Origin of the sequence: Bradyrhizobium sp. HKCCYLS1011 (assembly GCF_051167795.1) — a bacterium.
Classification (GTDB): Bacteria; Pseudomonadota; Alphaproteobacteria; order Rhizobiales; family Xanthobacteraceae; genus Bradyrhizobium.
Genome location: NZ_JBNPTT010000013.1, coordinates 1 through 113,307, shown reverse-complemented (window position 1 = coordinate 113,307; position 113,307 = coordinate 1). Strand labels below are relative to the sequence as shown.

Annotated in this window: 100 protein-coding genes and 1 pseudogene (1 of these 101 only partly in view); 62 read left to right on the top strand and 39 right to left on the bottom strand. The window is 63.7% G+C overall.

Translation table 11 applies throughout. The features are described from left to right. The 3 genes in view from ACQR1W_RS34550 to ACQR1W_RS34540 are tightly spaced (at most 28 nt apart) and all read left to right on the top strand, a layout consistent with a single transcriptional unit that may run on beyond the window. On the top strand, positions 1 to 292 hold the final stretch of the coding sequence (locus tag ACQR1W_RS34550; protein WP_434854953.1) for an aminoglycoside phosphotransferase family protein. Its footprint begins 752 nt before the window's first position; the window shows 292 of its 1,044 coding nt (coding positions 753-1,044); the start codon falls outside the window, past its left edge; it ends in the stop codon at positions 290 to 292. A 28-nt stretch (positions 293 to 320) separates the two neighbouring features. Continuing rightward, the gene (locus ACQR1W_RS34545; RefSeq protein WP_008970982.1) at positions 321 to 983 is read left to right on the top strand and encodes a class I SAM-dependent methyltransferase; all 663 of its coding nucleotides are present in this window, start codon (positions 321 to 323) and stop codon (positions 981 to 983) included. Next, positions 980 to 2,053: a glycosyltransferase family 2 protein gene (locus ACQR1W_RS34540; protein WP_434854952.1), complete on the top strand. Its 1,074-nt coding sequence runs from the start codon at positions 980 to 982 to the stop codon at positions 2,051 to 2,053. Before ACQR1W_RS34545 ends, ACQR1W_RS34540 begins: the two co-directional genes overlap by 4 nt. 19 nt (positions 2,054 to 2,072) lie before the next feature. Here the strand turns inward: ACQR1W_RS34540 and ACQR1W_RS34535 are convergent, their stop codons facing one another. Together ACQR1W_RS34535 and ACQR1W_RS34530 are read right to left on the bottom strand one after the other, a co-directional pair. Further along, a complete protein-coding gene (locus tag ACQR1W_RS34535; protein ID WP_434854951.1) occupies positions 2,073 to 3,281 on the bottom strand; it encodes a methyltransferase domain-containing protein in 1,209 nt (402 codons plus the stop codon). Positions 3,282 to 3,358: 77 nt separating this feature from the next. Further along, positions 3,359 to 3,895: a WbuC family cupin fold metalloprotein gene (locus tag ACQR1W_RS34530; RefSeq protein WP_434854950.1), complete on the bottom strand. Its 537-nt coding sequence runs from the start codon at positions 3,893 to 3,895 to the stop codon at positions 3,359 to 3,361. Between the two features lie 582 nt (positions 3,896 to 4,477). On the opposite strand from ACQR1W_RS34530, the gene ACQR1W_RS34525 reads away from it, so the two are divergent. The 4 genes from ACQR1W_RS34525 to asnB all read left to right on the top strand — a co-directional run bounded on the left by ACQR1W_RS34525 (position 4,478) and on the right by asnB (position 10,646). Continuing rightward, entirely contained in the window at positions 4,478 to 6,163 is a 1,686-nt protein-coding gene (locus tag ACQR1W_RS34525) for a hypothetical protein (protein WP_434854949.1), read from the top strand. A gap of 206 nt (positions 6,164 to 6,369) precedes the next feature. Continuing rightward, positions 6,370 to 7,272, top strand: coding sequence for a sugar nucleotide-binding protein (locus tag ACQR1W_RS34520; protein ID WP_434854948.1), 903 nt, complete (start codon positions 6,370 to 6,372; stop codon positions 7,270 to 7,272). A gap of 5 nt (positions 7,273 to 7,277) precedes the next feature. Continuing rightward, a complete protein-coding gene (locus ACQR1W_RS34515) occupies positions 7,278 to 8,537 on the top strand; it encodes a methyltransferase domain-containing protein (protein ID WP_434854947.1) in 1,260 nt (419 codons plus the stop codon). 138 nt (positions 8,538 to 8,675) lie between these two features. Beyond that, a complete protein-coding gene (asnB, locus tag ACQR1W_RS34510; RefSeq protein WP_434854946.1) occupies positions 8,676 to 10,646 on the top strand; it encodes an asparagine synthase (glutamine-hydrolyzing) in 1,971 nt (656 codons plus the stop codon). Between the two features lie 51 nt (positions 10,647 to 10,697). Here asnB and ACQR1W_RS34505 read toward each other — a convergent pair whose 3' ends face one another. Beyond that, entirely contained in the window at positions 10,698 to 11,660 is a 963-nt protein-coding gene (locus ACQR1W_RS34505) for a lysylphosphatidylglycerol synthase transmembrane domain-containing protein (protein ID WP_434854945.1), read from the bottom strand. 216 nt (positions 11,661 to 11,876) lie between these two features. Here ACQR1W_RS34505 and ACQR1W_RS34500 point away from each other — a divergent pair, with 216 nt between their 5' ends. From ACQR1W_RS34500 to ACQR1W_RS34470, 7 genes are all read left to right on the top strand, one after another. Next, the gene (locus tag ACQR1W_RS34500; RefSeq protein ID WP_434854944.1) at positions 11,877 to 13,160 is read left to right on the top strand and encodes a nucleotide sugar dehydrogenase; all 1,284 of its coding nucleotides are present in this window, start codon (positions 11,877 to 11,879) and stop codon (positions 13,158 to 13,160) included. 11 nt (positions 13,161 to 13,171) lie between these two features. Then, positions 13,172 to 14,188, top strand: coding sequence for an NAD-dependent epimerase (locus ACQR1W_RS34495; RefSeq protein ID WP_434854943.1), 1,017 nt, complete (start codon positions 13,172 to 13,174; stop codon positions 14,186 to 14,188). An 11-nt stretch (positions 14,189 to 14,199) separates the two neighbouring features. Beyond that, positions 14,200 to 15,612 (top strand): mannose-1-phosphate guanylyltransferase/mannose-6-phosphate isomerase, encoded by a 1,413-nt coding sequence (locus tag ACQR1W_RS34490; RefSeq protein ID WP_434854942.1) that lies wholly within the window; start codon positions 14,200 to 14,202, stop codon positions 15,610 to 15,612. Between the two features lie 83 nt (positions 15,613 to 15,695). Beyond that, positions 15,696 to 17,918: a tetratricopeptide repeat protein gene (locus ACQR1W_RS34485; protein WP_434854941.1), complete on the top strand. Its 2,223-nt coding sequence runs from the start codon at positions 15,696 to 15,698 to the stop codon at positions 17,916 to 17,918. Between the two features lie 58 nt (positions 17,919 to 17,976). Further along, complete coding sequence (locus ACQR1W_RS34480; protein WP_434854940.1) at positions 17,977 to 20,196, top strand: tetratricopeptide repeat protein; 2,220 nt, start codon at positions 17,977 to 17,979, stop codon at positions 20,194 to 20,196. Positions 20,197 to 20,259: 63 nt separating this feature from the next. After that, the gene (locus ACQR1W_RS34475) at positions 20,260 to 22,482 is read left to right on the top strand and encodes a tetratricopeptide repeat protein (protein WP_434854939.1); all 2,223 of its coding nucleotides are present in this window, start codon (positions 20,260 to 20,262) and stop codon (positions 22,480 to 22,482) included. Positions 22,483 to 22,830: 348 nt separating this feature from the next. After that, positions 22,831 to 24,363 (top strand): hypothetical protein, encoded by a 1,533-nt coding sequence (locus ACQR1W_RS34470; RefSeq protein ID WP_434854938.1) that lies wholly within the window; start codon positions 22,831 to 22,833, stop codon positions 24,361 to 24,363. A 928-nt stretch (positions 24,364 to 25,291) separates the two neighbouring features. Here the strand turns inward: ACQR1W_RS34470 and ACQR1W_RS34465 are convergent. The 4 genes from ACQR1W_RS34465 to ACQR1W_RS34450 all read right to left on the bottom strand — a co-directional run bounded on the left by ACQR1W_RS34465 (position 25,292) and on the right by ACQR1W_RS34450 (position 29,117). Beyond that, positions 25,292 to 25,978 carry a DUF1223 domain-containing protein gene (locus ACQR1W_RS34465; protein ID WP_434854937.1) on the bottom strand — a complete coding sequence of 229 codons (687 nt, stop codon included), beginning with the start codon at positions 25,976 to 25,978 and terminating at the stop codon, positions 25,292 to 25,294. 123 nt (positions 25,979 to 26,101) lie between these two features. Continuing rightward, a complete protein-coding gene (locus tag ACQR1W_RS34460) occupies positions 26,102 to 27,352 on the bottom strand; it encodes an adenosylmethionine--8-amino-7-oxononanoate transaminase (RefSeq protein ID WP_434854936.1) in 1,251 nt (416 codons plus the stop codon). Continuing rightward, positions 27,349 to 27,987: a dethiobiotin synthase gene (gene bioD, locus ACQR1W_RS34455; RefSeq protein WP_434854935.1), complete on the bottom strand. Its 639-nt coding sequence runs from the start codon at positions 27,985 to 27,987 to the stop codon at positions 27,349 to 27,351. Before bioD ends, ACQR1W_RS34460 begins: the two co-directional genes overlap by 4 nt. Next, positions 27,984 to 29,117 carry an 8-amino-7-oxononanoate synthase gene (locus tag ACQR1W_RS34450; RefSeq protein WP_434854934.1) on the bottom strand — a complete coding sequence of 378 codons (1,134 nt, stop codon included), beginning with the start codon at positions 29,115 to 29,117 and terminating at the stop codon, positions 27,984 to 27,986. The genes bioD and ACQR1W_RS34450 overlap by 4 nt, the downstream gene beginning before the upstream one ends. A gap of 384 nt (positions 29,118 to 29,501) precedes the next feature. Here ACQR1W_RS34450 and ACQR1W_RS34445 point away from each other — a divergent pair, with 384 nt between their 5' ends. The 6 genes from ACQR1W_RS34445 (at position 29,502) to ACQR1W_RS34420 (ending at position 37,313) form a co-directional block, all read left to right on the top strand. After that, positions 29,502 to 30,509, top strand: coding sequence for a Gfo/Idh/MocA family protein (locus ACQR1W_RS34445; protein ID WP_434854933.1), 1,008 nt, complete (start codon positions 29,502 to 29,504; stop codon positions 30,507 to 30,509). A 54-nt stretch (positions 30,510 to 30,563) separates the two neighbouring features. Further along, on the top strand, positions 30,564 to 31,715 hold the full coding sequence (locus tag ACQR1W_RS34440) for a DegT/DnrJ/EryC1/StrS family aminotransferase (RefSeq protein ID WP_434854932.1): 1,152 nt from the start codon (positions 30,564 to 30,566) through the stop codon (positions 31,713 to 31,715). Between the two features lie 67 nt (positions 31,716 to 31,782). Next, positions 31,783 to 33,312: a murein biosynthesis integral membrane protein MurJ gene (gene murJ, locus ACQR1W_RS34435; protein ID WP_434854931.1), complete on the top strand. Its 1,530-nt coding sequence runs from the start codon at positions 31,783 to 31,785 to the stop codon at positions 33,310 to 33,312. Positions 33,313 to 33,388: 76 nt separating this feature from the next. Further along, a complete protein-coding gene (locus tag ACQR1W_RS34430) occupies positions 33,389 to 35,698 on the top strand; it encodes a xanthine dehydrogenase family protein molybdopterin-binding subunit (protein ID WP_434854930.1) in 2,310 nt (769 codons plus the stop codon). 118 nt (positions 35,699 to 35,816) lie between these two features. Further along, positions 35,817 to 36,266: a c-type cytochrome gene (locus ACQR1W_RS34425; RefSeq protein ID WP_434854929.1), complete on the top strand. Its 450-nt coding sequence runs from the start codon at positions 35,817 to 35,819 to the stop codon at positions 36,264 to 36,266. Positions 36,267 to 36,392: 126 nt separating this feature from the next. Beyond that, positions 36,393 to 37,313, top strand: a complete 921-nt coding sequence (locus tag ACQR1W_RS34420; RefSeq protein WP_434854928.1) for a c-type cytochrome — start codon at positions 36,393 to 36,395, stop codon at positions 37,311 to 37,313. 66 nt (positions 37,314 to 37,379) lie between these two features. Here the strand turns inward: ACQR1W_RS34420 and ACQR1W_RS34415 are convergent, their stop codons facing one another. Further along, positions 37,380 to 38,546: an ABC transporter substrate-binding protein gene (locus ACQR1W_RS34415; protein WP_434854927.1), complete on the bottom strand. Its 1,167-nt coding sequence runs from the start codon at positions 38,544 to 38,546 to the stop codon at positions 37,380 to 37,382. Positions 38,547 to 38,785: 239 nt separating this feature from the next. On the opposite strand from ACQR1W_RS34415, the gene ACQR1W_RS34410 reads away from it, so the two are divergent. Beyond that, the gene (locus ACQR1W_RS34410; protein ID WP_434854926.1) at positions 38,786 to 41,299 is read left to right on the top strand and encodes a putative bifunctional diguanylate cyclase/phosphodiesterase; all 2,514 of its coding nucleotides are present in this window, start codon (positions 38,786 to 38,788) and stop codon (positions 41,297 to 41,299) included. Here the strand turns inward: ACQR1W_RS34410 and ACQR1W_RS34405 are convergent. Both ACQR1W_RS34405 and ACQR1W_RS34400 read right to left on the bottom strand, forming a co-directional pair. Continuing rightward, positions 41,256 to 42,308: a helix-turn-helix domain-containing protein gene (locus ACQR1W_RS34405; RefSeq protein WP_434855104.1), complete on the bottom strand. Its 1,053-nt coding sequence runs from the start codon at positions 42,306 to 42,308 to the stop codon at positions 41,256 to 41,258. The genes ACQR1W_RS34410 and ACQR1W_RS34405 overlap by 44 nt on opposite strands. Before the next feature lie 491 nt (positions 42,309 to 42,799). Further along, complete coding sequence (locus tag ACQR1W_RS34400) at positions 42,800 to 43,045, bottom strand: Lrp/AsnC ligand binding domain-containing protein (RefSeq protein ID WP_008968091.1); 246 nt, start codon at positions 43,043 to 43,045, stop codon at positions 42,800 to 42,802. Between the two features lie 118 nt (positions 43,046 to 43,163). On the opposite strand from ACQR1W_RS34400, the gene thiD reads away from it, so the two are divergent. From thiD to ACQR1W_RS34380, 4 genes are all read left to right on the top strand, one after another. Then, on the top strand, positions 43,164 to 43,964 hold the full coding sequence (gene thiD / locus ACQR1W_RS34395; protein ID WP_434854925.1) for a bifunctional hydroxymethylpyrimidine kinase/phosphomethylpyrimidine kinase: 801 nt from the start codon (positions 43,164 to 43,166) through the stop codon (positions 43,962 to 43,964). Positions 43,965 to 44,055: 91 nt separating this feature from the next. Then, positions 44,056 to 44,511, top strand: a complete 456-nt coding sequence (locus ACQR1W_RS34390) for a nuclear transport factor 2 family protein (RefSeq protein WP_434854924.1) — start codon at positions 44,056 to 44,058, stop codon at positions 44,509 to 44,511. Between the two features lie 314 nt (positions 44,512 to 44,825). Beyond that, positions 44,826 to 46,115, top strand: coding sequence for an HlyD family secretion protein (locus ACQR1W_RS34385; protein ID WP_434854923.1), 1,290 nt, complete (start codon positions 44,826 to 44,828; stop codon positions 46,113 to 46,115). Continuing rightward, on the top strand, positions 46,112 to 47,707 hold the full coding sequence (locus tag ACQR1W_RS34380; protein ID WP_434854922.1) for a DHA2 family efflux MFS transporter permease subunit: 1,596 nt from the start codon (positions 46,112 to 46,114) through the stop codon (positions 47,705 to 47,707). Before ACQR1W_RS34385 ends, ACQR1W_RS34380 begins: the two co-directional genes overlap by 4 nt. Before the next feature lie 61 nt (positions 47,708 to 47,768). Here ACQR1W_RS34380 and ACQR1W_RS34375 read toward each other — a convergent pair whose 3' ends face one another. Genes ACQR1W_RS34375 through ACQR1W_RS34360 form a run of 4 tightly spaced genes read right to left on the bottom strand, consistent with a single transcriptional unit; the run spans position 47,769 to position 52,483 of the window. Further along, on the bottom strand, positions 47,769 to 48,620 hold the full coding sequence (locus ACQR1W_RS34375; protein ID WP_434854921.1) for a fumarylacetoacetate hydrolase family protein: 852 nt from the start codon (positions 48,618 to 48,620) through the stop codon (positions 47,769 to 47,771). 27 nt (positions 48,621 to 48,647) lie between these two features. Continuing rightward, positions 48,648 to 49,985: an MFS transporter gene (locus tag ACQR1W_RS34370; protein WP_434854920.1), complete on the bottom strand. Its 1,338-nt coding sequence runs from the start codon at positions 49,983 to 49,985 to the stop codon at positions 48,648 to 48,650. Between the two features lie 31 nt (positions 49,986 to 50,016). Further along, positions 50,017 to 51,552, bottom strand: a complete 1,536-nt coding sequence (locus tag ACQR1W_RS34365) for a bifunctional 3-(3-hydroxy-phenyl)propionate/3-hydroxycinnamic acid hydroxylase (RefSeq protein WP_434854919.1) — start codon at positions 51,550 to 51,552, stop codon at positions 50,017 to 50,019. Between the two features lie 40 nt (positions 51,553 to 51,592). Next, positions 51,593 to 52,483 carry a VOC family protein gene (locus ACQR1W_RS34360; RefSeq protein ID WP_434854918.1) on the bottom strand — a complete coding sequence of 297 codons (891 nt, stop codon included), beginning with the start codon at positions 52,481 to 52,483 and terminating at the stop codon, positions 51,593 to 51,595. A gap of 189 nt (positions 52,484 to 52,672) precedes the next feature. Between ACQR1W_RS34360 and ACQR1W_RS34355 the strand changes: the two genes are divergently transcribed. Next, a complete protein-coding gene (locus ACQR1W_RS34355) occupies positions 52,673 to 53,395 on the top strand; it encodes a GntR family transcriptional regulator (RefSeq protein ID WP_434854917.1) in 723 nt (240 codons plus the stop codon). Between the two features lie 11 nt (positions 53,396 to 53,406). Here the strand turns inward: ACQR1W_RS34355 and ACQR1W_RS34350 are convergent, their stop codons facing one another. Further along, positions 53,407 to 54,063 carry a TetR/AcrR family transcriptional regulator gene (locus ACQR1W_RS34350; RefSeq protein WP_434854916.1) on the bottom strand — a complete coding sequence of 219 codons (657 nt, stop codon included), beginning with the start codon at positions 54,061 to 54,063 and terminating at the stop codon, positions 53,407 to 53,409. A 187-nt stretch (positions 54,064 to 54,250) separates the two neighbouring features. On the opposite strand from ACQR1W_RS34350, the gene ACQR1W_RS34345 reads away from it, so the two are divergent. Next, positions 54,251 to 54,679, top strand: coding sequence for a CHRD domain-containing protein (locus ACQR1W_RS34345; protein WP_434854915.1), 429 nt, complete (start codon positions 54,251 to 54,253; stop codon positions 54,677 to 54,679). Between the two features lie 21 nt (positions 54,680 to 54,700). Here ACQR1W_RS34345 and ACQR1W_RS34340 read toward each other — a convergent pair whose 3' ends face one another. Next, positions 54,701 to 56,296, bottom strand: coding sequence for an EAL domain-containing protein (locus ACQR1W_RS34340; protein ID WP_434854914.1), 1,596 nt, complete (start codon positions 56,294 to 56,296; stop codon positions 54,701 to 54,703). A 396-nt stretch (positions 56,297 to 56,692) separates the two neighbouring features. On the opposite strand from ACQR1W_RS34340, the gene ACQR1W_RS34335 reads away from it, so the two are divergent. The 5 genes from ACQR1W_RS34335 to ACQR1W_RS34315 all read left to right on the top strand — a co-directional run bounded on the left by ACQR1W_RS34335 (position 56,693) and on the right by ACQR1W_RS34315 (position 60,539). Beyond that, positions 56,693 to 56,995, top strand: coding sequence for a PepSY domain-containing protein (locus ACQR1W_RS34335; RefSeq protein WP_035981007.1), 303 nt, complete (start codon positions 56,693 to 56,695; stop codon positions 56,993 to 56,995). After that, positions 56,995 to 57,660, top strand: coding sequence for a response regulator transcription factor (locus tag ACQR1W_RS34330; RefSeq protein WP_434854913.1), 666 nt, complete (start codon positions 56,995 to 56,997; stop codon positions 57,658 to 57,660). Before ACQR1W_RS34335 ends, ACQR1W_RS34330 begins: the two co-directional genes overlap by 1 nt. Next, entirely contained in the window at positions 57,657 to 59,060 is a 1,404-nt protein-coding gene (locus ACQR1W_RS34325) for a sensor histidine kinase (RefSeq protein ID WP_434854912.1), read from the top strand. The genes ACQR1W_RS34330 and ACQR1W_RS34325 overlap by 4 nt, the downstream gene beginning before the upstream one ends. Positions 59,061 to 59,213: 153 nt before the next feature. Continuing rightward, the gene (locus ACQR1W_RS34320; protein ID WP_434854911.1) at positions 59,214 to 59,789 is read left to right on the top strand and encodes a cytochrome b; all 576 of its coding nucleotides are present in this window, start codon (positions 59,214 to 59,216) and stop codon (positions 59,787 to 59,789) included. Positions 59,790 to 59,843: 54 nt separating this feature from the next. Continuing rightward, positions 59,844 to 60,539, top strand: a complete 696-nt coding sequence (locus ACQR1W_RS34315; RefSeq protein WP_434854910.1) for a VIT1/CCC1 transporter family protein — start codon at positions 59,844 to 59,846, stop codon at positions 60,537 to 60,539. A 41-nt stretch (positions 60,540 to 60,580) separates the two neighbouring features. On the opposite strand, the gene ACQR1W_RS34310 is transcribed toward ACQR1W_RS34315, so the two are convergent. The 3 genes from ACQR1W_RS34310 to ACQR1W_RS34300 are packed head-to-tail and all read right to left on the bottom strand — an operon-like array spanning position 60,581 to position 63,519. Next, on the bottom strand, positions 60,581 to 61,768 hold the full coding sequence (locus ACQR1W_RS34310) for an MFS transporter (protein ID WP_434854909.1): 1,188 nt from the start codon (positions 61,766 to 61,768) through the stop codon (positions 60,581 to 60,583). A gap of 15 nt (positions 61,769 to 61,783) precedes the next feature. Next, a complete protein-coding gene (locus ACQR1W_RS34305) occupies positions 61,784 to 63,154 on the bottom strand; it encodes an NAD(P)-binding domain-containing protein (RefSeq protein ID WP_434854908.1) in 1,371 nt (456 codons plus the stop codon). A 47-nt stretch (positions 63,155 to 63,201) separates the two neighbouring features. Further along, complete coding sequence (locus ACQR1W_RS34300; protein ID WP_008968071.1) at positions 63,202 to 63,519, bottom strand: ArsR/SmtB family transcription factor; 318 nt, start codon at positions 63,517 to 63,519, stop codon at positions 63,202 to 63,204. Positions 63,520 to 63,792: 273 nt separating this feature from the next. Here ACQR1W_RS34300 and ACQR1W_RS34295 point away from each other — a divergent pair, with 273 nt between their 5' ends. From ACQR1W_RS34295 to arsC, 6 genes are all read left to right on the top strand, one after another. Then, positions 63,793 to 65,025: a molybdopterin-dependent oxidoreductase gene (locus ACQR1W_RS34295; protein WP_434854907.1), complete on the top strand. Its 1,233-nt coding sequence runs from the start codon at positions 63,793 to 63,795 to the stop codon at positions 65,023 to 65,025. Between the two features lie 10 nt (positions 65,026 to 65,035). Beyond that, on the top strand, positions 65,036 to 65,380 hold the full coding sequence (locus tag ACQR1W_RS34290; RefSeq protein ID WP_434854906.1) for a cytochrome c: 345 nt from the start codon (positions 65,036 to 65,038) through the stop codon (positions 65,378 to 65,380). Positions 65,381 to 65,556: 176 nt separating this feature from the next. After that, positions 65,557 to 65,919 carry an ArsR/SmtB family transcription factor gene (locus ACQR1W_RS34285; RefSeq protein WP_434855103.1) on the top strand — a complete coding sequence of 121 codons (363 nt, stop codon included), beginning with the start codon at positions 65,557 to 65,559 and terminating at the stop codon, positions 65,917 to 65,919. Next, entirely contained in the window at positions 65,912 to 66,439 is a 528-nt protein-coding gene (locus tag ACQR1W_RS34280) for an arsenate reductase ArsC (RefSeq protein ID WP_434854905.1), read from the top strand. The genes ACQR1W_RS34285 and ACQR1W_RS34280 overlap by 8 nt, the downstream gene beginning before the upstream one ends. A gap of 3 nt (positions 66,440 to 66,442) precedes the next feature. Then, positions 66,443 to 67,498: an ACR3 family arsenite efflux transporter gene (gene arsB / locus ACQR1W_RS34275; RefSeq protein WP_434854904.1), complete on the top strand. Its 1,056-nt coding sequence runs from the start codon at positions 66,443 to 66,445 to the stop codon at positions 67,496 to 67,498. Next, positions 67,495 to 67,896, top strand: a complete 402-nt coding sequence (gene arsC, locus ACQR1W_RS34270) for an arsenate reductase (glutaredoxin) (protein ID WP_434854903.1) — start codon at positions 67,495 to 67,497, stop codon at positions 67,894 to 67,896. Before arsB ends, arsC begins: the two co-directional genes overlap by 4 nt. 437 nt (positions 67,897 to 68,333) lie before the next feature. Here arsC and ACQR1W_RS34265 read toward each other — a convergent pair whose 3' ends face one another. Beyond that, positions 68,334 to 69,032 carry a CerR family C-terminal domain-containing protein gene (locus tag ACQR1W_RS34265; RefSeq protein WP_434854902.1) on the bottom strand — a complete coding sequence of 233 codons (699 nt, stop codon included), beginning with the start codon at positions 69,030 to 69,032 and terminating at the stop codon, positions 68,334 to 68,336. A 117-nt stretch (positions 69,033 to 69,149) separates the two neighbouring features. On the opposite strand from ACQR1W_RS34265, the gene ACQR1W_RS34260 reads away from it, so the two are divergent. From ACQR1W_RS34260 to ACQR1W_RS34240, 5 genes are all read left to right on the top strand, one after another. Continuing rightward, on the top strand, positions 69,150 to 70,292 hold the full coding sequence (locus tag ACQR1W_RS34260; RefSeq protein ID WP_434854901.1) for an HlyD family secretion protein: 1,143 nt from the start codon (positions 69,150 to 69,152) through the stop codon (positions 70,290 to 70,292). Continuing rightward, entirely contained in the window at positions 70,289 to 71,887 is a 1,599-nt protein-coding gene (locus ACQR1W_RS34255; protein ID WP_434854900.1) for a DHA2 family efflux MFS transporter permease subunit, read from the top strand. The genes ACQR1W_RS34260 and ACQR1W_RS34255 overlap by 4 nt, the downstream gene beginning before the upstream one ends. A 168-nt stretch (positions 71,888 to 72,055) precedes the next feature. Further along, positions 72,056 to 72,526 (top strand): Crp/Fnr family transcriptional regulator, encoded by a 471-nt coding sequence (locus ACQR1W_RS34250; protein WP_434854899.1) that lies wholly within the window; start codon positions 72,056 to 72,058, stop codon positions 72,524 to 72,526. Positions 72,527 to 72,969: 443 nt separating this feature from the next. After that, on the top strand, positions 72,970 to 73,383 hold the full coding sequence (locus ACQR1W_RS34245; RefSeq protein WP_434854898.1) for a GFA family protein: 414 nt from the start codon (positions 72,970 to 72,972) through the stop codon (positions 73,381 to 73,383). A gap of 321 nt (positions 73,384 to 73,704) precedes the next feature. Further along, positions 73,705 to 74,304: a TVP38/TMEM64 family protein gene (locus ACQR1W_RS34240; protein WP_434854897.1), complete on the top strand. Its 600-nt coding sequence runs from the start codon at positions 73,705 to 73,707 to the stop codon at positions 74,302 to 74,304. A 738-nt stretch (positions 74,305 to 75,042) separates the two neighbouring features. Here the strand turns inward: ACQR1W_RS34240 and ACQR1W_RS34235 are convergent. Further along, positions 75,043 to 75,690 (bottom strand): hypothetical protein, encoded by a 648-nt coding sequence (locus tag ACQR1W_RS34235; protein ID WP_434854896.1) that lies wholly within the window; start codon positions 75,688 to 75,690, stop codon positions 75,043 to 75,045. Between the two features lie 501 nt (positions 75,691 to 76,191). Between ACQR1W_RS34235 and ACQR1W_RS34230 the strand changes: the two genes are divergently transcribed. The 4 genes from ACQR1W_RS34230 to glgX all read left to right on the top strand — a co-directional run bounded on the left by ACQR1W_RS34230 (position 76,192) and on the right by glgX (position 80,018). Further along, positions 76,192 to 76,473 carry a hypothetical protein gene (locus tag ACQR1W_RS34230; RefSeq protein WP_434854895.1) on the top strand — a complete coding sequence of 94 codons (282 nt, stop codon included), beginning with the start codon at positions 76,192 to 76,194 and terminating at the stop codon, positions 76,471 to 76,473. 34 nt (positions 76,474 to 76,507) lie between these two features. Continuing rightward, positions 76,508 to 76,741, top strand: a complete 234-nt coding sequence (locus tag ACQR1W_RS34225) for a hypothetical protein (RefSeq protein ID WP_434854894.1) — start codon at positions 76,508 to 76,510, stop codon at positions 76,739 to 76,741. Positions 76,742 to 77,476: 735 nt separating this feature from the next. Further along, positions 77,477 to 77,752, top strand: coding sequence for a DUF3606 domain-containing protein (locus ACQR1W_RS34220; RefSeq protein ID WP_434854893.1), 276 nt, complete (start codon positions 77,477 to 77,479; stop codon positions 77,750 to 77,752). Positions 77,753 to 77,780: 28 nt separating this feature from the next. Further along, entirely contained in the window at positions 77,781 to 80,018 is a 2,238-nt protein-coding gene (gene glgX / locus ACQR1W_RS34215) for a glycogen debranching protein GlgX (protein ID WP_434854892.1), read from the top strand. 12 nt (positions 80,019 to 80,030) lie between these two features. Here glgX and ACQR1W_RS34210 read toward each other — a convergent pair whose 3' ends face one another. The 5 genes and pseudogenes from ACQR1W_RS34210 to ACQR1W_RS34190 form a co-directional block, all read right to left on the bottom strand. Further along, entirely contained in the window at positions 80,031 to 81,482 is a 1,452-nt protein-coding gene (locus tag ACQR1W_RS34210) for an aldehyde dehydrogenase (protein ID WP_434855102.1), read from the bottom strand. Positions 81,483 to 81,761: 279 nt separating this feature from the next. After that, a pseudogene (locus ACQR1W_RS34205) lies at positions 81,762 to 82,238 on the bottom strand (ABC transporter ATP-binding protein); the annotation flags it as partial. Next, on the bottom strand, positions 82,231 to 83,898 hold the full coding sequence (locus ACQR1W_RS34200; protein WP_434854891.1) for a branched-chain amino acid ABC transporter ATP-binding protein/permease: 1,668 nt from the start codon (positions 83,896 to 83,898) through the stop codon (positions 82,231 to 82,233). The gene ACQR1W_RS34200 and the pseudogene ACQR1W_RS34205, both read right to left, overlap by 8 nt. After that, positions 83,895 to 84,770 (bottom strand): branched-chain amino acid ABC transporter permease, encoded by an 876-nt coding sequence (locus ACQR1W_RS34195; protein WP_434854890.1) that lies wholly within the window; start codon positions 84,768 to 84,770, stop codon positions 83,895 to 83,897. The genes ACQR1W_RS34200 and ACQR1W_RS34195 overlap by 4 nt, the downstream gene beginning before the upstream one ends. 62 nt (positions 84,771 to 84,832) lie before the next feature. Then, entirely contained in the window at positions 84,833 to 86,053 is a 1,221-nt protein-coding gene (locus ACQR1W_RS34190; protein ID WP_434854889.1) for an amino acid ABC transporter substrate-binding protein, read from the bottom strand. Positions 86,054 to 86,280: 227 nt separating this feature from the next. On the opposite strand from ACQR1W_RS34190, the gene ACQR1W_RS34185 reads away from it, so the two are divergent. Beyond that, positions 86,281 to 87,174, top strand: a complete 894-nt coding sequence (locus ACQR1W_RS34185; protein ID WP_434854888.1) for a helix-turn-helix domain-containing protein — start codon at positions 86,281 to 86,283, stop codon at positions 87,172 to 87,174. A gap of 66 nt (positions 87,175 to 87,240) precedes the next feature. Here the strand turns inward: ACQR1W_RS34185 and ACQR1W_RS34180 are convergent, their stop codons facing one another. The 5 genes from ACQR1W_RS34180 to ACQR1W_RS34160 form a co-directional block, all read right to left on the bottom strand. Next, entirely contained in the window at positions 87,241 to 88,134 is an 894-nt protein-coding gene (locus ACQR1W_RS34180; protein ID WP_434854887.1) for a DMT family transporter, read from the bottom strand. A gap of 82 nt (positions 88,135 to 88,216) precedes the next feature. Next, complete coding sequence (locus tag ACQR1W_RS34175; protein WP_434854886.1) at positions 88,217 to 89,014, bottom strand: DUF6065 family protein; 798 nt, start codon at positions 89,012 to 89,014, stop codon at positions 88,217 to 88,219. A 220-nt stretch (positions 89,015 to 89,234) separates the two neighbouring features. After that, a complete protein-coding gene (locus ACQR1W_RS34170) occupies positions 89,235 to 89,393 on the bottom strand; it encodes a hypothetical protein (protein WP_434854885.1) in 159 nt (52 codons plus the stop codon). 246 nt (positions 89,394 to 89,639) lie between these two features. Next, positions 89,640 to 90,491: a formate/nitrite transporter family protein gene (locus tag ACQR1W_RS34165; RefSeq protein WP_434854884.1), complete on the bottom strand. Its 852-nt coding sequence runs from the start codon at positions 90,489 to 90,491 to the stop codon at positions 89,640 to 89,642. Positions 90,492 to 90,570: 79 nt separating this feature from the next. Further along, positions 90,571 to 91,488: a LysR substrate-binding domain-containing protein gene (locus ACQR1W_RS34160; RefSeq protein ID WP_434854883.1), complete on the bottom strand. Its 918-nt coding sequence runs from the start codon at positions 91,486 to 91,488 to the stop codon at positions 90,571 to 90,573. Between the two features lie 129 nt (positions 91,489 to 91,617). Between ACQR1W_RS34160 and ACQR1W_RS34155 the strand changes: the two genes are divergently transcribed. The 3 genes from ACQR1W_RS34155 to pyk all read left to right on the top strand — a co-directional run bounded on the left by ACQR1W_RS34155 (position 91,618) and on the right by pyk (position 95,803). Continuing rightward, entirely contained in the window at positions 91,618 to 92,916 is a 1,299-nt protein-coding gene (locus ACQR1W_RS34155) for an MFS transporter (RefSeq protein ID WP_434854882.1), read from the top strand. A gap of 23 nt (positions 92,917 to 92,939) precedes the next feature. Next, positions 92,940 to 94,013, top strand: coding sequence for a tartrate dehydrogenase (locus ACQR1W_RS34150; RefSeq protein ID WP_434854881.1), 1,074 nt, complete (start codon positions 92,940 to 92,942; stop codon positions 94,011 to 94,013). Positions 94,014 to 94,384: 371 nt separating this feature from the next. Next, positions 94,385 to 95,803 carry a pyruvate kinase gene (gene pyk, locus ACQR1W_RS34145; protein ID WP_434854880.1) on the top strand — a complete coding sequence of 473 codons (1,419 nt, stop codon included), beginning with the start codon at positions 94,385 to 94,387 and terminating at the stop codon, positions 95,801 to 95,803. A 54-nt stretch (positions 95,804 to 95,857) separates the two neighbouring features. On the opposite strand, the gene ACQR1W_RS34140 is transcribed toward pyk, so the two are convergent. Together ACQR1W_RS34140 and ACQR1W_RS34135 are read right to left on the bottom strand one after the other, a co-directional pair. Then, positions 95,858 to 96,412, bottom strand: a complete 555-nt coding sequence (locus ACQR1W_RS34140; protein WP_434854879.1) for a MarR family winged helix-turn-helix transcriptional regulator — start codon at positions 96,410 to 96,412, stop codon at positions 95,858 to 95,860. 193 nt (positions 96,413 to 96,605) lie between these two features. After that, positions 96,606 to 96,860, bottom strand: a complete 255-nt coding sequence (locus ACQR1W_RS34135) for a hypothetical protein (RefSeq protein ID WP_434854878.1) — start codon at positions 96,858 to 96,860, stop codon at positions 96,606 to 96,608. A gap of 76 nt (positions 96,861 to 96,936) precedes the next feature. Between ACQR1W_RS34135 and ACQR1W_RS34130 the strand changes: the two genes are divergently transcribed. Beyond that, a complete protein-coding gene (locus ACQR1W_RS34130) occupies positions 96,937 to 98,793 on the top strand; it encodes a tannase/feruloyl esterase family alpha/beta hydrolase (protein ID WP_434854877.1) in 1,857 nt (618 codons plus the stop codon). 38 nt (positions 98,794 to 98,831) lie between these two features. Here the strand turns inward: ACQR1W_RS34130 and ACQR1W_RS34125 are convergent, their stop codons facing one another. Then, positions 98,832 to 100,295: a serine hydrolase domain-containing protein gene (locus ACQR1W_RS34125; protein ID WP_434854876.1), complete on the bottom strand. Its 1,464-nt coding sequence runs from the start codon at positions 100,293 to 100,295 to the stop codon at positions 98,832 to 98,834. Positions 100,296 to 100,510: 215 nt separating this feature from the next. Here ACQR1W_RS34125 and ACQR1W_RS34120 point away from each other — a divergent pair, with 215 nt between their 5' ends. Next, entirely contained in the window at positions 100,511 to 101,320 is an 810-nt protein-coding gene (locus tag ACQR1W_RS34120; protein WP_434854875.1) for an FkbM family methyltransferase, read from the top strand. Positions 101,321 to 101,367: 47 nt separating this feature from the next. Here ACQR1W_RS34120 and ACQR1W_RS34115 read toward each other — a convergent pair whose 3' ends face one another. Then, positions 101,368 to 101,751 (bottom strand): hypothetical protein, encoded by a 384-nt coding sequence (locus ACQR1W_RS34115; protein ID WP_434854874.1) that lies wholly within the window; start codon positions 101,749 to 101,751, stop codon positions 101,368 to 101,370. A gap of 134 nt (positions 101,752 to 101,885) precedes the next feature. Beyond that, positions 101,886 to 102,329 carry an Lrp/AsnC family transcriptional regulator gene (locus ACQR1W_RS34110; protein WP_434854873.1) on the bottom strand — a complete coding sequence of 148 codons (444 nt, stop codon included), beginning with the start codon at positions 102,327 to 102,329 and terminating at the stop codon, positions 101,886 to 101,888. A 166-nt stretch (positions 102,330 to 102,495) separates the two neighbouring features. Here ACQR1W_RS34110 and ACQR1W_RS34105 point away from each other — a divergent pair, with 166 nt between their 5' ends. Beyond that, positions 102,496 to 103,443: a DMT family transporter gene (locus ACQR1W_RS34105; protein ID WP_434854872.1), complete on the top strand. Its 948-nt coding sequence runs from the start codon at positions 102,496 to 102,498 to the stop codon at positions 103,441 to 103,443. Between the two features lie 2 nt (positions 103,444 to 103,445). On the opposite strand, the gene ACQR1W_RS34100 is transcribed toward ACQR1W_RS34105, so the two are convergent. Beyond that, a complete protein-coding gene (locus tag ACQR1W_RS34100; protein WP_434854871.1) occupies positions 103,446 to 103,730 on the bottom strand; it encodes a hypothetical protein in 285 nt (94 codons plus the stop codon). Here ACQR1W_RS34100 and ACQR1W_RS34095 point away from each other — a divergent pair. The 3 genes from ACQR1W_RS34095 to ACQR1W_RS34085 all read left to right on the top strand — a co-directional run bounded on the left by ACQR1W_RS34095 (position 103,724) and on the right by ACQR1W_RS34085 (position 106,240). Beyond that, entirely contained in the window at positions 103,724 to 104,998 is a 1,275-nt protein-coding gene (locus ACQR1W_RS34095) for a class I SAM-dependent methyltransferase (RefSeq protein WP_434854870.1), read from the top strand. The two genes, ACQR1W_RS34100 and ACQR1W_RS34095, sit on opposite strands and share 7 nt — an antisense overlap. Further along, positions 104,998 to 105,348 (top strand): hypothetical protein, encoded by a 351-nt coding sequence (locus ACQR1W_RS34090; protein ID WP_434854869.1) that lies wholly within the window; start codon positions 104,998 to 105,000, stop codon positions 105,346 to 105,348. Before ACQR1W_RS34095 ends, ACQR1W_RS34090 begins: the two co-directional genes overlap by 1 nt. A 412-nt stretch (positions 105,349 to 105,760) precedes the next feature. Next, on the top strand, positions 105,761 to 106,240 hold the full coding sequence (locus tag ACQR1W_RS34085; protein WP_434854868.1) for a peptidoglycan-binding domain-containing protein: 480 nt from the start codon (positions 105,761 to 105,763) through the stop codon (positions 106,238 to 106,240). A gap of 380 nt (positions 106,241 to 106,620) precedes the next feature. On the opposite strand, the gene ACQR1W_RS34080 is transcribed toward ACQR1W_RS34085, so the two are convergent. Both ACQR1W_RS34080 and ACQR1W_RS34075 read right to left on the bottom strand, forming a co-directional pair. Further along, the gene (locus tag ACQR1W_RS34080; RefSeq protein ID WP_434854867.1) at positions 106,621 to 107,076 is read right to left on the bottom strand and encodes a VOC family protein; all 456 of its coding nucleotides are present in this window, start codon (positions 107,074 to 107,076) and stop codon (positions 106,621 to 106,623) included. 217 nt (positions 107,077 to 107,293) lie between these two features. Further along, positions 107,294 to 108,094, bottom strand: a complete 801-nt coding sequence (locus ACQR1W_RS34075; protein ID WP_434854866.1) for an IclR family transcriptional regulator — start codon at positions 108,092 to 108,094, stop codon at positions 107,294 to 107,296. 180 nt (positions 108,095 to 108,274) lie between these two features. On the opposite strand from ACQR1W_RS34075, the gene ACQR1W_RS34070 reads away from it, so the two are divergent. The 5 genes from ACQR1W_RS34070 (at position 108,275) to ACQR1W_RS34050 (ending at position 112,715) form a co-directional block, all read left to right on the top strand. Beyond that, positions 108,275 to 109,435, top strand: a complete 1,161-nt coding sequence (locus ACQR1W_RS34070) for an aminotransferase class V-fold PLP-dependent enzyme (protein WP_434854865.1) — start codon at positions 108,275 to 108,277, stop codon at positions 109,433 to 109,435. A gap of 25 nt (positions 109,436 to 109,460) precedes the next feature. Continuing rightward, positions 109,461 to 110,363 carry an amino acid ABC transporter substrate-binding protein gene (locus tag ACQR1W_RS34065; protein ID WP_434854864.1) on the top strand — a complete coding sequence of 301 codons (903 nt, stop codon included), beginning with the start codon at positions 109,461 to 109,463 and terminating at the stop codon, positions 110,361 to 110,363. A gap of 67 nt (positions 110,364 to 110,430) precedes the next feature. Further along, a complete protein-coding gene (locus ACQR1W_RS34060; protein WP_434854863.1) occupies positions 110,431 to 111,225 on the top strand; it encodes an amino acid ABC transporter permease in 795 nt (264 codons plus the stop codon). Then, complete coding sequence (locus ACQR1W_RS34055; protein WP_434854862.1) at positions 111,222 to 111,917, top strand: amino acid ABC transporter permease; 696 nt, start codon at positions 111,222 to 111,224, stop codon at positions 111,915 to 111,917. The genes ACQR1W_RS34060 and ACQR1W_RS34055 overlap by 4 nt, the downstream gene beginning before the upstream one ends. Positions 111,918 to 111,953: 36 nt before the next feature. After that, positions 111,954 to 112,715, top strand: a complete 762-nt coding sequence (locus tag ACQR1W_RS34050) for an amino acid ABC transporter ATP-binding protein (protein WP_434854861.1) — start codon at positions 111,954 to 111,956, stop codon at positions 112,713 to 112,715. Positions 112,716 to 113,307: the final 592 nt, after the last annotated feature.

The following is a 113,307-nucleotide window of genomic DNA, read 5'->3' as shown; positions in this document are numbered from 1 at the left end:
GTCGGATTTCTTCTGCCAGCCGGAAGTCCCGGTGCCGCTGTCATTGCATGGCCATTTCATCGATCGGCTGGCGCAGGGCCTCGGCCTTGATGCGGCCGGCGTCGCGCGCTGCCGCCTCCTGCTCGATGCCTACCAGATCAAGTGGACCTGCATCATTCTCAACGATTTCCTGCCGCTCGGCGCCGCCCGGCGCGCCTTTGCCGACGCCGGGGCCTGGGCCGAGCGCTGCGCCGCCCAGCTCGCCAAAGCCAAAGCGAAGCTCGCTCTGGTCCGCGCCGACGACACACCTTAAACGACATCCTCACATCCGGAGCGTTCTCATGGCCTATCGCGAGTTCGTCAGTCTCGTCCACAAATCGACCAAGCGCGATTATCTCGCCCGCGTCACCCAGCGTGACAAGGCCGATGTCGCGGAGATGGCGATCAAGTTCGACTACGACTACTGGGACGGCAGCCGCGAGACCGGCTATGGCGGCTACAAATATGACGGCCGCTGGCGCAAGGTCGCCGACGCGATGATCGCGGCCTACGGCATCAAGCCGGGCATGCGTGTGCTCGACGTCGGCTCCGGCAAAGGGTTCATCCTGCATGATTTCCGCGAGGCCATTCCGGATCTCGAAGTCGCCGGCATCGACATCTCGTCCTACGGCATCGAGCACACGATGGAAGACGTCAAGCCGTTCTGCCAGGTCGGCTCAGCAGCGAAGCTGCCCTTTCCCGACAACCATTTCGACCTCGTCATCTCCATCAATACCCTGCACAACCTCTACAACTACGATCTCGACTCCGCCCTGCGCGAGATGGAACGTGTCAGCCGCGGCGGCAAATATCTCTGCGTCGAGGCCTATCGCAACGAGCGCGAGAAGGTGAATTTGATGTACTGGCAGCTCACCTGCCGCATCTTCCACACTCCGGAGGAATGGGAGTTCGAGTTCAAGCGCTCGGGCTATACCGGCGATCACGAATTCATCTTCTTCGAATGAGCGCCACCAACTCGCCGCAGGCGGAGTCGCCGACCGACGTTGTCGAGAACCCGTCGAGGGCCGTCCGGCTCTCGGTCGTGATTCCGAATTACAATCATGGTTCGCTGGTCGGCGATGCTATCCGCGCCTTTGCGCAGCAGGAGCCGGCGCCGGACGAGATCATCGTCGTCGACGACGGCTCGACCGACGACAGCCTTGCGAGGCTGGCCGCGCTGGCGTCGGAGTTTCCGACGCTGCGGGTGCTGGCGCAGGAGAAGAACCAGGGCACGGTCGCGGCGCTGAATCGTGGCTTGCAGGCCGCGCGCGGCATCTTCATCAATTTTGGGGCTGCTGACGATCTTACCCATCCCGGGCTGTTCAAGGCCACCCTGTCGGCGCTGGAACGTCATCCCGAGGCGGTGCTCGCCTGTACTGAAGGACTCGCCGTTGATGTGACGCGCCCCGACAGCGCGCAGCCTAGGCCGCCGATCGTGCCGGCTTACGAGGAGGCCTATCTTGGGCCGGGCGAGGTCGCAGGCCTGCTTCGCTACGCCGACAATTGGCTGCTTGCCGGGACGGCCGTCGTCCGCCGTGCGGCGATCATCGATGCCGGCGGGTTCGATCCCGTGCTGAGGTCGTTCGCCGATGGCCTTCTGTTCAAGCAATTGGCCTTGCGGCACGGCTTCTGTTTTGTCCCGACGGTCGGCATGACCTGGAAGATCAGTCCGTCGGGCTATTCGCGGTCGGAAGCTGCTGATCTGTCGCGCAGCTTCGAGGTGATGAATCAGTCGATCGCGCGGATGAAGGCTGATCCGGCGTTCCCAACCTGGTATCCGGAGGTGTTCGAGCGGCGCTGGCGCTTCGCATTAGCGCGGGTCGCACTCTCCGCGCGACCGATGCGCAAGGCCACGCTCTTGCAGCTGGTGCGAGGACCGGTCGGCCGCATCGTGCTCAATGCCGCGGCGGCTCTGGACGGCGCCGTGGGACGCATCATCGCTCTCGCCTGGTTCGTCCTGCAGGAACGGCCAATGTCGCTCCTGGCGCTGGTCAGGACGGCCTGGTTCCGCCGCGCGCGGCACGCGCCGCGCTGACACGAACGCTCCAAGCGGATCAGAGCGCCAGCGAGAAGATCGAGCGCGGGCTCGCCCGCAAGATCGAGGCGAACTTGCCGCCCGCCGCAGCCACGGCGCTGTTGCGCTCGATCACCCGGTCCTCGCTGCTGACCGAAAGAGCCAGCAGGCACAGCTTGATGCCGCGCTCAGCCAGCGCCGCCGAAGGGAGGATCGGCAGGCGCGCGCCCGGCAGATATTTGCCGATCTTCTGCGGCGTGTCGTCGGCAACGAAGTCGATCAGGTCGGCAACGTCCAGGAAGTTGGCGAAGGCGCAGGCGAGATGGCCGGCGCCGAACAGGGCGATCGGGCCTTGCTCGGCGCGGAACTTGGTGAGCTTTGCGCGCAGTTCGTGACGCGTCGGCTCGAAATCGGCGGCATAGCTTCCGAGCAGCTGCGACTGGCTCGCATCGGTCGGTTGATCTCGCTTGACCGGACCGGGGAGGCCGACCTTGCGCGCGAGCTGCACGATGGAATTCTCGAAGGGCAGCGGGAACACGTCCATGCGGATCGGCTCAAAGCCACCCATGGTGAGCACCGGCGCGAAGGTTTCGGGAGTGAAGTAGAGCGAATGCTCCTCCCACGGCATGCAGTAGTCATGCAGCCGCAGGCTGTTGGTACAGTCCGGGATCTCCACCATCACGATGCCGCCGGGTTTCACCAGCGCCGCGATGCCCCCGACGAAATCATGCAGGTTTTCGGCATGTTCGAGAATGTGGCGGACGATCAAGACATCAGCAGCACCGCGCCTGTCCGCGATCGCGGCCATGCGCTCGGGTGTGGTCAGCTTCTGAACCGTCTCGATGCCGCAGGTGGGATTGGTCAGGCCAAGATCGCCGTCGAGCGTGACCCGCCAGGTCCGTTCGAACCCTTTGCGACGAAACCGGTCGATCGTGGTGTCATCCTTCGATGTCAGCGCGCCGATCACGCTGTCCGTGGTCACCCCAGGGAGCGCCACGATCTGCTCGACCACCTGGTCGAGATGCTCTTCCGGCTCGCGCGCGAACAGCCAGTCGTACGGCGGAATCAGCGCCTCATGCGACACTGGCTTCATCAGCTGGATGGTGCCGCAGGTCACGCATTGGCCGAGCACCAGGTCCACCGCATGTTCCGGGGTGTCCTTCTCCGGCAGGAAGAACGACGCCACCGGGTGGCTTCCCAGGTCCAGCGCCTGCTTGACCTCCTGAGCACCACAAACCAAACACGCCATCTGCGCGATTCCTCTTCAGACGTCTGCCGATCGCAGCTAGATGCCCGACTTGGCAGGATGAGTAAACAGGGCCCGTGTCAGCGTCCCGGATTGCCTGGGGCCAAGCCGGCGAGGTACGCATGTCCGGCCGCCGGGTCGGTTTCCGGGGGGGCCCAACTCGCCGCTTCGCTGGAGGTCGGATCGAATGGACCGATCGTGGTTTCCAGGAACACCAGCCATTCCGAGCGGAAGATCAAGGTATGAAAGATGCCCGGCGGCATCTTGTAGAAGAAGCGGCCGCCCTCGGCCGCGGCCGACATCGTGAAGCGCTCCGTCAGCTGTCCATCTTGGTCGAACAGGAGGGTCTCGCAGTTTCCTTCGATGATCGCCAACGTTTCGGAACGGCGCAGGTGACGGTGGGGGCGCACATAAGAGGACCGGTGCATGACGATCAGCATCTCCTGCTGGAGATCGTCAGACGATGCGTGAAAACAAAGGCGGCAGCGTCGCCGGGTTGATTTCGCGGCCTTGTCCTTCAAGAGCTGCACGATGCTGTCGTCGACAGCGAGGAAACCGCCATCCGAGTACAGCACCTCGGGCGAAACTTCGCGCAATCGGTGGTCCGGCTGGTCCATGCATTCGTCCAGAAATGCGGTGACTTGTCCACAGCTCGCCGGCGATGGCGCGATCCCGGGGCCGTGCGGTGGTCGGAGCTTTGCCCGCCCGCATAAAGGACTTTTGGGTCCACTGCAACGTCGCGAAGCGGAGTTTTGCTAGAGTTTGACCGGCGTTTCTGCTTTACCCTGCTTGGAATATGGAGCGTTGGCCCTGGCTGCCGTGACCGAGCAAGGGCGGCCGTTCGTTGCGCTTGCCAAGCGGAAGGCGTGGCAGGTCCGTCTCACGAAGGCTTTTCGAGGCGTTTTTAGAGAATGAAGGTCAAGTTTCTGACGGCGATCTGGGGAGCTCGTTACATCGACGAGTTCGCCCGCGTCTCGCTACCGTCCTATTTGTCGTCTCATAACCTGCCCTGGGTGGCGGAGGCAAACGAACTCGAAGTCGTCGTTCTGACGTCTGCCGAGGGGCGGGTGCATTTCGAGCAGCAGCCGATCATGGCCCGGCTGAAAGCGCTTTGCCCTGTGCGGTACATTCTGATCGATGATCTCATCGCTGGCGGCGCCTACGGCGTGACGCTGACCGCAGCCTATGCGCGCGGCATCATGGACAGCGGCAGCGAGCAGACCAACACCTGCTTCGTGTTCATGAACTCGGACTTCGTGCTGGCAGATGGATCGCTGCGAACGCTCGTCAACAAGGTTGCGGAGGGGCATCCTTGCGTGAAGACGCCGTCCTTGCGCGCTGTCGCGGAGACTGCTCTGCCGTCGTTGCTGAAGGCGCTGTCACCGGATGGATTTGAGCTGACGCTTGCGCCGCGCGATCTGGTCCGCATCGTGCTCAACAACCTGCACCTGACTGTCACGGCCAAGACCATCACGCAGAGCCTCATCACCTGCACCAGCCATACGCAGATCTACTGGCAGGTCGACGACGACACATTGCTGTGCCGCCATCATCTGATCTTCATGATGGCAGTCAAGCCCGAGGTGCCGCTGACACCGCTGAACTCCTACAGCGACTATGGCTTCATGCCCGAGCTGGTGCCGTCGCGGAAATTCGCGTTGCTTGGTGACTCCGACGAATTCTTCGTAGCCGAGCTGCAATCCTCGAGTTCCGAACGCAACCTTGTGCGGGGCGGCCAGGCCAGCGTGGGCGCGATCGCAGCCGAGCTCTCCAACTGGACCACCGCCGAACATCGGCGTTTTGCGGAGCTGGATGTCGTCTTCCATGCCGCTGATTCCGGCCCGGAGCTGGATCGTGCTCGCGCCCGCGCCGAGCAGTTCATGACTGAGCTGAAGTCGAAGATGACGCGCGAGCCGATCGACCATGTCGACCACCCGTATTGGCTCGCTGGCGTTCAGTATTGGGCATCCCTGAAGTTCGTCCAGTCAGGCCGGGAGGTCGTGCTTCCTCCGGAACTGCGCCGTCGCGATACGGTCGGGGGTTGGAGGAGGCGTATCGTTCCTCTCTACAGCGAGCTCATCGGCTGGATGCGTCGCCGGACGCGTAGCATCCCCGACGTCCCGATCTGGCATTACCAATGGCTGGATTCTCGCCTCCTGCTCGACTGGATCGCTGATATCAAGCAGCGATCACCGCGCGTGCTTCTGGTTGGCAGCGCCTCGAGTCCCCTTGCATCTTCCCTGCCCAAGCATCTGCCGATCGACATGCACGGGATTGCCAGGGTGCCCGACGCAAGTGTTGACGAGGGACGTTCCGCCGTTGCCGATGCCCGCTATGATGCCGTTTTGGTCCACGTATCGAGCGACGGAATTGCAGGCATTTCGGAGAAGTTGCAGGCTGCCGAATCGCGCCTTACCCCGGGCGGCGTTCTGGCGATCTTCCTCGAACATCAACCTGGCGATCTCGATGGAGGCGATCTCGCGCACGCGCTTCCGCAATTCGTCGAACAGGTCATGCCCCCCAACTGGGTAGCTTATCAGTACGACGGTCGCTTTGCAGGAGGCAGGGTCAAGTTCCTGCTGCGACAGTGGGAGCGGAACCTGGCCCGCTATGTGTGGCCTCTAAGTCTCAGGCGCCTTCCCGTCAATCTGCTCGCGGTAGTCTCCTGGGCCGCGATAGCGGTCCTGACGAGCGCGAACAACGTCCGGATGCGAAAGCAGCTCCGCAGCGGCGCATTTCCCTCGCATTGCAGCAGCATGCTGATGACACGAAAACGGTGGGGTTCCGGGAGGCTGGCTGTCGATGCCGGCCAGATCCCCCCTGCGTCAGCCGATGGGGCCATTCCTGAAGGGGCTCCTGCGAATCGGCTGTCTGGGACGGGCTAGCGACCAGATCTGAGTTTGTCTTGCTGCCCGTCCGAGTATCGAGCTGCGAATGCGGCAATTCGACGGAACGGCGATCTCGCTGGGTCTCTCGGATCATTTGCAGTGGCACGCATTTCTGGCTAACCAGACGGCGCAATGGTGCAAGTGACGGTTGCGGTTTACGACGAGTGCACAGCGGACAAGCATCTGCTTCCGGGGGATGAATCATGACTGATAACGCCGCATTTTTGGTCATTGGCGGCGACAGCCTGGTGGGCGGCAGCGCCATCGGCGCCTTGCGGAAGCGGGGCCATACCGCCTACGAAACCACGCGGCGGGCCGACACTGTCACGCCGTCGCGCTTGCTCCTGGACTTCGAGAGCGAGACGCCCTTCCGCGCGCCCGCGGGGATCGACTATGCCTTTCTGATCGCGGCGGCGACCAACTATGACCGCTGCGAAAAGGACCCGATGGCGCGGGTCATCAATGTCGAGCTGATCCCGAGGACCATCGCCTCGCTGCTCAAGCAGGGGCTGTTCGTGACCTATATCTCGACCAATTCCGTGTTCGGCGGTGAGCGGCCGTGGCCGCAGGAAGACGACCCGCATCAGCCTGGCATCGCCTATGCACAGCAGAAATCAGACAGCGAAGCAGTGGTGCGGCGTGCCGCAGAACGGCTGAACGCGACCGATCGCCTCAACATCGTGCGCCTGACCAAGATCATGAATGCCGGCGTGTCGCCACTGCCGGCGTGGTTTGCAGCTTGGGAGAAGGGGCAGCCGATCGAACCGTTTTCCGACCTGACCTTCGCACCGATGTCGGTTCGCTTTGTCGGAGAGGCTCTGGCGCGGATCGGGGAGCAGCGCGTTCCGGGAAATCTGCATCTGTCCGGCGCTGAAAACGTCAACTATGTCGATTTCGCCCACAAGCTCGCCAACCGGCTTGGGGTCGATGCCAGCTTGATTCGGCCGTCGACCGCGGTAGAGAAGGGGATCAATATTCCCTTCAAGCCGACCTATAGTGGATTGGGCATGCGCAGAACGACGCAGCTGTGCGGGATTCCTCCTCAGCCCCTCGATGACTTGATCGAAGACTTGATCGCCGACTACCAGGCTCAACGAAAGGCTTGAATGCTATGACCGTGACAAAGCGCCAGACGTGCCGCCTTTGCGACTCCAAGAACGTCGAACGCGTCGTCGAGCTTTCGCCGATCCCGCTTTCGGAAAATTATTCCCACGATCGCAGCGTGGCGGCGAATGCGGCCCGCTATCCCGTTGACGTCTACATGTGCGGCGATTGCGGCCATGTCCAGCAAACGGATATCATCGATCCCAAGACGCTGTGGGATTCCTACACCTACTATTCCGGCGATGCCAAAGGCATGCCGGAGCACTTCCAGAACGTCGCGGCCAAGGCCATGAGGGCCTCCAGCGCGCCGCAGGGTTCGCTCGTCGTCGACATCGGCAGCAATGACGGCTCGCTGCTCAAGCCGTTCAAGCAGGCCGGCTATCGCGTGCTCGGCATCGATCCCGCGACGGACGCGGCGCAGCGCGCAAATGATGCGGGGATTCCGACCATCACCTCGCTGATGACCCGCGACCTCGCCAAGCGCATTCGCGAGGAGCATGGGCCGGCGCACATCGTCTGCGCCTTCAACGTGTTCGCCCATGCCGACGATCTCGGCGAGATGGTGGATTGCGTGCGCACCATGCTGGCCCCCGACGGCCTGTTCTTTTTCGAGGCGCAGTATCTGCTCGACATCGTCGACGGCGTGCTGATCGCGACTCTGTTCCACGAGCATCTCAGCCACCATTCGGTCAAGCCGCTGATCAAGTTTCTCGACCGTCACGGGCTCGAACTGATCGCGGTCGAGCGCGCGCCGATCCAGCACGGCTCCCTGCTCGGCACGGTGCAGCTCAAGGGCGGCAGCCGGCCTGTCGAGGATTCGGTCAAGCAGCTGGTCGCGCTGGAAGGCGAACGGAAGCTCGACCAGCTCGAGACGCTGCACGCCTTCGGCAGCAAGGTGAAGCAGCTCCGCGCGCGAACCGCGGAACTGGCGGCCAAATTGAAGGCGGACGGCAAGACCATCGCCGGCTACGGCGCGGCCCGCAGCGGCCCAACGCTGATGATCCAGCTCGGACTGACCGGCAAGATCGACTACATCGTCGATGATCACCCGCAGAAAGTTGGCCGCCATGAGTCCGGCGACGGCATCCTCGTGGTGCCGACGGCGGAGCTGCTCAAGCGCATGCCTGACTACACCATCATCCTGGCCTGGGTGCATTCCAAGAAGATCATCGAGACCAATCAGGACTATCTGCAAAAGGGCGGGCATTTCATCGTGCTGTGCCCGGAGACCCGCGTCGTCGGCAAGGATGGCGACGTCAAGGTTTGAGAAACGAACCGCGATACGTTCCTGACAGGCTGCAAGTTTGGGCATTTCGCTATTGCGGCCTTCGCGTGTGAGGTGTGAGAGTAGCCGTCAGGACAGCCAGAGGCCATTAGGACCAGTGAAGGAGCGATAGGTCTTCCGATGTGCGGGATAGCGGGCCTGTTTCGCCCCGGTGGCGCTGATGAGAGCCTGCTTGCGGGTTATGCCGGCCGGATGACGGAGGCACTGGCCCATCGTGGTCCGGATGCCTCGGGATTTTGGACGCTTGCGGAGGCGGGGATCGCCTTCGGACATCGGCGGCTCTCGATTCTCGATCTGTCCGCGGCCGGTGCGCAACCCATGCGCAGCGCCTGCGGCCGCTTCACGGTGACGTTCAACGGCGAGATCTACAACCACCTCGACATCCGTGCCGAGCTGGAGGCGGCCGGCGCCGCGCCGAACTGGCGCGGCCATTCCGACACCGAAACACTGCTTGCGGCCGTCAAGCAATGGGGCGTTGCGGCAACGCTCCAGCGGATGATCGGCATGTTCGCTCTCGGCCTTTGGGATGCCGAGGCGCGGACGCTGACTTTGGCGCGCGATCGCTTCGGCGAGAAGCCGCTGTATTACGGCTGGAGCGGCGCCGATCTCGTATTCGGCTCCGAGTTGAAGGCGCTTGCGGCGCATCCCGATTGGGCCCCGTCGATCGATCGTGCGGCGCTGACCGCGTTCATGCGCTATTCCTACGTGCCGGCGCCGGCCTCGATCTGGAGCGGAATTCGAAAGCTGCCGCCGGGATCCTTCGTCACCTTCGGCGCCGACGCCATGCCCGGCAGCCTGCCGCCGCCGCAGGCCTATTGGTCCCTGCGTGACCAGGTCGTCGCCGCGCAGCACACCCGTTTCAGCGACGAGCGTGAAGCAACTGACGAGCTCGAACGATTGCTGTCGGTTGCGGTCAAGCGGCAGTGCCTGTCGGACGTGCCGCTCGGCGCTTTCCTGTCGGGTGGCATCGATTCCTCGACCATCGTCGCGCTGATGCAGGCGCAGGCCAGCCAGCCGGTGCGGACCTTCAGCATCGGCTTCGCCGAAGGCGCCTATAACGAGGCGGAGGACGCGCGCAAGGTCGCAGCCCATCTCGGCACCGCGCATACCGATCTCTATGTCGATGCGAAGACCGCGATGGACGTGGTCCCCAAACTGCCGCGGATGTACGACGAACCATTTGCGGACTCGTCGCAGATCCCGACTCATCTGGTGTCGCAGCTGGCACGCCAGCATGTCACGGTAGCGCTGTCGGGTGATGCCGGCGATGAATTGTTCGGCGGCTACAACCGGCATGTCTGGGGCGGGGCGCTCCAGGCGCGCTTTGGCCGCATGCCGGCGCCGCTGCGGCGGGCCATGGCTGTGCTGCTGGGAGCGATCGCTCCCGAGCCGGCCGATACGATTTTCAAGGTGCTGCAGCCGCTGTTGCCGGCGCGGTTGAAGGTGCGGCACCCCGGCGATCAGGTGGCCAAGCTTGCGCGCATGATCGGAGCCGATTCCTTTGATGAGATGTACCGCTCGCTCTGTTCGATCGACGGCGATCCAGCTCGGACGGTTCTGGCCGGCAACGAGAGCAGAAGCTGGGCGTTCGAAGAAATGATGCAGGTCGGGGTGGACCTCGATCCGCTCGACCGCATGACGTTGGCCGATTCCTTGAGCTACCTCAGCGACGACATCCTGCAAAAGGTCGACCGCGCGGCGATGGCCGTGGCGCTCGAAACGCGGGTGCCTTTCCTGGACAAGGACGTCGTCGAGTTTGCCGCGCGGGTGCCGACGCGCATGAAGGTGCGGGAGGGACGCGGCAAATGGCTGGTGCGGCAGGTGCTCGACCGGCACGTCCCCGCTGAACTGATCGACCGCCCGAAAACCGGCTTCAGCATCCCGCTGGATGGCTGGTTGCGCGGACCACTCAAATCCTGGGCCGGTGACCTGTTGTCACCGGCGCGGCTGAAGCGGCAGGGCCTGTTCGAGCCGCGGCGCGTGGAAAAAATGTTCGGCGAGCACCTGAGCGGCCGGCATAATCACGCCTATTGGCTGTGGAACGTGCTGATAGCAGAGGCCTGGCACGACAGCTGGGTCGCAGCGCGATAGATCGGCCAGGCCAGGCAAACAACAAAGGCAGGCAGTCCAAAAAGGACAGGTTCAGTCTTCGGCAGTGGCCGGGATGCTCATGGCGCCGGCGCCTTTCTCCGCACTGAAGATCCAGACCAGCCCGCCCATGCCGCCGACGATGAAATAGACCGCGCCGAACAGGATCGAGACCACCGTGCCGTCGGCCGGCGCCAGTCCGGCATAACCGAAAGCGACCATCATGGTCGCCTCGCGCACGCCCCAGCCGGCAATCGAGATCGGCAGCATCGTGATCAGCATGATCGGCGGCGTCAGCATGAACAACTGCTCGAAATCGGCAGGGGCTGCGATCGAGCGGACCGCGCACCAGGCAATCACGACCGCCAGCACGTGGATCGACAAGGAGAGCACGGCGATCTTGGGGCCTGTTGTTCTGCCGAAGATCACCCGATTTGCGATCACGGAGCAGGCATGAACGTGACGGGTCGGCCACCACGCCTTCATCCAGGCATCCGGAAGGTAACCGAAGATCAGGAAGCCGACGCCTGCAGCAAGGGCAGCCAAGTCGACCAGGACCAAAGCGAGCCGGCCCTTGTCGTCGGCGATCATGCTGTAGCTCCACGGCAGGCTCGCAACGATGATCAGCGCGAGCGCGATGAAGCCCACCGCACGGTCGGTCAGGATCGAATAGCTCGCCGCGCGCCAGCCGGCGCCGGTGCGGCCGATCAGCCACAGCCGCACGGCATCGCCGCCGATCGAGGAGGGCAGGGTCTGGTTGAAGAAAGACCCGATCATGTTGTAGCGGAACGCCTGCAGATCGCTCAGTGGCGCGCCGCAAAGCGCGGAGATCTCCCGCCATCGCAGCGCCCCGATGAAGACCTGGATCAGCGTGACCAGAACCGCAATGACGATCCAGCCAAGGTTGATCTGGCTGAGCCGCTCCTGGATCGCGGCAAAATTGATCCCGCGCAGCGCGAGATAGAGCAGCGCCAGCGATACCGCGATCCGGAGCACGAGGATGAGAAACGAACGCATGAGAGGCCAGCTTCGCCCTTGATCTGGTCCGTCCAAGCCGGGCGCGAGACGCTAAAATCCCGTCTCGATGTGGCTCTCGGAGCGTGGTTATCGGACCGTTGACGAGGCGGGGGGCGCCGTTCCCGGCGGCGCACCCCTTGCGGTCCCTCAGCTCAGGTGGCTAAACAGTCGCCGGGGTGGCGTCAATGGCCTCGAAAACGACTGGAAAATCAATTTATGTCTCATGGCCGGACAATTGCGGTGATTGGCCTCGGTTATGTGGGCCTGCCGGTCGCTGCAGCCTTCGCGCGCGGCGGCTGTCCGGTCACCGGCTTTGACATCGATGCCAGCCGTGTCGCCGAGCTGCGCGCCGGGCTTGATCGCACCCGTGAGGTCGAGAGTGCCGATCTGAAGCGAGCGGGCTTGAGCTTCACCGCCGAGCCGACCGATCTCCGCTCCGCCGACTTCTACATCGTTACCGTGCCGACCCCGATCGATGCGGCGCGCCGGCCGGATCTTTCGGCCATGCTCGCGGCGACGCGCACGGTCGGTGCGGTCCTCAAGCGCGGCGACATCGTGGTTTATGAGTCGACCGTGTATCCGGGCGCAGTGGAAGAGGATTGCGTTCCGATCCTGGAGAGCGACTCCGGCCTCAAGGCTGGTGTGGATTTCAGCGTCGGCTACTCGCCCGAACGCATCAATCCCGGCGACAAGGTTCACCGTTTCGAGACCATCACCAAGGTGGTTTCGGCGCAGGACGCAGCGACGCTCGACATCGTCGCAAACGTCTATGGCTCGGTGGTCACCGCCGGCATCCATCGCGCGCCCTCGATCAAGGTGGCGGAAGCCGCCAAGGTGATCGAGAACACCCAGCGCGACCTCAACATCGCCTTCATGAACGAGCTGTCGCTGATCTTCCAGGCGCTCGAGATCGATACCGGCGATGTGCTGGCGGCTGCCGGCACCAAGTGGAATTTCCTGCCGTTCTCGCCCGGGCTGGTCGGCGGCCACTGCATCGGTGTCGATCCTTACTATCTCACCTATCGCGCCGAGAAGGCCGGCTATCATCCCGAGGTGATCCTGGCCGGTCGCCGCATCAACGACGAGATGGGCCGGCGGATCGCGCGCGAATGCATCCGCGGCCTGTTACGCCGCAAGGGCCAGAGCGGCACGGTGACGATCCTTGGCATCACCTTCAAGGAGAACGTGCCGGACATCCGGAATTCCCGCGTCATCGATATCGTCAGGGAATTGCAATCGTTTGGCGTCAACGTGCAGATCGCCGATCCGCTGGCGGACGTGCGAACCGTCGAGGAAGAGTACGGCGTGGCGCTGACAGCGCTCGAGAGCTTGCGCCCGGCCGATGCGCTCGTGCTGGCGGTGGCGCATGAGGCCTATATCGGGGGGGGCTGGGCGCTGGTGCAGCGGCTGCTGCGCGAAGGCAGCGGGCTCGTTCTCGATGTGAAGATGAAGCTCGATCGCGCCGGCAAGCCTGCCGGGATCGAGCTGTGGCGGCCGTGATGGGAGCGACAATGACAGATGACACCGTCCTCGTGACCGGCGCCGCCGGTTTCATCGGTTTTCACGTCGCGCAGCATCTGCTGAACGAGGGGCGGCGCGTTGTCGGCATCGACAACCTCAACAGCTACTACGATCCGCGGCTGAAAGAGGCGCGGCTGGAGCTGCTCAAAGCCCAGCCGGGGTTCAGCTTCCTCAAGCTTGATCTCGCGGACCGCGCCGCGGTCAAGGCGCTGTTCGCGCAACATCGTTTTCCGGCCGTCATCCACCTCGCCGCGCAGGCGGGCGTGCGCTATTCGCTGGAGAATCCGCACGCCTATGTCGATGCCAATCTCGAGGGCTTCATCAATATTCTCGAGGGCTGCCGCCATCATGGCTGCGAACATCTTCTGTTCGCCTCGTCGTCTTCGGTCTATGGCGCCAACACCAAGCTGCCATTCTCGGTCAAGGACAACGTCGACCATCCGATCAGCCTCTACGCCGCGACCAAGAAGGCCAACGAGCTGATGGCGCATTCCTACAGCCATCTCTACAGGCTGCCGACGACCGGCTTGCGCTTCTTCACGGTTTACGGGCCCTGGGGGCGGCCGGACATGGCAATGTTCATCTTCGCCAAGGCGATCCTGGCGGGGCAGCCGGTCAAGCTTTTTAACCATGGCCGGATGCGGCGCGATTTCACTTACGTCGACGACGTGGTCCAGGCCGTGGTCCGTCTGGTCGGTCGGCCGCCCAAAGGGAACCCGGACTGGGAGGGGAACCGGCCCGATCCGGCCACTTCCAGGGCGCCATGGGTGGTTTACAATATCGGTAACAATCACCCCGAAGAGCTGACGCACGTGATATCAGTGCTGGAGCAGGAGTTCGGGCGGACGGCACTCAAGGAAATGCTGCCGATGCAGCCGGGTGACGTCGAGGCGACCTACGCCGACGTGGCTGATTTGGAGCGCGACATCGGCTTTCGGCCTGCGACGCCGATCGAGGAGGGAATTGCCCGCTTCGCCAAATGGTATCGTGACTATCATCGCATTTGAGGACTGATTTCATGACCAGACGCATCATCCCCCTGATCATGTGCGGCGGCGCCGGCACGCGGCTCTGGCCGGCGTCGCGCGAGGTGCGGCCCAAGCAGTTCCTGCCGCTGTTCGGCGCCCGCTCGACCTTCCAGGAGACGCTGCTGCGTGTCTCGGACGCCAGCCTGTTCGAGCGGCCGATCATCATCACCAACGCCGCCTACCGTTTCATGGTGCTGGAGCAATTGGCCGAAATCGGCATCGAGGCCGATGTGCTGTTGGAGCCGATGCGCCGCGACTCAGGTCCGGCGATTGCGGCCGGTGCAGCGTTTGCGCGGACGCGCGATGGTGAGGCGGTCGTACTGGCGCTCGCCGCGGACCATGTGGTGCGCGATACCGACGCGTTTCTCGCGGCCTGCCGCGAGGGACTGGCGGCGGCCGAAGCGGGCCGTATCGTCACCTTCGGCGTCACGCCCGAGCGTGCCGCGACCGAATATGGCTACATCTGCCCGGGCGACGCCGTGGCGGGGCAAGTGCGCGCAGTGGCGCGCTTCGTCGAGAAGCCGGATCAGCCGACCGCCGAGCAGTACATCCGGGACGGTTATTTCTGGAACAGCGGCAATTTCATGTTCCGCGCCGCTCTGCTGCTCGACGAGTATCGCAAATTCGATTCCGCCAGCGTGCAGGCGGTGACGGACTCCGTCATCAACGCTGGCCGCGACCTCGGCTTCATCATTCTCAACGCGGATAGCTTCGCGGCCGCCAAGCCGATCTCGATCGATTATGCCGTGATGGAGAAGACGGAGCGGGCGGCCGTGGTGCCGGTCTCCTGCGGCTGGTCCGATGTCGGTTCGTGGCATGCGGTCTGGGAGCTGTCGGAGAAGGACGCGCAGGGCAATGCCGCGCGCGGCGCATCCGTGTTCGAGGACTCCCGCAACTGCAACGTGGTCAGCGACAAGGCGCTGGTGGCGCTGGAGGGGGTCGACGACCTCGTCGTGGTGGCGACGCAGGACGCCGTGCTGGTCTCACGCCAGAAGGATGCCAATGGCCTCAAGCGTCTGGTGGCCAAGCTGAAGACCGTAGCTCCGGAGGTGACGGAGGCGCACATCAAGGTGCATCGTCCCTGGGGCAGCTATCAGTCGGTCGACAATGGCGAGCGGCACCAGGTCAAGCGCATCGTGGTCAAGCCCGGCCAGCGGCTGTCCCTGCAGAAGCACTATCACCGCTCCGAGCATTGGATCGTGGTGCGCGGAACGGCGCGCGTCACCGTCAACGAGACGGTGTCCATGGTGCACGAGAACGAATCGATCTACATCCCGATGGGCGCGGTGCACCGGCTGGACAATCCCGGCAAGATCCTGTTGGAGCTGATCGAGGTGCAGACCGGCTCGTATCTCGGCGAGGACGACATCATCCGCATCGAGGATGACTACCGGCGCGAGTAGGACTCACTTACCGCTCTCGAATCGAAGGCCGAATCAAAACCCATGTGCTAGATTCGCAAGGACATCCGGGGCGGAGGGGATCCTTGCAAAGCACGATTGGTTCGCGCGCGTTCCAGAACGCGCGGCTGCAGAAGAAAAACCGCAAGCAGGCGGAGGCGCTATATCCTGCCGCGGTCGAGGCCTATCGTGCCGGCCGCCATGCCGATACCCAAGCGATCTGCAGACAGGTTCTGGACCTGCTTCCGGACTATTTCCCCGCTTTGCACCTGTTGGGGATCTCCACGCTGGATTGCGGGCGGCTGGACGTCGCCGAACAGGCGCTGACGCGGGCGGTCGCCCTCGAGCCGCGCCATGCCGAGGCCCTCGTCAATCTCGGCTTGGTGTACTTCCATCAGAAACGCTACGAGGAAGCGCGCAAGGTCCAGGAACGTGCGACCGCGGCGAAGCCGAATTTCGCGGTGGCGTTCACCACGCTCGGCAATACGCTGATGAACATGAGGCTGTTCGACCAGGCGCTGGAGGCGCACCTGCGCGCGATCGCCTTAAAGCCCGATTATGCTGATGCCTATTGCAACCGCGGGATGACCCTGCTGCTGATGCAGCGGCATCAGGAGGCATATGAGAGCTTCAACCGTGCGCTCGCGCTCAACCCACGGCATATGCACGCGACCTTCGGCCTGGGCCTGGTCGGCGTCAATCTGCGGCATTGCGACCAGGCGTTGACGTCGTTCAACGCGGCGCTGGCGCTCAGTCCGGGCAATGCCGCCATCCTGGCGCAGCGCGGCCGCCTCCATCTGCAGATGGGACATTTCGAGCCGGCCGAGGCCGATTTCGATGCTGCGCTGGTCGCCGATCCCAACCTGGAGGCCGCGCTGCTCGGCAAGGCTCACGTCAACGTCCTCAATGGTAACGTTGCGCCGGCGATGGCGGCCTGCAACAAGGTGCTGGAGCAGAATGCGTCGTCCGAAGTGGCGCTGGTCTGGCTGGGGGCATGTCTCGCCAAGCAGGGCGATGTGACTGGTGCCATCCAGCTGTTCGATCGCGCGCTCGAGATCAAGCCGGACTTCGAGGAGGCGGTCACCAAGAAGATCTTTGCGCTCGACTTTCTCCCGGATGCAGACTTCGCTCTGCAACAGGCGGTTCGCCGCGAGTGGTGGGAGCGGATCGGCGCCAGGATCTGGCAACGCAAACTGGACGTCCGGGATTGCGATCCGGAACGTCCGCTGGTTGTCGGCTACGTCTCCTCAGATTTCCGCAATCATTCGGCGGCCCTCGCGTTCTTCCCGGTCCTGCGACATCACGACCACGGCGCATTCCGCGTGGTCTGCTATTCGTGCTCGCCATTGCGCGACAGCGTCACGGAAAAATTCCAGTCCATTGCCGACAAATGGGTGGACGCCTGGCAATTGTCCGACGACGAACTGGCCGACCAGATCCAGGCTGATCAGGTCGACATTCTGGTCGATCTCTCCGGTCATTCGGGCGGCCACCGCCTCTCGGTGTTTGCGCGCAAGCCGGCGCCGATTCAGGCGAGCGCCTGGGGGCACCCGACCGGCACTGGACTCCCGACGATGGACTATGTCCTGGCCGATCCGGTTTCGATCCCATCATCGGCGCGCCATCTGTTTGCCGAGCAGATCCATGATCTGCCTTGCATGATCACGATGGATGCGATCGAGGGGGGCCACGCGACTGAGCTGCCGATGCTGCGCAACGGCTACGTCACCTTCGGCGTGTTCAATCGGATCGACAAGATCTCTGACGCCGCGCTTGCAGTTTGGGCAGAGCTCATGCAGGAGCTGACGAGCGCGCGGATCGTGATCAAGAACGTTGCCCTTGATGACGCCTATCTGCGCGACAGTCTCATCGGCCGTTTCGTCGATCATGGCATCGCGGCAGAACGCATCAGGTGCATGGGCTCGACCTCACGCCCTGATCATCTGGCTGAATTCGGTGCGATCGACATCTCGCTCGATCCGTTTCCCCAGAATGGCGGCGCCAGCACCTGGGAATCCCTGCATATGGGAGTCCCCGTCATCACCAAGCTCGGGTCGACGCCGTCAGCGCGGGCCGGCGGTGCAGTGATCACGGCGATCGGGCTCGACGACTGGGTGGCCGAGGACGACGCCGGCTATCTCGCCATCGCCCGCAATCATGTGGCCGATCCCGCCGCGCTCGCCAAGCTGCGCGCCGAACTGCCCCAGCGCATCGCGACCTCAGCCGCTGGGAACGTCGCGCTCTACACGCGCAAGGTCGAGGAGGGCTATCGCACTTTCTGGCGCCGCTACTGCGCCGCCAATGCCTGAGACGGCCTGCGTCCATCGCGTTCTCCGCGTCAATTCCTGACCGTTCTGGAGACCATCCTTGGCAAATGTCGGTTCGCGCGCGTTCCAGAACGCTCGCCTTCAAAAGAAGAACCGCAAGCAGGCCGACGCGCTGCTGCCGCAGGCTGTGGCCGCCTATCGCGCAGGCCGGCACGCCGAGGCGCAGGCGATCTGCGGCCAGACACTCGCGCTGGTGCCCGACCATTTCGATGCACTGCATCTGCTCGGTGTGTCGGCGCTGGAGAGCGGCCGTCTGGATGTCGCCGAGCAGGCTCTGACACAGGCGGTCGACGCCGAGCCGCGCCATGCCGAGGCGCTCGCCAATCTCGGCCTCGCGCTGTTCAGCCGGAAGCGCTATCAGGAGGCGCGGACAGTGCAGGAGCGCGCCGTCGCGGCCAGGCCGAATTTCGCAGCGGCGCTGACCGGTTTCGGCAACACGCTGATGAAGCTCGGCCTGCTGGAGGAGGCGCTGCAGGCGCACGAGCGCGCGCTCGCGGCCAAGCCCAACTACGCCGACGCTTACTGCAATCGCGGCATGGCGGAACTGCTGCTCAACCGCAATGTCGAGGCTATGAGTAGCTTCGATCGCGCGCTCGCGCTGAACCCGCGTCAGTCGGAGGCGCTGTTCGGCAAAGGCCTGGTCAACATCAATCTGCGCCATTCCGATGAGGCGTTCGCCGCCTTCGATGCCGCACTCGCGATCCGGCCGGGCGTCGCTTTGGTCCTCGCCCATCGCGGCCGCCTCCGTCAGCAGCTCGGGCAGTTCGATCAGGCCAAGCTGGATTACGATGCCGCGCTCGCGATCGACCCGTTGCTCGAAGTGGCGCTGCTCGGCCACGCTCAAATCTCGGTGTTGAAGGAGAATGTCGCGCCGGCGATGGCCGCCTTGCGCAAGATTCTCGAACAGAATCCCAGGTCCGAAGTCGCCTGGACGTGGCTCGGAGAGTGCTTTTGCAAGCAGGGCGACATCGCTTCAGCGCTGCAGCATTTCGAGCGCGCGCTGGAGATCAAGCCCGATTATGCTGACGCGATCACTGCGAAGATCTTCGCACTGGATTTCATACCCGACTGCGACTTCGCTCAGCACCAGGCGGCGCGACGCGAATGGTGGACCAGGATCGGGGCGCGTATTTCGCAGAGGCGGCTGCTGCCGCGAGACCTTGATCCAGAGCGGACCATCACGATCGGCTATGTCTCTTCGGACTTCAGAGCGCATTCGGCTGCGTTGGCTTTCTTGCCGGTGCTGACGCATCGCGATCAGCAGCAGTTCCGGGTAGCCTGCTACTCCTCGTCACCGTCACAGGATCGGATGACCGTGCAATGCCGGTCCGCTGCGGACATCTGGGTCGATGCCTGGCAGATGTCGGACGAGGAGCTTGCGGCGCGCATCGAGGCCGATCAGGTCGATGTGCTGGTCGATCTGTCCGGCCATTCTGCCGGCAACCGGCTGCCGGTGTTTGCGCGTAAGCCGGCGCCGATCCAGGTCAGCGCCTGGGGGCATCCGACCGGCACCGGCCTTCCGACCATGGACTATGTCCTGGCCGACCCGGTTTCGATCCCGCCACCGGTGCGTCATCTATTTGCCGAGCAGATCCATGATCTGCCCTGCATGATCACGATGGATGCGATCGAGGGGGCCCACGCGACCGAGCTGCCGATGCTGCGCAACGGCTACGTGACCTTCGGCGTGTTCAACCGGATCGACAAGATCTCGGATGTCGCGCTTGCGGTCTGGGCAGAGCTGATGCAGGAGCTGCCGAGCGCGCGCATCGTGATCAAGAACACGGCGCTCGATGACGCCTATCTGCGGGATAGCCTGATTGGCCGTTTCGTCAATCACGGCATCGCGGCAGAGCGCGTCACGTGCATGGGCTCGACCTCGCGCGCGGATCATCTGGCCCAATTCGGCGCGATCGATATCTCGCTCGATCCGTTCCCGCAGAACGGCGGCGCCAGCACCTGGGAATCCCTGCATGTGGGGGTCCCCGTCATCACCAAGCTCGGCACGACGCCGTCAGCGCGGGCCGGCGGCGCGGTCGTCAGCGCGATCGGGCTCAATGACTGGGTGGCCGAGGATGACGCCGGTTATCTTGCCGTCGCCCGCCGTCAGGTGGCTGACCCGGCTGCGCTCGCCAGGCTGCGCGCCGAATTGCCCCAGCGCATCGCGACGTCGGCCGCTGGGAACGTCGCGCTCTACACGCGCAAGGTCGAGGAGGGCTATCGCACCTTCTGGCAGCGCTATTGCGCGGCCAATGCGTGAGTTGGCCTGCATCCATCCGTTGCGTTCGCTCGCGTCAATTGTTGACTCTTCCGGAGATCATCCTTGGCAAATGTCGGTTCGCGCGCGTATCAGAACGCGCGGCTGCAGAAGAAGCTGAAAAATCTGGCCGAGACGTTTCTGCCGGCCGTGCAGGCCGCCTATCGCCAGGGCCGGCAGGCGGAGGTTCAAGCCTTGTGCCGGCGCGTGCTCCAGGAGGTGCCGAATTACTTCGACGCGATGCATCTGCTCGGCGCATCGTTGCTCGATTGCGGCCAGTTGGAAGAGGCGCGGCAGGCGCTCGAGGGCGCTGTCGCCCTTGAGCCCGGTTCGGCGGACGCGCAATACAATCTCGGTTTTGCGCTATTCAATTTGCAGCGCTATGAGGAGGCGTGTGCCTGCCAGGAGCGGGCGGTGGCGCTGAAACCGGATTTCGCGAAAGCGCACGCAAATCTCGGCACCGCGCTGCTGCGGCTCGAACGGGCCGAGCAAGCCGTCGCAGCCTTCACCCGCGCAATTGCGCTCAAGCCCTACGACGCCGATGCATATTGCAATCGCGGCGTGGCGCAATTGATGCTCAAGCAATATGCGGCGGCGGCCGACAGTTTCGAGCGGGCGCTTTCGTTCCAGCCGCGGCACTTCGAGGCCCTCGTCAACAAGGGTCTGGCTCACGTCGAGCTCCGGCACTTCCCGGTGGCGGAGGCAGCCTACAACGCCGCGCTCGCGATCAAACCTGATGTGGCCGAGCTGCACGCCCATCGCGGGCGGATGCACCTGCTCTTGGGACGACGGCCCGAAGCGAAAGCCGACTTCGACAAGGCGGCCACGCTCGATCCCACGCTCGAGCTGGCATGGCGGGGCAAAGCGCAGGTCGCCATGCTCACACAAGCGATGGCGGAGGCCATGCTCGCCTGCAAGAAGGTGCTCGACCTGAATCCGACCTCCGAGTTCGGCCTCACTTTGCTCGGCATCTGCTTGGGACAGCAGGGCGAGATCGCCGCGGCCATCCAGCATTTCGACCGAGCACTTGAGATCAAGCCGGACTGCGAAGAGGCGATCGTGCAGAAGATCTTTCGCCTTGATTTCCTCCCCGATGCCGATTTCGCCGTGCAACAGGCGGCGCGACGCCGCTGGTGGGATGCGATCGGATCCAAAATGCAGCGTCGGACGCTTGCAGCGCGGCCGCGCGATCCCGACCGGCGGATCGTCGTCGGCTACGTGTCGTCGGACTTCCGGAGGCATTCGGCGGCGTTTGCGTTCCTGCCGGTGCTGCGATCGCACGACAGGGCGCAATTCCAGATCAACTGCTACTCCTGCTCGACCACCCGCGATGGGCTCACCGAGGTCTTCCAGTCCTTGGCCGACATCTGGGTCGACGCGTTCAATCTGTCGGATGACGAGCTGACCGACCGCATTGCCAGCGATCGCGTCGATATCCTGGTGGACCTGTCGGGCTTCACCTCGGGCCATCGCCTGGCGATCTTCGCGCGCAAGCCGGCGCCGATTCAGGTCAGCGCCTGGGGGCATCCGACCGGCACCGGCCTTCCGACCATGGACTATGTCCTGGCCGATCCGGTTTCGATCCCGCCATCGGTGCGCCATCTGTTTGCCGAGCAGATCCATGATCTGCCTTGCATGATCACGATGGATGCGATCGAGGGGGCTCACGCGACCGAGCTGCCGATGTTGCGCAACGGCTACGTCACTTTCGGCGTGTTCAATCGGATCGAGAAGATCTCCGACGCCGCGATCGTGGTCTGGGCGCAGCTGATGCAGGAGCTGACGAGCGCGCGGATCGTCGTCAAGAACACCGCCCTCGACGACGCCTATCTGCGGGATAGCCTGATTGGACGTTTCGTCGATCATGGCATTGCAGCGGAATGCATCACCTGCATGGGCTCGACCTCGCGCCCTGATCATCTGGCCCAATTCGCCGCGATCGACATCTCGCTCGATCCGTTCCCGCAGAACGGCGGCGCCAGCACCTGGGAATCCCTGCATATGGGAGTCCCCGTCATCACCAAGCTCGGCACGACGCCGTCCGCGCGGGCCGGCGGCGCGGTCGTCACCGCGGTCGGGCTCAATGACTGGGTGGCCGAGGATGATTCCGGTTATCTCGCCATCGCCCGCAATCATGTAGCTGATACAGCGGGGCTCGCCAGGCTGCGCGCCGAATTGCCCCAGCGCATCGCGACCTCAGCCGCCGGCAACGTCGCGCTCTACACGCGCAAGGTCGAGGAAGGCTATCGCACCTTCTGGCGCCGCTACTGCGCCAAGGCGTCGGGCTGATTGCCGAAGGTGGCCAGGACGGCGGGGCGTAGCCAGCGATCGAAAATCGTAGGGTGGGTTAGCGACCGCGCCAGTACTTCCAATTTCGCCCGGAATGTCGCTCGCGGTCGCGTAACCCACCACTTCCTTCGTATGGGATCGGCGGGTTACGCTTCGCTAACCCGCCCTACAAACTGTTCGCCATGAGGCTGGCTGGCCTCTCTCTGTTTCATCATAATCTAATCCGGTCGTAGAGCGACTAATAACCTATCTTATCAGCAAACATCCGATACCTGGCGGCAAAATTTAACTCGACCGTTACGAGCTTTTGTGTCAACGTCAACCAAAAATAGATTTGCGGAGATATTTATGGTCGATCACAAGAAGCTTGCCAAGCTACGTCGACTAATTACTGAAGGACTTCGCGTTCAAATTGGAAACGAAGCGATCACCTACATAAATGTAGGTCACGCGATGGAGGATGTGAGCGCAAAACAGAATCACACTGTGTTCGCAAGGCGAGGCTGTGGAAAGACCTTGCTTTTGCATGACTCTGCCAAGCAGCTCTCGGCAGAGATCAAGGCCATCTACTTGAACTGCGAGGATTTCAAGCAACATACATTCCCCAATGTGCTTATTGAGATTCTCTCGTCCCTTTTTGCCGAGATTGATTCTCATCTTTCCGGCTGGTTTGGGCGAAAGGCAAGAACCAAAGAAATAATCAAGGGCATTCGTTCTAAACTCGCGACGATGCATCGATCGCCAGATACGCATGACGAGGAAGTCAAGGAAACCGTCGCCGATGACTCGTCAATGAAAGGCGAAATCGGCGTTGAGGCGGAAAAGCTCAAATTCTCTTTGGGTGGGTCCGAGAAAAAGCGGACTGAGACCGAAAGATCATTTCGAAGTCATCGGCAGAAGCTGCAGGAGTTGGACCTGTGGTTGCCGGAACTTAAGAAGAGCATTCGGGAATTTTTCGTGGTGTCGGCCAAGGTCAAATGCATTTTCTTACAGATTGATGACCTGTATCACCTCAAGCGAGCGGACCAGGCCTTCGTAGTCGACTATATCCATCGTCTTTGCAAAGACGTGCCGCTGTTTTTCAAAATTGCCACTATGAGGCATGCTTCGACGATGTTTGCCGATCGTGACGGGCAGCCAATCGGCGCCCAGGAGCGGCATGACTATCAACCGATAAATATCGACTACACTTTCAGCGACTTTGCCCGAACGGAATCTCAAAATTGGCAAATATTGATGGAGTATGCTCGGCGAGCAGGATTGAACAAGGGCGAGTTGCAGGCCCTGTTCAAGGGTGAAGGGTTTTCGAGGCTGGTAATGGCCGGCGGCGGAGTTCCTCGAGATGTTCTTTCGCTGTTCCTTGAAGCAATGAGTCAAAGTGAAGGTGAGGCGGTGGGAAAGGATGAAGTGCGTATTCTTAGTCGATCTAATTTGGAGAGGCGAATAGAAGAGCTGAAGCAGGACTCTCAGATAGATGAGCAGGACGTGCTAATTTCTGGAATTTATGTTCTTAGAGAGTTTTGCCTCAACAAGAAAACGAACATATTTCTAGTGCCGGAGCAACTACTTCAGCAAGACGAGAATTGGAGGACTTTGTTTAACCGGTTGGTTGACTATCGGATAATTCACCAAGCCGGAAGTGCTCTCACGCATAAATCGCAACCCGGAAACTTCCAGGCATTTGCTATAGATATCGGATGCTATGCTCACTTCAGAAAAATGGAGGGTAGATTTAATGAAATTGACGTTTCTCGGCCTAACGCGAAAGATCAGATGCGTTCCGCGCCCGTGTTGAGCCTAGTGGATCTGCAGACCTTGTACAAATCTGTTCCTGCAAACGTCGAAGCGATTTTGAAGGAACCCGTTCCCGAGGTGGTGTAGCGCGACCGACGATCTAGCTTGGTTCGACAAGACATAGGTTTGGCTGACGGCCCTTTGAGTGGGCGGAAGAATTGGTTAGTTTTAGATTATGGCCATAAAGGCTGTGATTTATCGGTTTCGCGATCGCATCGCGTTGCGCCAATGGGCATTTCCGCATTCCCCTCATGCACAAACTGCCCGTCGTGCCAGTTTGCCGCAGGTATATGCGCTTGTGTCGTCGGGCAAATCACAATGATGATCTCGGCCATCCCGTTCGCGATGAAGAGGGGCGTTTCGGCCGATCGTCACGAGGCGTAGCAGCGGGGAGCGGTGGACGTATCGGACTTGGGGCTTGCACTTGCGGGCCGACGAACAGGTTCGATGCGGACGGTCAAGTCGCGTGGTCCCGGCCTCCCGACGCTGAGGTCCGCGCAACGCGCGAAAGCGCGTTGTCGCGAGATGGGGGCAAGAAAGCCCGGTCCCCAGGGAGAGCGCGAAGCAGCCGTTAAAACCATCGCGCGGGGAAGGCCGGGTCGTCCGGCTGATCCTGTGGTACCTGCCGCCTGCATTTCTTTTTAGCAGGCGGGCCACGGGCCTCAGTCGAGGTCCGGTCTTCCCCGCGCCCTCTCGCTTTTCGAGGGCACGCGATCCGTATAACTCGGGCGCCTCACGCGTCGCGGGAGCGTAGTCAGTTGTTTGGAAAAATCGTCCAGCAAATTCGGTGTCGTCCCGGCCTTGAGCCGGGACCCATAGCTATAGGCCGATGTTTGAGGCATTTTTGTTCGACCAGCATTGGCTCACCACGTCTCCCTGGGGTTATGGGTCCCGGCTCAAGGCCGGGACGACAGCGGAGTGCGGAGCTGCAGACCTCATGCCTCATCAGTATGATCTCGGCGCGATCGGCGTCGCGAGAGTGCTGCGCCATGTTTTTAGCTATCGGCGCCCCGTTTCAAAGCCTCGCCGCGCCGACGATGTGTCCATCAGGCGCTTCCACGATGACAGCCGCATCCTCACCCTCGGGCACCTGTTCGGTGAGACGCAAAGCGGCGCCTTGCCAATCGCCGAGCGGGCGGACCGATCGCACCACGTTCAATTCCTCGAAGGTGCGGCCGCCGTTCTCGCCGCGCCTTATGTCGGTCTTGTGATAGTGATCGAAGCCGACCAGCAGCACGCGCCCGTGGCCTTCGCCGCTGCCGACGTCGATCTGAACCCGTCCGGCATTGCGACTGAGATGCACGTCTGCCGCGGGCTGGTTGGCGCCCTTGGCGCGATCGATCGCAGCACCGATCTCGCTGCGGTAGGAGCCGACGTGACTGGAGACGCCGTTCACGACGATTTCCGGCGTGTAGGAGCCGTCGCCGAAGCGGCTGCCATAGCGCGCCTGCCGGTCGGTGGCGGCCGGGAGCGAGAATGGGTCCTTCCAGCCCAGCCGGTCCCAATAGGTGACATGGAAGGCGAGCGGCAGCACGTCGCGGCGGTCGCGCGCGAGGTCGTTGAGATAGGCATTGGCCGGCGGGCAGGACGAGCAGCCCTGGGAAGTGAACAGCTCGACGACGACGGGGCGGTCGGCCGCTTCGGCGGCAAGCGGTGCCAGACCGAGGGCGAGGGCGGACAGGATCACAGCGCGCGACAGCATGGGATGCTCCTTGGGCACGGGGTGTGCTTCCAGTTTCGCGGACCGGCCGACGCGCGTTACGTCGCCGCGTTGACACGGTTTCGTGAGCAGGACGCGCCCAGAGGCGCTCATATTCGCTCGTGGTCAGAGATCGATCGCGGCGATCGCGTCGTAGACGCGCCCGATCTCGGCCTCGGTGCTGCAGTAGGGGGGCATCAAATAGATCGTGCTGCCGAGCGGGCGGACCAGCAGGTCGCGCGCGAGGAAATGGCGGTAGAGGCGGGGGCCGATGTCGGCGAGATAGCCGGCATCAGGCACGACCAGGTCGAGCGCGGCGATGGTGCCGAGCTGGCGGATGTTGGAAAAACGCTTGTCGCCGCGGAAGCGGTCGAGCGCCTTGGCATGCACAGCGGCGAGCGCTGCGATCCGCTGCATTACCGGCTCGCTCTGCCAGACCTTCACGTTGGCCAGCGCGGCGGCGCAGGCGATCGGGTTAGCGGTGTAGGACGAGGAGTGGAAGAACGTCTTGCGCCGGTCGTGCGCATAATGCGCGTCGAAGATCGCGTCGCCGCACAGCGTGACCGCCAGCGGCATCACGCCGCCGGTCAGTCCCTTGGAATAGCAGGCGATGTCGGGCGCGATTCCGGCCTGTTCGCAGGCAAACAGCGTTCCGGTCCGTCCCCAGCCGGTCATCACCTCGTCGGCGATCAGCAGCACACCATGATGCCGGCCGATGCGCGCCATCTCGGCGAGCACGGCAGGCTGATAGATCAGCATGCCGCCGGCGCCGAGGATCAAGGGCTCGACAATCAGTGCGGCGACCGGGTACGCGCGGCAGGCGGCCTCGAGCGCGTCCAGCGTCGCCTGCTCGCGTCCCGGATGCGGAAAGGGCAGGCGGCCGACATCGAACAGCAGCGGCTCGTAAGGCGCGTTGAAGACGCCGCGTTCGCCGACCGACATGCCACCGATGGTGTCGCCGTGATAGGCGCCTTCGAGCGCCAGGATGCGGCGGCGATCCTCGCCCGAATGCAGCCAGAAGCCGAGCGCCATTTTCAGCGCGACCTCGACCGAGGTCGATCCGCTGTCGGAGAAGAACACGTGGGTCAGCTCGGGCGGCGTGATCGCCACGAGCTCGCGGGCCAGCGCTTCCGCCGGCGGGTGGGTGAAGCCGGCGAAGATCACCTGGTCGAGCCGCTCGGTCTCGGCCCTGATCGCCACCATGATCGGCGGATGGCGATGGCCATGCGTCACCACCCACCAGGACGAGATCGCATCGAAGATGCGGCGTCCGTCCGCGGACTCCAACCACGCGCCCTCGGTGCGGACGATGGTCGGAATCCCGTCGTGCAGCGCGTGCTGGGTGAAGGGATGCCAGACCGGCGAGGCGGATCTCATGCGAGATGCTCCCGGAAGCAGCCGACATCGATGTGAGCGGCGAACGCGGCCCGCAACGTGTTGGCGGTGAGATCCGGCAGATGCGGCAGGCGGCCGAGATGCCGCGTCCGCCCCATCGCCACGATCGTCTGTTCGGAATCCCTGTTCTCGTCGCCGATGAAGGCGACGCCGACCAGCCTGATGTGGCGAGCGCGGATCGCCTCGATCGAGAGCAGCGTATGATTGATGGTGCCGAGCGTGGTGCGCGCGCACAGCACCAGCGGCGCGCTCCAGCGGGCAAATATACTGAGATAGGTCACCTCGCGCGTCAGCGGCACCATGAGGCCGCCCGCGCCTTCGATGACGAGGGGGCCCGACACCACCGGTGGCTGCATGCGGTTGGGATCAAGGGTGACGCCGTCGATTTCGGCCGCGAGATGCGGCGACGCTGGCGTGACCAGACGGTAGTGCTCGGGAAGTATCCGTTCCGTTGCCAGCCCGGACAGGCGGCGGACGGTATCGGAATCGGTCTCGCCATCGAGGCCGGATTGCACCGGCTTCCAGTAATAGCCATCGAGCGCGCCGGCGAGACCGGCCGAGAACACGGTCTTGCCGATGCCGGTATCGGTGCCGGTGACCACGAAGCGCTGCGTCAAGACAGGCGCCCCAATGCTTCGGCCGTCGCGTCGAACAGCTCGGAGATCACCTGTTCGTTCAGCTTGGCGGTGAGCGCGACCCGCAGCCTTGCGGTGCCTTCGGGCACCGTCGGCGGCCGGATCGCGCGGATGTCGAACCCTTGTGCCTGCAGGGCGGTGGCCAGCGCGACGGCCCTGTCATCGCGGCCTATGATGATCGGCAGGATGTGAGACGGCAGCGCCTCAAGACCACATCGCAGCTTCAGCTCGCGCGCGGCGTGGGTGACCAGCTGCGCCAGTCGTTCGCGGCGTTCCGCCTGGGCGCGCGCAATCGACAGCGCGACCCGGGTGACCGCCGCGATCAGCGGCGAAGGGGCGGTGGCGAAGATGAAGGGCCGCGCGCGGTTCACCAGGAAATCGCGCACGATCCCGGGGGCGAGCACGAAGCCGCCGGAGGTGCCGAGCGCCTTGCCGCAGGTATGGAGCGTGATGATGTTGTCGCGGCCCTCGAACGCCGCTGCGAGGCCACGTCCGTCCGGACCGAGCACGCCGGTTGCATGCGCCTCGTCGATCACCAAGGTGGCGTCGTGACGGTCGGCGACAGCAACGAGGTCAGCGAAATCGGGACTGTTGCCATCCATGCTGTAGACGCTTTCGACCGCGATCCACGGCCGCCCCCGGCCGCCCGCCTTGCGCCATTGCGTCAGCTTCGAGTCGAAGGCATCTGCATCGTTATGCGGGACACTCTCATGCGCTGCGCGGCAGTGGCGGAGGCCTTCATGTACGCTGGCATGCACCAGCGCGTCATAGAGCACGATGTCGCCGCGCTGGGGCAGCGTCGAAAAGATCGCATGATTGGCGGTGTAACCGGCGCCGAAATAGAGCGCGGTCTCTGCGCCGAAATGACGTGCGGCTTCCGCCTCGAGCGCCTCGTGCTCGGGATGATTGCCGCGCAGCAGCCGCGAGCCGCCGGCGCCGACCGGCACGCCGCGCCCGATCGCCTCGGACGCGGCCTGCCGCAGCTCCTCCGATTCGGCGAGGCCGAGATAATCGTTCGATGTAAAGTCGATGCCGGCGCGGGCGCGCAATTGACGGAATCGACCCCGCTCATTCAGTTCGCCGAGCTGGGTCTCAAACGCGTTGTAAGCCATCGAATATTCACTCAAGCTGCAGTTCATCTTGAACTACAGCACGCTGCGCGGCTTGATGGCCTGTCATCACCTTCGTTGCAACTGGATGGCGCTAACATCTCTGTGTATGGAGCAGGCGGTCCGGGGCATGAGCGGGGTACTACGGGTTGCGTCTACGGCGGCACCTGAGGTTCTGCGCGCATGACGCGAAGGCGCCGTTGTAGCCCCTTCATATTACTGAGCTTTTTCTGGCCTCTGGATGTAACTGTTTGAATCAAATCGTGTCCTGAAAACGCGTTCCGCGTTCGCCTCGTCCAAAATGGCGTGCTAGAGAGCCAACCCAAGGCTGATTTGCACATCGTTTACTGCAGGCAGCTGATTCGGGACATCGATTGGGGTGGTGACATGAGTTCGAAGGGGGCGGGCCACAAGGCCGAACCGAGACAGGCGCTGCGCGTCGGCGTGATCGGGGCGGGCGTCATGGGAAGCAACCACGCGCGCGTCCTGGCTGGTCTGCCGAACGTTCATCTGGTCGGCGTCGTCGATCCTCTGCCCGCTCATCGCGCCCGCGTCACCGAGCTTGCGAACTGCCCGACTTTCGAAACCCTGGACGAGCTGGTCTCGGAGGGGGTCGATGCGGTCACGGTCGCCGCCCCGACCCACCTGCACCATGAGCTTGCGCTGGCCTGCATCGGGCACAAGGTCCACCTGCTGGTCGAGAAGCCGATCGCGTCCAGCGTGGAGGAGGGCCGCGAAATCGTCGCCGCCGCGCATCGCGCCGGCGTCACCCTGATGATCGGCCATGTCGAGCGCTTCAACCCGGCGGTCGCGGCGATCAAGAAGGCGATCGCCGGCGAGGACATCCTGTCGATCGCGATCACCCGCGTCGGCCCGTTCCCGCCGCGGATGTCGAATGTCGGTGTCGTCATCGACCTTGCTGTCCATGACATCGACCTCATCAGATGGTTCACCGAGTCTGATATCATCGAGGTCCAGCCGCAGCTCTCCAGCGCGGTGGCCGAGCGCGAGGATATCGCGCTTCTTCAGTTCCGCACCGCTTCGGGCGTGCTCGCCCACATCAACACCAACTGGCTGACGCCGTTCAAGGCGCGCAACGTCACCGTGGCGACGCGCGGCAAATACGTTATGGGCGACCTGTTGACCCGCCAGGTCACCGAATGCTTCGGCTTCAAGCCGGATGGCAGCTATTCGATGCGGCACCTGCCGGTCGGTCATGACGAGCCTCTGCGTGCGGAGCTGCTCGCGTTCCTGCACGCTGTTCGTTCCGGCACCGCGCCGGCCGTCACCGGCGACGAAGGCGTCGCGAGCCTCGAGATTGCGACGCAATGCCTCGAAAGATCGAGCCATCGACCGGCCGAGGCGACTGCGCGCAAGCGGCGCGCCGCCGGTTGAGCCGACCGGCCCCGCAGTCCTCCGATGTCCGTTTCTCAATCCAGTGCGACAGCCATGAATCAGCATCTGCGTCATCAGCCCATTCCGTTCATCGACACCGCCGCGCAGCGCCAGCGGTTGGGCAAGTCGCTCGATGACGCCGTCGCCCGTGTGCTGGCGCATTGCCAGTTTCTGGGCGGCCCCGAGGTCACCCAGCTCGAAGCCCAACTCGCGGCATTCTGTGGCGCCAAATATGCGGTGAGCTGCTCGAGCGGCACCGATGCACTGCTGATGGTGCTGATGGCGCAGGGCATCGGTCCGGGTGATGCGGTGCTGTGTCCGTCCTTCACGTTCTGTGCGACCGGCGAAGCGGTCGCGCTCACCGGCGCCACGCCGGTGTTCGTCGACGTGCTGGAGGAGACCTTCAATATCGATCCGGCCTCGCTCCAGCGCGGCATTGCCACGGCGCGGCGGTTGGGTCTCAAGCCGAAGGCGGTGATTCCTGTCGATTTGTTCGGACAGAGCGCGGACCACGATGCGGTGGCTGCGAGCGCCGAGGCCGAAGGCCTGTTCGTGCTCGACGACGCCGCCCAAGGCTTTGGTGCGAGCTACAAGGGCCGCCGCATCGGCACGTTCGGTCTCGCGACCGCGACCAGCTTCTATCCGGCCAAGCCGCTCGGCTGCTTCGGCGACGGCGGCGCCATCCTCACCGACGACGCCGGCCTGCTGGAGCGCCTGCGCAGTGTGCGCGCCCATGGCGGCGGCAGCGACAAATACGACAATGTCCGCCTCGGCCTCACCGCGCGGCTCGATACGATCCAGGCCGCGGTCCTGATCGAGAAACTGAAGATCTTCGAGGATGAGGTCGCCGCCCGTAACGTGGTGGCGGAACGCTATACCCAGGCGCTCGCCGATGTCGTGGAGGTTCCTCGCCTGGTCGAGGGCTGTACGTCGGTGTGGGCGCAATACACCATCCGCCTGCCCCAGGGCATCGGTCGCGACGACTTCGCCGCGGCACTCAAGGCGCAGGGCATTCCGACCGCGATCTATTATCCGAAGTCGATGCACCAGCAGACCGCCTATCGGGTGTTCCCGGTCGCCGACGGCGGCCTGCCGGTCAGCGAGCGGCTCTCGAGCAACGTGATCAGCCTGCCGATGCATGCCTATCTCGACGAGGCCACGCAGGCGCGGATCATCGAGGCCGTGCGCGGCGCCGTTGCGGCGTAGCGGCCGGCGTTCCAAAACGTGAAGATTGGGCGCTGACGCCATCGGGAAGGATGCGCTAGAAGCAGCCATGCTCGGACGCATCTTCACCGTCGGCGGCTATACGCTGCTCTCGCGCCTCACCGGCTTCGCCCGCGACATCATGCTCGCGGCGATCCTCGGTGCCGGCCCCGTGGCCGACGCGTTTTTCGTCGCCTTCCGCCTGCCGAACCATTTTCGCGCGATCTTCGCCGAGGGCGCCTTCAACGCGGCGTTCGTGCCGGCCTATGCCCATGTGCATGGTGAGAAGGGGGAGGCCTCCGCCAGCCTGTTTGCGGATCGCATCTTCACGCTCCTGTTCGCCTCGCAGGTCGTGCTGTTGATCCTTGCCTGGCTGTTCATGCCGCAGGCCATGACGATTCTGGCGCCCGGATTCACCGAAGATCCGGCGCAGCGCGAACTCGCCATCGAGCTGACGCGCATCACGTTCCCATATCTGCTGCTGATCACGCTGGTGACGCTCTATGGCGGCATGCTCAACGTGATGCAGCGCTTTGCCAGCGCGGCCGCGGCCTCCATCTTCCTCAATCTCGCGATGATGGCGACCCTGGCGCTGGTCGCGTTTTTTCCGACCGCCGGCCATGCCGCGGCGTGGGGCGTGCTGATCTCCGGCTTCCTGCAATATTTTCTGCTCGCCGGCGATCTGGCGCGGCATGGCGGCCTGCCGCGCTTTGCGGCGCTCAAGCTCGATGAGGACATCCGCGCCTTCTTCCGCGCGTTGGGACCCGCGACCTTGGGCTCGATGGGCACGCAGGTCGCGATGTTCGCCGACACCATCATCGCGACATTCCTGCCGGCCGGCGCGCTGTCGGCGCTGTATTACGCCGACCGGCTCAACCAGCTGCCGATCGGTGTCATCGGCATTGCCATCGGCACCGTGCTGTTGCCGGAGATGTCGCGACGGCTGACCGCGAACGACCATCAGGGCGCCATGGAGAGCCAGCGCCGCGCCTTCGACTTCACGCTGCTGTTCTCGGTCCCGTTCGTCGCGGCCTTCCTCGCCGTGCCCGACGTCATCACCCGCGCGATGTTCGCGCGGGGAGCCTTCACCCGCGGCGACGCTGCCGCGGCCGGCGCCACGCTTGCAGCCTATGCGGTCGGCCTCATTCCCTTCGTGCTAATCCGCAGCGCCGTTTCCACCTTCTACGCCCGCAAGGACACTGCAACCCCGGTCAAGGCATCCTTGACCGGTCTCGCCGTCAACATGCTGCTCAAAGTGCTCCTGATGGGATCGCTGGCGCAGGTCGGGCTGGCGCTGGCCACTGCGGTCGGCGCCTGGATCAATCTGCTCCTGGTGCTCGGCTTCGCGGTGCGCCAAGGCTATCTTGATCTCGACCGCCGTCTCACCGGATCACTGATCAAGTTCGGCGTCACCGGCTGCGTCCTGGCCGCCGCTTTGTGGCTCACCGCACGTTTGGCTGCTGCGCAGTTCGCAGGCCTCGGCGGCTTCCGCGACGAGGCCGTACTGGCCGTGCTGATCGTGGTCGGCGGTGTGATCTATGCCGCGGCGGTTCTCGGCCTGTTCGGCCCGCGCTGGCTCAGGGGGCTGGTGCGGCGCTAAATCCTTTGCCTGCTCCGGCTTTCCGCTGCATTATACCGTCAAAATGGTGCGACAGCGAAGCGGGACGTGAAACAAGATGGCAGCTCCAATCAAATTCGGCGTCGGGCAGAGCGTTCTCCGGAAAGAGGATGATGCGCTCATCCGCGGCAAGGGTCGCTACACCGACGATCTCGCGCCATCGGCAGCCCTGCATGCGTTGGTGCTGCGCTCGCCGCATGCCCATGCAACTTTCACGATCAATGTCGGCCAGGCGCGACTGTTGCCCGGCGTGGCCCTGATTCTCACGGCCGAGGATGTCGCCGATCTCGGCGGGCTGCCCTGCCTGTTCAATCTGGAGACCGATCCCTTCACCGCGCCGCCATACCCGATCCTCGCCAAGGACGAGGTGCGTCACGTCGGCGATGCCGTGGCGTTCGTGGTGGCCGATACGCTCGATCACGCCCGCGATGCAATGGAGGCGATCGAGGTCATCTGGACCAACTTGCCGGCGGTCACCGGCGTTGCCAACGCAGTGAAACCGGGCGCGCCGCAGGTCTGGGCGGAGCACAAGGGCAACGTGCTGTTCGATGTCGCGATCGGCGACAAGGCCGCCGTCGATCAGGCATTCGCCAAGGCGCATGCGGTCGCCGAGATCAAAATCGTCAATCCGCGCGTGGTGGCGAGCTTCATGGAGACCCGCGCGGCGGTCTGCGAATACGACGTCAGGCGCGATCATTTGACGCTCACCGCCGGCAGCCAGGGCAGCCATCGCCTGCGCGACATCCTCTGCCAGAACGTGTTGAAGATTCCGGTCGAGAAGATGCGGGTGGTCTGTCCCGACGTCGGCGGCGGCTTCGGCACGAAGCTATTTCCCTACCGCGAATATGCGCTGCTTGCGGTCGCCGCGCGCAGGTTGCGCAAGTCGGTGCGCTGGGCTGCCGACCGCGCCGAGCACTTCATGGGCGATGCGCAGGGTCGCGACAACGTCACGACCGCGAAGATGGCGCTTGCCGAAGACGGCAAGTTTCTCGCGCTTGATGTCGACCTGATGGGCGACATGGGCGCCTATCTCTCGACTTTTGCGCCCTACATCCCGCATGGCGGCGCCGGCATGCTGCCCGGACTTTACGACATCCAGGCCTTCCATTGCCGCGTCCGCACCGTCTTCACCCACACGGTGCCGGTCGATGCCTATCGCGGTGCCGGTCGCCCCGAGGCGGCCTATGTCATCGAGCGCCTGGTCGATGCCTGTGCCCGCAAGCTCGACATGAGCGTGGACGCGATCCGCAAGAAGAACTTCATTCCGCCGCGTGCGCTGCCCTACAAGACCGCGACCGGCAAGGTCTATGATTCCGGCGACTTCGCCGCGCATCTGAAGCGCGCGATGGAGATCGCGGACTGGAAGGAATTTCCGAAGCGTGCCAAGGCCGCCAAGAAGCTCGGCCTGATCCGCGGTATCGGGCTTGCGAGCTATGTCGAGGTCTGCGGCACCATGGGCGAGGAGACCGCCAAGGTGCGGCTCGATCCCACCGGCGACGTCACCATCCTGATCGGCACCCAGTCGAGCGGGCAGGGCCATCAGACCGCCTATGCGCAGATCGTGGCCGAGCAGTTCGGGCTGTCGCCGGAGCGCGTGCACATCCATCAGGGCGACACCGATGAGATCGCGACGGGTCTCGGCACCGGCGGCTCGGCATCGATCCCCTCAGGTGGCGTCAGCGTGCAGCGCGCCACCCATGAGCTTGGCGACAAACTGAAGCAGATTGCCGCCGAAGCGCTCGAGGCCGGCATCGGCGATCTCGAGATCTCAGAGGGGCGCATCCGCGTCGCCGGCACCGATCGTGCCATCAGCTTCGCCGATCTCGCCAAGCGCCCCGGCGTCGATCCGGCCAAGCTCAACGGCAGCGCAACCTTCGCGAGCGCCGACGGCACCTATCCGAACGGCACGCATGTGGCGGAGGTCGAGGTCGATCCCGCGACCGGGATCATCAAGGTCATCAACTACGTGATCGTCGACGATTTCGGCGTCACGCTCAACCCGCTGCTCTTGGCCGGCCAGGTGCATGGCGGCGCGGTGCAGGGCATCGGGCAGGCGCTGATGGAGCAGGTGGTCTACAGCGCCTCCGATGCGCAGTTGGTGACCGGCAGCTACATGGACTACGCGCTGCCGCGCGCAGCGGATGCGCCGCGCTTCGTGTTCGAGACCCACAACGTGCCCTGCAAGACCAACCCGATGGGGGTCAAGGGCGCGGGCGAGGCCGGCGCGATCGGCTCATGTCCGGCAGTCGTCAATGCGATCATCGATGCGCTCTGGCGCGAATACAAGATCGACCATGTCGACATGCCGGCCACCCCCGAGCGGATCTGGATCGCCATTCGCGAGCAACACCGGCGTCACAGTCTGTAGTTAGAGCTTCCCCGACATCCGCCTCAATTCCGGAATAAGCCGCCGGCGCTGGGGTTCGACGAAAGATTGTCTCGCTCAGGTAGGCTGGGCGAGAATGCGACAAGAATGGAGCGAATTGATGAAGCGGAGTGTCGTGGCCGTCGGGGCGTTGTTGCTCGGGGTCGGCGCGGTGATGGCGCAGCATGATCTGGTCAAGCAGGACCAGGACACCATGAAGGCCAACGCGAAGAATCTGGGTGGCGTTATGATCGCGATGGTCAAGGGCGAGAAGCCGTATGACCAGACCGCGGTCAACGCCGCTCTTGCGCAACTCGATGACACCGCCAAGAAGCTGCCGACCATGTTTCCGGACAGCCTGAAGAGCGCGAAGTTCGAGGGCGACTATGGCCCATCGCCGAAGGTCTGGGAAGACAAGGCCGGCTTCAAGGCCAAGATCGACAGCTTTGCCAAGATCGTCGCCGACGCCAAGGCCAAGATCAAGGATCTCGACAGCCTGAAGGTCGTCGCGCCCGCGATCGGCAAGGAATGCGGCGGCTGCCACGAGACCTTCCGCGTCAAGAACAGCTGATCCACAGCGTCCAAGACGGGCCAACGCGTTGCATTGGCCCGTCAGCTATGTTTATCGGGGCGGCATGGAGCCGCCCCGATATCATTTCGCGGCTACGCTGCCGATCCAAGTGACAACAGACCAGCGATGCTCAGACGTCTTCTCATTGCTCTCATTGTGATCGGCATGGCCGGCTTTGCCATCTTCTGGTGGCTGACGATGCCGTCCACCATTTCGCTGGCCTTGGCTGCACGTACGCCCGATCTCGCCAATGGTGAGGAGGTGTTCAACGCCGGCGGCTGCACGTCGTGCCATGCGGTGCCGAACCAGCCGGACCGGTTGAAGCTGGGCGGTGGCCTGCCGCTCGCATCACCGTTTGGCACCTTCTATGCGCCCAACATCTCGCAGGATCCAACTGACGGAATCGGACGCTGGAGCGAGAGCGATTTCGTCAATGCTGTGCTCAGAGGCACCTCGCCAGGCGGCAGTCACTATTATCCGGCATTTCCCTACACGTCCTACGCGCATGCCAGGCTGGAGGACATCCGCGATCTCTTCGCCTACATGAAGACGTTACCCGCGGTCTCCGGGGCATCGCGCGATCACGATCTTCCGTTCCCGTTCAACATCCGCCGGACGCTTGGCATCTGGAAGCTGCTGTTCTTCGACGACAAGCCGTTCACGCCGGATCAACAGCGCTCGGCGCAATGGAATCGCGGTGCTTACCTCGTGAATTCGCTCGGCCATTGCGCCGAATGTCATAGCCCGCGCAATCTGCTGGGCGGCATCATCAAGGCGCAGCGTTTTGCCGGCGGTCCGGACCCCGAAGGACACGGCTGGGTGCCGAACATCACCCAGAAGGGTCTGGCTGATTGGAGCGAGAGCGATTTCGGCTATTTCCTCGAGAGCGGTCAGCTGCCGGACGGCGACAGCGTTGGGGGTGCGATGACGCGCGTGATCCGCAACACCTCGCAGCTGAGCGCAGACGATCGCACGGCGGTGGCGGTCTATCTGAAATCACTGGCTCCGGTCGAGGGCCCACCGAAGCCGCCGAAGCCGGCAGGTTGAGCGCCTTCGAACCGCGCTGGTTGATGAGCACCATCCAGCGCCAGGGCTATGCCAGAAAGGGCGATGTCAGAATCCGTCGAGTGGCTTGAAGCTGCCGTCACTCTGAATCACGGCGAGCGAGACGTGGGGCGGATTGGACTGAAGCGCCGTGCCGAACGCGACGGTGGTGCCGCCGATGTCGAACTGGCCGGCTTCGTTGATCACCCGCAGCAAGTCTGCTCGGGTCGGATTTGGGCCCGCCATTTCCAGCGCCTGTGCGACCAGTCGGCCGGTCAGGTAGCCTTCGAGCGCGATGAAATCGGGGGCCTGCCCCGGATCGAGCGCCTTCTGGGCTGTTTGATAATCCGCCACCAGCTTCTGCTGCGTGTCCCACGGGAACGGCACGACGTCGGATACGATCACGCCGCGGCCTTCGGGACCGAGCTCTTTGGCAAGTGCATTGGCACCCGCGAACGACGCCGCAACGAAGGTCGGAGTGAACCCGCTGCGATGCGCCATCTTGATGAACTCGGCGCATGGGCCGTAGGTGCCGACCAGGATCACCGCCTCCGGTTCGGCGCGCCTGATGACCTTGAATGCCGCGCTGACGACGCGGGTGTTGCGCTCGAAGGTGCCTTCGGCGGCAAGCTCGAGCCCGCGTCGGTCCAGCGACGCCTTGACGCCGGTCAGCAGATCGCGGCCGAAATTGTCGTCCTCGTAGAAGATGCCGATCCGTGTCAGATGCAGCTCCTCGGTCAGGTGCTTGATCCAGACTTCGGCCTCCGCGCCGTGACTCGGCCGGATGTTGACGACGTTCTGAAACTGCGGGTCGCGCAGAAAGTCGGCGCCGGACACCGGACCGATGTACGGCACGTCATTGGATGCAGCGATCGGCACCGTCGCGATCGCGGTCGGCGTGCCGACGGCGCCGATCAATGCGAACACTTTGTCCTCATAGATCAGCTTGACGGTTTCGACCACCGAGCGGTCGGGATCGTAGCCGTCGTTGCGGCTGACCAGCCTCAGCTTGCGGCCGTGCACGCCGCCCTTGGAGTTGATCTCGGTGAAGGCTGCCCGCAGGCCCAGCCGCTCCGCCTGTCCGATCGCGGCGGACGGACCTTCGAGGGCCGCGACCTGGCCGAACAGGATCGTGTCATTGGTCACGCCAAGTTCGTCCGCTTCCGCCGCGCCAGCGAGCAGTCCGCAGGCGAGGAAAGCAAGACGCAGAAAAGTTCGCACCCTCGAGAGCCTCATTGCGATCGTCTTGTCAGTTGCAGCATGGTCCTCATCGACCATAGATCGGCGGAGTGAAGACCTCGCTAAGACGGCAGGGTCAGGAAGGGGACGTTTTTTTGTGCGCCCGAAAGTCGCTCGTTAACCAAGCCCTCTGTTGCGCTGCGGACTAGAGGACTTTCTTTGACCGTCTTTAACTTCGTGGCGTGTCCCATGGCTCATGTTAGCCGGAACAGCGGTGCGTGGGCGGGGATCAGGATTTGCAGTTGGAAGAGCGCAGCGGAGCGACGCCGAAAGAGCCCGGCGATGTGCGTGCTGGCGGAGCGCGTGAGCCCTTGCGCGCCTCATCTAAATACCGTCTCTATCGTCCTGCCCTGATTGCCGCCTGTCTCGGCACAGTGCTGTCGCTGGTGGGCACCGTCGCGGTCGGCCGGTGGGAAAACCGGCTTGCGCGTGCTGAGTTCGAAGGTGTCGCAGAGGCGCAGGCGATCCTGATCCAAAACGGCGTCAACGAATATGTGAGCCGATTGACGGCGTTGCGCACCCGCTTCGAGACCGCAAACGACGACATCACCCGCAGCGAGTACCAGACCTTCAGCGCCCGGCTGTTCGAAGCCCATCCGGGCGTCACGCGGATCGCCTGGCTGCCTCGGATCAATCGCAAGGAGCGTGGTGAATACGAGGCCGCCGCCATTACCGACGGCGTTCCCGCCTATCGCATCAAGTCCTATCCTGACGGCACGGTTGCGCCGGAGAGTGATGAATACTTTCCGGTGTATTTTTCGACCGAGCCGAAGACGTCGATCGTCTATGGACTCGATTATTGGAGCTTTCCCGACCGTCGTGCCGTGCTGGAGCAGTCGCGCGACTACGACATGATCATGGCGCTGCGCACGCGCCTGTTCGAGGAGCAGCAGCTCGTCCGGTCCAACGCGGTCATGGTTGCCGTTCCGATCTACGTCAAGGGCACCTCACGCACGACCGTCGCCGACCGCAGGCGCAATCTGACCGGCTTCATTGTCGGCCTGTTCGAGCTGCCCCTCCTGTTGCAATCGATCCGTGCCAACAATCCGAACAGCCCGGCGCTGGCCATCAACTTGCTTCCGCCCGAGAAGGGCCTGGAAACGCCGGGCGCGGATCCGCTGCGCTGGCCGGATGACACCAATGTCTGGTCGACCACATTGCGCATCGGCGATTCCGATTGGGTGTTTCAGGCCGCACCCGCGGGCAATGGCGGGTTGATCGCGACGCATAACCGCGCACTTGCGCTTTATGCCGCCGGCATCGCCACCACGATCTTTCTTGCGGTCTATCTCGCGCTCTCCAGCCGCAATGCGTTGCAGCTATCGCTTGCCAATCGTCGTGTGCTGGAATTGGCGCAGACGGATGCGCTGACCGGCCTCGCCAACCGCGCGTTCTTCCTTGAGCAGGTGGAGCGCTTCAATGACGAGAGCGGGGGGCGCTTTACGGTGTTCCTGTGCGATCTTGATCGGTTCAAGAACGTCAACGATTCACTCGGGCATGGCGCCGGAGATGCTCTGCTCGTGCAAGTAGCCAAGCGGCTGAAATCTCAATTGCGCGCGGAGGACGTGCTGGCGCGGCTTGGCGGCGACGAATTCGCGCTGATCCAGGCCGGCTGTCCCGACCAGCGCGAGGCCGCTGCCGACCTGGCGCAACGCATCACCAAGCTGATCGCGAAGCCGTTCCAGTTGGCCGGACAGCGGGTCGAGATCGGCACCAGCATCGGCATCGCGCTCGCACCCGAGCACGGCAGCGACCAGGAAGATCTGCTGAGGAAAGCCGACCTTGCGCTCTATCGCTCGAAGTCGGCCGGCCGCAGCTGTTACACCGTCTATGACGATGCGATGTCCGCCGAGCTCGAAGCGCGCAACACGCTCGAAGGTGACCTGCGCGACGCCATCGCCCAGTGTCAGTTCGAGGTGCATTATCAGCCGTTCTACGATGTCGTGACGCGCGAGCGATGCGGCGTCGAGGCGCTGGTTCGCTGGCGCCATCCGGTCAAGGGGCTGGTGCCGCCCGACCAGTTCATCCCGCTTGCGGAAGCGACCGGATTGATCGTGCCGCTCGGCGAGTGGATCATCGGCCGCGCCTGTGACGATGCGACGTCGTGGCCCGACGACGTCAAGGTCGCGGTCAATCTTTCGCCAGTGCAGTTCAAGCAGGCCGAACTGTTCGACGTGATCCAGTCGGCGCTGTCGCGCACCGGGCTCGCCCCCGGGCGGCTCGAGATCGAGATCACCGAATCGGTGCTGCTGGAGCGCGCGGCCGAGAACGAGAGCTTCATCGACAAGCTCAAGGGTATCGGAATTTCGCTCGCGCTCGACGATTTCGGAACCGGCTATTCGTCGCTGCGCTCTCTGACGGCGTTCCCGTTCAACAAGATCAAGATCGACAAATCCTTCGTCGCAAAGCTCAGCGAGCGTGATGAAAGCGTCGCCGTGATCTCCTCGGTCGTGACCCTGGCACGCGGGCTCGGCATGCAGATCACCGCCGAAGGCGTGGAAACCGAGGAGCAGCTCGCGCATCTGCGCTCGCTCGGCGTCAATTTCGCGCAAGGCTATCTGCTCGGACGTCCGATGCCGATCAGTCAGCTCGAGGATCACCTGCAATTCGTGCAGTCGGCCGACGATTTTTCGCCCGCTGAGCCAGAGCCGGAGCAGGATGCGGACGTGACCGCCGAGGGGTTCGGCGCCGGATCGGTGGTGACGCTCATTCCGCGCGCGGCGGTGCTATCCCGCGCATCCAGCGCGTGAGGGTCGACAGCCCTGTGTCGGCGTCGGATTCATGGTGTTGTGAACCGAGCCCTGCAGCCTCGCGCGCAACGCGCGGCGAGATCCCATAAGCGGCTTTGAACGAGCGGGCGAAATGCGCGTCCGTGCCAAGCTGCCAGCGCCGCGCCACTTCGCTGATCCGGGTGTTGCGCGATCCGGCCAGATCGAAGAAGGCGTGATGCAGGCGGCGGCTGCGGATGTAGTCGGCGACGCCGCCGAGCGGCGCGAACAGGCGATAGAGGGACGTGCGCGACAGGCCAAAATGCGTCGCGACCGAGTCAGCATTCAGATCGGCGCTCGAGAGCTGTGCCTCGATATACTGCCGGATGCGAAACAAGGACGATTCCGCAGGCGTGATGCTCTCGGCATCCCGGCGCTCGATCTCGCCCCTGATACAGGCCGAGACCAGCGAAATGGTGCCTTCGACCACGGCCTGACACTCCTCGAAGCTCATCCGTGGCGCGTAGTCGAGCAGGGCATGGAGATGTCTTGCGAGCAGTGCCGTCAGCGGGCTGTCGCCGGTCAGCACGAGGCCGTGGAGGTGCTGGGTCTGGAGCAGGCGCGCGTCAAGCATCGGGCGTGGCACCACCAGCGTAAGGTTTTCGAACGGGCTCGCCCACGTCTCCAGCGTCTGGGCCAGGTCGAGCACGCAGATGTCGCCGGCTGTGACGCGGATCGGGCGGGCGCCGGCCGTGCCATGATAACCGCCGCTGACGTAGCTTTGGATAATGACATGGTCGACGCCGCTGCGGGCGATGGTGCGCGTATCGCGACGAAAATGCTGACCGCTCGCCCGCGCCAGGCCGAACAAAACCGAGCCCATCGCATAGGAGCGGACCTCGGCCTGAAACGAGCCGGGCTCGCCTGCAGCCAGTTCATCGACATCGAAAAAGGTCGAAATGGCTGCACGCCAGGCCGCGATGTTCTCGTCCGGTCGCATCCGGTCGGCTGAAAAGCCGAAGCTCGGCACCAGGGACGACACCGGCTTGATCTCAGTCTCCACAACGCCCCGCTACTGTACTCGTTCAGCCATCGGCTTCCGTTTCACAGGCCCAGTCCATCGCGCGGATTTTCCGACCAGACCCCACGAGAGACCGAGCAACGACCTGCCAACGACTGACAACTTTTCCCCCAGATGGGATGCGTGTCCTGGCTTTGGAGCGCTAGCCCATTTGCGCTTTCGTCTCAATCTCTTGATCGGCTGTGCCGACATGCGCAATCGGCTTGCTGCCACGCTCATCGCCGCCTAAAGGCCCTCATACCAAGTTGCCGAGAAAAAGGTCGGGTGCTTCGGCGGCCGTCAGGCTCAGCGTGAAGCGACCCGGCCAGGGCACGAGGAAGTGTCGGTTCGGTTTTTTTAGCACCAAGTCCCAGTCAACGCCTTTTCATGACGACGCGCCCGCCGGAAACGGCGGGCGCTTTCGTCTGGATTCGATGAAATAGGGCGCGGACAGACTGATCGGGACCTTAAGTTCACAGCCACTAGCTGGCGCCGAACGCCTTGAAGGTGATGATGGTGTGGGTGTCCTGGATGCCCGGCAGCACCTGAACCTTCTCGTTGATGAAGTGGCCGATGTCGGTGTCCTTATCGACATAGAACTTCACCAGCAGGTCGTAGTCGCCAGCGGTCGAATAGATCTCGGAGGCGATCTCGGCTTCGGCCAGCGCGTTGGCAACCGTGTAGGACTGGCCGAGCTTGCACTTGATCTGGACGAAGAAGGGAACCATCGCGGGCTGTCTCCGAGGGGCGTTCCGGACCTAAATATAGTCTTTTCCGGGGGAGTCGAGACGCATTTCCTGCCATGTCGGTGCTTGCCGCGGCTTGGCGGCGCGGCTAGGACGGGCCATGACCACCCCCGTTGCGCTCACCATCGCCGGCTCGGATTCCTCAGGCGGCGCCGGCATCCAGGCCGACCTGAAGACCTTTGCCGCGCTTGGCGTCTACGGCGCGTCGGCGCTGACGGCGCTGACCGCCCAGAACACGCGCGGCGTGAGCGGCGTCCATCCGGTGCCGCCGGAATTCGTCACGGCGCAGATCGACGCCGTGTTTGACGACCTCGCCGTCAAGGCGGTTAAGATCGGGATGGTGGCTCAGACGGGCATCGTCCAGGCCATCGCCGCCAGCCTCACGCGCTGGCAGCCGGCCCATGTCGTGCTCGATCCGGTCATGGTTGCGACCTCGGGCGACCGGCTGCTCCCTGAGGATGCCATCGCCGCGCTGCGCGGGCTCTTGATCCCGCAGGCCACGTTGATCACGCCGAACCTGCCCGAAGCAGCCGCGCTGCTGAACGAGGCTGTCGCCGCCGATGACGCGGCGATCGAGGCCCAGGGCCGGCGACTGCTCGCGCTCGGCTGCCCGGCCGTATTGATCAAGGGCGGCCACGGGCAGGGGCCCGAGAGCACCGATCATCTTGTCACGGCGCAAGGGAGCGTGGCGCTGACGGCGCCGCGCCTGCCGGCCAAGAACACGCACGGCACCGGCTGCTCGCTGTCCTCGGCGATCGCAGCAGGGCTTGCGAAAGGCGAAGATCTCCTCACGGCCGTGCGCAACGCGAAGACCTTCATCAGCGCCGCGATCGCCGCTGCAGATCGCTTTACCGTCGGACACGGCCACGGACCGGTGCACCATTTCCATCGGTTCTATTGATGTCCCGCTCGTGACAGGCGGACAGATCCATGGCATGTCGCCCACCCAGACCGACCGGCCATCTCCCTCCAGCAGAGAAAGACATCACACGATGCGGTGCTCCCTGATCTCGATGGCAGGCGCGATCGTCGCGGCGTTGTCTACACCGGCAATGGCTCAGCGCGCTTACGCTCCGGAGGAGGAGCGCAACAAGGCTGTTGTGCTCGACTTCTATGAGCAGGGCCTCAACCGCAAGGATTTCGCCGCGGCCTCGAAATATCTCGGCACCTACATCCAGCATAATCCGAACGCCGAGGACGGTCCGGAGGGCTTCCGCAAGTTCATCGAGTTCCTGAAGGCGAAGTATCCGCAATCCCACAGCGAGATCACCAAAGTGCTGGTCGACGGCGATTTTGTCATCCTGCGTGTTCACGCCATTCGCGAGCCCGGCACCCGCGGCAATGCGATCGTCGACATCTTCCGTTTGAAGGACGGTAAGATCGAAGAGCACTGGGATTCGGTGCAGCCGATTCCGGAGCAGTCGGCCAATCAGAACGGCATGTTCTGACGCGGCGCGTTCCGCGCAGCAGGGATCGCAACCAACCGGCACGAGGCCGGCTGGCCCGCAACGCTTGGATGACCTGGTCAGGAAGGCACGGAAGCAGCCGGTCCTGAATGTAAACCACTGACCATTTTGGGTCCCGGACGCCGTGGAGAGGCGCGCCGCTGGGCGCGTATTCGCCTGCTCACGGCCCGACTCTATTGCCGACCGCCCGATGACAAAAAGTTTAGGCCCTGCCTCTCGCAGATGCCATTGCGTCGCAAACGACGCTTTCCTATGTTTGGAACGAAACGGTTTCGTTCTATTTGGAGGCGAAGGTCATGGCCAGTCAAGCATCCACGACCACAAAGGCGTCGGACGGCGAGGCCCCGTCGGCTCGGGGTGGGGCGGATCAGACGGTCCCGGCGCGGGAGCGGGCGCTGCAGCAGTGGCGCGGCGATCGGGTATCCGAGCAGGCAAGGGACGAGCAGGCCCGGACGCCGCAGCCCGCGGATCCCGAAGCTCCGTCCGCCGATCAGCAGGACGTCGGGACGGAGAAGCCGCGCCGCGGCCTGTTCCGGCGGCATCCGCTCGGCTCCGTGCTCGGCCTTGTCCTGCTGCTGGCGGCCAGCACGGCAGGCTACCTCTATTACGACGCGGCGGGGCATTTCGAGACCACCGACGATGCCTTCATTGCGGCCCGGCAATTCTCGATCGCGCCCAAAGTCTCCGGCTACATCACCGCGGTTCCCGTCACTGACAACCAGCATGTCAACGCTGGCGACGTGATCGCGCGGATCGATGATCGCGACTACAAAATCGCGCTGGCGCAGGCCGAGGCCCAGGTGAAGGCAGGGCAGGCGGCGATCCGCAACATCGACGCCCAGATCGACGTGCAGCAGGCGCAGATCACGGCCGGACAGGCGCAGGTCGAGCAGGCGCAGGCCGGGCTCACCTTCGCCGAGCAGCAGGCGCAGCGCTACCAGGACCTGGCGCGCACCGGCTCGGGCACCGTCCAGAGTGAGCAGCAGTATAATTCGCAGCTGCGCCAGCAGCGCGCGGCGCTGGCCAGCGCCCAGGCCAATCTCCAGGTCGCGCAGCGCCAGCTCGAATCGCTCAAGGCCCAGCGCGAAAGCGCCGATGCCAATCTCGCGCAAGCCGAGGCGCAGCGCGACCAGGCCAAGCTCAATCTGTCGTACACGACGGTGACGGCGGCGCAGCCCGGCCGCATCGTCAATCTGAGCGGAGCGGAGGGCCAGTTCGCAGCCCAAGGCACCGCGCTGACCATGTTCGTCCCCGACGAGGTCTGGGTCGCCGCGAACTTCAAAGAAACCCAGCTCGATCACATGCGGCCCGGCCAGCCCGTGACCCTGCAGATCGACGCCTATCCTGAGCGCGAGATCCGCGGCCATGTCGCCAGCGTCCAACCCGGCTCGGGCACCGCCTTCTCGCTACTGCCGGCGCAGAATGCCACCGGCAACTACGTGAAGATCGTGCAGCGCGTGCCGGTCAAGATCGTGATGGACGATCCGCCTGCGGATGTCGCGCTGGGCCCGGGCATGTCGGTGGTGCCGACGGTGCGGATCAATCCGAATTCTTCCGTTTATGAGCGCCTGAGGGCTGCGCTATGAGCAACGCACCCGCTATCACAGCCGCGCCGCGGCCAGCCACCAATCCGTGGCTGATTGCGGTGCTGGTCGCGCTTGCGACCTTCATGGAAGTGCTCGACACCACCATCGCCAATGTCGCGCTGCCCTATATCGCCGGCGGCATGGGCGTGAGCCAGGACGAATCCTCATGGGTGGTGACGACCTATCTGGTCTCCAACGCCATCATCCTCACCGCCTCCAGCTTCCTGGCCAAGCGGTTCGGCCGCAAGACCTTCTTCCTGATGTGTCTCGGCCTGTTCACCTTGAGCTCGGTGCTGTGCGGCTTTGCCTGGAATCTGGAGTCGCTGCTGTTCTTCCGCATCCTGCAGGGGCTCGGCGGCGGCGGCATGGTGCCGGTCTCGCAATCGATCCTGGCGGACTCCTTTCCGCCGGCCAAGCGCGGCCAGGCCTTTGCGCTGTTCGGCGTCGCCGTCGTGGTCGCCCCGGTGGTCGGGCCGACGCTGGGCGGCTATCTGTCCGACAACTTCTCCTGGCACTGGTGCTTCCTGATCAATGGTCCGGTCGGCCTGATGGCGATGCTCTTGATCGGGCTGATCCTGCACGAGCCGGCCTCCACCGTGGTCGAGCGGCAGAAGCTGCTTGCGCAGGGACACCGCTTCGACCTGATAGGCTTTATTCTGGTGGCCACGTTCCTGGGCTCGCTCGAGTTGATGCTCGACCGCGGCCTGGAGGACGACTGGTTCGACTCCCGCTTCATCGTGATCACGGCCGCGATCTGCGCTGCAGCCTTCGTGCTGATGATCCCATGGGAAATGAGCCGCAAGAACCCGATGATCGACGTGCGGATGGTGGGCACGCGCCAGTTCGGTGCGAGCTTCCTGGTGATGCTGGCGACCGGCGCGATCCTGCTCGGAACCACGCAGATGCTGCCGCAGATGGTGCAGCAGGATTTCGGCTACACCGCGACCTGGGCTGGCCTCGTGCTGTCGCCCGGCGGCGTCGTCACCATGCTGATGATGTTTGTGGTCGGCCGGCTCTCTGGACGCGTGCAGCCGAAATACATGATCATGGCGGGGGCAACGGTGGTGGCGCTCGCGATGTTCGATCTGACGCGGCTCTACGCCAATGTCGGCTTCTGGTTCTTCGCGGAGTCACGCATGCTGCTCGGCGTCGGCCTGCCGCTGATCTTCCTCTCGATCACCGCCGCCTCCTACAACGGCATTCCGCCCGACAAGACCGACCAGGCCTCCGCCTTGATCAACGCGGCCCGCAACACCGGCGGCTCGATCGGCGTCTCGCTTGCCGCCAATGTGCTCGCCCATCGCGAGCAGTTTCACCAGAGCCGGCTGGTCGAGACCGCCATTCCCTCGAACCCCGCCTATCAGGACACGCTGCATCAGGTGACCAATTATTTCAGCGCCCATGGCAGCTCGCTGTTGCAGGCGCAACAGCAGGCGATCGCCTGGATCGGGCAGACGGTGCAGGCACAGGCCTCGCTGCTCGCCTATATCGACGTCTACTGGACGCTGATGCTGATCTCGCTTGCCGCGATCCCGCTGGCGCTCGCGTTGCGCAAGGTCAAGCTCGGCGGCGGACCGGCGATGGCGCATTGAGGCAGGCCTAACGCGGCGCGAGCGGTTGCCTGCGCCGCTGAGGTCTCACGGAAGGCAGCGGTCAGACCTGCTCGTCCGCGATGCCGTTGCACAACAGTCCGATCCGGTCGATCTCGACCTCGACGACATCGCCGGGCTTCATCCAGAGTGGAGGCGTGCGGCGCGAACCCACGCCGCCCGGCGTGCCGGTCGCGATCACGTCGCCCGGCTCGAGCCGTGTGAAGGACGAGCAGTATTCGATCTGGCGCGGGATGTCGAAGATCATCTGGCTGATCGTCGCTTCCTGCACGATCTCGCCGTTGAGCCGCGTCTGCAGCTTGAGTGGGCCGAGATCATCGATTTCGTCTGATGTCACGAGCCACGGACCGAAAGCTCCGGTCGCTGGAAAATTCTTGCCCGGCGTGAATTGATGGGTATGGCGCTGGAAGTCGCGCACGCTGCCTTCATTGTAACAGGCATAGCCTGCGATGTGCTGCCAGGCCTCGCTGCGCGGAATGTAGCGGCCGGGCTTTCCGATGATGACGGCGAGCTCACCCTCGAAGTCGAGGTCGGTCGAGACCCGCGGACGGATGATGTTCGTGAGGTGCCCGGTCTGGCTGTTGGCAAACCGCCCGAACACCGTCGGGTTCTCGACCTCGGAGCGGCCGGTCTCCTTGCGATGCGTCTCGTAGTTGAGCCCGATGCAGAGGATCTTGTCGGGATTGGGAATGACGGGCAGAAAGCTGATCCTGGCAAGCGGATGCCGCGGCGCCCCGGACGCGGCAGCGGCGGCCTCGGTCAGTGCCTCGGCCGCGATCGCCGATTTGAGGTCGGGAAAGCGATCGCGCAGGACGGCGCCGAGATCGGCGATATCGTTGCCGTCGACCAGTCCCCAGGACGCGGTGTTGTCGATCGTGAAGCTTGCAAATTTCATCTGATATCCTCGAGCGGGAAGCGCTGGTCAGGTCGATATCGCCGGCACCGCGGAGGCGGAGGCCGGTTCTTGCGCGGACTTCGCGAAGCGCGCGATGGTGCGCTCCGGGAAGATCATGGCGAAGGCTGCGACGGCGCCGGCGATCAGCACGCTGGCCGTAAACGTCATCGCGTGGGCATAGCCCAGCGGGGCATTGGCGCCGGCTTCCCCGACGATCCAACCGGTCAGAGCGTTGGAGATCAGCGCGGACGCCGCGTTACCGGAATAGATCACGACGATCAGACGGCCGCGCTGGGCCGCTGGAGCGACCGCTCCGAGCGCGACAGGCCCGAAGATCGTGGTGAGGCTCGGTGCCGCGAAGGCGATTGCAACGCAGGCGAGCTGCAGCGGGCCCGAGGTCACGATGCTGAGCAGCAGCGCGCAGCCGGCGGCGAGCAGCGCAAGACCCGAGGCGTGGCCGAGGCAGGCGCGCAGGCTGAAACCTCGGCGCTGCAGAAATTGCGTCAGCCAGGAGCCGCCGAGCAGGAGCGGCGATTGGAACAGGTAGATGCCGGAGATGATCCAACCGACATCGACCTGCTTGTAGCCGAGCCCGAGCTGAAGATAGGGCGGCAGCCAGGTCGCGGACATGCCGACGATCCAATAGGATGCGGTCGACATGATGATGACGCCGATCACGGTGGGATCGCCCCACAGCACCCGCGCCGGCAGCGTGTTGTCCTTCGCCGCCGCGCGGTCCGGCGCATGCGCCGCGGAATAGGGGCCTTCGCCGCCGATCATGAACCAGCCGACCATCCAGGCGATGCCGAGCAGACCGCAGAACAGAAAGCCGCTGCGCCAGCCATGGTTGAGGATGATGTAAGTCAGGATCGGGCCACCGGCGAGAAGTCCGACACTGATGCCCTGCAGCACGACTGCGCTCGGCACGCTGCGCTTGTCGGCCGGAAACCAGTTGTAGCAGGCGTGAAGCGCGGTCGGCAGGCCGGGTCCTTCGCCGGCGCCAAGGATGATGCGACAGACGACGAGCACCGCGACCGAGCCGGAGAAGAAGATCGGGATCTGCGTCGCCGACCAGATGCCCGCCATGATGAGCAGCAGCCATTTCACCGGAAAGCGGCCGACCACGAACATGCCGACCGCCATGCCGGAGAGCGAGAACAACAGGAAGAAGCTGCTGCCGATCAGTCCGAAATCCTTCGGGCTGAGCGCCAGCTCCTTCATCATCGGCACGGCCGACAGGCCGAACACCAGCTTGTCGAAGAAGTTGAGCGTCTGGAACAGGAACAGCATGATCAGGACCGCGATGGCGCGGGCTCCGATCGTCCTGCTCGTCTCGGCCGATGAAGTTGCCGATGAAGTTGGCATGGCGTTTTCCCCGTGAATGTTGTTGTTGTCGTTATTGCAGTCGTTCATTCAGTTCTGAGAGCAGCGCCGCGAGCTCTGTCTCGTCGCGGGCGACGCCGTAGACGTAGTGGTCGGGCCGTACCAGCGCGGCGCGGCAGCCGTGCCGTGCGAACCAAGCCGCGACCACCCCGCTTTCCTCGTGCCAGCCGTCGCCGCCGATACGGATCACGCTGAGTCCGGCGCCGATCACGCCCGGCGTGAGCGGGCTATTTCCGTCGAGGATGAGCCGCCATCCCGTGCCGGCGATTGTGTCGAGCAGTCCGCGCTCGTCGCCGCGGAGCATCCATGGCTGCGGAAACAGCGTGCCGTTGGCGTCGCTCGGCCTGGTGGCGAGCAGGCCCTGTGTGAGCGGCGGCACGATCTCCTGGCGGGTGATGGTGCGGGGCGCGCCGCCGCCTTCAACGAGGATGCGCGCATCGCGCGCCGCGGCCGCTTCCGGGTCCTGCTCGCAGATCACGCGGCCGATCGCCTTGATGCGGGTGGTGAGCTCCCGGACGTGTGTGCTGCGCTCGACTTCATAGCTATCAAGCAGTGGCTCGCTGGATTGCCCGCGCAGCACCCGCGCGAGCTTCCAGGTGAGATTGCCGGCGTCGCGCAGCCCCTGGCACATGCCCTGGCCGATGAAGGGCGGCTGCTGATGGGCGGCGTCACCGGCCAGGAAAACGCGCCCGCACCGCCACCGGCTCGCGACAAGCGCGTGGAAGCGGTAGCTCGCCGCGCGCCACAGCCTGCCGTCGTCCGGCGTGAGCCAGGGGGCAAGCAGCCGCCAGACCTGCTGCGGCTCTTCCATCGCGCGCGGATCTTCCGACGGCCGCAGCATGATCTCGAAGCGGCGATGGTTGCCCGGGCCGATGATGTAGGTGGTCGGACGCGCGGGATTGCAGAACTGCGCTGCGGTGGCGGGCAGTTTGGTCGCGGCGGTCTCGTCGACGAGGAGGTCGACCACGAGCCAGGGCTCGTCGAAGTCGAGATCGTCGAAGGCGATGCCGAGCCGTTGACGAACGGTGCTCGAAGCGCCGTCGCAGGCGATGACATAGTCGGCGCTGACATCCCGCGTGCGGCCGTCCTCGCCCGCGACGACGAGGGTCACCGTCGTGGCATCCTGCCGGAGGTCGAGCAGCGTCGTGCCGAGCTCGACCGTCACGGACGGATAGGTGCTGACATGGCTTCGCAGCACCTGTTCCACCGGCGGCTGCGTGAACACCATGCTCGGCGTGTAGCCGAGCGGGTAGGGCTCGGGCACCATGTCGATGCGGCGGATCAGCTGTCCTTTGGCACCGAAATGCTCGGAGGCGGGAAATGGGGCGACGTAGCGGCTGACCTGGTCTGCGATCCCGAGATTGTCGAACAGCCGCATGATCTCGTGGTCGAGCGCGATCGCGCGCGGCTTATCGTAGATCTCGCGCGCACGGTCGATGGCCAGCGTCGCGATGCTTTGCGCCCCGAGCAGGCTGGCGGCGACCGCGCCGGTCGGCCCGAAGCCGATGACCACGACCTCGAAATGATTTGTGTCGGATGTACCGGACATGGACCTCATGACCTGCTTCTGAAAGATGCTCTGCGATCGGTCAGGCGTAGCGGACCGCGAGCTGCGCGGCCTTCACGTGATCGGCCTTGGGCGGCGCGATACCCCATTGGTCGGTGCGTCCGGGCGGCCAGACCCAGTGCTCGGGACCGCGCACGACATAGCTGTCGTCGACCTGCAGCACCTCGGCGGTGTATTCGATGACGGTGCCCACGGGATCGATGAAGTAGGCGAACACGTTGTCGCCGGGGCCGTGGCGCCCGACACCCCAGGCGATCGGATAGCCGGCATCGATCATCCGCCCGGCGCCGCGCATCACCCCTTCCCAGGTCGGCATCAGGAAGGCGACGTGGTTCAGGCCGTTGACCTTGGCGCCGGCGATCACGACGGCATGGTGGTCGCTGTTGCAGCGGACGAAGGCCATCGCTGCGGAGCGGTCCGTCAGCCGGAAGCCGAGCGCCTTCTCGTAGAATGCCGCGGAACGGTCGACATCCGTGCTGTTGAGGTTGACATGGGCGAGGCGCTCGGGGAGCTCCGGCTGCGGCGGCTTCGCGTGATGTCTGATGTCGCCGTGGACGAAACGCAGCACGCCCCCTTCGGGGCCGCGGAGGCTCATGATCACGCCGCCGTCGGGCGCGGCGTTCGGTGTGGGCGCGGAGAGCGGCGTGGTGCCCTCTCCGATGGCATTGCGTGAAATAGCGTCGAAATCGTCGTGGTCGGTCAGGCGAAAGGTCACCCCCTTCAACTCGGTGCGCTCGCTTCGGTGCAGCGCCACCACGTGATGATCGCTGCCGGTCGCGCGCAGATAGACCACGCCCTCGGCGTCATCGACGCGCTCCAGTCCCCAGGTGCTGCAATAGAACGCTTCCGAACGGGCGAGATCGGGTGTGCCAAGGTCGACACTGCGCAGGGCTGTGACCGGAAACCGGGGCATGAACGCATCCTCCAGCCGCTCGCGGTCCCACGGACGGGACGAGACAGCACATCGTTTTGGGGCGGTTCAGACCGCCCGATAGGCTTCCTCTTTATTACAAAAAAGATGGCAATCAAACAAAATTTATAAATTTATCGAATTTGGCAGGTGGTCTATATTTAGTCTCAGAGATTCACAGGGGAATTGAACGTGGACGCACTCACGGAGCTCGAGGGGCAGGGCCCATCGACCCAAGCCAGCCATGTCTATGATCGGCTCCGCGAGGACCTGCTGTCGGGCCGGCTTGCGCCGTCGCGCAAGCTGCAGATGCGCTTCCTGACGGAGACCTATCAGACCGGGCAGACGCCGCTGCGCGAGGCGCTCAACCGCCTGACGGCCGACGGGCTGGTCGAGGTGCGCGAGCAGCGCGGCTTCTATGTCAAGGATATCAGTCGTGCCGAACTCGCCGAACTGACCAAGACGCGGTGCTGGGTCGAGGCGCTGGCGTTGCGCGAGTCGATGGCGGCAGCGACGCCACAATGGGAGGAGCAGCTGGTGCTGGCGCAGCATCGGCTGAGCCGCGCGCCGCGTTCACTGAACGCCACCACCTTCGAAGACAATCCGGAGTGGGAGCGGCTCCACCGGATCTATCATCGGGTCCTGATTGCAAACTGCGGCTCGCAATCGTTGATCGGGTTCTGCGGACAGCTTGCCGACCAGCTCTATCGCTACCGCCGGCTCTCGATCCGCAAAGCATTTCCGTCGCGTGCGGTCGGCGACGAGCACGCGACGATCGTCGCTGCTGTCCTGAACGCCGATGTCGAGCTCGCGGTAAAGCTGTTGACCGCGCATTATCAGCGGACCGCCGACGTGATCCTGCAGGATGAGACGATCTTTCCCGAGTTGCGGCGGCCGCCCGCCGTGCAGAAGTAGCGCCTGTCGGCTCAGGTCGTCGCGTCCAGGAAGAAATCGACCCGCTTCTCGACGTGATCGGGCACTTCCTTCTTCAACGTGCGAAGTTCCTCGCCGAGCAGACAACGGATGAACATCGGGAACAGGATCATATCGATGAAGATCCGCGCGGTATCCTCGATCCGGTCGGGGCTGAACCGGCCCTCACCGGCGAGGTCCTCCGCCTGCGCGAGCTCGCCTATGATCTTGGTCAGGTTGCACGTCGCCCGCTTGCGCGCCTTGTCGCTGATCTCGCGCGTCAGCTCCGGAAAACGCGGGCTTTCGGCGATGGCGGTGCGCATCAGGCCGACGGTCTCCTCGGCGAAGGCCCGTTCGATCAGGGCAATTCCGACGCTGATCAGCTTGGCGCGAAGGCTGCGGCCCTCGGGGACAAGGTTGTCGTACTGCGTATTCCGCGCCGCCTGCCGGCCGATCACAGCCGCAAACAACGCCGCCTTGTTGGGAAACCGCGCGTAGATCGTCGGCTTGCCGGCCCGCGCCTGCTGGGCGATCTCGTCGACGCTGGCGCCTTCGAAGCCTTCCGCGAGAAAAATCTTCTTCGCCGCGTCCAGGATGCGCTCTTCGACTTCGCCGGCCCGCTCCAGGGGAGGCCTACCGACCTTGCCGCGCGCGATCTTGGAAGCAACCATTCGAACTACCATGTCGTTGTCAACGAGGACGCGAAGCCTGCACTTGCCTCTGTTTGGCACAGGGGCCGCGAGTCTTCAATCAGTACAACCGGTAGAAGTGTTTGTTGGTCGTTGCTTATTCCCCGGAATATCAGCTTGCATCCGGTGTTCACCGATTCCAGACTGCGGCGAACGATAAGGGGGAAACATGCGTCGGACACTCGAATATCTGGCCTTGGTCGGTGTTGTCGCTGCGATGCTGTCGCCGCAAGCGCACGCCGAAACGATCGTGCTGCGATCTGAGCTCAAGGCCTCGAACGAAGTTCCTCCGAACGCCAGCACGGCGACCGGAACGGCCGAGGCGAAATTCGACACGGTGACCAAGACCCTCACCTGGGAGGTCAACTATTCCGGCCTGAGCGGCCCGGCGCTCGGGGCGCATTTCCACGGACCGAGCGAGGCCGGCAAGAATGCCGGTATCGCCCTGCCGTTCAAATCCGTCACGAGTCCGATCACCGGATCGGCCGTTCTCACCGATGGGCAGGCTGCCGATCTGCTCGCTGGCAAATGGTACGCCAACATTCACACTGCGGCCAATCCCGGCGGTGAGATCCGCGGTCAAATGATCAAGGAATGATCGCGCTCGCGGCTGCACGTCTCAGGCGGCCAGTTCCGGCGACGCCTTCGGGGCCTCGCCGGAGCATGCGCGGCGCAGTTCCAGGAAATCCTTGAAACGCCCCATCGGCAGCGGCGGCGAGACCAGATAGCCCTGGCCCTCTTCGACGCCGCAAGCGATCAGCGCATCGACCTGCTCCTGGTGTTCGATGCCTTCGGCGACGACGCCCATGTCGAGCTCGCCGGCCAGTGCCACCAGCATCTGGACCACCACGACAGCTGATTGGTCGCGCGTGATCGCGTCGACGAAAAATTTGTCGATCTTGATGATGCGGGCGCCGAGCCGCTGGATCGCCGAGAGGCCGCTGTGGCCGATCCCAACGTCGTCCAACGCGACGCGGAAGCCGAACTCGCTGAGTTCCTTGACGACCGCCGTTGCCTTGTTCAGGTCTGCGAGCTCTTCACGTTCGGTGACCTCGAGCACCACCTGCCGCGTCGAGACCGTGGCGGCCGCGACGACTTGGCGCATCCGGTCGACGAAGCCGTCACTCAGCAACTGGCGCGGCGTGATGTTGACCGACAGCTTGAACCGCTTGTCCCGCTTCAACTCCGGCTGGAGCTCGCGCAACGCCAAAGAGAGAATCTGCCAGGTGAGCTTCTCGATTCGCCCGCTGCTTTCGGCCAGCGGAATGAAGCTCATCGGCGGCACGGTCCTGCCATCCGCTTTTTCCCATCGCGCGAGAATCTCGCTGCCGACGATGTCTCCGGTCTTCAAGTTGAAAGTCGGCTGCAGATACGGCTTGAACTCGTGCGCCGAAAGCCCGCGATCGAGCTCGGTGACCGGGTCGAGTGGCCGGCTGAGATAGCTCGCGAGCAGAAGGCCGAACAGGATGCCGAGCACGCCGGCGGCAACCATGGTCGGCAGATAGGCGCCGCCCTGCCGCGTGCTCAAGGCTGAAGGGTTCACATGGATGATGGCGCGCAGCGGATAGCGGTCGGAGACGCTGGTGAATGAGATGGTGTCGGACAGTTCGCTTTGCGCGCCGTTCGGCTGATAGCCCGCGATGGGCTGCCCGTCGAGCAAAGCGAGCGTCACGTCGCTCTGTGCACGCAGCCGGATCGGCATGATGTCGAGCTGATTGGCATCGATCCGCAGGATAGCCGCGAGCGACTGTTGCGCGTTGACGTCGCGCAGCACGCCGAGCGCCGCGCCGGTGAATTGTTCGACCCGAAACAGCCGCAGCATGCGGTCGGCGGATTCGAGCATATCATCGCGCTTGGCCCAGCCATTGTCGAACTCGAGCGTTTCGGAATAGGCCGAGCAGATCACTGAACCGTCGCGGTCAACCGCACGGATGTCCTTTACGGCGCTGCCTTGATACACCTGCAAACGCAGTTTCTGCAGCGCGCCGGCGCTGCAATCCATCACGCCTCTCTCGGCCATCTGGGTCAGCATCGCCCCCGCATAGTCGATGGCGGCTTCGCTGCGGCGGAGCGCCACCTTGCTGAGATCGCTCAGTTGCCGTGAGATCTGGTCGCGGGTCAGGGCGGTCAGCGCCAGATCGGTACAGATCAGAAAGGCGGCGAGCGAAGTCGCCACCGCCGCGATACGGATCACGTATTTTCGCTGCGAGCTCATGAACCCGGCAGTCCTCCCCGCAAAATTGCGGGCATCGTGCGGTGCAATCTTTCAAGATTCCGTATATCTGTTCTGCACAATCGGAACGGCTCGGTCTCCCGGACGGTTAACGAAGTCACAAGCTGTGCGGCATGGACACCACGGCCATGTTCGCCGGCACCGTCACCTCTCACACAGCGATCTTATGCTCGATCTCGGGGGGGCTGCGTTTGCGTCGCAATTCCGCCGCTGCGCGACCAGGACGCGCATTCGCCGAGATGGGTGCCAAAGGGGGAGCAAATGTTGGCGAAGGGAATGCCAAACCGATTGATCTCTGTCAGCGACCTGTCAGCTGGTATTTGGCATTATTCGATCTTGGCTGGGATGACCATGCGCCGTTATTGTTTCTCATTCCTCGTGCGCGTCACGCTGGCTGCGCTGCTCGTGCTTGCGAGCTTGGCGGCCACGGCGGCGCGCGAGGACGATCGGGAGCGCCGCGACGCAGTGCGCCGAGCCGTCGAGTCCGGCGATGCCTTGCCGTTGTCGCAAATCCTGCCGAAGCTGCGCGGCCGGGTGGCCGGCGACATCACCGGCGTCGATGTCGAGCGCGAGCACGGTCGATGGCACTATGAATTCCGGGTGATCGCCCGCGACGGTCGCGTGCTCGACGTGCATGTCGATGCGCACAGCGGCGAGATCGAGCGGATCGAGGAAAAGTAATGCGCGTGCTGCTGGTCGAGGACGATCCGCGGCTGGCGTCGGATGTGGCGCGGACGCTGCAGGCTGCCGGCTACCTGGTCGAAACCGTCGCTGACGGCGAGGAGGCCTGGTTTCGCGGCGATACCGAAGATTATGGCGCGGTCATCCTTGATCTCGGCCTGCCTGGAATGGATGGGCTTGCGGTGCTCAAGCGCTGGCGCAGCGTCGGCCGGCAGATGCCGGTGCTGATCCTGACCGCGCGGGCGAGCTGGGCCGAGCGCGTCGACGGCATCGATGCCGGCGCCGACGATTATCTGCCAAAACCCTTCCGCAACGAAGAGCTGCTCGCGCGACTGCGCGCGATCGTGCGCCGCTCCTCCGGTCACGCCTCGTCCGTGCTGACCTCGGGCGATCTGGAGCTGGACGAGCGCCAGATGAGGGTCACTCTGCGCGGTGTTCCGGTGGCGCTGTCGCAGCTCGAATACCGCTTGGTCGCTTATCTGCTGCGGCACAATGGCCGCGTCGTGCCCCAGCATGAGCTCGAGGAGAATGTCTATGGGCTCGGGCACGAGCACGACTCCAACGCGCTGGAGGTGTTGGTCCGCCGGGTCCGCAAGAAGCTTGGCACCGACATCATCGAGACCCGGCGTGGCTTCGGCTACATGATCCAGGGGGCATCGGAATGAGATGGGGCTCGCTGCGGCTACGGCTGGTAGCGGCGGGCACCGTGGCCATCCTGCTGGCGCTTGGCGTCGCCGGCGCCGGCCTGGTCGTGCTGTTCCAGCGCCATGTCGCGCGCACGCTGGCCGCTGATCTCGACGTTCATCTGCGGCAATTGCTGAGTGGCCTCGAGGTGTCGCGTGAGGGCCAGATCATCGTTGCTCGGCCGCCGGCGGATCCCCGCTTTAGCGAGCCGCTGTCCGGCCTCTATTGGCAGGTGAGCGATGATCGCGGCCAGCTGTTGCGCTCGCGGTCGCTCTGGGACACCACCCTGGATCTGCCGCTGGACGAGCCCGGGCCGAGCGAAGTGCACCAGCATGAGATCGCCGGGCCCGGCGAGGCCCGTGTGCTGGTGGCCGAGCGCAGCATTGTGATGAATCCCGACAGCCGCATCCGGGTTCGTGCCGCGATCGCCTCGGATCTGGCGCGCGCGACCGACGCGGTCCGTGCCTTCGCCAAGGACCTGTCGATCGCGCTCGCCGTGCTCGCGCTGGTGCTGGCGCTGGCGACCTCCGTTCAGGTGGGCCTCGGCCTTCGTCCCTTGGCCTCGCTCCAACGCGGCATTGCCGAGATCCGCGCCGGGAAACGGCGGCATCTTCCGGTCGCGGTGCCGACGGAGGTCGCGCCGTTGGTCGAGGAAGTCAATGCGCTGCTCGATGCGCAGGAGCGTGAAATCGTGCGCTCGCGCAGCCGCGCCGCCGATCTCGCCCATGGCTTCAAGACGCCGCTCGCGGCGCTGGCTGCCGATGCCGCGCGCCTGAAAGAGCTCGGCGAGATGAAGCTCGCGGAGAATGTCGAAGCGGTGGCCGACGCGATGAGCCGCCAGGTCGATCGTGAGCTCGCGCTGGCCCGCCTGCGTGGGAAGGCGCGGACGGGCGGCAGTTCCACGACCGAGTTGAAGCCGCTGCTCGCCTCGCTGGTCACGACACTGGCGCGGACGCCGGCCGGCGCACGTATCGCCTTTGACATTCGTGTACATGACGACGTGATGATTGCGATCGACCGCACCGATCTCGCCGAGGTGCTCGGCAACCTGCTCGAGAATGCCGCGCGTCATGCCGAGAGCGCGGTGCGGATCACGGCAACGGCGAACCCATTGGCCGTCATCGTCGAGGATGATGGAAAAGGAATCCCGGAGCAGCAGATCGCCCGCGTGCTGGAGCGCGGTGGCCGGCTCGATCAGCAAGCGCCGGGCAGCGGACTTGGGCTCGCGATCGTGCAGGACGTGCTCGAAGCCTATGGATGGCAGCTTCGGATCGGCCGCTCCGAACTCGGCGGCGCCCGCGTGCAGATCGCGCCTGCCGCCATGCGCAGCTCGCGTCACGCCGGGCAAGCCGAGGCAGCCCAGCAACCCCCGTCATCCTGACAATCCTCATCCTGACAATTCGCTGACATCGCCCGTCAGCCGGGCGGCGCAGGGCGTGCGCTATCACGCAAATGCATCGAGTCGTGCACTCTTGAGCTACGTCATGATGGGCACGGGCTGATGCATCATGATCGGTCGCAAGGAGGCTTGGCCATGCGCATGCGAAACTCCTCCAAGAGCTATGGCGCAGTCGCGATTGCGTTGCATTGGATCGTCGTCCTGGTGGTGCTGGGGGCTTGGTTCACCGGCCGACTCGGTGATGCATTGCCGCGCGACTCGCACGAGCTCGGCCTGTTCTTTCACATTTCCTTCGGCCTCGCGCTCTTCAGCATCGCGCTGGCGCGCTTTGGCTGGCGCATTGCCGATCCGCCGCCGGCGCCCGAGCCGAGCAAATTCGGCGGCAAAGTGGGCTCCAAACTGGGAACTTGGGCCGGCCGCGCCAGCGAGCTCGTTCACCTCACCATCTACGCGCTGATGTTCGCGATTCCCGTGTTCGGCATCATGACGCAATTGGCGCGGGGCTATCCGCTGCCGGTGTTCGGCCTGTTGGACATTCCATCGCCCTGGACCGGCGATCGCGCCTTCACGCATGACATGAAGGAACTGCATGAGCTGCTCGCCAACCTCCTGATGGTCCTGATCGTATTGCACGCGGGCGCAGCGCTGGTGCATCATTACGTGCTGCACGATCGTACCTTGCTTCGGATGGTGCCGGGGGCGCAGTCCTGATCTGCGTTCCTCAGGCAGGTGACCTCGTCGGCAAATTGTGAGTTGGAGGTTTGCATGCCTGCGACGCCGCATATCGAAAAGCACTTCACCGCCTCCGAGACCGTGCGCGACGTCGTGATCGGCATGGCCGACGGGTTGACGGTCCCGTTTGCGCTCGCGGCCGGCCTCTCGGCCGCGGTGGCCAGCACCGACGTGATCGTGACCGCCGGCCTCGCCGAGGTCGTCGCCGGCGCGATCGCGATGGGGCTCGGCGGCTATCTTGCGGCCCGCACCGACGCCGAACACTACGCGGCGGAAGAGCAGCGGGAATATGACGAGGTCGATCAGCTCCGCAGCCGCGAGATTGCCGAAGTCGCGACGATCTTCCGGGACTACGGCCTGGAGGGCGAGACCTTGACGTCGGTGGTCAACGCCGTTGCCGCCGACCGCAGGCGCTGGGTCGATTTCATGATGCGCTTCGAGCTCGGCCTCGAACGTCCGGATCCGAAGCGCGCGCCGATCAGCGCCGTGACCATCGGCGGCTCCTATGTCGTCGGCGGATTGATACCGTTGATCCCCTATATGCTGGTCCACGACATCGCCACCGCGCTACCGATTTCAGTGGTCTCGACCGGCTTTGCCTTGCTGGTGTTCGGCGCGATCAAGGGTCAGTTCACCGGCGTCAGCAAGATCAAGTCGTCGCTGCAGACGCTGCTGGTCGGCGGCCTCGCCGCGGGCGCGGCATTCTGGCTCGCACATCTGTTCGGGTGAGCGGCCGCTGAGGCGATCTGGTGCAGACGGCGCAGCGGGTTTCAAGCCGCCTCATTGGCCCGCGCCTTGCTGACATTCTCTGCTGCACGCGAGGCTGGAAGCAGCAGCAGCGCGGCCAGCGCCGACAGGCTGAGGCCAGCGGTGATGATCAGGACCCAGGGGCCGAGCACGTCGATCAACAGCCCGAAGGCGAGCGGCGCCAGCGCCTGACTGATGCGCGATGGTGCGCCAAGTAGTCCGAGCCGATAGGCGTAGTTGTCAGGACCGAAAATCGCGAGCGGCAGGGTGCCGCGCGCGATTGTCAGGATGCCGTTGCCGGCGCCGTGCAGCAGCGCAAAGGCTGCGGCCGCGCCGCCGCCGAACAGGCCGATGGCGCAGGCGCCGATCGGATGGGTGATGCAGGCGAGCCGCGCCGAGGCCAGCGGATGAAAGCGGGCGAGGAAGCCGGCTTCGAGCACGCGCGCGGCCACTTGGGCGGGGCCGATCATCATGCCCGCGACAATCGCCTGCGACGGTGTTGCTCCGAACGCCTCGACGATTCGGGGCAGGTGCGCCGCCATCGCGGCGGTCACCGTCCAGGCGGCGGCCACAGCAAACGACAGCAGCAGCATCGGGCGGTCGAATGGAATATGCGGCTTGGTCGCGAGCTGGTCCGCCGCAACCGGCTGCGTCGCGCGCGGCAGCGACAGGTCCAGCGGCAGGCCGATCACGAGCTGTGCCAGCGCCCAGGCATAGCAGGTGTCGCGCCAGCCGATCGTCTCCAGCCCTAACGAGCTCAGCGGCCAGCCGATCGTGCTGGCGAAGCCCGCGAACAGCGTGATGCCGGTGATCGCGCCGCGCGCGTCGCGGCCATAGATGCGCCCGAGCGCGCCGAACGCTGCATCGTACAGCCCAAGCCCCATGCCGATCCCGAGCAGGAGCCAGGCGAGCGCCATCGTCCACAGCGAATGCGACGCGCCGAGCAAAGCGAGGCCGACGGCGAGCACGAGATTGGAGGCGCAGAGCACCTGCCGCCCGCCGACGCGGTCGATCTGCCGGCCGATCCGTGGGCCGAGCAGGCCGGAGATCACCAGCGATGCGGAGAAGGCCGCGAAGAACCAGTTGCGGGACAGGCCGAGATCATGCGCGATCGGATCGGCGAGGATGGCGGGCAGGTAGTAGCTCGAAGCCCAGGCCAGCGTCTGGGCCGTTCCCAGCGCGATCACAACGCCCAGTCGTCTGGCCTGCATTCTTTGAGATCTCCGTCATGAACATCCGCAGCCGGATTTACCGGCCGCCTTCGCCATCGCGTCGTCAGCACAGCAGCTGTCTACGCGCGCAGGCACCGGGCCGCCACAGCAGCCGGGCAGGGCAGCAATGCTCTCCACACCCCCGCGCGTGCAGACGCCGGTCTCCGGCAGCACGAGTTCGACCCTGGCGGCGGCGTCCTTGTCGCCCGCGATATCGGCCGCGATCGAGCGCACCTGCTCATAGCCCGTCGTCATCAGGAAGGTCGGCGCGCGGCCGTAGCTTTTCATGCCCGCGAGATAGAAGCCGGGCTCGTCGACTTGCGCGAGTTCGCGGGCACCATGCGGGCGCACCGTGCCGCAGGAATGCTCGTTGGGATCGATCAGCGGCGCCAGCATGACGGGCGCTTCGATCGCCGGATCGAGCCGCAGCCGCAGCTCGCTGAGGGCGGACAGATCCGGCCGGAAGCCGGTCGCGACGATCAGCTCATCGGCGATCACCTGGCGACGCGCCGAAGCGGCGCCGGCGCTGATATGCAGGCGACCGCTTGCATCGGCGATCTGCGTCACGCCGAAATCGGTCTCCACCTGGATTTGTCCGGACCGGACCAGCGCGGCAAATGCCATGCCGAGCTCGCCGCGTGCGGCGAGCTGGTCGTTGCTGCCGCCGCCGAACGCCTTTGCTGGGTCATGGCCGCGCAACAGCCAGATCGGCTGCGTGCCCGGTGCGTCCTTTGCCAGTTCGACCAGATCGACCAAGGTGCCGATTGCGGAGTGACCGGCGCCGAGCACCGCGATCGTCTTGCCGGCATAGCGGCTGCGCTGACTGCCGCGTACGTCCGGCATCGCATAGGCGATGCGGTCGGCGTGGGCCTGTTCGCCGAGCGCGGGCAGACCATTGCCGCCGGCAGGGTTGGGAGTGAACCAGGTGCCGGAGACGTCGATCACGGCATCGGCCTGCAGCGTCTCCTCGCCCTTGCCGTTGCGATATCTGACCTCGAACGGGGCCTGCGCGCGACCTCTGGATTTTACCTTGTCGAACCCGACCCGGCTGATCGCGGTGACCCGGCTGTCGGTGCGGATGACGCCGGACAGCTCGGTCTTGGTCGCAAGCGGCCGGAGATAGTCTTCGATCAGTTCGCGCCCGGTCGGATACACGTCGGGATCGGGTGAATTCCAGCCGACGGCGGCGAGCAGCCGCCCCGCCGCCTTGTCGACGTTATATTGCCATGGCGAGAACAGCTGCACATGCTGCCATTGGCGCACTGCGTGCGCTGCTGCCGGTCCGGCTTCCAGCACGATCGGCGTCAGGCCGCGATCGAGCACATGCGCTGCCGCCGCAAGCCCGACAGGCCCCGCGCCGATGATCGCGACCGTCTTGTCTGGCATCACATTCTCCTATCCTTCTAGGATGATCGAATTAAAGGGCGAAAAGGTCATGCTGCGCTCTTGGCGTTTCCACATCCGGCTTCGTCCGCGCAGCATTCGGCCACCAGGAAGTCCACGAGGCCCTGCATCGTCCCGTACTCGGCATGGCACACCAGTGTGGTGCCCTCGCGCTGCTGCGAGATCAGCCCGACCGAGACCAGGGTCTTAATGTGATGCGACAGGGTCGAGGCGGGGATCTTGAGCCGCTCCTGCAGCCGCCCGACCGGCATGCCAGCATGACCGGCGCGCACCAGCGCCCGGTAGATCTTCAACCGGGTGGTGTTGCCAAGGGCTTCCAGGCGGGCGGCGACGTCGTCGAGCTTCATGGGCGGATGATGGGCTTGCAAACTGCCTATGTCAAACGGTATTTCTAGAAAAATCGAAACGGTATTTCTAGAAAAAACGAAATAATCCCCCGTTACGCCTGCACGCTCATGCGGACCGATCAGCTTTGGAGATTTTGCGCGCGTTCTAGACCGGCCCTGCTGATCCCGTTCGGACTGGGCGATCGGATCGATCAGTCTCGGCGATGGAATAGTTTTGGATGCCGGGCGTTTTGTCCCTTGAGGCACGAAGCGAACATTCAGGAGGAAGTGTCCATGTCCGTTCAGTATCACCCACCGATGCTCAAGACTCGCCGCCAGTTCATGAGCGGCGTCGGCGCGGTCGGGCTCGCCCTGGTTGCGGCGCCGGCCCTTGCCGACGAGATTGTCGACCTCGACCTGCCTGGCGGCGGGGGCGAACGCAGCCTGACCACCGCCTTTCCGCAAAAAGGCAGGATGATCCTGCAGCGTACGCGGCCGCCGCTGCTCGAAACTCCGTTCGAGGTGTTCGATCAGGGCGTGCTGACGCCGAACGACAGGTTCTTCGTCCGCTGGCATTGGGCCAACATTCCCACCGCGATCGACGCGGTGGCGTTCCGCCTCAAGGTTCGCGGCGAGGTCAACACCAGCCTGAGCCTGTCATTGGAAGACCTGCTGGCGATGCCGTCCCATGAGATCGTGGCGGTGAACCAATGCTCGGGCAATTCGCGCGGTCTGTTCCAGCCGCGTGTCGCCGGCGCGCAGTGGCGGCACGGCGCGATGGGCAATGCCCGATGGACCGGGGTGCGGCTGAAGGACGTGCTCGACCGTGCCGGCGTCAAAGCGGGCGCGGTGGCAGTCCGCTTCAACGGGCTCGATGAGCAGGTCGTCCCCGAGGCGCCCGATTTCATGAAGTCGATCGGCGTCGATCACGCCCGGGACGGGGACGTGATGATCGCCTATGCGATGAATGGCGAGCAGCTGCCGCTGCTCAACGGCTTTCCGCTGCGGCTCATCGTGCCCGGCTGGTACTCGACCTATTGGGTCAAGATGCTGAACGACATCGAGGTGCTGGCCCAGCCGGACGACGGCTTCTGGATGACCAAGGCGTATCTTATTCCAGACACGCCATTCGCGGCCGTGAAGCCCGGTGAGAGCGGCTACAAGTCCGTTCCGATCAATCGCATGCTGCCGCGCTCGTTCGTCACCAACCGCCGCGACGGTGATCAGGTGACAGCGGGTGCACCGCTCGAATTGCGAGGGATCGCCTTTGGCGGCGACGCCGGCGTGCGCAGCGTCGAGATCTCGGCGGACGATGGCGCATCATGGCAGTCCACAACGCTCGGCAAGGACGAAGGCAAATACAGTTTTCGCCGCTGGACGGCATCAATCACCCCGGGGAAGGGGCCGCATCGGATCATGGCCCGCTGCACCAGCGAGAAGGGCGACCTGCAGCCCACGGAGACCTACTGGAACGGCTCGGGCTTCATGCGCAACGTGATCGAAACCATCCGCATCGACGCCGTCTGAGGAGCAAACCATGTCGAAGTCCTTCATCATCACCATGGTCGTGCCGGCCGCAATTCTGGGCGTGGTGTCATCCACCGATGCGGCCGCGCCGGGGATCGCGTTCAAGTCGGTGACGGTCGACCTGCCGTTTGGAGACGCCACATTCCCGGGCGGCGCGAGCGCAGATGCGATCAACAACAACTGCCTGGCCTGCCATTCGGCCGACATGGTGCTGCGACAGCCGCCGATGTCGCGCAACGCCTGGGCTGCCGTGGTCGACAAGATGCGGAACGCCTACAAGGCCCCGGTGGCGGACGCCGATGTCGCACCGATCGTCGACTATCTCGTGCACACGAAAGGGACCGGGCACGACTAGCGCTGGTTCCGGCTGCCTGCATCCGAATCGCCCGCAGCGGCGTTGATGTGAGTGTCCGGGCGGCGCGCCGGCGCAACTCTTGGCTCGTGACGGGCGCATGATGAACTCTTGGCTCGATGCGGGAGAACCGCATGCGACAGGTTGACATTGGTCGATATATCGATAATTCTGGATATATGGAAAACGAGGAAGCCGTCCTGGCATTGGCCGCGCTGGCGCAGCCCACGCGCCTGCAGGCCTTTCGCACCCTGGTGCAGCATGAACCCGACGGGCTGCCGGCGGGCGAGCTGGCACGCCTGCTCGAGGTGCCGCAGAACACGTTGTCGGCGCATCTTTCGGTGCTTGCGCGCGCCGATCTCGTCACCTCGGAGCGGCGCAGCCGCTCGATCGTCTATCGCGCCAATCTCGCAGAATTCCAGAAGGTCGCGCTGTTTCTGCTGCAGGACTGCTGCGCCGGCCGGCCGGAGATCTGCGCGCCCGTGATCGAGAGCCTGCAGCCTTGCTGCCCGCCGAAGCGAAAGGAGAGAAGCCGTGCCTGAGCATGTCTACAATGTCCTGTTTCTCTGCACCGGCAACTCGGCCCGCTCGATCCTTGCGGAATCGATCCTGATGAAGGATGGGGCCGACCGCTTCCGAGCGTTTTCTGCGGGGAGTGCGCCGAAAGGGGCGGTGCATCCCTTAGCATTGCACACTCTCAAGAGCCTGGATTACCCGACCGATGGCTTGCGCTCGAAGAGCTGGCTGGAGTTCGCCGCTCCTGATGCGCCGGTGATGGATTTCGTTTTTACCGTCTGTGACAATGCAGCGGGCGAGGACTGTCCCATCTGGCCCGGTCAACCGATGACGGCACATTGGGGGATTGAGGATCCCGCCGAGACCCACGGTACCGAATTGGAAAAGCAGGCGGCCTTTGTGACCGCGTTTCGCTATCTCAAGAACCGGATCGGGACCTTCGTGAGTCTACCGCTGAGGAGCATCGACAGGCTCGCGCTCGGAACCAAGCTGCGCGAGATCGGACGTTCTGAAGGCGCGACTTCTGCCCGACACGACGTGGCCTGAAGCATGAGCATCTTCGAACGCTACCTCACCCTTTGGGTCGCACTCTGCATCGTCGCAGGTGTCGCGCTGGGACACGTCATGCCCGGATTTTTCGGGGCGGTTGCAGCTGCCGAGATTGCCAAGGTCAATCTGCCGGTTGCGGTCTTGATCTGGCTCATGATCGTGCCGATGCTGCTCAAGATCGATTTCGGGGCGCTGGGCCAGGTGCGCGAACATTGGCGGGGCGTCGGTGTTACGCTGTTTATCAACTGGGCCGTCAAGCCATTCTCGATGGCGCTGCTCGGTTCCTTCTTCATTGGCCATGTCTTCGCGCCATTGCTCCCGTCCGGGCAGATCTCCTCCTACATCGCCGGCCTGATCCTGCTTGCGGCAGCGCCCTGCACCGCGATGGTGTTCGTGTGGTCCAATCTGTGCGAGGGCGAGCCTCATTATACGCTGAGCCAGGTTGCGCTGAATGACGTCATCATGGTGTTTCTGTTCGCGCCGCTGGTGGGCCTTCTGCTCGGCGTCGCGTCGATCACCGTTCCTTGGGACACGCTGCTGCTCTCGGTCGTTCTGTACATCGTGGTGCCCGTCGCGGTTGCGCAGGTCTGGCGGGGCACGCTGCTACGTAAGGGCCGCGGCGTCTTCGACGGCGTCATGCGGATGCTGCAGCCGCTGTCTCTTGTTGCCTTGCTGGCGACGTTGGTGCTCCTGTTTGGGTTCCAAGGTGAGCAGATCGTCAGGCAGCCGGCTGTCATCGCGATCCTTGCCGTGCCGATCCTCATTCAGGTTTACCTCAATGCAGGCCTTGCATATTGGCTGAGCCGTCGTTTCGGTGTCGCGTGGTGTGTGGCGGCACCGGCCGCGCTGATCGGTGCGAGCAATTTCTTCGAGCTCGCGGTTGCCGCTGCGATCAGCCTGTTTGGTCTCGACTCCGGCGCGGCGCTTGCAACCGTCGTCGGCGTTCTGGTCGAGGTGCCGGTGATGCTTTCGGTCGTTCGCATCGTCAAGGCGACGAGAGCTTGGTACGAAGCCGGAGCGGCTGAGTCGAGACCCGCAGTGGAGGCGCGGCAATGAGCGTGACGATCTATCACAACCCCGATTGCGGCACCTCGCGCAACACGCTGGCGATGATAAGGCAGAGCGGGGGCGAGCCGGTCATCATCGAATATCTGAAGGCGCCGCCGACGGCGGAGCGGTTGCGCGAACTGATCGCGGCGATGGGCATTCCGGTCCGCGCGCTGCTGCGCGAGAAGGGCACGCCGTTCAAGGAACTCGGCCTCGACGATCCCAAATGGACCGACGACGAGCTGATCGCGTTCATGATGCAGCACCCGATCCTGATCAACCGGCCGATCGTGGTGACGCCGAAAGGCGTGCGGCTCTGCCGGCCGTCGGAGCAGGTGATCGATCTCCTGGACCATCCGGTCGGCAGATTCGTAAAAGAGGACGGCGAGGTCGTCGAGGCGCGCTGAGCGCGGCCGATCGGGCTATCGGTTCAGCTTATAACAGTGCCCGCCGCCTCGATGCTTGACCCGCTCGCGACATGCATCCAGCGTCGAAAATGAGCAGTCAGGTTGTCCCGCGGCTTTCGCTCCTCGGAGCTGGGCACAGAACACCGCAGCATCGGCCGAGTCCCGAGGATAGAGAACGAAGCTCATCGTCAGAAGCATCATGGCGCCGAGCGCGATGGTTGAGCGCGTCATGTCAATCCTCCCCGTGAGCTTTTCGGCAGCAAGCCTGTAGGCTCTCGTATCCGGCGTTCGCTGCGGGCCTTCCATTGGTAAAAACCCGCCATTCTCGATCGCAAGAGTCCGTGGTTGGGGATTGATGCTTCTGAGCGCGGCCGCGCATATGCGGATCGCCGATGGTCTGTCCGGAGCGCGGATGGGCGAGCTTGCCGTGCCTGGGATCAAGCTCGCTTGGACTTGCAGGCCTTCAAGAGCAAGGTCGTCTGCCTGCGTATGATCTGCTTGAGCGTCGTCAGCCGATCGCCCGTGATCTCGTCATAGCCCAGCAGAGCCTTGAAATGCTCCCGGGCGAAATGGAACGCGAACAGCTGGCCGGTGATGGTCATTGACGTCATTCGGATTTCGTTTTCCGACATGGCGCCGTTCGACAGGCGCGCGATGATCTTGCCGCAGCGCTCCTGCAGCCGGGGTCCCGTTGCCTTCGAGAGGTCCTTCTTAGTGAGGGTGGATTTGGTCGGCATGATCCGGCGCGCGATGAAGAGCGCGCGGCTCGATGCGTCAGCAGATCCGAACAGAAAATCCGTCAGACCGTCGAGGGCCGAGCAATAGGCATCGATGATCTTGTCATCGCTTGCATCGGCGTCCAGCAGCCCGTCGAGGATCTCCAGCGCGGGGCCGACGGCCTTCATTGCAGCGATCTGGATGTCCTCGATGCAGGCGGCATAGAGGCCTTCCTTGCTCTCGAAGTAATATTGCAAGGACGGCGCCGGCACGCCGGCCTGCGCCGCGATGTCCCGCGTCGAGACGCCGTCGAAGCCGCGTTCGCCGAACAGCGCCAGCGCGGTCCGGATGATCCGCGCCCGCGTCTCCTCGCCCCGCGCGTAACCGCTGTCCGTCTTGCGCCGTCTCAAGCCCGTCATTGCCGATGTCTCCTTGGCCTCCGTCTTAGCACGGCCGTAAATTTATTCCAGTTGACATAATTATTCCAATTGGCATAAATATTCCAACTGGAATAAATTTCCTGGAAAGGCCTGGTCATGAGCGTCGCGGTCGTGAACAAAGTCGGTGGCGACACCGTCGGCGGTGCCGAGACCGGCGCGGCGGCGGTTTTGCGCAAGCGCAGCCGGACCCGTATCCTGCTCGGCGCGATTGCTTTCCTTGCGCTTGCATGTGGCGTCGTCTACGGCCGTTACTGGTATCTGGTCGGGCGCTTCATCGAGAGCACCAACAACGCCTATCTGCGGGCCGACCAGGTCGCGATGGCGCCACGCGTCTCCGGACAGGTCTCCGAGATCTATGTGAGTGACAATGAGGAGGTCGCGGCAGGGCAGGCGCTGCTGAAGATCGATCCGCGACGCTACGAGATGACCGAGCGGCAGGCCAAAGCGACCGTCGAGGCGCGCGAGGCTGACGTGGCCAAGGCCGAGGCCGACCTGCGGCAGCAGGACGCCGTGATCGCGCAAGGCGAGGCGGATGTGAAAACCGCTGAGGCCAATTCCGACCTGGCGGAAAAGGAATTCGAACGCGCGGCGGTGCTGGCCACCCGCGGATTCGCGACGCAGCAGAAGAACGAGCAGACCGAGAGCGCGCTCGCCCAGGCGCGCTCCACCGTCAACCTGAAACAGGCCGTGCTCGACGCGGCGCGCCAGCAGATCGCGACATTGAAGGCGCAGCTGGCGCAGGCCGAGGCGCAGCTGGCCGCAGCAAAGGAAAATCTCAGCCAGGCCGAGATCGACCTGAACGACACCGTGCTGCGCAGCCCGATCGCCGGCCGGGTCGGTGACCGCACCGTGCAGCTCGGCCAGTTTGCGCAGCCGGGCACGCGGCTGCTGACGATCGTACCGACGGACCAGATGTATCTGGTGGCCAATTTCAAGGAGACGCAGCTGCAGAACATGCGTCCGGGCCAGCCGGCCGAGATCCGCGTCGACGCCTATCCGGATCTGGCCTTGACCGGAACGGTCGACAGTTTCTCGCCCGGCACCGGCGCCCAGTTCGCGCTGCTGCCGCCCGAGAATGCCACCGGCAACTTCACCAAAATCGTCCAGCGCGTGCCGGTCCGCATTCGCGTCAATGCGCCTGAGAAGGCCGCGCCGGCCTTTGTCCCCGGCCTGTCGGTCGAGGTCTCCGTCAACACCAGGCCGGGGGACGCCGTCCATACTGCGCGAGCCGGAACATGAGCGCCGCGAGCGACACCGTGCCGCTCCGAACCGGCGCGGCGGGATCGACACCGGCGGGCGATACCGCAAGCGCCGTCGATTGGATCGCGGTGGTCGCCGGCGCGCTGGGCGCCCTGATGGCGACCCTCGACACCTCCATCACCAACACGGCGCTTCCGCAAATCCAGGGCGAGGTCGGCGCCAGCGGCACCGAGGGCACCTGGATCGGCACCGGCTATCTGGTCGCCGAGGTCGTCATGATCCCGCTGACGGCCTGGCTCACGCGGCTATTGGGCCTGCGCCGGCTGCTGTTGATCACGACGATCGCGTTCGTGCTGTTCTCGATGCTTTGCGGGGTGTCCGACGGACTGCTGCAGATGATCATCGGCCGCGCAGGCCAGGGCTTTTTCGGCGGCGCTCTCATCCCGACGGCGCAGGTCATCATCCGCACCCGGCTGCCGCAGCGTCAGATGGCCGTCGGCATGAGCATCTTCGGCGTGATCGTGCTGCTCGGCCCCGTCATCGGGCCTGTCATCGGCGGCTATCTCGCCGAAGAGGCGAGCTGGCGCTGGTGCTTCTTCCTCAACCTGCCGGTCGGCATCGCGCTGGTGACGCTTCTGGTTCTTGGACTTCCGGAGGAGAAGGCCAAGCTCGATCTTCTGGCCAAAGCGGATTGGCTCGGGATCGCCGGCATGGCGATCGCTTTCGCCTGTCTGACTGTCGTGCTCGAGGAGGGGCAGCGGGAGCGCTGGTTCGAATCCTCCGTCATCGTTGATCTCTGCCTGGTGTCGCTGCTCGGCTTCGTCGCGATGGCCGTCGCGCAGACAACGAGTCCGGACCCGGTCATCAAGCTTGCGCTGTTGCGCAACGGCGCATTCGCCAGCGCCACCTTCATCACGCTCGTGGTCGGCGCCGCCGTCTACGGCACGACATTCGTGGTGCCGCAGTTCCTCAGCAGCATCGCCGGCTACAATCCGCGACAGGCGGGCGGCATCATGGCGCTCGCGGCGATCCCCGTCTTTGTCCTCATTCCCGTGCTGCCGCGCATCATCGGCCGGTTCGACACCCGCCTGATGGTGGCGCTCGGCCTGTTGTGTTTCGCTGCAAGCTGCTTTGCCGACATCCATCTCAGTCCCGACAGCGCTGGCGGCGATTTCACGCTGTCGCAGCTGATGCGCGGGGTCGGCCAGATCCTGGCCGCGATGCCGCTCAATCAGGCCTCGATGGCGGCGATCGGCCGGGAGAATGCCGCCGACGGCGCCGGCATCTACAGCATGGCCCGCAATCTCGGTGGCTCGATCGGTCTGGCCCTGTGCGGTGTCTTCATCGATCACCGGAGCGCGGTGCATTCCGATACGATCCGCGAGGCGGTGACGGCGAACTCCCTGATAGGGCAGGCCCGGCTCGCCGCCGATGGGCTGAGCCAGGGCATCGATCAAGCGACGGCGCGGCTGCGGGCGATCGCGCAGCTCTCCAGCCTGATCGAGAAGCAGGCGCTGGTGATGACCTACAGCGACTGCTTCTGGCTGCTGGGCATTCTTCTGCTTGCGATCATCCCGATCGTGCTGCTGCTGCGATCGCCGAAGCCGGGCGCCGCGATGGCGGCAGCGCATTAGAGCATGACGCGGAGAAGTGGAAACCGCTTTCCGAAATCATCATGCTCAAACGAGAGATGAGATCATGATCCGATTCCCTCTCATCGGATCACGATCCAGGACACGCGCGGCAGGTCGCCCTGGCGGGACACTCGCTTGCCGCCGATGAGCGTGGCGGTATACTCGGCCATGGCTGTCAGCTCGCCCGATCTGAAAGCATTCCTGCTCGCCACACCTTTTTTCGGCGGCCTTTCCGATGCGAGCCTCGATCTCCTGGCCTCGATGCTGGTCGAGCGCCGGTTCGACGCTGGCAGCACGATCGTGTCAGAAGGCGAGCCGGGCCGTTCGATGTTCGTCGTTCACACTGGCACGCTCGTGGTCGACAAGCGCAGGGATTCCGGCGCCTTCATTCACATGGCGAAGCTTGAGCCGGGCGATTTCTTTGGCGAGATGACGCTGATCGAAATGCAGAACCGATCGGCCACCGTCATCGCCGAGAGTCCGACCGTGCTGTACGAGCTCACGGCCCGATGTCTGTACGCGTACTACAAGGCCGACATCCACGCCTATGTGATCGTCATGCAGAACATCAACCGCGAGCTTTGCCGGCGGCTTCGCCGCGCCAACAATCGGATTGCGGAGCTGCTGCGTGCGAGCTGAAGTGCCTCGGCAAGGTGGCTCAGTGGCACCCGGCCAGGGCTCAACCAGTTGTGCGTCTGGTCGTCGGTATACTCATAAACCCGGCAGCGTGATGCGGCGAAGGTGACGTCCGCTTTGCCTTTAGCGACCAAATTTGTGCGGCAGCGCAATATGTTGCGATCGGCAATTAGCGGAAAGGCTCGCATCGAGCAAAATCGATCCGCTTTCCTCACAGGGCAGAAGTAACCGCGACGCCTTACTCGGGATCCACGGCCAAGACCAAAAGGTGACAGACGACCATTCGGATTGTTTTGTCTTGCCGCAGTCTTCCGAAAGAGGATATCTTGTTACGTGACGCATGCGACCCTTGCTTCGGTCGCGCGGCCCTTGCTCCTCCGGTCCAGCCTGCGTCTCATCCCCCACATTCCGATGTAACTTCACCGAGAAAGACGGGAGACGATCACATGGCTATTGCCCAATGCATTTGCGGCGCTCTTTCACTGAAGTTGCGAGAAACGTCAAAGCTGATTGTCGCGTGTCACTGTCTCGCTTGCCAGCGACGAACCGGTTCGCCATTCGGCCTCGGCGTTTTCCATGCGATTGACACCGTCGAGATCTCGGGAACGGCTACGGAGTTCGTTCACGTCGGCGACAGCGGCCGTAAGGTGCGATGCTATTTTTGTCCAACATGCGGCTCGACGGTCTATTGGAAGCCCGACGGCTCGCCGTCTCTCATCGGCGTCGCGGTTGGCGCGCTGGGCGACCCTGGCTTTCCGGCTCCCGCCTTTTCGGTATTCGAGCGGTCGAAGCATCATTGGGTCCATGTTGATGAGGCAGTTGAGCATTTCCAGAAAAGCGGGCTGCAAAAAGGTGCCTAAGCGTCGTGACGGCCGGCCTTCCTTCAGAAGCGGACGCTCGGTCCGAACACGCCGATCGGCTGCATCGCGTCGAAAGCGAAGAAGCGGCGGTCTCAGGCTCCCGGCACGCTGGTCCGAATTGCGCCTGAGAGCGCACATCCTCGGCGCCGCCGGAAAGGACCGGAATGGGGCCATAAGCGGCCTCTCAACCCTCGAAGCCACCAAACTTTCGGTTGATCCTGCTTGCGCACCTTGTTGAAGGTGCCCTTCAGAACGTAAAGAGTTCCCCGAAAAAAGCGCGTGCATGATCTAGGTTGCAAAAGAAGCTCAAGGTGGGCCGCAGTGACGACGACGCTCGTAGAGTTAATCACCGCACTACAAAGCGCTCCGCTCATTGGCATGGGCGCGCTGATCGTCGCACTCGTAATAGGATCGCTAGTGTTCGTTCCTCGACCTCCGTTGTGTATCGCCGGCGGACTCATGCTGGGATTTGCGGCAATACCGATTGCGGCCCTCGCTGCGACAGCAGGCGCGATTCTGGGGTTCTTGACGTCCCGCCATCTGCTGCGTTCGCGCTTCGCCCGGGCGGTCCAACGCCGGCCCGTGTGGCAGGCGGCGGTCGAAGCGACCAACCATGAAGGATGGCGTCTGATCGTGTTGCTGCGTCTGGCGTCGCCGATCCCTGGAACCATAACAAATTATCTGTTCGGCCTGTCGCGAATCGGTCTGTTTCCGTATACGGCCGCCACTTTTTTCGGCCAACTGCCGCAGATTGTGATCTTCGTCTACATGGGTGCTGTCGGGCGATCGGCGCTCAACGACCGCGGACACTCGGTCGTCAATTTAACGATGCTGATATTAGGACTCGGTCTGACCGGATTCGCCGTCGCGCGTGTCGTGCGACGGGCGAGAATCCTGCTTGCTCAGCATCAAACCGCCTGAGTGCAGACAACATCGCCGTGAAATCCTTCGGCGTCCGGAATGGTCAGAAGCGGCTGTCTTGGGCTGGCGGCGCGCTGGTCCGAATTGCGCCTGGAAAGCGGACATCGCCGGGTGATCGGCGGATAGCGCCTTGGGCTTTGAGGTGACGTCGCTGGCTTGGCCCGATAGGGAGAGGCCGCCATCTTAGGCGGCAGCGCGGTAATGGACAGTACGAGGTGCGGAAGATGCCAACTTGGCTGATCATCCTTCAAGGAAGCTGGATTGCTGGCTTTATTGTCTTGGGTACTTTGACGTGGCTTCTCGGCGCGGAAATGTACGTGAATTTGCGGCCGGGGGTCCGCAGATGGAAGTCGATGCTGCTTAGAAGGACGCCCGCTCCTGAAGAGCTTAATGACAGAGGGCGAATGCTCAGGCGACAATATTTTCGCCTCCTGTGGATCTTTTTCGCTTTTTCATCGGCGGAGGCCTGGCAATCCAGTTCGCCAAGTCCGCCGCTCATTAACTGTTCTAATTTGATGATGCGAGTGTTCCAATAGGGAAGCACCCAACTGCCTGTCCAAACAGATCAGGAGACGAAATTTCCAGACCTGCCGTTTCGAGCCGTCTTCGGTTGGATGTCCTTTGGGGTTCAAAAGCGGCATTCCGACTCGCCAAGCGAGAATGTCCGGTTGCGCCCCCGCGCTGACCTCATCCGGTCCGGCTAGGTGGGCCGGAATGGGCCACAACCGCACTTTAAGTTCACCGTCTTACCTTTGGCTTGGGAGGATTGCATCTCGCAACTGCATTCTCTTCGGCGCGCCTTGCGATATCAGGCCAAATCCGAATGCTCAATTTCCGGGCGACGATGAGCGACAGGGGCAGTATTGCTAGGATAATTGCGACCAGCGAGCTTGACTGGGTCAGGCCAAATCTTTCCATAAGGTATCGCGGCAAATAAAGGATGCACGGGAAGAAAATCAGAATTGCGATGAGGAATATCGCGATCTTGATATGTTGCTCTTCCCACGAGATGTTGTGGCTTGCGCCCGGGTGATAATCGCACCACCAAAGGGTCGGCTTTATCTTTTCATCCGGCAGAAACACTTCGCCTCCGACTCTGTCCGCCGCTGCCTGATCACCTTTCTGGATTGTGTTAGGGAACAGCGCTGTTGTTAGGCCACGAAGGTTTGGCACTGTAGCCAATAGCGCGATCCCGAATGACACACTCAATGTCAGATCAAAGCTGAACCTCAGCGGAGAAATGCACCCTGCGAACACCACACTTAGGAACAGGCAGGCAACCAAACATGTCACGCAAAACGTGGCGGCTGCGCGGCGCTCGTCGCTTGACCAATGGGGAATAGAGGACACCCTGAGCCACCACCACTTGGACCATTGGTTCGGCATCGAGAAATCCCGAGTTAGTTGCGCAATATAGGCAGTAAAAAGCTACTCTCGGACAGGTTGATGTGCAGTGAACGACAACCAAGAAATGCCGAACAATCCAACGTCTGCTCCGGGCCCAAAAGCTGCCCTGTAGGCTATGGAATGATGACCAACCAAGCCCCGTTAGCGGACGTCTTGGGCGCTGACCAGAAGGTCTCCAACGAGCCAAAACCGGAAGTCGTGCACGTTCTGCAATCTCTTGTTCCGGGGAACACACGCACCTTCATAAATGCGCCTCTCGAGGCAGTTCTTGGCCCGACGTGAAACATCCACCGCGAGACCCGTTACCCTCATCACGTCGCTTATTGCAGCGCCGACATCGCTCGTCCGCAAACAGCTTGCGGCGCAGCGACGGAACAGCACTACGCGTGAGCAATTGGCGGAACGAAACGGCTCATCAGTCTTTCTCTGCCTTGGGGAGAGCCCCACAGAGGAGAGCTCCGCAATGTCGGGGAGATGCCCATGACTTCTCAGGCCATAGAAGGCGCATGTGCGTTCGCTTGGCGCAACTACTTGCTGCTCCACAGCGGTATCAGCGAGAACGATAGCCGGCGTTCCGCTATCTACCGATACGTCACCAATCTTTGTGATGCCGGCGATTACGACTTCGATCTCTTGCAAATCGCGGCAGTCGCTTACTTGAAAAGTTTGGACGAATTTCATGACGATCGGGCTGCGAGGCTCGCGGCGGATCGCGCTTTGGCCGAGCACTTAGAAACGCGTAGTGCATCACGAGACGCTTAGCTTTACACAGAACACCACAGAAGGAGCGAACAGCATGGCAGACAAGACCTCCAGCGCTCACCGCTTCGCGCACGACCAACAAGGGCGCGTAACCCCGGCGACAGCAATCGGCATGAATGCTCTGAAGTCAATTATGCGCCTTCAGGTCTCCATGCTGAGGATGTGGGCCAATGGTATCGAGAGGTTAGCGGGCAACTACGAAAAGGGAGTGGAAGAGACTGCGACCATTGTCGAGAAACGGTCAGACAAGGAAGCACCGTATAGTTGACGCGAATAGTCGGGAGGAGTTCGGGGCTCGACTGAGGATGAGATGTCCTCTGATTTGGCACAGCAGGATCTGCTCGTCCCAAGATGGTGTCATTGGCGTCATTTCGAGATCTCCGCCAGCTCGGTGATTTGCCCGCCGGGCACTTTGCGCAAAAACCTGTCCAGCCCTCTCGCGAAAAATATTCCTGTTTCGTATTTTCGTAAATCGTGCATACTCCACGCATCCCGCTTCTCTCAGGAGGGACGTATCGCGATCGTCACGAACGTTGAAGCGGGATGCGATGGGCTCATCGGGTTGCAGCATGATCTAATCATGCGGACGAACGATCCGGTGTGCACGGCGAAGTCGTGTGGTCCTGGCCTCCCGGTGCTGAGGTCTGCGCAACGCGCAAGCGTTGTCGCGACGCGATGATGTTTTGCATCACGCGGACGGGGGCAAGAAAGCCGGTCCCCGGGGAGATCACGTATAAGCCGTAAAGCCGTCGCGCAGGGGATGCCGGGCTGTCTCGGCTGTACCTGTGGTAACTGCCGCCTGCTTTTCTTCTGCAGGCGGGCCATGGGCGCGGCCAGCGCCCGGCATTCCCTGCGCCCTCTGCCTGATGAGAGGGCAAATTCGCCAAAATGCCTCGGGCCCATGGCGCCGCGAGAGCGACGACGCACGTCTTTGCGGTGGTTCTGCCCGCGGCGGGAACCAATGGTCGGAGCGGCGGTTAGGTACATAGCAGGAGGAACCCCTATGCGTCGTCCCAAAATCCAGCCGATCCGCAACAAGCTCGATCTCACCGACCGCGTCCAGGTCCGCATTGTCACACGGCGGCTCGGGCTGTCGCAGGCGGAATTGACCGAGATCGTCGGCCGGATCGGCAATTCGATCGCAGCTATTTCCAAGGAAGTGCATTCGCAGCGCAGCGGCAGGCTGGCCCCGGCTGCGGAGGTGCCGCCAGCGGCCGTCATCGCTTCGGTCGCCGAGACCAGCGCCGATGTCGGCGCGATGCCGGAGACGTTACCCTAACGGCGATCCGGATTGGGCAGGGGGCAACATGGATCAACTGACCAGGCAGGGCGACGCTCTGACGCAGGCTGCATTCAATTTGCGCAAATCCCCGATCAGCGAAGGCAGGCCCTTTCCGCTCGGCGCCACGTGGGACGGGCTCGGCGTCAACTTCGCGCTGTTCTCCGCGCATGCCACCAAGGTTGAGCTCTGCCTGTTCGATGACAATGGCGAGACCGAGCTCGAGCGGATCGAGCTGCCGGAATATACCGACGAGGTCTGGCACGGCTATCTGCCGACCGCGCGTCCCGGCACGGTGTATGCCTATCGCGTGCACGGTCCCTATGAGCCTGACGCAGGCCACCGGTTCAATCCGAACAAGCTCGTTATCGATCCCTATGCCAAGCAGCTGGTCGGGTCCTTGCGCTGGGGTCCTGAGCTGTTCGGCTACCAGCTCGATCATCCCGACAAGGATCTGTCCTTCGACGAGCGCGACAGCGCGGCGTCGATGCTGAAATGTCGCGTGATCGATCCGGCCTTCACCTGGGGAGCGTCGCGCAAGCCCGAGATCCCCTGGGAACGCACCATCACTTACGAGATGCATGTGAAGGGCTTCACCCGGCTGCATCCGATGGTGCCGGACGCCGATCGCGGCACCTTCGCAGGCCTTGCCCATCACGACGTCCCGGCCTATTTGCGCTCGCTCGGCATCACGTCGGCCGAGCTGTTGCCGATCCATGCCTTTATCGATGACAGCTACCTGGTGGAGATGGGCCGGCGCAACTACTGGGGCTACAACACGATCGGCTTTTTCGCGCCGGAGCCGCGCTACCTCAAGACACTCTTCGCCACCGAATTCAAGACGCTCGTCAATCAGTTCCACGCCAACGGCATCGAGGTGATCCTCGACGTGGTCTACAACCACACCGCCGAAGGCAACGAGCTCGGGCCGACGCTGTCGTTCAAGGGCATCGACAACGCGAGCTACTATCGGCTCCTGCCCGACAACATGCGCTACTACATCAACGACACCGGCACCGGCAACACGGTGAACCTGTCGCATCAGCGCGTGCTGCAGCTGGTCGCGGATTCGCTGCGCTATTGGGCCACCGAGATGCGGGTCGACGGCTTCCGCTTCGACCTCGCCACCATCCTGGCGCGCGAGCCCTATGGTTTCGACGAGGGCGGCAGCTTCCTCGATGCCTGCCGGCAGGATCCGGTGCTCTCCAGCGTCAAGCTGATCGCGGAGCCCTGGGACATCGGTCCCGGCGGCTATCAGGTTGGTCAGTTTCCGCCCGGCTGGGCGGAGTGGAACGACAAGTTCCGCGACACTGTGCGCGCCTTCTGGAAAGGCGATCCCGGCGCTCTGGCCGACTTCGCCAAGCGCATCTCCGGTTCAGGGGATCTGTTCAACAAGCGTGGACGTCGGCCGTGGGCGAGCGTCAACTTCATCACCGCCCATGACGGCTTCAATCTCAACGATCTCGTCTCCTACAACGACAAGCACAACGAGGCCAACGGCGAGGACAATCGCGACGGCCACGACAACAACCATTCCTGGAATTGCGGCGCCGAGGGTCCGACCGATGATCCCGAGATCATCGAACTGCGCGAACGGCAGAAGCGCAACCTGCTCGCGACGCTGCTCTTGTCGCATGGCACGCCGATGCTGCTCGCCGGCGACGAGTTCGGCCACACCCAGCACGGCAACAACAATGCCTATGCCCAGGACAACGAGACCACCTGGCTCGATTGGATGGCGATCACGCCGCAGGGGAGGAGCTTGCGCGAGTTCACCCGCAAGCTGATCGCGATGCGCAAGGCGTTTCCGATCCTCTATCGCAGCCGCTTCCTGGTCGGCTCGCTCAACGAGGAATTGGGCGTGAAGGACGTCACCTGGCTGTCGCCTGCGGGCGAGGAGATGGCGGTCGAGCAATGGACCGACGGCAATGCGCGCTGTTTCGGCATGCTGCTCGATGGCCGCGCGCAGGAGACCGGCGTCAAGCGCCGCGGCTCCGATGCCACGCTCCTGCTGATCTACAACGCCCATTATGACGTGGTGAACTTCACCTTGCCGGAGGTGCCGGAGGGACGCAACTGGCTCGGCCTGATCGACACCAACCGGCCCGAGGCGACGCTGCCGTCGTTCCCGTTCGGGCATGTCTACGAGGTGACAGGCCGCTCGCTGCTGGCGCTTGGCCTGTCGTCCGAACAGGTGCCGATGCGCAGCCTGCGCCACGGCCTCGGCGCGCTGCTCGATATCGCCGAGGCGCCGCTGCCGGGCTGAATGCAGCGCTTCTCAGAACGGATAATGGCGCGGGCCGGTCTGCACCGTGATCCAGCGCAGTTCGGTGAATTCGTCGATGGCCGCCTTGCCGCCGAAGCGGCCGTAGCCCGAGGCCTTGACGCCGCCGAACGGCACCTGCGGCTCGTCATGCACGGTCGGCGCATTGATATGGCAGATGCCGGCCTCGATCCGCTTGGCGACGCCGAGCGCGCGCGCGATATCGCGGCCGAACACGGCGGAGGAGAGGCCATATTCGGTGTCGTTGGCGACGCGCACGGCCTCCTCGACGCCGCTGACGCGCACCACCGTGACCACGGGGCCAAAGCTTTCCTCACCATAGATACGCATTGCCGGCGTGACGCGATCGACTATTGTTGCCGGCATGATCGTGCCGCTGCCGCGACCGCCGGCGGCGAGCACCGCGCCCTTGGCGAGCGCGTCGTCGATCAGCGCACCGACCCGGTCGCATGCCGCGCCCGACACCAGCGAGCCCAGCACGACGTTGCCCTGACGGGGATCGCCGTAGGGCAGGCTGTTGGCCTTGGCCGCGAACTTCGCGACGAACGCATCTGCCACCTTGTCGTCGACCACGATGCGCTCGGTCGACATGCAGATCTGGCCCTGGTTCATGAAGGCGCCGAAGGCCGCCGCATCGACGGCCGCATCGAGATCGGCGTCGTCGAGAATGACGAGCGGGGCCTTGCCCCCGAGCTCGAGCAAACAGCGCTTCAGATGCTTGGCGCAGGCGAGCGCAATCAGCCGGCCGACGCGGGTCGAGCCGGTGAAGTTGACCCGGCGCACCGCGGGGTGCGCGATCAGCGCCTCGACCACGGCTTGCGCATCCTCCGGGGCATTGGTGACGACATTGACGACCCCGTCGCCAAGGTCGGCTTCCGCCAGGCAGCTGCCGATCAGGCGGTGCACACCAGGGCTCATCTCGGACGCCTTGAGCACGACGGTGTTGCCGCAGGCGAGCGGCATCGCCACCGCGCGGACACCGAGGATGACCGGCGCGTTCCAGGGCGCGATGCCGAGCACGACGCCGACCGGCTGCCGGAAGGCCAGCGCGAGATTGTCGGGCACATCGGTCGGGATCACCTCACCCGCGATCTGCGTCGTCATCGCAGCCGCTTCGCGCAGCATGGCCTCGGCGAGATGCACATTGAAGCCGGCCCAGCCGGCGGTCGCCCCGGTCTCGGCCACCATGAGTGCGGTGAATTCGGCGGCATTGCGTGCCAGCGCGTCGGCCGCGGCGCTGAGCCGCTTGCGGCGCTCGCCGGGCGCAAGCTGGGACCAGACGGGGAAGGCGGCGGCAGCCGCGTCGGCGGCGCGCAACGCGTCCTCGACCGAAGCCGCCGCGACGATGCTCGCGGTCTCGCCGCTGATCGGATTGAGGCGCTGATAGGTGCGCTGGTTGGCTGCCGCCTGGTCCTTGCCGCCGATCAAAAGGTTGATCGCATTCATCGGTCGCTCCATCGTCTCAGGGGATTTGGATATCGGGGAGGAGGCGCGCGCCTTGCCGAGATAGGCGCGCTGGATATCGGGATTGTTCTTCATGTCGGCCGCTGCACCGTGGCCGGCATTGCGCCCGGATTCGATCAGATAGACCCGGTCGGCGATGTCGAGGCTCGCGCGGGCATTCTGCTCGACCAGGAGAATGGCGACACCATCGGCACGGATGCGTTGCAGCGCGCGAAACACCTCGCGGCTCAGCAGCGGCGACAGCCCCAGCGACGGCTCGTCGAGCAGCAGCAGCGCAGGATTGGACATCAGCGCCCGCCCGATCGCGACCATCTGCTGCTCGCCGCCGCTCATGGTCCGCACGGCCTGGCCCAGGCGCTCACCCAGGCGCGGAAACAGTTGCAGCACATGGGCGAGCTGCTCGGCTTCGCGTTCGCGGGCGCGCGGAGGATAGGCGCCGAGCTGCAGGTTCTCGGCGACCGTCAGCTCGCCGAACACGCCACGCCCTTCCGGCACCAGTGCAATGCCGCGCTCGACGATCAGATGCGGCAGAAGGCCGGCGATATCTTTGCCTTCGAACCGGATGATCGACCCTGTCGCCGGCCTGATCAGTCCGGTGATGGCCTGCAGCAAGGTCGACTTGCCGGCGCCGTTGGCGCCAAGAATGGCGATGATCTCGCCGCGCCCGACCTGAAGCGCGATATCGGCGAGCGCGCGATGCTTGCCGTAGGAATGCGACAGACGCGAGACCTCAAGCATCGGCCTCTCCCAGATAGGCCGTGATGACAGTGCGATCGGCGAGCACCACCTCGGGCGTGCCGCTGGCGATCGCCTTTCCCGCGCTCATCACCAGGCAGCGATTGCAGAGCGCGCGGATCGCGTCCATCACATGCTCCACCATGACGATGGTCAGTCCGCGATCGCGCAAGCGCGCGATCAGCGCGATGCCGGTTTCGAGCTCGCTCGGATTGAGCCCCGCCAGCCATTCGTCGAGCAGGAGGATGCGGGGCTCAAGTGCCAGCGCCCGCGCAAGCTCCAGCCGCTTCTGATCGATATAGGTCAGCTCGCCTGCGGGCGTATCCGACCGCCGGCCAAGCCCGACCAGCTCCAGCAGGTCGTGGATCTCCGTCTCGCTGCCTGCGCTCGCGCCGGCGCGGAACAGCGCCGCCGCGGCGACGTTTTCGGCGATCGACAGCTCCGGCATCACGCGCACAAGCTGAAAAGTGCGGGCGAGGCCGAGCCGCGCGATTTTATGCGCCGGAAGGCCACTGATGACGGCGTCGCCAAGCCGGATCGTGCCGGTGGTGGGAACGAGCGCGCCCGAGAGCATGTTGAGCAGGGTAGTCTTGCCCGATCCGTTCGGACCGATGATGCCGAGGATCTCGCCCTGTGCAACGGTGAGGCTCACGCCCTCGACCGCACGCAAGCCACCGAAGGATTTGCTCACCCCTTCCACTGACAGCAGTGCGCCTTCGCCGACGGCGGCCGTCGCCGCGGGCTTGGTATGCGGGCGCGCCAACAGCGGCGCGACCAGTCCGATCACGCCTTGCGGCAGCGCCATCACGATGGCGATGAACACCAGGCCGAGCACGATGCTGAAATGGTTCGGCAGCGCCGCGGTCAGCACCTCGAACAGCAGCACCAGCGGCACGACACCAAGCAGCGGGCCGAGCAGATGGGTGGCACCGCCGAGCAGCGCCATGATGACGACCTGGAACGAGATCATCGGGTTGAAGGCGATCGCCGGATCGATGTACGTCCAGCGCGGCGCCATCATCGCGCCGGCCACCGACATGAACACGGCGCTCGCCACAAAGACGCCGAGCTTCACCAGCGTGGCATTGATGCCGGCATGGCGCGCCGCGGTCTCGTCCGCGCCGATCGCGCGCAGTGCCAATCCGTAGCGCGAGCGGTTCAGCGCATAACCCGCGAGTAGCACGACCGCGGCGAGGGCGAGGAGCTGCCAATACAGCATCTCCTGGGTGAGATCGCTGAACAGATAGCGGCCGACCGACTTATGGACGTTGACCTCGTACCAGATCACGAGCTGCCGGATCAACTCGGCGAGGCCAAAGGAGAAGATCACGAAATAGATGCCGGAGAGCCGCAAGGTCGACACCCCCGTGATCGCGGCGACCACGCCGCCCGCGCCGGCCGCGACCAACAGCTGCAGCGGCCAGGACAAGGTCTCCGCCGTGATCGCGGCGCTGTAGGCGCCGATACCGAAGAATGCGGCGGTGGCGAGCGAAATGTAGCGGGTAGGACCGGAGAACATCGCCCAGGCGGTGGCCAGCACCGTGAAATAGAGAATGCTGATGCCGAGCGCGAGATAATAGCCGTTGGCGTAGAACGGGACGGCGACGATCGCGGCGCCGAGGAGCAGGGCGATGAGCATGAGGGTGGCGTTGCGGCCGGTCACGAGGTGGCCTTTCCGAACAGGCCGGTCGGCCGCACCAGCAGCACCGCGAGAAACAGCGCATAGGTCGCAGCCAGGGTCAAGCCGGGATCGACCAGCCGCGCCACCGCGGTCTCGACGATACCGAGCAGCAGGCCTGCGATCAGCGCGCCCATGACATTGCCGACGCCGCCCATGATCACCACCACCAGCGCCTTCATGGTGAAGACGACGCCCATCGCGGCGTTGAAGGTCAGGAACATGCTGACCAGCACGCCGCCGGCGGCGACGAGTCCGCCGCCAAAGGCGAAGGCGAACCCTGCCAGCGCGGCGACATCGATGCCGACCAGGCTCGCGGCTCTGGCATCGACCGCGACCGCGCGCACCGCCGTGCCGAGCCGCGTGCGCGTCAGCGCGAGATAGACGGCGGTGCCGATCACCGCCGCGAAGGCCAGCGCGATCAGCCGGTTCACCGCCAAGGTCGAGCCGAGAATGACGACCGGGATCGAGAGATAGCTGTAACTGTAATACTGCCCGCCGAACGCGACCAGCATCAGCCCCTGGATCACGAACAGCACGCCGAAGGTGACGAGGATGCTGTCGACCTCCTGGGCGCCTGCGTCCTTGTTGCGGCGGACCAGCCGTACCAGCAGCAGCCGGTAGAGCAGCCAGTTCAGCACCGCTGCAATCGGCACGGCAAGCAGCAGCGCGAGCAGCGGGCTCAGCGACAGCCCGGTGTAGAGCGACAGCGCCGCAAAGCTGGCCGCCACCAGCGCCTCGCCATAGGAGAGGTTCATGATGCGCGCGACGCCATATTGCAGCGTCAGCCCGAGCGCGATGAGCGCATACATGCCGCCAAGCACGAGGCCAGGCAGGAGAATGTCGAACAGCAACATGGCGGCGCCTTATGGCCCGACAAAGCAGACGGCCGATGCGGCCGCCTGCCGGGCTCACCTCGCTACTTCCACTCGGGCTTCGGCACGACGGCTGGGCGTGCGCCGGTGAGCGTCGCCGGAGCGAGCCCATAGAACTCGCCGTTCTGCCATTGGCCGACGGCCCAGACCTCCTGCAGGAGCCCGTTCTTCAGCTTCACCTTGCCGATGATCGTCTCGAACGTGCCGTCGCGGATTTCCTTGGCGACCGCGGCGCGGTCGACCTTGCCGACCTTCTCGATCGCCTGCTGCAGCACCTCGAGGCTCGCATAGGTGATCGGGCTGGCCCAGCGGTCCGGCTCCTGGCCGGTCGCGGCCTTGTGGCGGGCGAGATAGTCCTTCAGCGGCGGCGAATCCGCGTTCCAGCCGCCGATCCCGAGCACGCCGTCGGCGTTGCCGCCGAACTTGGCCTTGAACAGCGGAAACGCGGTGCCGACGCCGACATAGAACACCTTCGGATTGAACTTCAAAAGCTGCGCCTGCTCGGTCAGCGCCAGCGTATCTGGCGGATAGCTGAAGGCGATGAAGGTGTCGGCGTTGGAGGCGATCGCATCCTTGAGCAGCGGCTGGATGTCCTGCGAGCCGAGTGGGTAGGTCTTGTCATAGGCGACGGTCAGGCCGGCCTTCTTGAAAGCCTCGCGGCCGGCGGCGGCGAGCTCGATGCCGAACTGGTCGGCCACGCTGACCATGGCGACGGTGCCGCCGATCTTGCCCTCGCTTTTCAGCTTGCCGAGCAGATCGGCCAGCCCTTGCGAGAGCTGCGCCGAGGTGCCGAGCCAGAAGGAGGCATTGGCCCAGCGCTTGGCGAGCTCCGGCGCCTTGTCGGTCACCGAGGTGACCGCGAGATGCGGGTAGCCCAGCCGGTTCAAGGTCGGGCCGACCGCGAGATTGAGGCCGGTGCCCCAGGGCGGCAGAATGAAATCGACCTTGTCCTGATTGGCGAGGCGTTCGATCGCCTTCACCGCCTCTTCCGACGAGCTGCGGTCGTCATACTCGATGACCTCGATCGGCAGCCGCTTGTCGCCGAGCTTGATGCCGCCCGCCGCGTTCACGTCCTTCACCCAGAGCTGATAGTTGGGCAAGGTCGTGATCCCCGCGCCGCCGGCATACGGCCCGGTCTTCGAGATCGCATAGCCGATGCGGATCTTGTCCTGCGCGGGGGCAGGGGACGCAAAGGTCCCCAGTGCCGCGGCCAATGCTGTCAGGCTGGCGATGCGCAGCCATGTCCGACGCTGTGTCGAAACCATGTCGAGCCTCCTCCCTGGGGCACGCCGGATTGTTCGGCGGCGTGCCGATGTGGCGTTCCTCTTGGCCCGGCCTTGTTGTCCGCCATTGTTGTTTGCGGCTGTCCGGGCTTGACCAAGGAAGCACTGTCGGGTTCCCTGGCGCAATGGACGGATCCGGCGAAAAGATGCACTCATCTGGCGCCCGTTCCCGGGTTCCCGCGCTGGCGGGGAGCCGGAGCGCCGGGCTCGTGGTTGCGCCTGATGCAGCTCATCCCGTCGCCGCCGAGGTGGTCGGCTCGCATTTCGTCGCGCGGCAATGGGCCCTGAATTCACAGGCAGTACGACCCTGCATTCACCTATTAGCACTGACCTCCGGCGCGGCGGCGGCACATGGGGACGGCGAGATCACCGCATGGTCCGGGCCGGCGCTGGTCTGGTTGCCGGCCGGAAGCGCCGAGCAGCTCGAAATCGCGGCCGGCGCCAGCGCGCATCTGTTGCGGCTGCGCGCGGACAGCTGGCACCGCTATCTGCCGCCGTCAGCGGAAGCGGCCTATCTGGACCTCGCCGGCGTGACCGGCATGCTCGCCTTTCCGGTCGAAGCGGATCTCGCCGCGGCACTTGCGCGCTCTATCGCGTCGATCGCGGCCGAGCTGGCTGCGCCGGCGCGCGGCGCCAGCGCCTCGATCCTGTCAGCGGAACTCTCGCTTTGCGTGCTACGCTTCTGGCGGCTGTTTGCCGAGACGGCCGATGGCGCCGCACCGGGCAACAGCGCCGACATCCTCGGCCGCTTTCGCAGGCTGGTGGAGGAGCGATACCAACAGCAATTGCGTGTTGCCGATTATGCGCAGCTGCTCGGAGTCACCTCGGACCGGCTGCATTCGCTGTGCAGCCGCGCCTTGCAGCGCTCGCCGAGCGCGCTGATCCAGCAGCGCATCGTCCAGGAAGCGGCCAGGCGACTGGAGACGAGCAGCGCGACCGTCAAGCAGATCGCTTTCGCGCTGGGCTTCAAGGACACTGCCTATTTCAGCCGCTTCTTCACCAAACACACCGGCGAGGCGCCGGGCGCGTGGCGCCGCAACATGGCGGCGCGGGCGCGCAGCGGACGGCTGCGGCCGTCGCTCGATTTCGCCGACTGGCCGTGAGGTCTCATCGCGTGCGGGCTGCGCGCACGTTAGGACAAATTCGTTGCGAACTTCGGTAGCGAGGCCCTAGCGCGAACTGATATTTCGGACTAACGCCGCGGCGTTCGCCTTGCGGAAAGTCTGATCCGAGAACAGCGTCACGATCAGACATCCGGCAATGATGATGATTACTCCAGTGATTGTCGTCGCGTCCGGCAATTCGCGGAATTCAACGACAGCGACCAGGGCGTTGATCACAAGGCGAGTGTAGTCATAGGGAGCCAGGACCGAAATATCGGCCTGCCGGATCGCAAGTATTCGTATGTAGGTGCCCAGGGGACCTATGATCATGATCGCGATGAGCCAGGGCCATTCCGTGAGCGATGGAGAGGTCCAGTCAGCCAGCGCCATGGACGAAAATGCCAAGTAGGTCGCGCTCAGCCAGGCCATGACGGTGAGCGGGGAATCGCGATTTTCCAGCAGCTTTGTGACGGTAAGCGCCGCACCATTAAAGAACGGGGCCGCCATTGCGACAAGGTATACGCTGTCCCACGCGGTGAACGTGGGATGAATCACGATCAAGGCGCCGCAGAGCCCGACAAGGCTGGCCGACCAGCGACGAAGTCCGATCGGTTCGGTCAGAAGTACCGCGGCGAAGCCGGTCACGAACAGAGCCTGAGTATAGCTCAGGGCCGTCGCGTTCAACAGCGGCAGGTGACTGAACGCGTAAATGAATGCCCAGAAGCCGAGCAGGGAAAGGCAGCTCCTTATAACCTGAAGACCCGGCATTTCCGTCTTGAACACCCGGAAGCCGATTTTCCGGGAGAGAGCGGCGACGAGTGCCACGCTGCCCAGACTGCGCAGAAAAGCAACCTCCAAAGTTCCGACGGCGTGTCCGACCTGATGAATCGCGATCATCTCTGTCGAGAGCAGCACATAGGCCAGCAAGATCAGCGCTATTCCTCGTGTCTGACTGGTCATGCGGGACTTTTCTGCATCTCGAATGTCATGCGTAAGATGTCATGTCGCAAATGAAGCCGACGTTGAGACGAGTTCGCGTCATCTATGGCTCGATAATCTTGTCGACACCGCCAGTGTCCGAACTCTCGATTGCTCCCGATCGTTCTAGCGCACGCCGCTTTCGTGCGGCGACCGCGTAAGAACCGAGCCGGCGATCTGGATTCGTGTTTGTTGCAACGACGGTACGTCCATATGCGTCCCAGTCTACTGCCGCGAGCGCTTCCGGTCCCGACACGACGGTAAAGTCATTGAGCAGTTGCTCTGCATAGGTGGAGCGATGCAAGGGCTGAACCTGCAAGAACGGGCGATCCGCCCTGAACTGCAACGGAACGTTCGATCCGATCAGCCGAACGTTGACGAACAGTGGACCGAACCAGCGGTCGGTCTCCACTATGCCTTCCATCATATCATAGCCTCGGTTTCGAGACAGGTTTGCCGGATATCTCAGGAGCAGACTCCAGTCGGAAGCCGTTCGCGCGATTACGCCGGTCCAAATCTGTAGAATTGCATGGTCGTCAGTCAGCGTCAGGAACGGAGGAGCAAACCCTCGGCAAGATTCCGGAGCCGCTCTGTCGAAGCGCTCGCTGAAATGAGGATACTGCGCCGATCTCAACGGATACCAGCGGCCGTCTGCAGCTGGATATGTCCAAACTGCTTCGGTCCCGTCCCAAACGACGGTGAATTCCATCGGCAAGAACACGTACCAGCCAAATCCTGAAGCGCTTGTCACCGGCTCGCAAAAGCGAATTGCGCGGGCTGGCAAGGTCCCCGCGGCGGATCTGCTGGCCCGTTGCGGCGGGATGCCGTCGGAAATGATTTTATAAAACGAGACGATGCTCACGTTCACCTCCGGCCGCCCGGGCGGGCGCCTGGGCCACCTGTTCGAAGCGGATTTGACGCTCGCGACCTGTCTGCAAGAGGACCGAGACGCAGGCGTCAAATCCAGAGCTCTACCAGCATTGACAAGTCAGTTGGTGGTCCATCGCCGTTGACTTTTGCAAATGCGCTTCTCGGACAGGACGCACCAGCTGCTGCTGGACCACTTCAATATATGAAGGACGTCAATCGAATTCGCACGCACCATCACCGATCTGAACCCGCTTGGAGTCCAGGACTTCCGGAGCCGGAGTGCGCTCGATGATCAAGGGCTGAGCTTCTTCGGCGCGCGAGCTATCAGTCTGATTGGAGTTTGTGGCGGCAACTGACTTCATCTCGGTCATCGGGTCTCCTATCAAAAGAGGATGATCACCATAGGGTGCACGAACGTGCCCGTCACGCGTGGCCAGAAAATGCGACATTTTGGCGAACGAAGCCCGCGCCTCCCACCGCCATTCTCGTTGTCGGAGAGCTCGTCGAGCTACAATTGTAACATGCGATAGTTCGGCTGGGCGGAAGCCAATCTCATCAGAGCAGGCCGGCATATGCGTGCCAGCTGGCCGTGACGCCTCACGACCCCGCGCCGGACGTTACGATGCTCCGCCTTCGAGCTCCGCAGCGACCTGGCCGTAGTTCAACAGCGCGACCAGCGTGGTGCCGCCGACGATGTTGCCGAGTAGCGTAGGCACGAAGAAGACGCCGACATAGTCGCCGAACGACGCCTTGCCGCTCTGGACCAGAAAGGCGCAATCGACCGAGCCGGCAATGATGTGCGAGAACTCCCCGAGCGCGACCAGATAGGTCATCACCACGATGATATGGGCTCCGGCGCCCCGGACTGCCGGCAGCAGCCACATCATCAGCGCGATCAGCCAGCCGGCAAACACCGCCCGCACGAATGTCGAGGCGAAGCTGCCTTCGATGGTGCGGTGACCGAGCTCCACGAAGGCACCGACGATCCGCGGTTCGAAAATGTCGGTGTGGGCCAACGCCGTGCCGACGGCCCAGGTGCCGATGATGTTGGCTGCAAGGACCAAGAACCAGAGGCGGGCGACGCGAACCAAGGTGGCGAGATCGCGATGATGTAGGAGCGGCAGGATCGGCGTCAGCGTGTTCTCGGTGAAAAGCTGCTGCCGTCCCAGAACGACCACCAGGAAGCCGGCCGTGTAGCCAAGTGGCGCAAATAGTCGCCGCGTCGCTTCGTCGGAGACGAAGGCGTGAAACTCGCCCTGCACGATCAGGGACAATCCCATGGACAGGCCTGCGGCCGGGCCGGAGATCAGGATCGCCCACCAGCGCCGCTCCAGCTCGCTTTCGCCTTCCGCGCGGATGGTCTCATGGATCAGCGCGGCGCTCGGCCGGCTCTGGGACTGAATCTCCCGCTTCTGCTGCTCTGAGACGCCGTCGATATCCGATGCCGGGTTGAAGGTCTGGCTGTCCACGTGAGGTGATCCCTGCGCAACGCGTTCCGGTGGTCCGCGCTGTCAGGCAACCGTAACGTGATCGGAGGGTTCCTCCCGTTCACGCGCCGCGCGCGTAAGTGGGGAGCCTGGCCTCGAGAATGGAAAGCATGGCGTCGCGCGCCGGATCGCGCGAGCCGCGCAGCCAGGCGGCGGCCAGCGGCAGCCGTCCGACGCTGCTGCCGCGCTTCAGCTTGAGCGGTACGAAGCGCACGCCCGATATCGCCAGCCGCGAGGTCCAGCGCGGTACGATCGCAACCTTGAGCCGGGCCGCGACCAGATGGACGATGGTCTGCTTCTCGTCGGCGAGCTGGGCCACCTCAGGCGTCAGCCCGGCCTGCTCGAACAGCTTCATGGTCAGGTCGTGGCTGTGCGGCCGCGAGCGGCGGTCCGGCACGATCAGCGGCTGGTCGGCGATCTCGCCCAGCGAAATGAACTTGCGTGCGGCCAGCGCGTGCCGCTGCGGAAGGGCGACGACAGCGGTCTCGTCGAGCAGGGGGCGAAATTCGAGCCGCTTGTCGGTCCGCTCCGGCGGCCGCACGAAGGCGAGATCGAGCGCGCCGGAGAGGATCTTGGGCAGCAGCCGGATCGTCTTCTCTTCGGAAAGCTGCACCCCGATCTCGGGATGTCGGGCGCGGAAGTCGTGCAGGAGGGGCGGCAGCAGACCGGCCGCCGCGCTGTCGATCGCGCCGACCCGGAGGCGGCGAACCGTGGCGGCCCGGGCGCGGCGGCGGAAGCTCTGCTCGACCGTTTCGACCCGGGACAGGATCGCGCGGGCGTCCCGCAGCAGCGCCGTGCCTTGCTCCGTCAGCGACACCGCACGGGTCGTCCGGGCGAACAGCTGGGTCGCCAGATCCTCCTCCAGCAGCTTGATGTGGCGGCCGAGGGCGGACGGCAGCATCTGCAGGCGTTGCGCCGCCTTGCCGAAATGCAGCTCCTCGGCAGCGGCGACGAAGCAGCGAAGCTGGTGCAGGTCCATAGGCGAAATCCCGGCGAGACGATCCCGGATTATATCAATTTTTTGTATAAACAAGCGGCGATTGAACCTTGCCTGCGCCGCCGCTTAGTTTCCGCTCTGACAAAAAGAAGATCGCGTCGGGAGGAGATGATGGGAAGCGAGCTCGAGACCCGTGTGCTGCGCAAGATCACCTGGCGCATCATTCCCTTCATTATGCTGCTGTACTTCGTGGCGTTCATCGACCGCGTCAATATCGGCTTTGCGGCGCTGACCATGAACAAGGATATCGGCCTCTCGCCGACGGTGTTCGGCTTCGGCGCTGGCATCTTCTTCTGGGGTTATTTCCTGTTCGAGGTGCCGTCCAACCTGGCGCTCGACCGGTTCGGGGCGCGGCTCTGGATCGCGCGCGTCATGATCTCCTGGGGCATCGTGTCGGGCGCCATGGCCTTCGTGCAGGGGCCGGCGAGCTTCTATGCGCTGCGTTTCCTGCTCGGCGTTGCGGAGGTCGGCTTCTTTCCCGGTATCATCCTCTATCTGTCCTACTGGTTTCCGGCACGGCAGCGCGCCGCGGTCACGGCGCTGTTCATGGCGGCCGCGCCACTGTCGACCGTGCTGGGATCGCCAATCTCGGGCGCATTGCTGGAGATGCACGGGCTGCTCGGTCTTGCCGGCTGGCAGTGGTTGTTCCTGATCGAGGCCTTGCCCGCCGTGCTGCTCGGCTTCATCGTGCTCGGCTACATGACGGATCGGCCGGAGCAGGCGCGATGGCTCACTGACGAGGAGCGGAGCTGGCTGGTGCGGACGATGAATGCAGAGGTGACGAGCAGGGCGGGGATCGCGAGCCACTCGGTGTGGCGCGGCCTTGCCGACATCCGCGTGCTGGCGCTGTCGCTGGTCTATTTCGGCACCTCCGCCGGGCTCTATACGCTCAGCGTCTGGGCGCCGCAGATCATCAAGCAGTTCGGCCTGTCCTCGCTCGAGGTCGGCTTCCTCAACGCGGTGCCGCCGAGCGTTGCCGTCGTGGTCATGATCCTGTGGGCGCGGCATTCCGATCGCACCGGGGAGCGCACCTGGCACGTCGTGCTGGCCTGCCTGCTGGCGGCGCTGGGGCTGTGGTTTGCCGGCCTTGCCGCCAGCGTGACGGCCGTGCTCGCCGCGCTCACGCTGGTGAACATCGGGATCTCCTCGTCGAAGCCGCCGCTGTGGAGCATGCCGACGATGTTCCTGTCGGGGCCTGCGGCGGCGGCCGGCATCGCCACCATCAACTCGATCGGCAATCTCGGCGGGTTCGCGGGGCCGGCCATGATCGGCTGGATCAAGGACCGGACCGGCAGCTTCAACGGCGGGCTCTATTTCGTTGCCGGCCTGCTGCTGCTCTCCGCGGTCCTGACGCTGTTGCTGTCCCGCTCACACCATGCGAAGGCCGAGCCGGCCACGCAGATCCACTGATCTTTCGTCAACGGAGCTTTCCCATGCGCAACTATAACATCGCAGCCATTCCCGCCGACGGCATCGGGCCGGAAGTGATCTCGGCCGGCGTCCGCGTGCTCGAGGCGCTCGCCAAGCGCGCCGGCGATATCGGCTTCACCGTCAAGACCTTCGATTGGGGATCGGACTACTACAAGAAGCACGGCGTGATGATGCCGGCCGACGGCCTCACTGAGCTGAAAAAGTTCGACGCGATCTATTTCGGCGCGGTCGGCGCGCCCGATGTGCCCGACCACATCACGCTGTGGGGCCTACGGCTGCCGATCTGCCAGGGTTTTGACCAATACGCCAATGTGCGGCCGACCAAGATCCTGCCCGGCGTCGCCTCGCCGTTGCGCAATGTCGGCGTTGGCGATCTCGACTGGGTGATCGTGCGCGAGAATTCGGAAGGCGAATATGCCGGCATGGGTGGGCGCGCCCACAAGGGCCTGCCGGAGGAGGTCGGCACCGAGGTCGCGGTGTTCACCCGGGTTGGCGTCGCCAGGATCATGCGTTACGCCTTCCAGCTCGCCCAGTCGCGGCCGCGCAAATTCCTCACCGTCGTCACCAAGTCCAACGCGCAGCGCCACGGCATGGTGATGTGGGACGAGATCGCGGCCGAGGTGGCGGCCGAATTTCCCGACGTCACCTGGGACAAGATGCTGGTCGACGCCATGACCGTGCGCATGACCTTGAACCCGAAGAGCCTCGACACCATCGTCGCCACCAACCTCCACGCTGATATCCTGTCCGATCTCGCCGGCGCGCTCGCCGGCAGCCTCGGCGTGGCGCCGACCGGCAATATCGATCCGCAGCGTCGCTTTCCCTCGATGTTCGAGCCGATCCATGGTTCGGCTTTCGACATCACCGGCAAAGGCATCGCCAATCCGGTGGCGACGTTCTGGACCGGCGCGCAGATGCTGGAGCATCTCGGCGAGAAGGACACCGCCGCGCGGCTGATGGCAGCAGTCGAGAAGGTCTGCGCGGCCGGCATCCTCACGCCCGACGTCGGCGGCAAGTCCACCACCAAGGAGGTCACCGACGCCGTGATCGACGCGATCCACGGCTCCAACGTCTGAGTCTCCTTCTGCGAGGAAGCAATTTTAAGTTGTAAAAATCGCGCGATGGGAGCGGCAGGCTCCCCGCGCCAGGATGACGGAGGCGCGCTCCGGGGGCCGGTCGGTGTTCCGCTGTGGCTTACAGTTGCACTCTCGGGTGATCCGGCTATATGGGGCGGGCGCCGAGCGATGGCGTCACGGAACCGAGGCAGCCGCGGGCGCGTCCGTATCGGTCCACGCAGCGTCATGAGAATAGCTTGAGCGGCCGGGCTTGCCTTGCCGCGTTGGGCGGCTATTCGTGGTGTGCGCGAGTCGGCGCTGTCACAACGCTGACCAATGTCAACGATATCAGGGCCATCTCGCTCGGCTCCGGATAGAAAGGACACATCACCATGCGTCGTCATCGTCGAGCCAAGATTGTCGCCACCGTCGGCCCCGCCAGCAATTCGCCGGAGATGCTGAAGGCACTCTTTATGGCCGGCGTGGATACGTTCCGCCTCAATTTCAGCCATGGTACGCAGGCCGATCACGCCAAGGTCCACGCCGCAATCCGCGCGCTCGAGCAGGAGGTCAAGCGTCCGATCGGCATCCTGATGGACCTGCAGGGGCCGAAGATCCGCGTCGGCACCCTGCGCGACAAGAAGATCACGGTGGAAGCGGGTGAGGCCATCCGCTTCGTGCTCAAGGGGAGCGAGGGCGACAAGATGTCGATCCCGCTGCACCACCCGGAGATCTTCGCCGCGGTCGCGCCCGGTCACGATCTGCTGATCGATGACGGCCGGGTCCGCGTGCGCGTGACCGGGCTGGGCGACGATTTCATCGACGCCAAGGTGGTGGTCGGTGGCGCGATCTCCAACAACAAGGGCGTCAATCTTCCGGGCACCGTCCTCGACCTGTCGCCGCTGACGGAGAAGGACCGCTCCGATCTCGATTTCGGCCTCAAGCTCGGCGTCGACTGGGTGGCGCTGTCCTTCGTGCAGAAGCCGTCCGACGTGATCGAGGCGCGCAGCCTGATCGGCAACCGCGCCGGCGTGATGGCCAAGATCGAGAAGCCGGCAGCGCTGGAGCGGATCGACGACATCATCCAGCTCTGCGACGCGATCATGGTGGCGCGCGGCGATCTCGGTGTCGAGATCCCGCACGAGGACGTGCCGGGCAAGCAGAAGGAATTGGTGCGCGCCTGCCGCCTTGCGGTGAAGCCGGTGATCGTGGCGACGCAGATGCTGGATTCGATGGTGGCGGCGCCGACGCCGACCCGTGCCGAGGTGTCCGACGTCGCCACCGCGATCTATGACGGCGCCGACGCGGTGATGCTGTCGGCGGAATCGGCCTCGGGGCAATATCCGCGCGAGGCGGTCGCGATGATGGACAGCATCATCAAGGCGACGGAAGGCCACAAGATGTACCGCTCGATCATCGAGGCGACGCAGCCCGGCGAGGAGCAGACCCCGCCGCACGCGGTGGCGACCGCCGCCGCCGACCTGGCCTCCGCAATCCATGCCAAGACCATCGTGGCTTACACCTCGAGCGGCACCTCGGCCTCGCGCGTCGCGCGCAAGCGGCCGAGCCTGCCGATCCTGGCGATCACGCCGAACGAGGACGTGTCCCGCCGCATGTGCCTGCTGTGGGGCGCGCACAGCGTGCTCTCCGAGGACATCAAGAACTACGAGGAGATGGTCGAACGCGCGACCCATTTCGCCCTGGACCAGGAGTTCGTGCAAGGCGGCGACCTCCTCGTTGTGGTCGCCGGCATCCCGTTCGCGCAGGCCGGCACCACCAACAATCTGCGTGTCGTCGCCGTGCCGCGGTAACGCAACGCTCCGAAGAAGGCGCGCGCGTGCCACGAAGGCACGCAGCGCCCGACATCACTCGTCCAGGAAGATCGACAGCGTCCGCTGCAGTTCCTTGAAGGCCTGCGATCCGATCTTCTTGGCGAGCGCCTTTTCGCCTTCAGCGATGATCGGCCTCAGTCGGGCAACGAGAGCGCCGCCGTCAGGGGTGAGGTGCAATACGTAGTAGCGGCGGTTGAGCGGCGATGCGGCGCGAACAACGAGGCCGCGTTGTTCGAGCTGGTCCATCATCCGCCCCAGACCCGCGCGCTCGATCGACAGCAGTTGCGCCAATGCAAGCTGATTCACCCCGGGATTGGCCTCGATTACGCTCAGCACTGAGAATTGCGCCGGGCTGATGTCGAACGGCGCCAAGCGCCGGCTGATGTCCTTGAATACCCAGAGTTGTGCGCGCCGGATCCGATAACCCAGGGACTGCGCCAGATCTCCCATCGCCAGCGGCTTTGCCGGGGTTAGCGAGTTTGTCGCCACCGTGTTTTGCCGCAGGGCTTTCGGGGAGGTCGACTTGCCCGGCGCCGAACGAGCACGTTTGGCGGCTTGGTCTCTGACCCGCAGGCCCTTCAGTTGCATCCTCGCCTGCCTTTCCGACTGTGTGAGCCCGGCAGATTGAGATGCCGGTGGGATTTGTTCAAGTCCTGATCGGCCATTGCCGGATCAGCCTTGCTGATTGCAGTGACGCAGCGTCTTGCGCAGATGCGAAGAGGCGCGACCTCCGCACTACGTTTTCACAAATCGCATGTTGACAAGGCTACATGGTGGTCAGCTAATATTTGCAAATCAATTGCCGTCGCAAGAACGGCTGGAGGAAACGTCCGTGCTGATACGATCGACTGGCCTTGCCTGGTGCAAGGTGCGGCGGCACCGGCGCGCGTTGATCGCGCATCATTGCGATGCCGTCGACGAACGCGGCGCAGCATTTGCGAGACGACGTCTCGCATCCCAGGCACTCAAGATCCAGCCATTCAAGAAGCAGGCATTCCAAGACCAAGCGTTCATCTGCTGAACCGGTGCCGCTCATCGGCGGCGTCTCGTGGCGCGTTGCTGATCGAAGCGTTATCCGGATCGTTTTGAAAAAGAGAGTGGGGAGGTGCGATATGAAACGACTGATCTTACCATCGACGATTGTTACGACCGGGCTTTTGCTCAGCTCAGCGGCGTCAGCGAGCGCGCTGCCGGCCGCCGGTGTCGCGCCGCGGCTGGCGTGCGCCAGCATCGCGGGGCTTGCTCTGCCGGATACCCAGATCCTGAGCGCCACGCCGAAAACGGGTTATTGCAACGTCATCGGCATCATCAACAAGCGCACCAGCGCGCAGGATCCCGATCATTTCACCTACGGGATCGGCTTTTCGCTCAATCTGCCCAACACCTGGCATGGCCGCTTCGAGATGATGGGCGGAGGCGGCAGCGACGGCAGCCTGAACACCGATCCGAAGGGCGCGGCCGGCGTGGAGCTGAACCAGGGCTGGGCGATCGCGGCCGATGACGGCGGGCACGAAGACAATGCCGCGAACGCGGTCGGCGGCTATCAGGACGACGATGCCAATGCCGGCGGCGGGCAGCACTTCGCGGTCGATGAGCAGGCGCGCGTCGACTACGGCTACAACGGCATTGCAAAGACCGCGACCATCTCGAAGAAGATCATCGCCGAATATTACGGGCTGGAAGCGGTCTATTCCTACATCATGGGCTGCTCGAATGGCGGCCGCGACGCCATGGTCGCCTCGCAGAAGTCGCCCTGGCTGTTCGACGGCGTGGTCGCGCAAAATCCCGGCTTCAACCTGCCGCAGGCGGCGATTGCGGAAGCCTGGAACGAGCAGGCGCTGGCGCCTCTGGCGACCAGCCAGGATGTCAATGGACAGCCCTTCATCCCCGACACGTTCCCATCGCAGGATCTCGCCGTCGCCTCGGCGGCGATCCTGAGCGCCTGCGATGCGCTCGACGGGCTGGTGGACGGACTGATCGACAACTACCACGCCTGCACCAAGCAGAAGGTGTTTCCGGCGCTGGCGGCGTTCACCTGTGGTACCGGCACGCATGGCAGCACGCCGCATGGCGGCACCTGTCTGACCAGCGGGCAGGTCGATGCGCTGAAGAAGATCTATGCCGGCCCCACCAACTCCAAGGGCAAGCGGCTCTATTCGGATTGGTTCTGGGACGCCGGCATCTGGGCGCCGCCATCGGCGCCGGGCCTCGGCTGGGCCGCCTGGAACGTCGTCACCGCGCCGGTCCCGGGCGTCAACACCGCGGCCAATCTGACGCTTGGCGCGGGCGCGCTGCCGATGATCTTCACCACGCCGCCGGTGGTGACGCCGGTCAATGGACCCAATGGGCAGGGGGCGTTCGTCTTCCACTATAATTTCGATACCGATGCGCCCAAGATCTTCACCGAGACCAAGGCCTATCCCGAGAGCTCGATGGACTTCATGGCCGCGGTGTCGACGGATCTGCATCCGTTCAAGAGCCGGGGGAGCAAGCTGATCATCTCCTCGTCCGTGAATGACGGCATCTTCTCAGGGGCGTCGATCGCGCGCTGGTACCGCAACATGGACCGGCGCATGGACGGCCGCGCCGAGGATTTCGCGCGGCTGTTCATGGTGCCGAACATGGCCCATTGCGGTGGTGGGCCCGCCACCAGCGATTTCGCGGTGAACGAGCTCAACGCCATCACGGCCTGGGTCGAGACCGGCACCGCGCCCGATCGGATAGTGGCGGCCAATCACAACACCGCCTCGCCATTCCCTGCCACCGGCGGCCTGTTCGATCCGCGCATCGCTACCAACTTCCCCGCCGGCGGCACGCGCCCGCTTTGCGTCTATCCGAAGATCGCGAAGTACAAGGGCTCGGGCATGACCAACGACGCCGCAAACTTCGCCTGCGTCGACAACGGATTGCCGCACGGCGACGGCGATCACGACGATGATGACGATGGTCTCGACGGGCATCGTCATTGAATGACTGCCGCGGGCGGCAGATGCTCCGCCCGCGGCCTCTACTCTATCTTGGAGTCGAACTGCATCAGGCCCTCGGCATCGAAGAACTGAAACCTGTCGTCCTTGACGACGACATCGAAGCAGCGTTCGCGCGGTGCGGCCGCTGTTCGGTCGAGATCGTCCTTGGTCAGTGTGCGGCAGTAACGCGCCTGATCGTCGACGCGCCACGTGCCGCTGGACCGTTCGCGGCGCTCGGCGCCGGCGGCCAGCACCGACAAGCTGCCGTCATCATGCAGCTGCCAAATGAAGGGTCCGCCAACGAGCGCAGCGCCGAGCAGAAGGTCCTTGCCGGATAATGCCGCTTTCAGCGCCGCGACATCAAGCCGTTGCCCGTCGGCATGGGCGAGGCTTGCGTCCGGTCCGACGTCCCGGTCCCCGGCCGCCGAGAGGATCAGCCAGAGCAGCCGGCCGATCTGCCGGAACGTCGGTTCGGGCTTGCGCGGGCCGAGCGGCGCGAGCGCGGCGTCACTGTTCACCCGGTGCACGATGACGAGATCATAGGCCGGGATCACGAACGCATATTGTCCTTCAGCGCCCATCGCTTCGTACGTTCCCGCAGGGACTTTCACGATCGGCGCACCGGTATCGCTGAGAAAGCCGATCCACCACAGATAGCCATAGCCCATGCCGGGGCCCAACGCGGGATAGGCGTTCGAGTAGGATTGCACGCTGGCGCGGACCCAAGACTGCGGGACGATCTGGCGATCGCCCCATTTTCCCTCGTGCAAATAGAGCAGTGCGAAGCGGGCGAGATCGCGCGCGCTCATCCGGATCGGGTAGGCGGGATGATTGGACGCGGCGCCCCGCACGTAGCTGCCATCGCTTGGCTGATAGTCCTGCATCCCGATCGGCCGCGCGATCTGCCGGTCAAAGGCGCTGAAGATCGATTGCGCCGTCGCCTTCTCATAGATGGAGCCGAGCGCGTTGAAGTCCCAATTGTTGTAGTACCAGAACGTACCGGGCGCGTGACTGCCGCGTGGCGGACGCCGCCGGGCCATGCCTGGCGTCTCATAGAGCGCAGCATGAGAGATGCCGGAGCGCGCCTTGAGCAGATCACCGACGGTCGCGGATTTTTCTGTCTCCGTGAGGCCAGGCGTGTTGTCGTCGATGCCGAGGCTTGCCAAGGTCGCGTTGAGGTCGATCCAATGCTCGTCGGCCGCGATGCCGATGAGGGCGCTGAGCAGGCTCTTGCGCACCGAATGCAGGTTGCTCCTGCTCGTAATGTCGCCCCATTGGGCGATGATGCGTCCATGCTGGACGATCATCACCGCCGCGGTCGGCGCGATCAGCAGCGACCAGGACTTGGCCTCGGCAAGCATCGCGGCTGACCAGCCCGCCGCCTCCGGCGTCGTGGTCTCGAACGCCGTGCCGGGATAGGTTGCGACGGTCCCGCGTGTCTCGTCTGTGCCGAGCGCGGGTCGGCTGAGCATGAAACCGACCAACATCGCGGCGGCCAGGGCCAACCTTGCGCTCCTCGTCATCACCCCTCCCATCGTTGCTCACAGGAACAGACCGCTGCCGTCCATCGGCGCCAGCCGATCCATTCAAAGGTTGTGGTGATAGCACAATGATACCGCTTTGGGTGACCGAGAAGGGCGCCCCCATCCGGTGTCGCCGGCGCCCCATCGCGGTCGCAAATCTCGGAGATGATGGCCTTTAACCAGGGAGACGCTCGCGGATGCACGACGGCGACATTGCAATTGCCGAAGACCTCGCTCGATCGGGGGCGGACCGATGCCTTGGTCAGAAGGCGCCCTCGATCGGTGAAATCGCCCGCTTCCATATTCGCTCATGGAAGGCGCGCTTCCGCGACCACACGACGGAGTTCGCCGCGATCAGGCGTCATCTGCGGCCGGGCGACACCGTGTGCGACGTCGGCGCCAACAAGGGCAGCTTCACCTCCTGGCTCTCGCGCTGGTGCGGCGAGCAAGGGCGCGTTGTCGCGTTCGAGCCGCAGCGCGAGCTGGCAGATCGCCTGGCGGCCGTCTGCGCCGCGGCCGGCCTGCGCAATGTCACCGTCGAAGCGAAGGCCGTTCATGCCGCGTCGGGCCGGCGTGAGCTCTATATTCCCGTCGGGCATGCGCCGGGCGCCTCGCTCAATCCGCCCGCGTCTCCGGCTGAGAGATCCGACCGGGTGACGGTTCCGGTGGTCGCGCTCGACGACTACTTCAAGCCGAGTGAGCGCGTGACCCTCCTCAAGGTCGACGTCGAAGGCGCGGAACTCGACGTCTTCCGTGGCGCGCGGCGGATTCTCGAGAGGGACAGGCCGATGCTGGTGTTCGAATGCGAGACCCGGCATCTGGTCGGCAGGACGATCGACGACGTTTTCGCCTATCTGGCCGCGCTCGGGTATCGCGGCAGCTTCGTCTCCTCCACGGGCCTGCAGCCGCTGTCGGCGTTCGATGCGGCCGTGCACCAGCGGCACGACGGCGCCTGGTACTGGAAGCGCAAGGACTACTACAACAACTTCATCTTCACGGCGGGCTGAACGCGCCGCAGGCGCTGTGTCGGCCGCCCGCACGCAGCCGACGGATGCTATCGCCCCGGCGATTTGAATCGCAGCTCGTAGCTCGCTGTCCCAAACATCGATGGGATCGTTGCGACGGGTCCTCCGATCGGTGCGATCGGTCCGGAGACATAGAACGAAATCAGCCGGCATTCGGCCCGCCAATATTCGGCCAGCACGGCGCACTCATTGGCCGCCATGGTGTAGAGCGAGCGGCGGGCGGTGTCCTGGGCCGTGGTGGCAGGCACGTCGCGTGCATCGGCTGCGCCCTCGATCCGCGCTTGGAACGTCGTCGTGATCTGCAGCGGCTGGTTCGGACCGGCGGCTCCCGGCTCGACCGGAAAAACCGCTTGCGCTGAGGCCGCCGAGATTAGCATCGCCAGAGCCAGCGCCGCTGCGATCGTCCTTGCCATGCGCGTCCCCCAATGATCACCGGCGATGCCGGGCTGTCCTATCTGTCGAATTGTCATTCAATTTGATGCGCCGACACTTCGACCAAACGCTTCCTGATATCGCAAGATCGTCGCGCGGCCAAGTGCACGCGTCATCAGACAGGCAGCTCGGTGGACCGCTTCACCTCTCGCACGACGAGGGTGGATTTGTAGTTGGCAACGCCAGGCAGCTTGGCGATCCGGTCCAGCAGGATGCGCTGATAGTCCTCGATATCCCTGGCGACCACGGTCAAGACGTAGTCCCAATCGCCGAGCACCGTCATGCACTCGATGATTTCGGGAATGGCGGTGACCTGCTTCTCGAACCGGTCGAGCGTAGTCCTATCCTGGACGGTCAGCCGCAGCTCGACCAGCACGCGCACCCCCAAGCCGAGCCGGTCGGGATCGAGCAAGGCGACGTAGGACCGCACGTAGCCGGCTTCTTCGAGCGCCCTGACGCGACGAAGCGTCGGCGACGGACTCAAGCCGACCTTCTCCGCAAGGGCGTCGTTGCGGATCGCTCCATCCCGCTGCAGCTCACGGAGGATTCTGCGATCCATCGGATCGAGCTTGGACATTTTTCGCCAAGAATTTGAATATTTGCACAATCTGATTGCGCAGTCTGATGCGTTTGCCTGTGAAACGCAACCAGCAGGCGCAAGGAATGGCTTCTCATGATGCCCAGGGATCGCGACCGCGAGCCCAGCATTTCGAGGATGTTTCGGCATGCCAATATTTCCAGCGAAGCCCATGACGCGCCCCGAGCTCGTGGGCTGGGTCGTTCTCGTTCTGCCGCCGCTGTTCTGGGCGGGCAATTTCGTTGCGGGCAGGGCGGTTCGCGATGACGTCCCTCCGATGACATTGGCGTTCGCCAGGCATGTCGTCGCCCTGGTAGTCCTGCTGCCGTTCGGGTGGGCCGCCATGCGTCGCGACATCGCCCGCTACTGGGCCTGCCGCTGGAAGCTCCTTCAGACATCGCTGGCGGGCATGGTGGCGTTCAATTTGCTCGTCTATCTGGGGCTTCACTCAGCGACGGCGTCCACGGCCCAGCTCTTGAACTCCGCCATTCCCGTCCTGATCGCGACCTTGAGCGCGGTGCTCTTCAAGCAGCGATTGGGTGTCGCGCAGATGTTCGGCCTGGTGCTGTCCTGCAGCGGCGTCCTGACCATCATCCTGCACGGCGAATGGGTGCGACTGCTCGCCTTCCGCTTCTCGCCTGGCGATCTCTTGGTATTTGCCGGGATGGTGTCGTTTGCGCTGTTCTCGATTTTGCTGCGGTCCCTGCCGCCTGGCATCGACCGTCTCGGACTTCTGGGCGCGCAGCTGATGATCGCCGTCGTCATTCTGTTTCCGCCCGTGGTGTGGGAGCATGTCCGCGGCGCACGGGTGAACTGGACGACTGGCGCGCTTGCCGCAATGCTCTACGTCGGCATTGCCGCGTCCCTGCTTGCGAACCTGCTCTATATGTTCGGCATCGCGCGGGTGGGGCCCGTCCGCGCGGGGATGTTCATCCATCTCGTTCCGCTCTATGGCGCCATCCTGTCGGCCGCATTGCTGGGTGAGAGCCTGCAAATCTATCATGCGGTCGGCATGGGCGCCGTTGTCGCCGGTCTCGCCTGTTTCAACATCGCCGAGCCTCAAACGAGACGCGCGACGTCGCCCGTTACCAGCTGAAGCTATTTGTCAGGATCGAGATCGGGGTAGAGCCGTATGATGGGCAATAACAGTACCGTTCCGCCTGCCATTGCCTCTCCAAGAGATCTCTTAAACTCTTTCTTCACCGCCCCGTCCGCGATGTGGGCGTCAATCAGATCGTTGAGGCGATTGAGGGGCTTTCCGAGGGCCAGTATTCCGCGGACGATGTCTTCAGCTAACGCGCGTTCCATTTTCTTACTCTTGTGATGCAGCGGCGGCTCTTGAGTTCGCTGGCCAAGTCGGCCAGCATAGCTGGAACTTGGCATTTCTTTTCTGGCGTTTTCAACTCTGGGCGGATGTCATGGTGGCCGATGAACATTGGCAAATGGATGCCAGCGCGCCTGAGCTCTACGAGCGTTATCTCGTTCCGGCTATCACCTCGATCTGGGCCAATGATCTGCTGGACCGAACCAGGCCAACAGGCGAGGAAAGCGTGCTCGACGTCGCTTGCGGGACAGGCGTCGTGGCGCGTCTCCTGGAGCAGCGTGGGCATGCCGGAAGGTTGGTCGGCATAGACCTTAACGCGGCTATGTTGGCTGTGGCGCGAACAAGGTCGGTGAGGGTCGAGTGGATCGAGGGCAGCGCGCTGGAATTGCCGTTCAAGGCGGATTGTTTCGATGTCGTGCTTTGCCAGCTCGGATTGCAGTTTTTCCCTGATCGATCTCGGGCGCTGGAGGAAATGGCGCGGGTTCTCAAGCCCGGCGGCCGCGTTGGGCTCAGCGTTTACAGTGCGATCGAGCGAACGCCGGTCGCACACGCCTTCGTCCAGGCACTGGAAAAGTTTCTCGGCGCCGAGTCCTCGCGAACGAAACGCTCCGAGCATCTCTCCTGTGATGCCGACGAGGTCGGCAACTGGCTACGACAGGCTGGCTTCAACGCTGTCAACGTTCTGACCGTGTCGAAGCAGATCAGCTTTCCATCGATGCTCGATTACGTTCGCTTCCAGCTCACGGCGACTCCGATGGCTGCACTCTTGCAGGGCGAGGATGCTGCCGGACGTGAACGCATGATTGTCGCGATCGCTGATGACGCTGTGACTCGCCTCGATCCGGCTGTCTTAGCGAACGGCGGGCTGACATTCCCCCAGGAGTCCTTCGTGGTATTGGCATCGAAGGGCGAAGTGAATGGGCAAGTGCAGGAACGGCCGCACACAAATGAGCATCGGACAAATGCTGACAAACCGTTTCATGATCGCGCATTGCTGTTACATGGACTGAAGCGCAACAAGGTTCTGAGCTTGGAAGAGGTTCAGCAATACGGCAGCGACAGTTTCTCCGACCCGGAATACATCCGGCTCTACGGCATGACACCGCCGCAATGGTACGAACGTGGCGTGCGACTGCTGGGCCGAACCGCCGTCGAGTGCACACGTGATGCCGTTGCCGATCGGATCGGGCAGGATGTGGCGGCCGTGGCAGCCTCTCTCCCGTCCGGCACCCGATGGCTCGTGCTCGATCCATTCGCGGGCTCCTGCAATACTCTGTATTGGATTCTGCGGCATGTCTCGACCTCCCGCGGGATCGCATTCGAGTGATGCCCGGCGACTACAGGAGCTTGTTGGAGCAGGTTGATCTGCCAACAGATGAAGCGATGATCATCTTCGTGGCGCCACCCTGGGGCACAGCGCTGGATGAGGTTCAAGGGCTTGATTGGCGTCGAACTGAACCTCCGATCACCGAGATGATTGCACAGTTCGGACAAGCGTATCTAAACAGCCAGCTGCTTTTCGCCATTCAAGTCTGCGAAAAGGTGAATGCGGAGTCTTTGGCTGAGCTGCGTGCTGAACTCGATTGGTCGTCGCTGAAAGTCTATGGATTCAACGTTGCGGGCCGAAATCATGGTATCCTCTTGGGAACCCGAGGATGGATACCTCAACAGCTGTGACGCGGGTTACCTGCTCCACTGAAGTCGAGTCCGACAAGGGTCTAAGCGTCGGTCGGGGGCACTCGAGCCTGAGCCGCTCTTAAGAGCGGACTTCACCTCCGTCTGAGCGCGGATTTGTTGCTCCGGCTCGACCGGTCTCAAGCTGTCTTCATCCATCGCGCGGAAGCGTTGCAATGGTCCAAGCGTGGTCAGGCCAGCGAATGACGCTCCCGTCCAAGGCGGTGCGCCGATCCCATGCCCGCGTGCAACGCGGCGTAACAATGGGCTCGAGGCGAGGGAACCGTGTCCCACGCACGACAGTTACCTTAAAGGAAGCGAAGTGGCGCCGCCGGATGTTGATAGCCCGGGGCGGCCCGGTGTATCTGTATTTCGAGAGCGAATCATCGGCCGAGTTGGGGGCGAAGGAAAGGCCATGCGCGCCTTGATCCTAGCATTGTCCGTCTTAGTGATCGTCGGCAGCGCGCACGTTGCTAACGCTGGTCTGAGCAACACACCCCGTGAAACGTTAGCACCCGCCGATACGGCGACCGCCACCGACGAAGCGACTCAGGAGACCGAGGATCAGATTGGCCTCACCAGGGCAAAGCGTCGGGAAGTGCAACGTGGGCTAACCAGGCTTGGGTTCGGCACCAAGATCAATGGGAAGTTCGACGAATCGACTCGCGCGGTCATCGCGCGCTGGCAGGAGGAGCACGGCTACCCCGCGACCGGCTTCCTCAATGCTGCCCAGCATAAGGTCCTAACGGACGCCGCGACGGAGGCTGCCAAATCTGACCATCAGGCCCGTCGTCGCGCTGCGGGCCGTGCTGGCCATTCGCGTGGTGTCGGCGGTCCAATCGGCGCTATCGGCGGCGCGGTGCACAGCGTCGTGGGCGGATTATTCCGCAGGTGATTCGTCTAGCGCCAAGATGGATGGAAGACGTCCATGGCAGCCTAACACCTTGTAGAACGGCTGTGACGATGACTCGCAAGTGGCGAGCTCATTTATCAGCGCATATGCATGGCTGGGGAGGCGGAGGGATGATGTCGGGGGACGGTCGGAACGGATTAACTCGCTCCGAGCACAACGAGTCCGCTCTATCCTGGCAGCCGACATAGAAGCAGAGTCTGAAGGAAGCCGTATTGGGCCCAGATGCGGCTATCGAGGCCAGCCCTGCCGCTGCGTCTGGTCCACCCCAAGACCAGACGCAGCGGCAAGTGCCTCAGAGGCAGCAAAGGCACATGAGGGCCATCCCGACTTGCACCGGTGACCGCAGTTCGATGTTGGGCGCCCTAGCCGGAAGCGTCCGAGCCGCCCCGCTGTACTAACTCGAGAGTGATCCCCTCGGGGCCCTCGAACAGCCGCAGCTTTCGGCTGATGTAGTCCATTTCGTCGCTCAGCAAGGTTACGCCGTTGGCCACGAGGTGCGCGGTGGCTGCCTCGATATCGTCGACGCGGAATGCGAGGTGATTGAAGCCCCGTTGTCGCAAATTGGTCGGGTGCGCACCCGGATCGGTCCCTGGGCTCGGGTCAAACTGAAGCAGCTGAATCTCGAAAGGAGGATTCGCTCCTTCGAGTACGAGAGTGATGTGCTGCGCCTTCATGCCCGGTATGCCCATGTACCGGGCGGGAGCGCCACCGTCGATCGTCGCGACGTGATCCTTTCTGAAGCCAAGGAGTGCGAAGAACGCGATCGCCCGGCCGGCGTCTGCCACTGCGATCGTAACATGATCCGGATTGAGTATCATCTGATGACTCCCTGTCATGAACACCGCGCTGTGCCGGCTTACCTCGGCTGGGTGAGCTGCCGGCATTTGTCCAGCAAGGGATCGATACCGCGCGCACGCAACGCCGGCCAGCGCTATCGAAATTGGACCAGTAAGGGGCAAAACAGGCCAGCGCCGCAATTCCTGTTTTTCTTTAACAGCCTCCCGATCGCACGAACGTTGGGCACGGGATACGCGTTCAAAAGTTCTCTGGCACGTCGCTGTCTGCATCGTCATCAGCCTGGAGGACTGTTTCTGATAGCAGCGCGGCGGCCTTCTGCAGTGGAGCGATGAACCGATCCAGCTCGGCGAAGCTTACGCGTGCTACGGGAACGGAGACCCCCAGGCAGGCGATCAGCTCGCGGTCCGGCGACAGGATGGGAACGGCGCAGCCGACAACGCCTCTCACGAACTCCTCGTTGGTCTTTGCCCAGCCCCGTTTGCGGGTCTCCTCAAGCACCTTCATCAAGCTCGCGACGTCAGCGATCGTGGTTTCGGTATATCTGGTCAAAGCGAGTGCGCGGCACAGCTTCTCACGCGCACGCTCCGGCAATCGGCTCATGTAGATCTTGCCCGTCGACGTGCAGTGCAGTGGCGCAGCCTCACCCGGATTGAACTGGAGACCTTGTGGCTGCGACGCGCGGACGCTGTCGACGTAGGCAACCATGTTATCACGCACCACGCCGATCTCGCATTGCTCCCCGATCTCGGCGGCGACGGCGCGCAGCACCGCATGGCGGCGCGCGGTGCGAAAGGCCGCACCGATGACCTTTGCGGATAACGTGACGAGCCGATTGCCGACAACGTAGCGCTTCGTTCCGAGAGCCTTCTGAACGAGGCCTCGCTCCTCCAGGTTTCCGACCAGCCGGTGCGCGGTCGGCAAAGGCAGCGAAAGCGCATCGGCAATCTCCGCGACCGAGACAGCTTTGGTCTGGCCGGCGATGTAGCCAACGATGGCAAATGCACGATCGAGTGGTCCGTCGCTCTTTCCCTCAATCATCCTGATTTCCTGATATCAACGCTCAAAAAATTATCATTTTTCGGAATTAAAGCTATTGAATTTTGGAAATCTATCTGGATGACCGCCGCTGATGCCCATATCGTTGGCGTTGCCGACGGATGAACAAGCTTTGTGCACCGCCATCCCGGCACCGCGCCTGGGGCTCAAAAGGAGAATGGAATGTCGGGGCACTACGACGTCGACGCCGTACGGAAGCAGTTCCCGGCTGCTGAGCAGATCACCTATCTCGACTCCGGCTTCCAAACGCCGCTCGCGCGTCCCGTCAAGGCGGCAATCGAGCTGTTTCTCCGAGAAGGTCTCGAAACGGCCGGTCCGAAACGGGTGTGGCTTGATCGCGTCGAACAGACGCGCGCGAGAGTCGCACGGCTTCTGGGCGCCTCAGCCGATGAGATCGCCTTCACCAAGAACACCTCGGAAAGCATGAACATCGCCGCGAATGCGCTGCCTCTGCGCGCGGGCGACAAGGTCCTCATGATCCACGGCGATCATCCGAACAACGCCTATGCGTTCCTCAACCTGCAACGGAAGGGTGTTGCGGTCGAGTTCGTGCCGATGACCGAGATCGTCGATGCCGACAGCATTCGTCCCTACGTCGACACGAATACGCGCGCGATCTCGATGTCGCAGGTGACGTTCCACGCTGGTCACCGCTTCGACGTCGAAAGCATCGGCGCGCTGTGCCAGGAGAAAAACCTCTATTTCGTCGTCGACGTCATGCAGGCCATTGGCGTTGTGCCGATCGATGCCAAAGCGATGCGCGCGACGTTTATCGGGTCGGGAAGTCACAAGGGGCTGCTGGTGCCGCAGGGGCTGGGATTGCTCTATTGGGAGAAGTCCAGGACCGAGCTCGAGCCGGCCTATCTTGCTGCTGCCAGTCTTGCGGACATACCGGCTGATCTCATCGCCCGTCCCGATGAACTCGCGCTATCAACGAGCGCCCGCCGTTTCGAGCTGGGCAACTTCAATCTTCCGGCAATTCACGCACTCGGCGCCTCGCTCGACATGATCGAAGCGATCGGCGTGCAGAACATCCAGAAGCATTGTTTTGACCTTGGCGATCATCTCATCGCCGAGCTCGATCGGCTGGAGATTCGCCTCGTCGGCCCGCGCGACCGGCAGCACCGGGCACCGCACATCTATGTCATCGCACTGCCGGCCGCCGAATGGCTCGGCCATTTCGAGCAGAACGGCGTGCGCGTCTCGCCGGAGCGCGATGGCATCCGCGTTTCGTTTGGAATGTTCAATACATCAGCGGACGTCGACTGCCTGATCGATGTCATCCGTCGGCGCGGAGTGACGCCGTCATCCAGGGCAGCCTAGGCCGCGATTGCAGAGGGAGGTGCACATGAAGAAGTTTGCGCGTGTATTCGGCATTCTGTCTGGCCTCGCGGCCATCGGCGCCTGTGCGGAGCCGTCGGCGGCAGCCGACAGTCCGACGCTTGCGAAGATCAAATCGAGCGGCGGCATCACGATCGGCTATCGCGAGGCCTCCATTCCGTTCTCGTATCTCGGGCCGGATCAGAAACCGATCGGATTCTCGCTGGATCTCTGTGCAGCGATCGTCGAGCGCATCAAGGCCGAGCTCAATCTGCCCAATCTCACCATCAACTATACCCCGGTGAACTCGTCCAATCGGATCCCGCTCATCCAAAACGGTACCGTCGATATCGAATGCGGCGGCACGGCGAACGACAAGAAGCGACAGGAGCAGGTTTCGTTCTCCGTCGCCACATTCGTGAGCCAGCCGCGCTGGCTGGTCAAGGCTGACAGTGGCCTGAAAGCCGCAGGCGACCTGAAAGGCAAGACGATCGTCGTCACGCAAGGGTCTAACGCGATCGGCTTCGCGCAAGCGGTGAATGCCAAGGAGCAGCTTGGCCTGAACATCGTCCAGGCAAAGGATCACGCGGAATCGTTCCTGATGTTGAACACCGGCCGTGCGTCCGCGTTTATGGAAGATGATATCCTTCTCGCGGGCTTGAAGGCGGCCGCTCCGAATCCGAACGCGTTGATCCTGCTTCCGGAAGGGTACGCCAAGATCTACTATGGGTTGATGTTCACGAAGGGTGATGCCGGCTTCAAGGCGCTCGTCGATGACGTTCTCTCAAAGCAGATGTCGTCAGGCCAGTTCGAGAAGACCTACGCAAAGTGGTTCACGAGTCCGATTCCGCCCAAAGGCGAAAACCTCGCGTTCCCGCTCACCGACGAGTTGATGGGCCGGATCGGGCATCCCAGCGATGCCGTCGACTAGTCGGCGCGACACCGGAGAATTTCCCGCACACTGATTCTCCCTCGCACCAGAAGTCCCGAGGTTCGCGATGTTCGGAGTGCTTTTTGAACAAGCGGCGGACGGCCAGCGCTATATCGGCTGGCTTCTGTCGGGCCTTGGTTGGACCTTGGCGCTGGCCTTTTTCGGTTGGTGGATTGCTTTCGCTGTCGGCCTTGTGGTCGGGATCGGCCGGACTGTTCAGAACGGGATGGTCGCGGCACTCGCGCGGCTATATGTGGAGATCTTCCGCAACATTCCTGTCCTGGTGCAGATGTTCCTCTGGTACTTCGTGCTGCCGGAGCTGCTTCCGAGCGCGCTCGGAAACGCCGTCAAACAGATGTCGCCGCCCTGGGGATCGTTCTTTCCCGCGCTCGTTTGCCTGGGTCTCTACACGGCTGCCCGCATCGCCGAACAGGTTCGGGCCGGGATCGAGGCCTTGCCGAAAGGACAAACCGAAGCGGCGCACGCGCTCGGGCTTACCGGATATTTGACCTATCGCCACGTCATCGTGCCGCAGGCGCTCCGCCTGATCGTGCCCAGCCTGACCAGTGAAGTCATGGGCATCTACAAGAATACGTCGGTTGCTCTGACGATTGGATTGATGGAGCTCGCCGCCCAGGCGCGCCAGATCAGCGAAGCGACGTTCCAGACCTTTACGGCTTTCGGTGCCGCGACGCTGATCTATCTCGGATTGGCGCTGATCGCCTACCAATCGATGGTGCTGATCGACCGGGCGGTTCGGATCCCAGGGACCTCGCTGGTGAAGGATGCAATCGAGCCGAGTGTCGCCGACGACGTCCGGCCGGTCGGCTCCTTGCCGGAGGCGATGGAGGTCGTGAAATGAACAGTCTCGATTTCTCGATTGTCTTACAGGCGTGGCCCTATCTCTGGTCGGGGCTGCTGTTCTCGCTGGCGTTGACCGCCGCGGCCTTCGTCATCGGCATGAGCCTGGGCACCTGCTTCGCGCTCGTGCAGCACTTCGAGCTCCCCGTGATCGGGAGGATCGTGCGCGGCTATATCGCCTTGATCCGCTCGATCCCGCTGATCCTCGTCCTGTTCTGGTTCTTCTTTCTGGTGCCGATCGTGCTTGGCCATCTCGGCGGCGGCGGCCGTCCGATTCCGATCGGCGCCACCTGGACGGCGTTCATCACCTTCGGCCTGTTCGAGGCCGCTTACTATTCGGAGATCATCCGCGTCGGGCTGCGCGCCGTGAACCGCGGACAATTCGAGGCGTGCCAGGCGCTCGCGCTGTCAACTTTCGATACGTATCGATGCGTGATCCTTCCTCAGGTGCTCCGGGTGGCGAGCCCGATCATCCTGAGCCAAACCATCATTCTGTTCCAAGACACCTCGCTGGTCTACGTCCTTTCACTCACCGACCTGCTCGGTGCGGCCTCGAAACTCGCACAGCTCAACGGTCGTCTGGTCGAGATGTATCTCGTGGTCGCAGTAGTCTATCTCGGCATCAGCTCGGCGGCATCGCAATGTGTGGCATCGCTCCGTAAACGCTATGCGATCGCTGGAGCGCACCGGTAAAACGTCGAACCAGAACGCCGTCATTGGGAAACAAGAATGCTTCAGGAAACTGGAACGAAGCGGTCATCGGACATCGTCATCGTGGAAAACCTGGTGAAGCGTTTCGGCCGTTTCACAGCTTTGAACGACGTCAATCTCAGCATCAGGACCGGCGAGAAGATCGTTGTTTGCGGTCCCTCGGGCTCGGGCAAATCGACGCTGATCCGGTGTCTCAACCGGATCGAAAAGCATGATAGCGGTCGTATCGTGATTGACGGCCTCGAACTGACCGACCGAATGACGGACGTCAACGGCGTCCGTCGCGAGGTTGGGATGGTATTCCAGAGCTTCAATCTGTTTCCGCATCTCTCGGTGGTCGAGAATTGCATGCTTGCGCCGATGAAGGTGCGCGGCCTGTCGCGGGCGGACGCGCATGAACGCGCGATCGGCTTTCTCCAGAAGGTGCGCATCCACGATCAGGCGAACAAATATCCGGGACAGCTCTCCGGGGGCCAGCAGCAGCGCGTTGCGATCGCGCGCGCGCTCTGCATGCAGCCCAGGATCATGCTGTTCGACGAACCGACCTCTGCGCTTGATCCGGAGATGGTCAACGAGGTGCTCGACACCATGGTGGAACTGGCGCGAGATGGAATGACCATGGTCTGCGTGACGCACGAGATGGGCTTTGCCCGCGAAGTCGCGGACCGGGTGGTCTTCATGGATCGAGGAGGCGTCGTCGAGGAAGCCGACCCCGACACTTTTTTCCGGGCTCCCCGCACAGAGCGAGCAAGAGGCTTTCTCCGGCAGATCATCCATTAGGAGAGATGGCTGCTTGAGGTCATAAGCGCCGGTCGGGGCCCGACAGGAGGAGACGAACCCTCTTGAGCGCGGACCTCGATAGCCCCACTTGCGCGAGGAGTTGCTGCTCCGGCGTCCCATCCATGAATGGGCCGCGCGGAAAATCCAATTTGGTTTGCGCACTCAATGCGATCACCCCTGTCCAGTCCTGTCTTGAAAAATATTCTTGTTTCGTTTTTTCAGAAAGTATGCTTTTCTGACGTCGTCCCGTGCTCGATCAAGAGGGGCGCTTCGCGATCGTCACGAACGTTGAGCGCGGGATGCGGTGGGCGTGTCGGGGTGCAGCGTGACGGCATAATCCGGAAAAGTGCGTAGCGGTTTTCCGAACAAGATCATGCCCAAGTCAAGTTCACGCGGACGAACAACCCGGTGCGCACGGTCAAGTCGTGTGGTCCTGATCTCCCGGTGCTGAGATCAAGGTCGCGGCGCGCGACGAGCGCACCGGCCGACAGGGGCAAGAACGCCGGTCCCTGGGAAGCAACTGTTTTTTTGGTAGACCGGCGACCGGCCGGCCTCAAGGCTGGCGCGAAGACGCGCCACCGCCTGCGGCGGC

What these genes read in the sequence shown, in the direction of transcription:
- ACQR1W_RS34490 (WP_434854942.1), top strand. Translation starts at nt 14,200, where the DNA reads ATGACCAGACGCATCATCCCCCTGATCATGTGCGGCGGCGCCGGCACG.
- ACQR1W_RS34345 (WP_434854915.1), top strand. Translation starts at nt 54,251, where the DNA reads ATGCGTCGGACACTCGAATATCTGGCCTTGGTCGGTGTTGTCGCTGCG.
- ACQR1W_RS34130 (WP_434854877.1), top strand. Translation starts at nt 96,937, where the DNA reads ATGAAACGACTGATCTTACCATCGACGATTGTTACGACCGGGCTTTTG.
- ACQR1W_RS34320 (WP_434854911.1), top strand. Translation starts at nt 59,214, where the DNA reads ATGCGCATGCGAAACTCCTCCAAGAGCTATGGCGCAGTCGCGATTGCG.
- ACQR1W_RS34385 (WP_434854923.1), top strand. Translation starts at nt 44,826, where the DNA reads ATGGCCAGTCAAGCATCCACGACCACAAAGGCGTCGGACGGCGAGGCC.
- ACQR1W_RS34220 (WP_434854893.1), top strand. Translation starts at nt 77,477, where the DNA reads ATGCGTCGTCCCAAAATCCAGCCGATCCGCAACAAGCTCGATCTCACC.
- ACQR1W_RS34350 (WP_434854916.1), bottom strand. Translation starts at nt 54,063, where the DNA reads ATGGTTGCTTCCAAGATCGCGCGCGGCAAGGTCGGTAGGCCTCCCCTG.
- arsC (WP_434854903.1), top strand. Translation starts at nt 67,495, where the DNA reads ATGAGCGTGACGATCTATCACAACCCCGATTGCGGCACCTCGCGCAAC.
- ACQR1W_RS34370 (WP_434854920.1), bottom strand. Translation starts at nt 49,985, where the DNA reads ATGCCAACTTCATCGGCAACTTCATCGGCCGAGACGAGCAGGACGATC.
- ACQR1W_RS34190 (WP_434854889.1), bottom strand. Translation starts at nt 86,053, where the DNA reads ATGGTTTCGACACAGCGTCGGACATGGCTGCGCATCGCCAGCCTGACA.
- ACQR1W_RS34445 (WP_434854933.1), top strand. Translation starts at nt 29,502, where the DNA reads ATGAGTTCGAAGGGGGCGGGCCACAAGGCCGAACCGAGACAGGCGCTG.
- ACQR1W_RS34380 (WP_434854922.1), top strand. Translation starts at nt 46,112, where the DNA reads ATGAGCAACGCACCCGCTATCACAGCCGCGCCGCGGCCAGCCACCAAT.
- ACQR1W_RS34525 (WP_434854949.1), top strand. Translation starts at nt 4,478, where the DNA reads ATGGACAGCGGCAGCGAGCAGACCAACACCTGCTTCGTGTTCATGAAC.
- ACQR1W_RS34295 (WP_434854907.1), top strand. Translation starts at nt 63,793, where the DNA reads ATGTCCGTTCAGTATCACCCACCGATGCTCAAGACTCGCCGCCAGTTC.
- ACQR1W_RS34495 (WP_434854943.1), top strand. Translation starts at nt 13,172, where the DNA reads ATGACAGATGACACCGTCCTCGTGACCGGCGCCGCCGGTTTCATCGGT.
- ACQR1W_RS34255 (WP_434854900.1), top strand. Translation starts at nt 70,289, where the DNA reads ATGAGCGCCGCGAGCGACACCGTGCCGCTCCGAACCGGCGCGGCGGGA.
- ACQR1W_RS34050 (WP_434854861.1), top strand. Translation starts at nt 111,954, where the DNA reads ATGCTTCAGGAAACTGGAACGAAGCGGTCATCGGACATCGTCATCGTG.
- ACQR1W_RS34530 (WP_434854950.1), bottom strand. Translation starts at nt 3,895, where the DNA reads ATGGACCAGCCGGACCACCGATTGCGCGAAGTTTCGCCCGAGGTGCTG.
- ACQR1W_RS34160 (WP_434854883.1), bottom strand. Translation starts at nt 91,488, where the DNA reads ATGGACCTGCACCAGCTTCGCTGCTTCGTCGCCGCTGCCGAGGAGCTG.
- ACQR1W_RS34065 (WP_434854864.1), top strand. Translation starts at nt 109,461, where the DNA reads ATGAAGAAGTTTGCGCGTGTATTCGGCATTCTGTCTGGCCTCGCGGCC.
- ACQR1W_RS34290 (WP_434854906.1), top strand. Translation starts at nt 65,036, where the DNA reads ATGTCGAAGTCCTTCATCATCACCATGGTCGTGCCGGCCGCAATTCTG.
- ACQR1W_RS34420 (WP_434854928.1), top strand. Translation starts at nt 36,393, where the DNA reads ATGCTCAGACGTCTTCTCATTGCTCTCATTGTGATCGGCATGGCCGGC.
- ACQR1W_RS34155 (WP_434854882.1), top strand. Translation starts at nt 91,618, where the DNA reads ATGGGAAGCGAGCTCGAGACCCGTGTGCTGCGCAAGATCACCTGGCGC.
- ACQR1W_RS34140 (WP_434854879.1), bottom strand. Translation starts at nt 96,412, where the DNA reads ATGCAACTGAAGGGCCTGCGGGTCAGAGACCAAGCCGCCAAACGTGCT.
- asnB (WP_434854946.1), top strand. Translation starts at nt 8,676, where the DNA reads ATGTGCGGGATAGCGGGCCTGTTTCGCCCCGGTGGCGCTGATGAGAGC.
- ACQR1W_RS34195 (WP_434854890.1), bottom strand. Translation starts at nt 84,770, where the DNA reads ATGTTGCTGTTCGACATTCTCCTGCCTGGCCTCGTGCTTGGCGGCATG.
- ACQR1W_RS34540 (WP_434854952.1), top strand. Translation starts at nt 980, where the DNA reads ATGAGCGCCACCAACTCGCCGCAGGCGGAGTCGCCGACCGACGTTGTC.
- ACQR1W_RS34310 (WP_434854909.1), bottom strand. Translation starts at nt 61,768, where the DNA reads ATGCAGGCCAGACGACTGGGCGTTGTGATCGCGCTGGGAACGGCCCAG.
- ACQR1W_RS34535 (WP_434854951.1), bottom strand. Translation starts at nt 3,281, where the DNA reads ATGGCGTGTTTGGTTTGTGGTGCTCAGGAGGTCAAGCAGGCGCTGGAC.
- ACQR1W_RS34080 (WP_434854867.1), bottom strand. Translation starts at nt 107,076, where the DNA reads ATGATACTCAATCCGGATCATGTTACGATCGCAGTGGCAGACGCCGGC.
- ACQR1W_RS34430 (WP_434854930.1), top strand. Translation starts at nt 33,389, where the DNA reads ATGGCAGCTCCAATCAAATTCGGCGTCGGGCAGAGCGTTCTCCGGAAA.
- ACQR1W_RS34135 (WP_434854878.1), bottom strand. Translation starts at nt 96,860, where the DNA reads ATGAGCGGCACCGGTTCAGCAGATGAACGCTTGGTCTTGGAATGCCTG.
- ACQR1W_RS34300 (WP_008968071.1), bottom strand. Translation starts at nt 63,519, where the DNA reads ATGAAGCTCGACGACGTCGCCGCCCGCCTGGAAGCCCTTGGCAACACC.
- ACQR1W_RS34060 (WP_434854863.1), top strand. Translation starts at nt 110,431, where the DNA reads ATGTTCGGAGTGCTTTTTGAACAAGCGGCGGACGGCCAGCGCTATATC.
- ACQR1W_RS34520 (WP_434854948.1), top strand. Translation starts at nt 6,370, where the DNA reads ATGACTGATAACGCCGCATTTTTGGTCATTGGCGGCGACAGCCTGGTG.
- ACQR1W_RS34115 (WP_434854874.1), bottom strand. Translation starts at nt 101,751, where the DNA reads ATGGCAAGGACGATCGCAGCGGCGCTGGCTCTGGCGATGCTAATCTCG.
- murJ (WP_434854931.1), top strand. Translation starts at nt 31,783, where the DNA reads ATGCTCGGACGCATCTTCACCGTCGGCGGCTATACGCTGCTCTCGCGC.
- ACQR1W_RS34070 (WP_434854865.1), top strand. Translation starts at nt 108,275, where the DNA reads ATGTCGGGGCACTACGACGTCGACGCCGTACGGAAGCAGTTCCCGGCT.
- ACQR1W_RS34515 (WP_434854947.1), top strand. Translation starts at nt 7,278, where the DNA reads ATGACCGTGACAAAGCGCCAGACGTGCCGCCTTTGCGACTCCAAGAAC.
- ACQR1W_RS34545 (WP_008970982.1), top strand. Translation starts at nt 321, where the DNA reads ATGGCCTATCGCGAGTTCGTCAGTCTCGTCCACAAATCGACCAAGCGC.
- ACQR1W_RS34090 (WP_434854869.1), top strand. Translation starts at nt 104,998, where the DNA reads ATGCCCGGCGACTACAGGAGCTTGTTGGAGCAGGTTGATCTGCCAACA.
- ACQR1W_RS34465 (WP_434854937.1), bottom strand. Translation starts at nt 25,978, where the DNA reads ATGCTGTCGCGCGCTGTGATCCTGTCCGCCCTCGCCCTCGGTCTGGCA.
- ACQR1W_RS34265 (WP_434854902.1), bottom strand. Translation starts at nt 69,032, where the DNA reads ATGACGGGCTTGAGACGGCGCAAGACGGACAGCGGTTACGCGCGGGGC.
- ACQR1W_RS34470 (WP_434854938.1), top strand. Translation starts at nt 22,831, where the DNA reads ATGGTCGATCACAAGAAGCTTGCCAAGCTACGTCGACTAATTACTGAA.
- ACQR1W_RS34210 (WP_434855102.1), bottom strand. Translation starts at nt 81,482, where the DNA reads ATGAATGCGATCAACCTTTTGATCGGCGGCAAGGACCAGGCGGCAGCC.
- ACQR1W_RS34180 (WP_434854887.1), bottom strand. Translation starts at nt 88,134, where the DNA reads ATGACCAGTCAGACACGAGGAATAGCGCTGATCTTGCTGGCCTATGTG.
- ACQR1W_RS34235 (WP_434854896.1), bottom strand. Translation starts at nt 75,690, where the DNA reads ATGCCGAACCAATGGTCCAAGTGGTGGTGGCTCAGGGTGTCCTCTATT.
- thiD (WP_434854925.1), top strand. Translation starts at nt 43,164, where the DNA reads ATGACCACCCCCGTTGCGCTCACCATCGCCGGCTCGGATTCCTCAGGC.
- glgX (WP_434854892.1), top strand. Translation starts at nt 77,781, where the DNA reads ATGGATCAACTGACCAGGCAGGGCGACGCTCTGACGCAGGCTGCATTC.
- ACQR1W_RS34150 (WP_434854881.1), top strand. Translation starts at nt 92,940, where the DNA reads ATGCGCAACTATAACATCGCAGCCATTCCCGCCGACGGCATCGGGCCG.
- ACQR1W_RS34460 (WP_434854936.1), bottom strand. Translation starts at nt 27,352, where the DNA reads ATGAGATCCGCCTCGCCGGTCTGGCATCCCTTCACCCAGCACGCGCTG.
- ACQR1W_RS34315 (WP_434854910.1), top strand. Translation starts at nt 59,844, where the DNA reads ATGCCTGCGACGCCGCATATCGAAAAGCACTTCACCGCCTCCGAGACC.
- ACQR1W_RS34415 (WP_434854927.1), bottom strand. Translation starts at nt 38,546, where the DNA reads ATGAGGCTCTCGAGGGTGCGAACTTTTCTGCGTCTTGCTTTCCTCGCC.
- ACQR1W_RS34365 (WP_434854919.1), bottom strand. Translation starts at nt 51,552, where the DNA reads ATGTCCGGTACATCCGACACAAATCATTTCGAGGTCGTGGTCATCGGC.
- ACQR1W_RS34225 (WP_434854894.1), top strand. Translation starts at nt 76,508, where the DNA reads ATGGCAGACAAGACCTCCAGCGCTCACCGCTTCGCGCACGACCAACAA.
- ACQR1W_RS34075 (WP_434854866.1), bottom strand. Translation starts at nt 108,094, where the DNA reads ATGATTGAGGGAAAGAGCGACGGACCACTCGATCGTGCATTTGCCATC.
- ACQR1W_RS34250 (WP_434854899.1), top strand. Translation starts at nt 72,056, where the DNA reads ATGGCTGTCAGCTCGCCCGATCTGAAAGCATTCCTGCTCGCCACACCT.
- ACQR1W_RS34285 (WP_434855103.1), top strand. Translation starts at nt 65,557, where the DNA reads ATGGAAAACGAGGAAGCCGTCCTGGCATTGGCCGCGCTGGCGCAGCCC.
- ACQR1W_RS34505 (WP_434854945.1), bottom strand. Translation starts at nt 11,660, where the DNA reads ATGCGTTCGTTTCTCATCCTCGTGCTCCGGATCGCGGTATCGCTGGCG.
- ACQR1W_RS34440 (WP_434854932.1), top strand. Translation starts at nt 30,564, where the DNA reads ATGAATCAGCATCTGCGTCATCAGCCCATTCCGTTCATCGACACCGCC.
- ACQR1W_RS34055 (WP_434854862.1), top strand. Translation starts at nt 111,222, where the DNA reads ATGAACAGTCTCGATTTCTCGATTGTCTTACAGGCGTGGCCCTATCTC.
- ACQR1W_RS34390 (WP_434854924.1), top strand. Translation starts at nt 44,056, where the DNA reads ATGCGGTGCTCCCTGATCTCGATGGCAGGCGCGATCGTCGCGGCGTTG.
- ACQR1W_RS34085 (WP_434854868.1), top strand. Translation starts at nt 105,761, where the DNA reads ATGCGCGCCTTGATCCTAGCATTGTCCGTCTTAGTGATCGTCGGCAGC.
- ACQR1W_RS34340 (WP_434854914.1), bottom strand. Translation starts at nt 56,296, where the DNA reads ATGAGCTCGCAGCGAAAATACGTGATCCGTATCGCGGCGGTGGCGACT.
- ACQR1W_RS34325 (WP_434854912.1), top strand. Translation starts at nt 57,657, where the DNA reads ATGAGATGGGGCTCGCTGCGGCTACGGCTGGTAGCGGCGGGCACCGTG.
- pyk (WP_434854880.1), top strand. Translation starts at nt 94,385, where the DNA reads ATGCGTCGTCATCGTCGAGCCAAGATTGTCGCCACCGTCGGCCCCGCC.
- ACQR1W_RS34500 (WP_434854944.1), top strand. Translation starts at nt 11,877, where the DNA reads ATGTCTCATGGCCGGACAATTGCGGTGATTGGCCTCGGTTATGTGGGC.
- ACQR1W_RS34425 (WP_434854929.1), top strand. Translation starts at nt 35,817, where the DNA reads ATGAAGCGGAGTGTCGTGGCCGTCGGGGCGTTGTTGCTCGGGGTCGGC.
- ACQR1W_RS34400 (WP_008968091.1), bottom strand. Translation starts at nt 43,045, where the DNA reads ATGGTTCCCTTCTTCGTCCAGATCAAGTGCAAGCTCGGCCAGTCCTAC.
- ACQR1W_RS34360 (WP_434854918.1), bottom strand. Translation starts at nt 52,483, where the DNA reads ATGCCCCGGTTTCCGGTCACAGCCCTGCGCAGTGTCGACCTTGGCACA.
- ACQR1W_RS34260 (WP_434854901.1), top strand. Translation starts at nt 69,150, where the DNA reads ATGAGCGTCGCGGTCGTGAACAAAGTCGGTGGCGACACCGTCGGCGGT.
- ACQR1W_RS34330 (WP_434854913.1), top strand. Translation starts at nt 56,995, where the DNA reads ATGCGCGTGCTGCTGGTCGAGGACGATCCGCGGCTGGCGTCGGATGTG.
- ACQR1W_RS34110 (WP_434854873.1), bottom strand. Translation starts at nt 102,329, where the DNA reads ATGGATCGCAGAATCCTCCGTGAGCTGCAGCGGGATGGAGCGATCCGC.
- ACQR1W_RS34105 (WP_434854872.1), top strand. Translation starts at nt 102,496, where the DNA reads ATGCCAATATTTCCAGCGAAGCCCATGACGCGCCCCGAGCTCGTGGGC.
- ACQR1W_RS34170 (WP_434854885.1), bottom strand. Translation starts at nt 89,393, where the DNA reads ATGACCGAGATGAAGTCAGTTGCCGCCACAAACTCCAATCAGACTGAT.
- ACQR1W_RS34100 (WP_434854871.1), bottom strand. Translation starts at nt 103,730, where the DNA reads ATGCCAAGTTCCAGCTATGCTGGCCGACTTGGCCAGCGAACTCAAGAG.
- ACQR1W_RS34450 (WP_434854934.1), bottom strand. Translation starts at nt 29,117, where the DNA reads ATGGCTTACAACGCGTTTGAGACCCAGCTCGGCGAACTGAATGAGCGG.
- ACQR1W_RS34230 (WP_434854895.1), top strand. Translation starts at nt 76,192, where the DNA reads ATGACTTCTCAGGCCATAGAAGGCGCATGTGCGTTCGCTTGGCGCAAC.
- ACQR1W_RS34305 (WP_434854908.1), bottom strand. Translation starts at nt 63,154, where the DNA reads ATGCCAGACAAGACGGTCGCGATCATCGGCGCGGGGCCTGTCGGGCTT.
- arsB (WP_434854904.1), top strand. Translation starts at nt 66,443, where the DNA reads ATGAGCATCTTCGAACGCTACCTCACCCTTTGGGTCGCACTCTGCATC.
- ACQR1W_RS34245 (WP_434854898.1), top strand. Translation starts at nt 72,970, where the DNA reads ATGGCTATTGCCCAATGCATTTGCGGCGCTCTTTCACTGAAGTTGCGA.
- ACQR1W_RS34120 (WP_434854875.1), top strand. Translation starts at nt 100,511, where the DNA reads ATGCACGACGGCGACATTGCAATTGCCGAAGACCTCGCTCGATCGGGG.
- ACQR1W_RS34375 (WP_434854921.1), bottom strand. Translation starts at nt 48,620, where the DNA reads ATGAAATTTGCAAGCTTCACGATCGACAACACCGCGTCCTGGGGACTG.